Below are 84885 nucleotides of genomic sequence, written 5' to 3'. Positions count from 1 at the left end.
CTGCGTTCGCCGAACATAACTTTCTTCTGTTTCCATATCGATGCGTTTTTTCTGTATCGATATTTCAGGACGAGACAGGGTGTAAAAACAAAAAGAGACTGCCAGTTAAGACAGCCTCTTCCTTATTATCTGTTCAACTTATATTATTCTACTACGCTCAACTTCACTGTATTCGTCTTGCGCTGTCTCGAAACCGGCATGCTCAGGGTATTGATAAATACATCTCCTTTTTGCAATTCGCCCTTTTCTACCAGGAATGTCTTGATATCCTCGATCAAATCGTCAGTTGAAACGCCCTGGTCGCGGTCGTAATAATACACTTTGGTACCCCAATACAATGCGAGCTGGTTCATCAATACTTTATTGGAAGTAAAAATGATAAGGCTGGCTTTTGGACGGTGGTGTGAAAGACGGAAAGATGTATAACCTGACCGTGTAATCCCGATAATAGCGCTTGCCTGGGTATCACGGGCAAGGCGGCACGCGCTCATTACTACATTGTCATTCAGCTTGTACGTGCCAGGACTTTCGTTCACAAATGCGTGGTGCCTGAAATAAATGCTGTTTGTAGATGCTTCCACGCGCTCAATGGTGCGTGTCATGCTTTCAACGGCGAGGATCGGATATTTACCGGAAGCTGTTTCAGCACTTAGCATTACAGCATCAGCTCCATCCAGTACCGAGTTTGCTACGTCGTTCAGCTCGGCACGTGTCGCACGAGGACTGTCGATCATACTTTCCAGCATTTGTGTTGCAACGATAACAGGCTTTCCTGCTTTGTTACATTTATCAACGATCATTTTCTGGATCATCGGTACCTCTTCGGCAGGAAGTTCAACCCCCAGGTCACCGCGGGCCACCATGATGCCGTCAGTAGCTTCGATAATCTCGTCGATATTAACGATCGCTTCCGGTTTTTCGATCTTCGCGATCAACCGCGCTGTTTTGCCTTTATTGGCAATGTATTCTTTCACTTTCAGGATCTCAGCAGCCGTACGTACGAACGACAATGCTACCCATTCCACGTCATGTTCAAGACCGAAGTCAAGATCTTCGTAATCCTTGGTAGTTACCGAAGGCATTGAAACCCTTGTATTAGGAAGGTTAACCCCTTTTTTAGATTTCAGATAACCACCGTAAATAACTTCCGTAACTACGTCAGAACCGTCAATGCCTGTTACGAGCACTTCCAGCTTGCCGTCGTCCATCAGAATACGGTCGCCGATTTTTACATCATTATACATTCCGTCGTAAGGAGTACTCACCTTTTCAGCGGTTCCTAATACTTCGGTATTGGAAAGGATCAACTTATTTCCAGGCTCAATCAGAACTCCGTCTTTTTCGGCCACAAGCCCGATACGGATTTTTGGTCCTTGCAAATCCTGCAATACCGCAAGGTTCAATCCATATTCTTCATTGATCTCCCGGATTGTGTTAAGTCTTGCAAGGTGGTCGGCGTGGGTACCGTGAGAGAAATTCAGACGAAATACGTTTACTCCGGCTTTTGCTAATGCGTATAAAGTTTCTTTAGATTCTGAGGCCGGACCTACTGTCGCAACAATTCTGGTTTTTTTGGAAGACATACGGGATTTGCAGTAAGAAATGATTTTTATAAACAGTCCACGTCAATAACGACCTGAATGCTTTTCAAAGTTTTGTCGGTCAAAATGTCAATAACTTTTTCCTGTATAAATGACTTTGCCGCCTTAAAATTAATCTTTTCTCGCTCAAGTTTAATGAGAATGTCGAACAAAAACAGATTTCTTACTCTTTCTACGAGCGGCGGCTGAGGTCCTAAAACGCGGCTTAAACCCAGATTTTCAACCAGCTTCGCAGCCAGTACATGGGCTGCCTTGTTGGCAGTAGCCTCATCGATGTGCTTTACCGTGACTTTAATAAGCCGCGTAAATGGCGGATAGCTGTACTTTTCACGCTCAATGATCTCGGACTCGTACATTCCGATATAGTCATTTTCAATAATTCTTTCAAGCAGCTTTTGTGCCGGATTGGCGGTCTGGATCAGCACTTTGCCCGGCTTATCTGCCCTCCTGCCCGCGCGCCCGCTTACCTGCGTCAACATTTGAAAGGCGCGTTCGGAAGCGCGGAACTCGGGAAAATGGATAATGCGATCGGCATCAAAAATACCGACTACACTTACATTGTCGAAGTCAAGTCCCTTGCTGACCATCTGCGTTCCGACCAGTATGTCGATCCCGCCCTCTTCAAACTCCTGAATGATCTGCTGGTATGCATTCTTCGCCCGCGTAGTATCCAGGTCCATGCGCTGCACCCTGGCTTCGGGGAACATCAGATTAATCTCCTCCTCGATTTTCTCGGTACCATAACCCATTGTTTTCACCTTCGTCGAGCCGCAGTTCGGACAAGTGCGCGGTACTTCTTCTTTATGTCCGCAATAATGGCAGCGCAGCTCCCTGGCTTTCATATGATAAGTCAGGCTTACGTCACAATTCGCGCATTCGGAGATCCAGTTGCATTCTTCGCATTGCATATAAGGCGAGTACCCTCTCCGGTTTTGGAAAAGAATGGTTTGTTCCTTGTGGTTCAGGTTATGCTGCAGCTGATCGATCAGGACGGATGAAAATTCATTTTTCATCTTTTTCATCTTCTTTTCCTTCTTGATATCGATCAGCTCGAAGGTAGGCAAAGCGGCATTTCCAAAGCGTTGCTTCATTTCCACTAAACCGTACCTACCGCTTTTGGCATGATAATAACTTTCCAGTGAGGGAGTTGCGGATCCCAGCAACGTTTTGCCTTTGTGCATGTAAGACATAATCACGGCTACATCCCGTGCATTGTAGCGGGGCGCAGGATCGTGCTGCTTGTACGAGGATTCGTGCTCTTCATCGACAATAATCAATCCAAGATTATCAAAAGGCAGAAAAATCGCCGAGCGTACACCGACGACAAACTGGAACTTTCCATCGAGTATCCCTTTCCAGACTTCCACCCGTTCATTATCGGAAAATTTGGAGTGGTAAATGCCCATTACATCGCCAAAAACCTTCCGCAGCCTTACTACGATCTGTGTGGTCAATGCAATTTCGGGTAAAAGAAAAAGTACCTGCGAGCCGCCTTCCAGTACCTGCCTGATCTGGTCAATGTACACTTCCGTTTTCCCGCTGCCCGTAATGCCGTGGAGCAGGACTACTTCCTTTGTTTTAAAATGCTCCTGAATCTCAGCTGCTGCGAGTTTCTGGGTTTCTGTTAAAGAAATATTGACTGTATTGCCAGCCGGAATATCGTCAAAGCGGGAAATGAAGATTTCAAACTGCTCAAAAATGCCCCGCTTGATCAATGTATTCAAAGACGAAGCAGATACACTTTCATCACCGCCAAAAACAGATTTATCCAACCCTTTTTGATTAAGATCTGGATTATTATAAACGGGAATGTGGCTGAGGTATTTAAGTAAAATATCCTGCTGCTTCGGGCTTTTTTCAAGTGAAGCTGCAAGTGCCGAAAGCGACTCGTTGGTGAGATAGGCATTTGTGAGCCTGATCTTCTTCACCACTTTCGGCTTGTACCGTTCTTTTACTTCCTCGTAAAGGATAACGGCGCGTTTGCCAACAAGCGACTTGATAATCGCCGTGATATTGGACTTCTGCAAAAGCCGTTCTACCTCTTCATACGACAGTGTCTGGTGCTTTTTTATTTCCTCAACAACCAACAGCTCCTGTTCAGTGAGCAGATCTTCGTAGTCAAATTCAGGGTTAATCTGAATGCGCGACTGACTTGTAATTTTCAATCCGGCCGGCAAAGCCACATTCAGTACCTCTCCAATGTTACACAGGTAATATTCGGCTACCCATTTGAAAAGTTCAAGCTGGTGACTGGTGATAATGGGCTGCTCATCCAGTAATTCGAGAATGTATTTGGCCTGGTATTTGGCTGGGGGCGTGCTGTGTATGTGAGCGATTACTGCGGTAATGACCCTTTTTTTTCCAAACTGGACTATCACCCGCGCTCCCACCTTAACCAATCCCGCCATTTCCCTCGGCACCCGATACGTAAAAAGAGCAGGTACCGGAACCGGCAAAATTAAATCAGTAAAAAGGGTGGTTTCTTCCTCAAAAAAGGAGGTCATATTGTGCAACGAAAAAAATAAAAGGCTAAAAGATTCGCTTCCTTCTGGGATGCTGACGAGTGTCAAATATCGCCAGTAGCAGAATATGCGTGTCAGTAGCTTTGTAAATCAGAAGATTGTGTTTGGTAATTACAGCTTCTCGGATTTGCCTCTTTTTAGAAACTAATCGAAAAATCTCGGGATGCTCTGCGACTATCTTGATAATCTTTTCTGTTCTTTTAACAAATGTTCTGATCACCTGTTCGTCCCAGCTTTCTTCAAGATATGCTATTACATTTTGGAAGTTGTCAAGCGCTCGTGGGGACCAAATGATTTTTAAAGCCATTTTGCAAATGTCTCACGTGCTTTCTCGTGGGGTATTCCCTCTCCTCTTTCAATTTGCCTCAGCGACTCGTCTACATCCTGAATGACTTGCTCCGGAAGGTCGGACCATTCATTTTCATGATCAAATTGTCGGAATATGGATTTGACAGCGTCAATTACGTTTTCATCTTCTGTATCCAGAAGCCTTTTCGCCAACTCGATTTTATCAGTTTGTAAGTCCATAACTCAAATTTACAATTTTGTAAGCAGGAAAGAAATGCCCTCAGTCAATCAGCTTCGTATCAATCTCCGGCGCCGTTTCCCAATTGATCATTGCATTGAAAAGCCTGACGGTATTGTAGCTGAAAATGTCAGTTTCTGAAATTTCGCGCTCGCGGATAATCCCCTGATCGAGCAAATACGCCCGTTTCGTGCCGGGCAGCAGGCAGGTGGTTGGCGTAAACCAATCTTTCCCGTCGCTGAATGCCACATTGTAATAATACGCATCAGTTACCCAGCCATTTTTGATGATCAGGATTTCGTCAGATTCTTTCCGTTGCGCAAAAAGCGTGTTCAGCTCCTCACGTTTGTCGTACTTATAGCTGTAATCAACCGTGTCGCTGTAAACGCGCCTGATGCTTTTGACCGTTCGCAGCGTTTGCGGCTCCCATTTGATATTGTCGATTTCTTTCGAGTAAGCCAGCCTGCATTTGTGCATTTCGTCACTTACAGTTTCCGGTATTTCAAGCATTTCTGCAAGATTCCAGTGATCGGTATATCCCCAAAGTTTTTTCCGGGTTTTATTAAGCCGGGCTTCGTGATAGGCCAGATTCTTGAGTTTTCGGTTCTCAACACAGATCGTTTCAATACACAACATGCGGCACAGATTTAAATGGAAGGTACACTTTGTCTACCAATTCCTGGTACTCACTTTTTGCATTGCTTAATGCAGTTATCCCGCCACCGCTTTTAAATACGAGCTTCCCTTTCTGCTCCTCAATAAAGCGGATCATTACCGCACTTTCAAAGTTCTGGCCGTCGAAATAGCCCATTACGCCTGTATAATAGCCTCTGTCATAGCCTTCTGCTTCTTCGATGATCTGTAAAGTACTGGGTTTGGGAGCTCCTGTTACAGAACCAGCTGGCAGCAATTTGAATAATAAGTCTCCGTAATTTCCATTGAAATCTTCGGGTAAAATGCCCGCTATTTCTGAGCTTACCTGCAGCAATGCACTGTCGTAAGCCTGTACCTTATCAATGTACCGGTAACGTTCCACCCAAACCTTATCGGCAACCATACTCAGGTCATTCCTGATCAGGTCCACAATCGTTGCGTGTTCAGCTGCTTCTTTATGATCGGATAAAATTACCTGCGCTGCATTCTCCACCGACGCGTCGATGGTACCTTTCATAGGAAACGACGAAATCCTGTTGCCGGAAACTTTCACGAAAATCTCAGGCGAAAAGCAGACAAACTGGTCTTTCAGCCAGAAACGGTAAGGCGCCTGGCTATTTTCAAAAATTTCCAGCAAGCTGAGATTGGTCTCTACCGGCGTTTGAACCGAAAGATTCAGTAAAAACGAGTTACCTGCGCGGATGTTCTTTATAACGTGCTCAAACCTGGCTTCGTAAGCTTCAAAAGCTACAGGAAACTTTTGGAAGTAAAACTCCGGCGACGCCCCCAGGCTTTGCGACGCCACGTGATTCGAGAATCCATTCAGGTCAAACCGTACTTCTGCCGCATTGATATCCTCCTGCTTCCAAGCAAGTGGTTTTCTCATTTTGTAATCCACAAGAAATACAAAAGGAGTTCCGGCTCTGCCCCACGCATTAAGCTGATCAATAAAAGTCTGGATGCTGTCTGCCAATTTGAAAGGGATATATGCAGATTTAACTGCAAGCGAATTTACAAAGTTCAGAAACCAATCTACCATTTAGCTGGTTAAATTGACGAACCACTTACCTGGTCAATTCGCCCGGTTTTACCAAAAAACATGCTTGAAGTAATGCACATTTACGACGTAATTGTCATCGGAGGCGGTCCCTGCGGACTCGCAATGGGAGTCGAGCTCGCGAAAAGCGGAATGGATTACCTGATCCTGGAAAAAGGCAACCTGACGGAATCAATCAGAAGGTACCCGCGGAGAATGCGCTTCTTTTCCACAGCTGAAAACATTGAGATTGGCGGGATACCGTTCGCGATTTCCGAGGTAAAGGCTAACCGGAACGAAGCATTGCAATATTACCGGAAGGTAGCGGGTTACTATAAGCTTAATTTCAAGTTGTTTATCGATGTAGATCGTTCTGAAAAGCAAGCTGATGGTACTTTTCTGACTTACTCCAACGATGGGCAGGTATTTCAGTCGAAGAATGTGGTACTGGCGACGGGCTACTTTGATGTGCCGCGCATGCTGAATGTACCAGGCGAAGATCTGCCGCACGTATCCCATTATTACGACGAACCTTTCAAATATTCATACACCAATGTAGTGCTGGTAGGTGGCTCCAATTCTTCTGTTGAAGCCGCGCTTGAACTTTATCGCCACGACGCACACGTCACAATTGTCCATAAAGAGGCCGATTTCAGGACAAAAGTGAAGTATTGGCTTGTGCCGGATGTAAAAAACCGTGTGAAAGAAGGGAAGATACATACGCGCTTCAACAGCATAACAGAAGCGATTGAGCCTGGCCGAATGCTGATCCGAAATCTGGAAACGGGTGAAACCGAGTGGCTGCCTGCGGATTTCGCTTTCTTGCTGGTAGGTTACCTGCCCGATGAACACTTACTGACGCGCTGTGGCGTGGTGCTCAATCCCGTCACGAAAGTACCCACCTTTGATTCGGATACATTTGAAACCAATGTTCCCGGCTTATACCTGTGCGGGACGGTTATGGCGGGGGTATTTACCGAAAAGGTATTTATCGAGAACGGACGTGAACATGCGGCGGCAATCGCTGATCATTTGGCTGGCCGGGAAGTACGGAAAGTGAAAGAACTGATTGACCGGATCTGAGCTTTTTTATGCCACGAATGCACGAACCGTCGTTGCCCCGGTGGTCACGAATTTCACTCCTCAACCAAAACCAGCTTGCGTTTTGTCTTTTTGAAAGAAAGCTTGTCGATTTTTCCGATCAGCCCGTTGGCTCCTACTGCATAACCCACGTTTCCTGCAAAGCTGACTGCGTGAAAACCTTCTTTGCCCAAAAACCGCCAGCTTTTGCCGCGGTCGATGGAATAGCTGCTCCCTGACGGGCCAGTTGCCACCAATGCATAATCGTCAGACCGCAATTCGGTCTCTCCTGTCCAGATCGCGTCTGTTTTCTGGTAAATGGCCACACATTCCTTCAACCCGGCTGGATTGGTCATTTTTGATAACTCCCAGGTAACCCCGCCGTCTTTCGTGAGCAATACATTTCGGGTGGAGTCGGTGGTACGTTTGTAATCGCCGCCTACTGCAATCCCATTTTTCTTTGACCAAAACCTTAAACCGAAAATGCCACTGGTTGGTCCGGCCGGCAATGGCGTGGAAGAAACCTGCCAGGTACGCCCGAAATCCTCAGACCTGAAAAAGCGCGCCATTTTAGATCCCCCTGTTCCGATATAAGCATTGCTTTTTCCAAATGCGAGCAAAGAGGTACCGCTTGCCGCAAAGCACGCTTCGCCAGGTTCTGCCGCAGGCCGACTTTCCAGTGGCTGCTCCACCCAGCTTTTACCACCATCCTCGGTAGTCAGAATAAACAGTTTTCCATTGATCGGATCTCCGAGACAAATGCCTCTGTTTTTATCCCAAAAGTCGATTCCATCCAGAAAAACCCCATTTTGTGTAGTTTGGTACACAAGGCTCCAGCTCTCTCCGCCATCGTCGGTCCGGTACATTCTGGCTTTGTCCTTCTCGGATTCGCCGGCGCTCATCGCGATCAATGTATTCTTGTTAATGGCATGCACATCGCGAAAATCAAGCGAGTCGGCGCCGGGTACTTTGAAAGTTATCCAGGTCTTTCCGCCATTCACGGTTTTCAGAATTGTGCCTTTTGTACCGCCAATCCAGCAAATAGAAGGCGAAACCGCGTGGACAGCGCGCATGTGAGTAGTAGCTTTGATATCAATGATATTCCATTGCGCAGATGCGGGCTGGACAAGGAACAGCGGATTGAGCATCAAAAGTGCTCTCAGGATCAGCAAGGGGGCTTTCAAGATAGGAATGGGAGAAATTGGCACAGTATTTTTACTACACTCAGTTCTAAGCTTTTATTATCACAAAATAGGAAATTCGTATGAACAAGAATCAAAAATTTCTCGTAGGCGCTCTTGGTGCATTGATTTCAGGCATTGCAATTGGCCTTCTGGTTGCTCCGAAAAATGGTAAAGATGCCCGCAAGTTGCTCAAAAACAAAGCTTATGGCTTGGGCGACAACGCGAAAGACAAATACGAAAAAAGCCTTGAAGAATTATCCGTTTTGGCCGACAAACTGAAAGAAGGTTTTCTGAAAAATGTAAGCTCAGTAAAAGATAAAGCAGGTTCTGTTGCCGATAACGTCAATGACAAAGTCCGCAATGTGGTTAACAACAATGCATAATACTCCTATATTGAGATATTCAAAGGCAGCTTCGTAGGAAGCTGCCTTTTTTGTGTCTGCTACTTCGGGATCTTCTGCAAGAGTTCGGCAATAGCCTGGTTCACATCTTCCGTGAAGTTCTTGCTTTTGGAAGGTATAATGCCCGATACACCGCCTTGCCACACCATTCTGTTATTGTTTGCATCTACGAGGTCAATCATGAGCGTTCCTTCGCGGTATTTCCCGACAACTACCTCCTCACTCTTCCAAGAATAGCGGCGCTGCCCCATATACCTCGGTAAACCTTCTGTCCGGAAATCCGTTTGCCTGGTCTGCACCTTCTCTTTCACATCCAATGCGATGTTGATTTTCAAATTAGCATCCCGTGCTTCGTCCAGGCCTTTTGCCTGCAAGTTCTGCGCAACAGCAGCTTTGATGATCCCGACATTCTTCTCAAAATTTTCAGGCATCGTATCACCTGTGGCCTCTATCTCGTAAAAACCGAATGTGGCATAGTCCGATAGCCGGAAATTGTCTTCCTGCTCCGGTTTAAGGATTTTATAGGAACTGCTGCATCCCGCCAGCAGCAGAATTGGCAGTCCCCAAAATGCAAAAATGATCTTTTTCATTGTTGCTCCATTGTTAAGTTATCCAATCACACTCCCCAGCTCCTTGGCCGCCGCCATGCTGATCCCTTTGTAAAACATAAACTCACTCATCACGCTATTCTGCTCGTCTTCAGATTTCGCGTGAAGCGCCTGATTCAAACAAACCTTCATTTTCTCCTCGATAAAGGCCTTTTTCAGCCGGAGAATATTTATAAAAGCAGTTTTATCCAAAACGTCAGCCTCGAATGGAACATATATCTCGTATTTTTCTGACCATAGCTCGCTCAGCTCATATTTGCTGGTGAGCCAGCCGATCGTCAGGTTCCTGATCTCGGATTCGTGATGGTTCAGGAAGTAGTCGGTGGGCGGGACATAATTGCGGTTCAGATTTTCTCTAAAAAGCGTCAGCAGGTGTTGAAACACCGCATCTTTGAAGTCAATACCTTCAATTTCGCCCAAAACATACTGGCAAACTGTAATGGTAGGTTCCAGCTCTTTTGTGCCAAACAAAACCAGCAACCGCGTAAATGCCTCTTCCTGGTAGTACAGCTTGCTTTTTTGAGGCGGCTCGTAGGTTTGTGCCGGCTCGGGCTCGAATATATCCTCCTCGGTAAAGGTAAACCCGTCTGAAAAGCTGCCCAGGTCAGAAGGACCTTCCGGCGCTGCTTTCTGCTGTGAAAAACCTCTATCCGGCTTTTTCTGCGTCTGCTGCTTTCTAACCAGCTTATTACCTTCCGAAATAAGCATTTGTTCATCCACATTCATCATTTCTGATGTGCGGTGAAAAAATACCTGTCTTTTAATCGCGTCAGGTATCTTGACGATGCTACTCACCACCTCGCCGATTACAGCCGCAAGGCGGAAGGGATCATTGCCCGCATCTTGCAATAAAACCTCCGTTTTGAAGGTGATAAAGTCTTTCGAGGCTTTTTTGAGATAAGTTTTAAATGCTTCCGCACCTACTTTCCTGACGTAGCTGTCGGGATCGTCTCCATCGGGAAAGAGGACGATATTTACATTCAAACCTTCCTCCAAAACAAGGTCCAAACCTCTCAATGCCGCCTTGATACCCGCAATATCGCCATCGTAAAGAATGGTAACATTAGGCGTAAACCTGCCGATCAGCCTGATTTGCTCAATGGTGAGCGAAGTACCGGAAGATGCAACAACATTCTCGATCCCGGCCTGATGCAGTGAAATTACGTCGGTATAACCTTCTACGAGATAACAATGGTCGAGCTGGCGGATTGCATTCTTGGCCTGAAAGATCCCGTAGAGTACATCGCTTTTGTGATAAACAGCGGTTTCGGGAGAGTTAAGGTATTTGGGCTGATTTGCCTTTTGCCCGCTTTCCGATTTCAGGATACGTGCGCCAAATGCGATTACCTTGCCACCTACGTGGTGGATCGGGAAAATGACGCGCCCCCTGAACCTGTCGTAACCGCCGCCGCTGCTGCCTTCTCGCGGAATCAGCAAGCCCGCTTTTTCCAGTATTTCTGTTGAATATCCTTTTGCAAGTGCCTCTTTGGAAAATGCATCCCAGGTATCCAGACTATATCCCAGCTCAAATTTCTGCCGGATTTCATTGCTGAAACCACGTTCGCGAAAATAGCTGAGCCCTACTGCCTGCCCTTCATCCGAATGCTGGAGCTGGTGCTGGTAGAAATTCTTGGCGAAATTGAGGATAATGTAAAGGCTCTCGCGCTCATTCTGACGGAGGGTCTCTTCGTCCGTCATTTCCTCCTCCTCAATCTCAATATTGTATTTATTGGCCAGGTAACGCAATGCTTCTCCGTAGCCAACATTGTCAACATCCATCACGAACTTAATGGAGTCCCCCGCGGCGCCGCAGCCGAAGCATTTATAAATCTGCCTGACCGGGTTTACATTAAATGAGGGCGTTTTTTCATTATGGAAAGGACAGCAAGCCGAGTAGTTTGCGCCTTTCTTTTTCAGGGATACAAAATCCCCTACTACCTCGACAATGTCGGCGGCCAGCTTGATCCGCTCTACGGTTTCGGGATTGATCCTCATTTTTGTAATCGATTAAGTGTAAGTAACCTGTTCTGCTCACAGGGAGTGAAATATACTTACATAACACATTTGTAAGAAAAATTAGTTACACGAATGTAATCAGGTGGCAACCTATGGGCAATATTTGAATATTATTTGCGTAAATTTGAAGTCTAAAACGGGGTTTGACAAAATTCTTTTCCAGAATTGTCCATTATTTTCTTATTAGAATTTAGAAAATCACATCTTAAAGTTTTTTTCTAATTACTTTAGTTTGTTATTTTGCGGTATTAGAACCAGAATTCGAACCATCAAATAATTTGATATAGATATTAAAAATATAGTGTGTGTATAGTGTGAAACAGGGCATGGAAACTTTCTATGCCTTTGTTTTTTTGGAGCTTTCCAAAATTTTACATTCCAATGCACTGCTATAAAGCGACATCAGCTGTTCGATCACCGGAGTTTCCTCACTCTCAATTCGTTTACCGGGAAGCAAATCTTCTGCCTTCCTGATCTCAGTTTCCAGATCCATCTCATTTAAATCATTGTAAACCTGGCAGTAAGGTGATCTTTCCACCACGGCGGAAGCAAGTACTGCTACATTCAGTTGAAGTGCTTCGTGAATGGACAATGAAACGCCGTCAGTGGTAGTATTCCTGATAAATGCGTCTGCTATCTGCAACACATTCCTGAAATCGTGCGGAATGGAGATGAAGAGAACATTCGTCGGAAGCTCGCCGCATAAATCTGATATGTAGCGAATGTAAGCAGCGGAAGGATCGGAAATGACCAGTCCAAACGCGGGCTGTTGTGAGATGTAAGTCACCAGATCCCAAATCCCGTAAGTTTCCTTTTGGTTTTTGTCAAAAGTCAGGTTCCATGCATTGGTACAAACAATCTTCCTGTGCTGCTTCCTGAACTCCGCCAGCTTTGAGCTCGTACACTTGTCAAGCGGCTTTATATAATCAGATGGCAAAAACGTCGAGAACAGCCTGGCAGATCTGTTGCATTCCAACGCTTTTTGCAAGCTCTCTTCATTCTGAACAATGGGAATCAAGCAAAGCCGCGCCGACCAGCTTACCAGTACATTCCCCCAGAACGCATACCGGCCCCAGTTTCCATGGTAAGTAATGATTAGTTTCCTGAATGTAAGTCTGCAAAATAGCGCCAGCAGAACCTGCCAGGCGGGATTTGAGATATGAAGGTGTATTACCTCGTAGCGACATAACTTGAAAAAACATCGAACCGGCCCGTGTTGCAAGTCAGCGAAGTCAAAGTTGTTAAAACCTTCTTTTTCGAGGTTTTCCACCAGTCGCTTCACATGCATGGTTACCCCGCCGATTGGTGGCGGCACTTTTCCGATGATCAGCAATCTACGCATTCGATAGAGGTGACTTGCGCAGACTTTCGGAATAGAAATAAAGACAAAGCAACAACACCGGCGCAATGCAGTTGATCGTCAGGCTCTTCGCAGGAATGATCACAAAGACGCTCCCGACTGTATGATTAAAAACCAGGTAAACGACTAATGCAAGTGGCAGCGCCTTGTACATTCTCCCCGCACCGGACGCGCTTACAAGCATAGTACCGCATTGAACAAAAACAGAATACATCAGTATCGCACCGATGAGCCCATTCTCGGCCAGTAACGTATACCAAAGTGAATGCGCCTCCCTGTACCCTGGTCCGAGCACCTCAAAGCTCCCGGTACCATGCCCGAAAACCGGACTTTCCACAAAAAGACTGTGTGCAACAGCATGTATCTCCCCTCTTCCGCTGGTTTCGAGAAGTCTGCCGAAGATTGAATGCGTGGCAAAGTCACCAAACCGAAGCTTCCAGAAATAGGCAAGTCCTGCATTGCCAGTCACAGGCACTGTCCAGGGCACAGTCAAAATCAACCCTCCAAAAACACTTATGAACAGCCAAAACAGCCACCTTCCGAAACTGAATGTAATTGTGATGATCAGATAAGGGATGATGAGCAGCACTGCGCCGCGGGAAAATGAAAATAAAACGACACCCAGGAAAACCGAAGTAAAAAGGATAACTAAGCCGGCCCGCGAGCGTTGTCGCCTGGCATACAGCAATGCAAATGGCCAGAGTAACACGAAATATGCCATTGTTACATTGGTATCTGTGATATTCCGTGTAGCCAGTAAGTTGTCAGATCCTTTATAACTGGCGCCGGCCGCCACAAGCCCGAAGGTTCCGGCCCCGAGAATGATATAAAGCAGACACAGGTAACATTCCAATCGAGCCCGAAAATCAGACGATTGCATTGCGGCGGACAGATATACAAGATAACAGGGCAATGTAACCAGTGTAAGTACCGCGGCGCCAAAAACCACGTTGCCGAGATTAGGCGATATGCAAAGGAAAAAGACATTCGCGCCAGTCCAGCTAACCAAAAAAAGTTGCTCCCTTCTATTCAGTTTACATGGGCATCGCACAAAGAAGTTGATAAAATAGGTACCAAGGATCAAAAAAGGCAGCAGCCGCCACAGCGAGTTTGCGCCGGCAGGGAATGCATATTTTTGAAATAAATGCAAAAACTGGGTAAATACCGGGATCGATAACACATGAAAAAGCTTGTGTGGCGAGAACGTAAACAAGGCGACGACGCAGTAGATGTAAAACGAAAAAACAACTAGCGCCTGAAAACCGCTCTCGCCAAAATGGAGCAAAGCCGGACAAAGCCAGGATACAATCAGGGCTATACTCAGCGATAACAGGCATTTCCAGCCTGCTTCTGCAATTAAGCCAGCCATTCGTCGACGTAACGCATCATGCGTGAAACACTACCACCTGCCTGTATGGGCGCGTGAGCGCTGAGCGCGGCTTGGGTAAATGCACTTTGAGAACGCTTCCGGAGTACCTGATCGAGGTGATCAAACAATTCCTGCTTGCTTAAAACCAGTTTGCCAACTTTGAACGCATTAAGCGGCAGCTGGTGGGAGTAATCATATAATCGCCTCACGGACTGGCTGTAAGGAAGCTCCTCATTTCCATCATACCCGATGTTCACAACAGGCTTTCCGCAGGCAGCGGCATCCAGGCGCATGGTCGAAGCAACCTGCACGCACACGGTACAGCTGTAAATTGTATCGGTAAGCAAATCCAGGAAGTTCAGCTCAGGAAGAGAGGTGCACGCCGAAGACCGGCAGACTCTTACCGTACGCTCCGACAGATATTCTTTGTAGTAAGCCAGTTGATCAGCAGGATGCAGCCGGATGAGCAATATTGTATTAAGCCTCCTTTTACAATATTCCAGCAGATCTTCCACAATGTGACGCTGGTTTGGAAAATGCCTGGGTGCGCTTGTTGCAAAAAGAATGATATCGGCAGAGCCGGAAATAGAAAGCTTTCTTTTGAAGTTTAAAAGTGATATCTCATTCGGCTTCCTTTTCACGTAAACATCAAACCTGGGAACCCCGGTAACACAAATCCGCGGTATTGGCTGAAATCCGGAATAGAAGTTCTCGAATTCGCATTTCATTATTTCATTCCAGACGAGCACATAGTCGTGATTTGCATTGATCATTCCCTTTGAAGTAAGGTTATCCCAGCTAATGATGATAGCCAATGCAGGTACTTTCTGGCGGGCAAGCCTGTTTACGATTGCATTCTCCCTGCTGTCAAGCGGCGACGAAGAAATGACGCCGGCCAAGCCAGGATTGGGTAAACCGGGTTGCGCGATCCTCGAAGAGAGCAGTATGATCGCTTTTCGGACAAAGTTCAGGAGCCAGCGGGCAAGCACTCCTGACCCTATAAGCCAGCCTAAACCATGCACAACCCGGCGAATAAAGATGCTTTGTTCCAGCAACTTAACTCTATGTGTATTGGCTTTGAACAAGTTAAAAAATAAGAACTTTTCAAAAAGCCTCAGCAGGCACAAAACCGGAAGTTCTTTCCCGAAAGAAACGCTGACAAGCGTAAGCTGGATTTCGAAGTACCTGTTGATCTTTACAATGTCGGCTTCCTGAATGAAATCGGAAAGGATCTGGACGCTGTACTTGTCAGCAAGCTTTTGTATAAATCCCGTGTGGATCAGGTTAATGGCCGCAAAATGATTAGTGACAAGCACTAACAGTTTTCTTTTTGAAGGTTCTTCCATAGATGAATGTGGTTCTGCGCCATTTCCCAGTCCGAAAAAGTATCAATGTTAATGTCGGGCTCATCCTCTGTCAGCAAGCTGGCGATCTTCCCGCCTACCAGCATTCCTTCCTGGATCAGGGCAGTTTTAGAAATGTATATTTTCCCATCGCGATAGTAGTTGTCGGGCAGATCCTGCCGACGCGAAATGAGCTGCGCGCTATCATTGACAACTTTGTATAGCCCCTGCTCCCCGGCCTGAAAAGCCCAGCTGGGATGAAAACGATCGGGAATTTTACGAACGGTGATCAGGCTATCCGCGCCCGAAGCAATCATGTATTTCGCCGCTCTGTCAATCAGATCTGCACTTCTGAAGGGCGACGTAGGTTGCAGGAGCATCACAAAATCGAATGCACACCCGAATCCAGAGTAGAAGTCGAGCGAGTGCTTTACTACTTCAAGCGAGCTTGCAACATCCGTAGCCAGGCTTTTGGGTCTTACAAATGGAACTGTTATCCCTGAAAACTGCTGTGCATATTGGAGGATCCTGTAACAATCACTAGACACAATTACTGTGTTCAACAACTTCGCTTTCAAGGCCGCCTGAATCGTGTAGTAGATCAGAGGCTTGCCGCCAAGCAATTTCAAATTCTTGTTATAAATACCCTTAGAGCCGCCGCGAGCGGGAATTACGCCTAATATTCTGCTGGTGGTTTTCATCAGTAAGTGATTTTCTTTTCAAATGTGAGGGGGATTTCGGCAAGCAGGTCGGCGATTTGCTGACCTGCATTTCCTTTTCCGTAAATGAAATCGGGCGCAAATCTGACGCGCGCCAGCTGTTTTTCAGCAGCTTCCATAATGGAGTCACTGGCATGTTTTGCATCTACTACATTCTGCCCGCGCTCCCGCCCGTCCTGCCTGTTACCGATATTCACTGCCGGTATGCCCAGCGTAGCTCCCTCCCTGATCCCGCAGCTGGAATTTCCGATCAAACAAGCCGCTTTATTGAGCAGTTTCAGGAAATGCTCCGGACGCATGTTGTTGAAGAAGTGAAATGGAAGCAATGTATTCTGGCCGTAAAAACTGCTTATCCGATGAAATGTCCCGCCCGTGCCCGGATCGGCATTCGGGAAAAACCATAACACAGGTAGCTGCAGTGAGATTAATGCGGTTAATGTATTGTTGAGCTGCTCCTCCGACTTATGTGGCTCCGTACTCACAGGATGCTGCAAAACCATCAGGTAAGGCTGCTGCAAATCAGGCTTGCTTCCGATCCCACCATATAGTGTATACGGGTTAAAATCGATGTCAGGATTTTTTAGTACATCAATGACAATGTCCAGCGAAGGACAGCCGGTAAAGAATATCCGACCGGGCTCCTCGCCCATTTTGATCAACCTTTTACGCGCTTCTGCCGTTGCTACAAAATGGATATCCGCCAGCTTGGTAATTGCGTGACGTACCTTCTCATCAATGTTCCCCGTCACCTCTCCGCCTTGCACATGCGCCAGCGGAATGTTCATATAAGCAGCAGCAATCGCTGTGGCCATTGTTTCAAACCTGTCGGCAATGGTAACGACCACGTCAGGCCGGATCTTCTCGAATACGCTGGCGAGTTCTGTGATGCCGGAAGCTGTGGTCACCGCCGCCGACGTACGCTTGTCGCCGGTATTTGCATTCGCGATCCTGGCCACAATCGGGAAACCGTCATCAACAATATGACTTACCACCTGTCCGTATCTTTCGAGCAAAGCGCTGGAAGCAACTATGAGCTGCAATTCGAGAGCGGCGTGTTTTTGTATGGCAGCTAATAGGGTTTTTGAGCGGCTATAACTTGCCCTCGCTGTAATCACGACACAAACTTTCCTCATGTCAAATGTGATTAGCAGTCAAAAAATCCCATTGAGTTATGTTTTCCCGCAGCTTGCTCCCAAGTATTTCTGCAAACCTTTTGGCCTCAATACCGTGGCCAGCCGGTTTCTTGGATTCAAGGTCTTCTATGGAAATAACATGCCCTTTTTCAAGTGATTTATTGATTGCCAAAGATTTGCCAAACTGGACTTTTAACTTTTGAAAATGTGCATTATCGGCTTTATCAACGGGGTTCTGAAAAGCACTTTCGATTGCACGTACTCCCCGTGCAAGCTGAAAAACCTGATCTACCGTCAAAGAAGAAGACGTATCCGGCCCCGGCATTCTTTTGTCGAAGGTCACATGAAATTCCAGTAGGTCGGCGCCCGAGGCAGCTGCGGCGAGGCAGGCAAAAACGTCTCCGGAATGATCTGAAAAGCCGACTGGCAATTGATATCGGTTTTTGAATTCATGAATTACATTGATCCCCCATTGATCGGGCTGGGTGGGGTAAGAAGTGGTGCATTGTAAAATGGAGAGCGGACAATTGTACCGGCGCAGGAAGGCGATCGTTTCATCCAGTTCATCCGGCGAGCTCATTCCTGACGACAGGATCATCTCCTTACCAAGCCGTGCGATCCGGTCAAGCATCAGGAAGTTTTCAACCTCACCCGACGCAATCTTAAATCGCGATACCCCCATATTTTCCAACATCGTGACAGCCGCCACAGAGAAGGTGCTCGGTATAAAATCAAGCTGGTAGTACTCACAATGCCGCTTCAAACCAATCCATTGCTCTTTTGTAAACTCCATTCGCCTCCAATAAGCCATTCTCGTCAGGTCTGGAAATGAGAATGGGTTCCGAAAAGGCTCGTAGATACTACTTTCCGCATCGGCAATGTGCACCTGAAACTTGATTGCATTAACTCCCGACTGCGCCACTGCATCAATGTACGCGTGGGCCATGGCGACACTACCCTCGTGCGCCTGCCCGATCTCACAGATCATGTAAATCCCTTTCATACGTTTTTAGTTGTTGATATACCTTATTAAAAAATGCTTCTTCTTTGTTTTGAATGTGAATAGTATTGATATCCGGGCTTGTATTTTGCTCCATTGTAAATGAGCTTCAAGGCCGGCAGCTGGCCTGTATTCAGCAGCTCATTGATTTCATCGAGGTTTGCCAGAAGCGTAAAATCGTGGCGTACCACAAACAACGACATATCTGCAACCCTGCCAATTATCCTGGCGTCGGTTACCAGACCCACAGGCGGCGTGTCTATTATAATGTGGTCGTACCTGCTTTTGAAAATTTCAATAAGTTGGTCAAAGCGTTCTGTGGAAAGCAGTTCGGCAGGATCGGGAGGCGACGGGCCGGAAGTCATTATATCAAAAGCATTGCGTGCCCTACCTTGCTGGATGAGACTCTCAGGAGCCGGATCTTCGTGCATATAATCTGTAAACCCGGCGGGATCGAGGTTCAGATAAGCTGCCACTGAAGGTCGCCGCAAGTCCAGTTCAAGTAATAAAACCTTCTTATCCGCATTTGCAAGAGACTCCGCTAAATGCATAGCAACAAACGACTTACCTTCTCCCGAGGCAGCAGAAGTGATCAGGATCGTTTGACATTGGTGTACTGGAGAGCCAAAAAGCAGGTTGGTACGTAATGTTCGAAACTGTTCTGCTACGATACTGCGGCTGTTAGTGTCAAGCAGCTTATGGTGTCTTTCGTAGCCAATTTCTCCCACGACCGGTGCAATGCAGCGTGTAGTGATGTCATTCTTGTTTGCAATTCTTACTGTCAGGACTTTTTTGATATGCAGTACAAATAGCGGAATGAATAATCCCAGGCAACCCGCGATAAGCAGCACAAGCTGTTTATCAGGTGTTACAGACTGCGAAGCTGCTTTTGGCGCGTCCAATATCCTCGCATTGGCAATTGTTGAAGACCGGGTAATAGAAGTTTCAATGCGCTTTTTTAGTAAAAACAAGTAGAGCTCCTGCTTGATTTGTTGTTGACGAGAGTAGTCGATGTACATCCGCTCCGTAAAAGGAAATTTGGCAATCTGACTTTTAAACTCCCTTTTATGTCGATCGTACGAGTCCAGCGTGATCTGAACTTCGCGCTTCTGTACATCCAATGCAGCACGCATATCAGCCTTCAAGCTACTTAGCTGGCTGTCGAGCGTGTGCATGGTAGGATGGGCCGCGCTCATGGTCACGGCATTCCGCTTCCTGGATAGTACCAGCTCGTTGTATTGCCCAACTAATGCGCTGAAATTACTTTCCTGCTGGATCAGAGAGGTTGGAATTGCACGGTCGGGATTATCCGAGATATATCGGGTAAGTTCTTCGAGGATTTTTAATTTGATAACGTGACCTTCAAGCTCATCAGAAATGCGCGACGACTTTTCACGAAGTGCCTGATTATCTGCATTCAAATCAACTACTCCGTTACGTTGTTTGAATTTGGCTATGCCGGTTTCAATGCTCACCAACTCTGAGGAAACCTGAGCGAGATTGCTTGTAATGAAGGATAACGTACTATCTGCGGTTCGGTTCTTGTCATCAATACTGTTTCGTAAATATTGCCTGATCAGCTCATGAAGAACAGCTTCTCCCTTTTGCGGCAGGATATCTTTTAGCGACAAACCGACGACACTTGCCATCTTGTTGGTTACAGATACCTTCAATGCCGAAGTATACCTTGCTACAACTTCGTCTTTCGCCGAGATTTCAATCGAATATTGATCGTCTGGAGTGTAAATGTGTTTTGTCCGCGAAATTATCGCGGGTACCTGATCAATTAATATAGTATCTCCGAATGCACAGGTCCTGCTTCGCTTTGCATCGGAGATCTGGTATTTTCCTTCTTCGAGAAAAGTCAGTGTATAAATTGTCTTGTTCCGCAGGGTAATGGGAGCGAGAAACACGATTTTGAAAGGCGATTTCTCATACAATTCGGAGGTCTTTACCCTGCCCGAAGCAAAGCAGCGCACCTGCAGTTGGAGCGCGTCCACTACATGCTCCATCAGGTTCCTGCTCCTTAGAATTTCAACCTCATTGTCTACATTGCTTGTAACAGCAGCCAGGCCAAGGTTTTCGAATAAAGCGGCGTCCTCGAAGTTGGTGCCGCGCGAATCGTCTCTCACCAGCAGGGAAGCCTGAATGTCATACCGTGGAGTCGAATACCTCAGGAAAACAATGGCAATTACTACGCATGTAGCCAAAGAAGCTACAAACCAATACCAGAAGCGCAGCGCTTCTTTCAGGAAGTGGAGGCTTACAATGCCTTTTCCGTCATTTGCTAAACTCGTAACCTGCTCTAATTGCTTGCCTGTCATTACATACCTTTTGACTTAGTATGGTTTAGACGTCGGTTAGCAGAATACGTAACGCATTAACCGGAATTTTTTTTGAAATGCGTATAAACAAAAATCCCTAGCAACTCAAAAAGATGCCAGGGATCTATAAAATGGCATTTTCAGGCGAAATGCACTTTCACTTTCTTTAATGCAGAAGCTACTACCTGGTGCATATCATAATAACGATATTCGGCTAATCGCCCACCAAATATTACGTTCTCTTCTTCTCCGGCAAGTGCCTTGTACTGGTTAAAAACGGCAGTATTCTTGTCATCGTTAACCGGATAGTAAGGTTCCGCACCTTTTACCCATTCTTGTGGATACTCGTGCGTGATCACCGTTTTAGGCTGCGTGCCAAATTCAAAGTGCTTATGCTCGATAATCCGCGTAAATGGCGTCTCTCCATCCGTATAGTTTACAACCGCATTACCCTGGTAATTCTCCTTGTCCAGCAACTGGTTTTCAAAGCGAAGGCTGCGATATTCGAGCTGCCCGAATTTGAAATCAAAGTATTCGTCGATTGGACCTGTGTACACCACCGTTTCCGCCAATGCTGTTAGTGCCTCCCTGTCTTTGAAGAAATCGACGCCCAACCTTACTTCCACATCTTTGAGCAGACCTTCCGTCAGCTTGTTGTAACCACCGATGGGAATGCCCTGGTATTTGTCGTTAAAATAATTGTTGTCAAATGTAAAGCGAACAGGCAAACGCTTGATAATGAACGCAGGTAGTTCCGTTGCTTTCCGTCCCCATTGTTTTTCTGTGTAGGCTTTGATCAGCTTCTCATAAATATCAGTTCCGACAAGTGAAATAGCTTGTTCTTCCAGATTTTGCGGGTCTTTGATACCGGCTTGCTCTACCTGCTCCCTGATCTTTTCCTTTGCTTCCTCCGGCGTGCGCACTTTCCATAGCTGATAGAAGGTGTTCATGTTAAATGGAAGATTGTAAAGTTCTCCATTAAAGTTGGCTACCGGCGAGTTGGTGTAGCGGTTAAACTCCACGAAAGAATTTACATAATCCCACACATCCTTATCATTGGTGTGAAAAATGTGTGCACCGTATTTATGTACATTGATACCTTCCACATTTTCGCAATACACATTGCCGCCTGTGTGTTCTCTCCGATCTATCACCAGGCACTTTTTCCCTCTTTTTGTAGCTTCATGCGCAAAAACAGATCCCCACAACCCTGCTCCAACTATTAAATAATCGTATTGTTTCATTAAACTAGTTTGTAATATAATGTGAGTACTAATTGAAAGATTTCCATCCTAAAACAGAAAAGGCCTCCGATATGGAGACCTTATTCTGCTTATATCTTTTTTCCACTAAACTATTATGGAAGAAGTTTAAGTTCTACGCGACGGTTTCTTTGTAGTCCGTTGCGGGTTGCGCTGTCTGCGATAGGTTTGAATGAACCGAAGTAATCAACAATCACTTTGCTTGGGTCAGTCAATCCGGCTTCGTTGATCAGGTAGTTTTTAACTGCATCAACTCGGCGGCGAGAAAGTGCGATGTTGTAACGATCCGATGCACGACGGTCTGTGTGACCAGCCAGTTGCAAGCGGCAACCGTTTTTGTTCATCAGCGCAGCTACGTTTTTCAACATTTCCTGAGCCTCAGGCTTGATCACGTTTTTGTCTGTATCAAACATTACGTTTGCGAAGATCTCGCTGCAAGCTGCACCCGTTGCCAATGCATTTTTAACATATGCATCGAAGTCAAGTACGCGTCCACCACCGTCTACGATACTTCCTGCTGGTGAATTAGGCTCTTTATCGAAGAAGTCAGAAACACCGTCACCATCTGTATCAAGAAGCAATCTTGGGTCGATATCTTTTGGACGGTTTGCTTTTGCAACTGAGTCCATTTCTTCAAGCGTAAGGATCTTTGGTGGCTTGATCAACACCTTAGGATCTGTGTAACGCAAGTGGTAGTATCCGCCTTCGTCAGGTTTGTAATCCCATTTGCCATCAACTTTCTGAACTTTCAATGGGTTTTTACCCAGTTTGTAAGTCAACTGAATCGCTCCATAACCGTAGCTATCCAATTCAGAGTTTCCTTTACGTGAAGTCTTTTGGTCTTTAATAAGATTCAGATTCTCAGTTCTGTCATAGTCACCACCGTAAGTAGCGTCCAGATAGTCAGAGTTAGTATGGTTCAAACGGAAGTCAAGACCAATATCGATTCTCTTTGTAACTTCGTAGTTTACGTTCAAACCTGTTGGGATGATCCAGTCATTTTTGCTGCCGGTCTCGCGCAATTTTACACCGCCAGTAAGATCATATGCAGTTGCATCGTAGAATATCTGCCCAACCCCTACATACGCATCCACTTTCCAGCGCTTCATTTTATTAGGTCCCATCAAAAGACCTTTCAGGTTGACGGTTCCAGCAATGGAAACATCAAAGTAATTTCCTTCGAAATAACGATTGTAATTACGGCGCTTCATACCTCTCAGATTACCAAGAGATACATCCAAGCGAGACCCGAACAAGTATGAAAGCTGTTTGTTTAAAGTGAGGCCTCCTTGAATTGTTCCGGATTCCTTGTGACTGTCAGCAGATGTTTTTGTAACAGGCCAGAAATCATACTCTCTCAAATCGCCGAAAAACATAGACGGGCCAAAGTGTGCAGAAACTGACCAGGTATTCAGTTTGTAAGGGCCATCGTAGGTTGCTTTGGGATTGTAATCCGGAGAATTCGGTTGCTCTAGCGGTTGCGCCAATGAAGGCAGCGCCATCATTGCCCCCAAGGCAAACGAACAAATCAACTGGGATACTTTTTTCATACTATTCAAGTTAGCGTTATTAAGATTAACTAGGATTGATCTTTAGTCAATATGAGTAAATTAGGTATTCAATTCATGGCCAATTGTACGTCAACCAAATGCCTAGTGCGCACAAAAATAGGTTAACAATATCACTTAATCAACCGAAGTTTCAGAGAAACGGAAAAACTTTCAGGATTACCAATTCAAATTTTACCCGAAAGAAACGTCCTTTTCCGAACTTTCAAAGACGTTGATTTATTTTTTTTAATATTTCAGTCTTCCACGAAAGAAATACTCCTTCCCTTATTTTTTCCCTCGCACTACGCACCAGCCACAAGTAAAATGTAAGGTTATGGACACTCGCAATCTGTGCGCCCAGCATTTCTCCTGACTTCACAAGATGCCTCAGATATGCCTTACTGTAAAAAGTACTAACGTATCCTCCTAATCCTGCATCAATCGCCGAGAAATCATCCTTCCACTTTTCATTGCGGATATTGATTATGCCTTCCGTAGTAAAAATCATGCCATTCCGCGCGTTCCGCGTTGGCATTACACAATCAAACATATCTACACCCAGTGCAATGCATTCAAGGATATTCGCGGGCGTGCCTACTCCCATCAGATACCGGGGTTTGTCTTTGGGTAATATGTCGCAAACCACTTCCGTCAGCTCGTACATGATCTCGGCCGGTTCGCCTACTGATAAGCCGCCGATTGCATTTCCCTCGCGGTTACAAGAGGCAATAAATTCTGCTGACTGAACCCGAAGATCTTTGTACACACTGCCTTGCACAATCGGGAAAAGTGTCTGCTGGTGACCATATAGAGGATCGGTAGTATCAAATCGCTGGCAGCAACGCACCAGCCAGCGGTGTGTCATTTCCATGGATTGACGGGCATAAGTAAAGTCACAGGGGTAAGGAGTGCATTCATCAAACGCCATGATAATGTCCGCTCCGATGGTCCGTTGAATATCCATCACATTTTCCGGGGTAAATGTGTGTACGCCACCGTCAATGTGTGACTTAAATACCACACCCTCTTCATTGATCTTTCTTCCCGTTCCGGCAAGTGAGTAAACCTGGTACCCGCCGCTATCTGTCAGTATGGGTTTATCCCAGCAATTAAATGCATGCAAGCCTCCTGCGCGGCTCAGTATGTCAAGTCCCGGGCGCAGGTATAAATGATAGGTATTTCCCAGAATGATCTGTGCCTGAATATCGTCATGCAGCTCGCGCTGGTGCACCGCCTTCACCGTCCCCGCAGTACCTACCGGCATAAAGATCGGCGTCTCAATCACACCGTGATCAGTCTCGATATATCCGGCCCTTGCCTTGGAAGCGGGGTCTTCAACTTCTAGTGTAAACTTCATTAAACCTTTTAGATTTCTGAGCTGCAAAAATAGATTGAAGGTCTCGAAGAATACTGACAATGACTGTATATTTGTGAGAATATGATTAAAATTTACCTCTCTCTTCTGTTGTGGCCGAATCATTACTTTATGCGCTAGCAGCGTTTGTTACCGTACAATTATTCTATTATCTCTTCTTTTTTACAAGACTTGCGTTTTATGGAAAAGGTGCGAACTACGGTAACGCAATGCCTGGTGTGACGGTACTGGTTTGCGCCTGGAACGAGCGGGGCAATCTGACGGAATTGCTTCCCCTGCTCGATGCACAGGAATATCCCGAATTTGAAGTGATCCTGCTCGATGACCGTTCTGATGACGGGAGCGAGGAATTCATCCGCAGCAACATCTTTCAGTGGAAACACATCAGGTATATCCGGATCAACGATCAGTTTGATCACGTAACACCAAAAAAATACGCATTAACGGTAGGAATGAAGCAGGCAAAATATCCGATTGCGTTGATGACCGATGCCGATTGCCGCCCCTCCTCGCCCCACTGGATCACCGCGATGACTTCCCGTGTAACGCCGGACAAAGACATTGTGCTGGGCTTCTCACCCTACTTCCGGGACAAGGGAATGCTCAACTGGTTTATCCGCTGTGAAACCTTTTATACTGCAGTTCAGTACCTTTCTTTTACGCTGGCCGGAATGACTTACATGGGCGTGGGCCGCAACATATTATATAAGCGTTCGGTATTCTTCGCCAACAAGGGTTTTTACACACATAAGAATGTATACGGCGGAGATGATGATATTTTCCTGAACGAAGTGTCTACCAGTGAAAACACGACGATCTCTATTGAGGAAGATTCGTTTGTTTACTCCCGGCCGAAAACCACGTGGAAGGACTGGTACCGCCAGAAAACGCGCCATATTGCAGTAAGCAGGTACTATAAGCCGCGCAACAAGATATTGCTCGCATTGCTGTCAGGCAGTCATATTGCAGTTTGGCTGCTCGGGCTTGTCGCACTCCTTTTTGGATTGATCACGAGAGACTATCTTTCCTTACAATACCTAGGCATCATCGTTGCGGTGCGCTGGGTGATTCAATGGTTTTTACTCATTATTATAAATCTGAAGCTGGACAAAACGGTAGAGTGGTTCAGCTTTTTGCTCATGGATTTTGCATTGTTTGTTTACTATACCGTTTTCGGTTTTGTTACTTTAACTAAAAGAAGGCCACGCCGGACATGGAACTAATTAACAGGTATTTTCCCGAACTTACTGAGGATCAAAAAAGTAAGTTTAGTCAAATGGAAGAATTATATCAATACTGGAATGCGCGCGTGAATGTGATTTCGCGGCAGGATATTGATACATTATATGAAAGGCACGTGCTGCATTCGCTTGGGATTGCGAAAGTGCAGGGATTCAAAGCAGGAACCAGCGTTTTGGATGTAGGTACCGGGGGCGGTTTTCCCGGCATCCCCCTGGCGATCCTTTATCCCGATGCCCAATTTCACCTTGTGGATAGTATTGGCAAAAAAATCAGGGTAGTGCAGGAGATTGCGGCTGCATTGAAGCTGGATAATGTGCGTGCAGAGCAAACACGGGCTGAAAAGCTGGACGAATCCTATGAATTCGTGGTAAGCCGCGCAGTAACCCGCATCACGCCATTTGTAGGCTGGGTCAGAAAAAACATCAACCGTAATTCATTTCACGAGCTCAGGAACGGGATTTTATATTTAAAAGGAGGCGACCTGGCAGAAGAATTAGGTGAGCTAAACCAGAAAAACCGCGTTTATGCGCTTTCTGACTATTTTAGCGAAGAATTTTTTGAGACCAAGAAGGTCGTGTATGTACCTTTATGAAAATTTAATTTAACCTAATATTATGAACGAACGTTTTAGCGCCAGTGGATTGATGAATCCGTTTTTCCCCGATGAAGTAACTTTCGGAGAGAAAGGCGTAACCTTCAAAGTCAGCAAGCTTTTCAGAAGTACCGACAACTTTGTGTTCTATTCCGACATTTCGGGTGTTGAAGTGGATAGCGGGATGTTTTTTTCGACGATCCGCGTGATCCCGAGAATGCGTCCGGAAATAATTATCAATAATTTTACGAAGGGAGACGCAAAGAAAGTCAAGGAGTTAATTCTCGCGAAGGTGCAATCATAAGTTTTTTTTAGAGTTTACTCTTGCGCTGTATAACTTGAATTCTTAGATTTGCACCACAATTCGAGTAAACAACCGGATATAAACTCCTGAATAGCTCAGCCGGTTAGAGCATCTGACTGTTAATCAGAGGGTCGTTGGTTCGAGCCCAACTTCGGGAGCCTGAAAATGAAGCACTTAGCATTAATTTGCTAGGTGCTTTTTTCTTTAGTTGCAATAAAAGTTGCAATAGTTGTGGATCGTCGGAAAAAGTTGGGGACGATCAAAAAGTTAGTTGGTTTGTGCCAAATCAATATTGATGCATGCAAAAACTAAATTCAGCCTTCGTCTGTTTTGTGGTGCCAAAAGGAATTTTTAGTTGGTTAGCCAAGATCGTTGAGCGATAAGGACTCGAAAACATAATAACTATAACACTCTTATTTCGTTGGCTTCGTAGGTAAAATTCTTTAATTTTGGGCATGGCTTATTCAGGAGCCTGACGCCCACCGCCGCAAAGCTGCATCAGCACTGTCTTCTACCTTTGTGATAAACTTTTTCTCATGTCGGGAGAATGGTTGGTGGGTGACATTTTCTTGTGAGATTAAAAGTGTTCACAAATGAAACAGCAGCAACATACGCTCGCTTTCGTAAAGCGTCAGGCGAAAAATCTAAAAAAGAAAAGCGGCATAAGCCACATGAAAGCTCTGGATACAATTTCCAAAGAGCTGGGATATTCCAACTGGAAACATTGCTTACAAAGCATTGGTCAGAAATCCATCCCAAAGACGGAAACCATGAGTGAAGTGCCTCAACTGAGTTTCACTGACTGGCTGAAAAAGCACAAGAACCGAGATTCCCCTTTGGGTGATTTGGCTTCGGATATGCTGACAGATAGTACTTGGCCGCTGTATGAAGCTTTGGACGAATACCTAGGCTATATGAGTTTTAGGAGCGCACCTCGCGTAGTAGTGGAAACTCTTAAAAGGTCATGGAAGTCGTACAAGGCTTATCTGTATAGACTGAATTCGCCCAAACCAAACCATCCTCGTGTTGTCAAGCAAAAGCCTAAAAATCACGATCCCCGAAAGATCACCTATGTCTCCAATGTCACACCGCTTAACCATTCAAAGAGAACGGTAGAAAAGTTTGCTGTGGGTGATAAGGCATGGATTTCCTGGGAGGGACGAAAGGCTATTCCCGTGACGATTGTCGAAGTGGATGGTATATATTATTCCTTTAAAATAGAACGGCCCCTCAACAAGGCTGGTAAAGAACATTACTTAAGGCTTGACGAGGTTCGAAGCACTCCGGAACTGGCGTGTATAAATCACGTTACAATGTAATCGAGCAGAGAACGGCTTTTAAAAGGCCTGCGGACCGCAGGCTTTTACAAGCCGTTCTCAATTAACAAGATTGGATTACCACTCATCTCCAAAGTGGCCTCCATCTGTCAGGCCTGTAATGCTCGTGAGTGCTGTAACCTGCGGGCCAGCCATTGGTCCTGCCAGCAATTTCTACCAGAGATTGCTGTTATACTGGTCTTCATGATTGGAACGAAGTCTGCCACCATATTCGTCAATGGATCGTGAGCATCCAGGATGTTAGAAGTATCTAATTCTTTATGTTCCGACTCTCGAGACCCAGATTTTCTATTTGATCTCGAAAAGTAACAAATGACTTGGTAGTTAACTATTAAAGATAACAGGAGGCTTAAAGCTATTATTTGCTTTATGAGATGCCATGGGATGCAAGTTCAAAGCTTGTTATCCAGAAGTTGACTCATAGGCGTCACGTACAGCATCGTAATTCATTTTATTGGGTCGTATTCACGTTGACATCTTGTTCACTATAATCGAGTTTGTTTAGGTTTCACTAGACCAGATATCGTACAAGCTTGCACCGCACCACTTCGATAAAGAAACAGCTTCTAAAATTTTGACGGACTAAGCCGTTTGCCGTATTGACCGGTTTATTTTTGTTTACGTCTGCTCTTCCGATGCTGAATTTCATCTTCTCATGCAAAGCGATCTTACCTATTGGGGGGAATTTGCCAAGTCAAAATTATATATGCGAAGCTGCTTACAGTCGCCAGTGCGCTTAATTAAAAGCCTGCGGAAAAATCTTTTAAACAATTAAAAGAAAAGGTTTGTGTTTACAAAGAAAAATTTAATACATTTGTCAACATAACATACATTCTATGGAAAGTACATTCTCACGAAATTTACAACGGATTAGATTACTTCGTAAGTACTCAATGGAGGATCTGGCTAATCATGTGGGATGTTCAAAGCAAACAATTAGCAACTACGAAAACGGAAATCGATTTCCAGATAGTAAAACTTTAAGACTCATTGCACGTGTACTTAAATTTGAGGTAGAGGCTCTTTTAAAGCCATTTAATGTTCAGTTTAGCTTGCTAGATGTAAACTATCGATATGGTAATGATTTAGATAGTTCCGAGAAATTGGATATAGAGGAATCTGCCGCTAGATATCTGAGCAATTACCTGGAGATAGAGCAAATCGCAAAATCAGTAGTCAAATTTGAAAACCCGCTTTCCGATCTTGTGGTAAATAATCCGGCCGATGCAGAGACTGCCGCTAAGTATCTACGTAAGCGCTGGAAATTGTCGGATGGACCGATTTACAGTGTAACGAAGCTTTTAGAAGACAAAGGTGTCAGAGTCATAAAAATTAACTACAACGGACCTTATAAGCATGAGGGGCTTTCTGGTTGGGCTGAAAACAACAGCATACCTGTAATCGTTGTTAATGATCAACAAAAGGAACTAACTCGGCTCAGATATACCCTTTTGCATGAGTTGGGGCACCTATTATTGATAATTCAGGATGGTTTAACTAACCAAGAAATCGAGAAGATTTGTGAGGTTTTCGCAGGCTCTGTACTTATTCCAACTGAGATCTTAAAAAGTGAATTTGGGAAAAACCGAACTTCGATTTTAATGCATGATCTTAAAAGGATCAAAGAATTTTACGGTATCTCCATTTTGGCAATCATGGTGAGAGCTAGATTCTCCAACTTGATAAGTTTTGACACTTTTACGAATTGGAAGCTGAGCAAGTTTTCTAGTGATGACAGAGGCCAATATATGGGTCGTGAAGAGCCTGAACGGTTTATCCAGCTAATTCTGCAATGTATTGTCGAAAACAAGATTGGTATAGAAAAGGCGGCTCAGTTAGCTGGGAGGAGTCAGAGGGATTTTGAAGATATTTTTGACAGTCTTTTCCAAAATTGACGTTTAATGGAGTCCGTTGTTTCTGACTATGTTTGTCTGGCAAAGTGGTATGATTCGGGGATTCTATCGAGAATTTCATCGCAGGATACACGGTTGTTTATAATGGACTATTCAGTTGATAATTTTGGACGTCATAGTCGAATTAATAATGTAATGCTTGATACCTTGAAAGATTCCGGACTCTTACAAATAGTTGAACTTACAGAAAAGCAGAATACGAAAGCATATAAGATCTTCATAAATAACCCTAGCATGCTATTAGAGTCTGTTGCTGCACTTATTTTTACCAAGGACGTCAAAGGCAGGTTTATCACTGAGGATGTCCAAATTATGGGTTTTGCATTTGACGTATTCGGCATTTCGGCCTACTCATTGAGAACATTGACATTGGAATGGCAACAGCGATATTTATCGAAGTTGCAAAAATAACTGGTACTTTAAGGTGAATAAGAGGCTATATAGATACGTTTAGGCGTGTACTTTCAAAAAAGGACAAGCAACAAGACTGGTAATATGGAGGTCGATAGATCTTTAAATGCGAATACAAAATAAAAGCGAATACTCTCGTATTCGCTTCTGGGAAGATCACTTGTTTGGCGACGTCGTGATGAAAACCCTAGTTTTGTGCGTCGAATTTACGGATAATTTCCCACTCCAAAAAGTCAAGTGTGAGTTATATTTATATATCGGCTAACTGGTTGATATATAAATTATTGAGTTTATTTTTTGTTTAAACAAATCCGTAAATTAAACATGGGAAATCCAAGAAAAGATCGTCCTGCCAACAGGAAGAACCAACCATCAAAAATCCAGCTTAGTGCAACTTTCACCAGTGGTAGTCAAGATGTCTCACAGTCCACAAACCGTCTGTCTATCAGGTTAGAGCAGGTCGATCCTCAGGTCTTCGCATTTGCAAGTGTAGGTAGCATTGTTACTTTACACAGACTGGGTGAGATCTATGAAGCACATCTTGGAAAGCTACGGCTTGGAAACATCCCGGTCCGCTTTATGCCTATTATATCTGCAAGGCGTATTACCAGTGCGGATATAGAACAGCTTAGTCAAACGCCTAATCCACAGGTAACAATTAGGGTTTCATTAGGGCATAGCAATTAATGATCCTCCCAATAACTTCTAATTTGGGCTTCGCAGGATTATTTGATAATTGTGCTATCTGCCCCGCCTTCGATGCTTGCGGAGGTGCAAGAACCGCGCCATGCGGATGTGCCTGGAAGGCTACGAGTGGCTTACGACATAAATGCTCACATTGTCCTCTCGTTTGTCGGGATAGAAGAGAACCAGGACCTTATGAGAATGAGTATCGTTTTGAAGATTACTTGGCCGAAGGTCGATTTTTTGAGCAATTGACTGTACGACAGACAAGAGAAGACATGTTTCCTCTTTTTGTACCATTATTCACCCATTTCAATAAGAAATACCAGAAACTTCCAATACGATGGGCAGCGGCGAACGTTGATACCTTACTCAAAACTCGTAGACGACTCGGTGCTACACTTAAAACGTCTTTCTATTCCCACGCTGTCGCGAGGCAATTCCTGTCGGTAGACGATGAATGTAACCTTTGGGCGATTTTCAATGGCAAGGATAGCCATTTAGAAAGCATGTGGGGAATGGGGCATACTGAGCGATTAGATATGTTTGCACATTTAAAGGAAATTGGATTCTCGCTGGGAACCAGTGCTACATATTCTATATCTAATCTGACGCACAGAAAAACTCCGATGCCGCAGGCACACAATGTTATTATGCAAACTCGTCATCACCAAGTTTCGCATGAATTACAGGCTGCTGGTTTGAATTCCATTCCCAATATCTACTGGAGAGACGAAGAGCGAAACGACATTAACCGATGGGCAAGATGGTTAATTGAGAATCCGGATGTTTATACGGTTTCCAGAGATTTCACATCCACGAGGCGCCTTCCGACTGCATTAGCAAAAATGAATGAACTTATGCAGCTCCTAGAACTTACTGGAAGATCCTTTCACATCATTATTGTTGGAACAGGCATAGTTTCCGCTCCAAAGCTCATGCAAATGCTAAATCGCAAAGGGCATACAGGTACCGTCGTCACATCAGCTCCAATCTTTGATGCGGGAAAAAGCGCGGTCCGCTATGAACTTGACAAAGCAAAAACCGGGATTACAAAGATAAAAGATGGAGATACTCCACGTTCCAAACTTATTTTAAATAATATAAAGGTCTTTGAACAGATGCTTAGCAGGATTGTAACTGATGAAACTAACGACAGTAAATTTTTGAAAAATGTCTTTTGATATATTCATACGGAGTGCAACGCATTATCAGATTGGATGACAACAAAATTTGGTTGAGGCAGCAATGTACATGTGGGCTTTTTCATCACAAGGTCTAACGAACTCCCGAATTCGCGATGGCCTGAGCCCTGGACTTTAAAACGCGTTCTGTAATGTATCCATTGAAACACTGGATAATCTCATTTGTAGTGTTCTGTTTAAGCAATTCCGTGACCTGCGTTAAATGCGACTTTTTCAACGTCAACTTTTCAGTAGCTAATGCGTAGATAAACTCAACTAGTGCTTCACCTTGTTCATCTGTCTGGTATCTAATGAGTGTCTCTAGAGTGGCTAGCATATCTAATGAGGTTTGATAGTCTATTGAATACGCCAATTCACTCGACTTTGCAGCTCTCAATATTGATGCCTGAATTATACCATCGTTAAAACGGTTGAAATTTTCAGGATCGATGAGATTTCGCACAAAAGTAGTCTGCCTTAAATTCCGATCCGTCTTTGGTGAATTTCTTAAAGTTTCGAGGATGTTAGACATTGTGAAATAAATTTCAGACTGCGTAACATCTAAATCATAATTCTCGAAATCGAAAAAAGCAAAATTTTTGCGGATTTCCAGTTCTTTAAATTCTTTATTAATTATTCGTGGGTAAAATAGTTTCTCCGAAAGGCCCTTAATGTGATCGCCACCCGACTCCTCAATCAGCTTTTTTCTCTTTCTAATAAAATCTAGAGCGACCGTCTTCTCAGGAAATTCGTCTAAAATAAAATCAACAAACGACTTCAAAAAATCTAGTTCTGTGACCCAAGGAGTTGATGTAGATTGATTACAACAAAATATTCGGTCGACTTCCACAAAGCTGTTTGTTTCGCTTCCGTAACTTCCCTGCTTTAAATTCTTCATTAAAAAATCAAGAGAAGCCGCATCTCTCATTCTTGTGATTCCCAAAAAATATATAATACGAATTGAGTCGAATTTTCTCAAGGCTCTGCTGATATATAGTAAATTTTTCCCGTTTGAAATACAGGATCCAACTACCACAGCAGAACCCTCGTCTGCGGAAATATTGCCAATTTCGTCCTGCGAAATAATTAGCGGCATTCTATCTGATAAGTATCGATCACCAATCTTTTCTAATATATATTCAGCAAGCATTTTCGAAGCACCGTCATTTAGTACTATTAAGTATCGAGTATTGGTAGGAATATATTGATTGATGTAGTCATCCAGTTTCTTATTAAATTTACTGTATCGGCTATGGCTTTTCAAGCCATTCAAAAGCTCTGCAAAATCAATATACACTTCGTATTTATGATTCGACCCAGCTCCTTCTTTAAAATTCACCTTTAAAACCGTTTCTTTTCTTGACCTTGACATAAACTGCTGTACAAACCTCGATAGATTTTTTTCAGGATCTGTCACTTTGAAAACAATCCTATTAACCTTAGGATTTTCTAAGAGAAAAACATCACCGGCTACTTCCACCGCATATGAGCCCTTCTGACATAATTTACAGTTCTCCTCAAGGAAAGTTTCATAGTAGGGAATTCCGTTTGGGTTTGATTGTGATTGTGTCAAATTGCAAAGCACTTGATCTTGAATGTTTAGGTAATTTTTTTGTTCACCGAGAAAAAACATTATTACGATATTGTCCCTAGTTATAAGTCTCTGCTTGGTAAGGATATAGGTGATAATATTTGCTGATGTCGATGCTGATATTAGAAGTAACGCTTGTTTACCGTAGCTCAATTCATTCGTATATAGACCATCATAAGAACTGAAGCTCTCAATGGAAATAGGAATTTTATTTTCGAGAAATCTATTTTTTAATTCAACTAGTGCAAAAGCTACACTATTGATTGAAGAGGTGTCACAATATATTTGATGGTGATTACTTTCATCAAAATGTTTTAATAGTGCAAATGCAATAAAGTAAATTTCAGCGCTATTAAGAAGGACATTGCCTGTCCTAAGAAATTTGTCACAGTGCTTCCCGGATGGAAATACGTAGTGATGTGCCCCATGAGATGTCACTAAACCGCCTCGGTTAATGAAAATACTTTGAAGGCCTTCGTTTATAAACTTATTCTCAAACGAAGAGGTTATTTTCTTCCCATTAATACAACTGAGGTTTCCACTCTTATCAAATATAAGTAGAAATATGTTATCACTCAAAAATGTCTCCTGACGCTTTGGTATCCCTTTAAAGACAATATCTTGTCTCTCAAGAAATATATTTTTGACGTCACTCTCTAAATAGCTTCCAGCGATGACAAAAATTCTGTCAGTTTGATAGTTTCTTTGATAAAACCTGGAAATTTCATCTCTAAGATTATCTTCTTGGAGATCTGGACGATCACAGAAGATAACAGTAGCAGAAACAAGTTCATCGATACCTTTAACCTTCTCGCTGTAGTTGAATCTATATAGGAAAAAATTATTCATCAGAAGTTAAATCGATGTTGAAAGGGTAGTGACAATGGGAATGTGACGGTTATTAGAGAGCCAGAGGCGGGCTTTGTCTCCGTGAATGTCTGACTACTATGAGTTTTCCAATCAAATAATTCTAAGCTTCCGAAATCAGAGTTACCTACTTGGCGATATCTATGCGTGATCAAATTTCGATACACATCAGCTTTCCCGGTCTTGATTCTCAGAAACCCTCTCGTATCAAGCATATTAAGAATTCGGTCAAGGCCAATTCCTTTTTCATCCTTGTCTAAACCCTTAGCTGATGTCGTGTGTTTAACAAGACATTTCTTGAGTATGTCGATATCACTAAGACCTGAATGAGTATTTAGCGATTTAAACTTTTCGACAAATCCAATGCCGGAATCGAAGACAGATATCTCAAGAAAGCCAATCTCACCAGCGCCATTCTCTTGATGCATTTCATCGTTAAAATAATTACTCAGGCCTGGGTGATTACTGAACTCTTCGACAATGGAGGCTCTTCTTTTTTTAAATAGCTTAAAATAGGCACCTCGAACATTCGGATCAAGATCGACGTTATTTTCGTTTGTTCTACCCCATTCAAACGTGTTTTTCATTAACTCGAAAATTATTCCATTCAACTCTTTTGCAATGAGATCGAATACTTTTCTATATTCAGCGGAATAACACACAACATCGATTAATCCCTGCCTTAGGTTGCTAAATAATACAGCCTCATTTTTTACAAATTCATTATTCACTTCGAAGCATTGCAATAATCCCCTCGATTTTTCAAGGTGGTCAAACTCGGTTAGCAATAATTTTCGACCCTTCTTCATAGGAAGTGCTTTGAGCATTCTATCGAATGCGATGATATTTTGAGATCTGAGCTTAGACCTTAAATTGACTGAGCCATCTTTACTAAATACTCCGTTGCGGTTCCATACCATCGAGACCATTGGGAATATTAGCTCATTGTCATATAGCTTTTCTATTTCTTCAGCTTCTTCATTTGGAATATCTAGAAGTAGTTTTCCTGATTGACTATAACGAATCCATGTTATGACCAACTGATATAGCGTAGGGATTAATCCAAAATAAGCGTTCGTCAAGCTCTGGGGTAACATTAGATCTAATGGTGAATTAGATTCAATATGTCTGTGAAGTGTTTCGTAGTAGCCGTCTATGTGCTCAAAGGTTGTACCACGTTTTATTTTTAAAACCATTAAGATTCTGTTTTGCAATGTTACTAATGAAATTTGATCAATACCATGCAATGAAATCACGTTAGTTAACACAACTGAGTTCAAGGCAAGCGCAATGACATGAAGGTAATATTAATAACTATACTTTTCGGTTTCGATTTTTAAAACACGTCCATTCGCAATATCGTCTCTTTGCACCTGGTTGCTCAGTATCATACCTGTGGCTTTGCCCAAAATTAAAATCTGACCCTACTACCAGGGCTGCATCATGCCAGTAAGTCGTTTTCTCTATATAGTTTACTGCTTCTCCGATGATTTATTTGTATTTATTCCGGAAAGGGTGACGAGATTAAGTAAGTCGGTGTGACAAGGCCGGAACCGGCTGGTCTCTTTAAAGTTGGATCTACATAACATTTGAAAGTTGCTTACTACAATCAGTCTGATGTTGAGTAAACCATGACGCATGTTATCATCCGAAGGTCTATTGTTGTTAGGCCACCTTCGAATGATATCAAATCTTTTTGAGATGAAAACGAGTAATAGTAATTGATGGCGAGGTCTTTTCTGTCAGAAATCGGCCAGCAATCTTATCATTTAGAATCAGATGGCTTCAGGTAAAATGTGCAAGTAGGTCTTAATATCGGTTCTCTAGGCTGTTAAAAACATGAGCGCTACGCTTTGCTGTAATCACGCAATCGGAAACTTCTTGTTTGCTGTTCGCGATTTGCAATCAACGAACAGGTTTTTATATTTGCGTTATGAAAGCTCATAACGGAATGCGTCCCTTGGACATAGTGATATTGCTAAAAATCGTCTGTCTAGAAGGTAAGCCTTGGCAATATCGAGATTTGTCATCACAGCTCTACATAAGTGTATCCGAAGTTTCGGAATCTTTAAGCAGAAGCCATATTGCGGGGTTAATAGATGAAAACAAAAAAAAAGTCCGGGTTAATAACCTCATGGAATTTATAGAATTCGGGCTGCCCTACGTCTTTCCCGTATTGCCGGGACAAATCGTTACCGGTGTTCCGACAGCCTACTCAAGCCCCTTTTACAAAGCACATTTTCTTGGGTCGGTTGATTACGTTTGGAAGGACGAGCAGGGAACTATGCGGGGTCTATCCATCGAACCGCTTCACAAAGGAGTAACAAAAGCAGTCTTAGAGGATGAGGTACTTTACAAATTACTCTCCGGTATCGATATTTTGCGGGTTGGACGAGCAAGAGAAAAGAAAATGGCACTGGAAGAGATGAAATCCATAATTCTTAGAAAATGAGCCAAAAGGCGAATATACAACGCATCAAGGCCGTATATGACGCGCTGGAAGAGCTGCAAGATTCTGCAATTTTTATCGGTGGGGCAACGGTAGCTTTGTATGTACAGCGTGTTGCAGAAGAAGTAAGGCCTACTGACGACGTAGATGTATTAATTGAAGTAACTGGTTACAAAGCTTATGCGGATTTGGAGGAAAAGTTACGGTCTAAGGGATTTACTAATGACATGGAATCCGGTGTAATCTGCAGATATAAAGTACAAGGAATTATTGTCGACGTAATGCCTACCGATAAGCAGGTTCTCGGATTCAGTAATATCTGGTATCCGGAAGGCTTCAAAACGGCGGTAAAATATGATATGGGCGAAGGTTACTATATTAATATATTTAGACCGGAGTATTTCGTCGCAAGTAAGTTGGAGGCATTTAAGAATCGAGGCGGCAACGATGGAAGGACAAGTACCGACTTTGAAGATTTGGTTTACATTTTGAACCACCGCACGTCGTTGTGGGAGGAGATGCGTTTGGCGAAGGAAGATGTCAAGCTTTACTTGCAACAAGAATTCCAGAAAATACTCGAAAACGATTATTCCGAAGAATGGATCAGCGCCCATTTGGAATATGCAGAACAGAGGAGGGTAAACTATATTCTGGGTAATTTGACAGAATTTTGTTTTGGGTCAGTCTGACAAACCGATCACTTTTTTTCAAGCGATTTTAAGAGCTTGCGAGCATTTTCGGCCTCCTCCTGTTTTTTGTTGAAATTGGCCTCCGCATCCTTCAATACCAACTCAAAATCTTCTCGTCGTTTAGTTTCCGCTAGCGCTGAGTCGGGATTATTGTGGTAGGTGCTATCCGCCCAAGCGACAAGCGCCGGATTGATCTGGCGAATCATTCTGTACTTAACATCATTTCCGGCAAGACGCCTACTTTCCCGATAGCTGCTAAAAGCCACTGCAATACTAATGGCCGTCGTGATCAAAAGTGCAATGGCTGACATAATAAAGCCCTTCGAGCGAAGATCAAAATGGTGGTGATTTCTCACCTCCGTTGTTTTCGGAATATTTGCAATAGCTCGCTTGACTTCCGAAAAGTAAGATTCTAAGTATTGGCTAGATGGATTCTGCTTTAAATCCCTCTTTATTTCGATCAGGGTTTCTGAAAGTGCCTTGTTTTGAGAATCAGCGGCAGTTTGGATCAGGTTCTCAATAGATGCGTTTTTCCTGATCACAAGCGAAAGCACTTCTTCAATCGATTCGAGCTGTTCTTCTATCTTTTTCATAAGCTATGTCCTAAATATTGTTTGCGTTTTTTCTTTTTTGACGGGTTGGTTATTGTTTGCTCTGGCAGTTGTGTGGGTTTAAACAGGTCCTCAAGCATCCGATCATTCTGGCTTCCCTGCGGGAATGTGGTAGGCTGAAATCTCTCTTCTGATAAGGCAGGTTGATAAACCGGCTGCTTTTGAAACTGCTGCAACAGCGATTTTTTCTGATTCTGCCTGATTACTGCATCCAGTTTGCTAAAACTTAGGGCCCGGTCGATCTTTGACCCTTTGAATTGTAGACCGCTCTTTGTGAAACTGATTCCCTGGATCTCATTCGTCCCAACCTTGTACTTAAAGACTATTTCGATTTCCTGACTTTCTAGTCTTGCCCTAAGCTCGTTCCAACTTTTAACCTCAGCGCTTGCTGCCTTGATCGCATCATGGAGCTCGTACTTAATCTTATCAGCCCCTTTGAGCTGCTGCCGATTGACCTGGCCTTTCCCATTTCCCAAATGATACCCATATTTAAGCGTGATCTCTTTACAGACTTTATGGTTCCTCTCTTTTTGAAACCGGTCTGAAATGGTCTTGCCTTCGTCATTTACGCGGTTATAGATGATGTGCAAATGCGGATGATTTTTATCCCGGTGCTCGACCAGGATAAACTGGGTACCGGTGATCTTCATATTTTCCATATAGTCTAATGCACGTTGCTTCATAATCTTAGGCGAAAGCCGGGCTGCGTCTTCCTTGCTCCAACTCAGCGAGATATGCCCGACTGCCTTTGTCAAGTCAGGGTTTAATTTCCTTTGCATATTAAAATCATCGATCATGGAGCGCACTTGATCTGTTCTCACGCCTTCGGCTAGCAACAGGCTCGCTTCCTGCTTTTCCATCGCATAGCGGATCACACCGCCGAAGCTGCTGCCAATCGTCACCTTACCGATCATCGCCGCCAAGCTTTTTCAGGATTGCATCGATTTGCAAAAGCAGCTCTTTGCAGGATTGCCTGATGAATGTCAATCCTTCCTTATGGGCAAGGTGCGTCAGCTGATTTAGGTTGTTGGCCATGCCCATCATCGTTCTTAAATGTTTGAGGTCATCGGGTTTTAACCTGGCCAGCACCTTTGCTTTTTTAGCAGCTTGCCTGAACCAGGCGCTTGGTCTGATGCCTGCATCCCTTGCCTTTTCTTCAATCAAAAAGCGCTCGGTTTCGGTCAGCCTGACCATGAGCTGCCTCTGCCGTTTTACTTTTTTAGGTGGCCTGCCACCTTTCGGGTTATGAAGTTTTCGGTCTTTAATTTCTGCCTTTTCCATCTCACATTCCATTTTCTGTTTTAAACCTTTTGCGACCATCGGGAGAAAAAGGCAAGTTTCAGTCACGCGGGAGCGGGACGGGTTTTTGCGAAGCGAAAACACAAACTTGCTCTCTGAAGACTCTTACAAAATGCAGTCCGCCAGACTTTTTAATAGCCTGCTGCTTTTTCAGCTCTTTTTGGCTTGATTTCTGACTGACTAAATAGTCATTGACATCCTTATACTGCCTGTAGATGATCGAGGCGTCAACTGTTTTAAGCCCTGCCGACTCGTATTTTTCCTGCGTCTTTCTTCCAGCATTATCATGGTCCAGATAGAGGAAAATACTGCGATAACTCCCTAAAATATCAAGGCTTCTGTCTGCAAGGCCCACCGAGTTGAGCACCAGAAAATCACTGCGGATCGGATGGATGTTTTTTTGCATGGTGAGCAAGGAAAGAAAATCCATGAACCCTTCAACGACGCAAATGGACTTTGCCCCGTTCTCGATGTGGGTAATATCCTTGGGAGAAGTTGATCCTTTGAAGTAAGCATTTCTAAGCTCATAACCGCCTAACCTGTTTTCAAATCCTGCCGCGAAGTACTGTTTGTCTTCCAGCTGATAATACACTTCCTTACAATAGGGCTTTGCCACGTCGATCGGAATAGCCCGGCTTTCCAGATAGCTGGTTATTGCCGGGTTGTTTCCCAGGGGCTTAACCTCGTTGATAGTGATATCGGCAACAGTAACTGGTTTTTCGGTAACGCTCTGTAATATAGGTTTAGCCGACAATGCGGGATTAGGCATTTGCTGTTCAAAGAGAAAAAGATTATTCAATTTTTCTACCAGGCTAGTGGCATCCTGATTCGGATACACCTTCTCAGCCAGGTCAAACAACTTTCCGCCTTGCATTAGCCCGTAGTCATACCACCTGTTAATGGCTGTATTCACCTTAAATGATGGTGAATGCTCAGGCTCACGGATTGGGGATACATACCAATGACTTTCACCTCTTTTATAGCTAGGCTGGATACCGATTTTACTCAGAAAATCAGTAATCGGCTGCTGATTTAATTGCTTGATATTCATAGTTTTATTTCTTGATTAGCAGACACCTGTTTTAAGCAGGCTGGTAGAAGCCGTTTTTATGATGAGATGATGAGAAATGGGTATAAATAATTGATAATGATGTTAGTTACAGGCTCATCATGGCCTCATCAAGCATATTCACATTGATGAGTTTTCTCATCGTGCTCATCAAACCTCATCATAAAATAAAGATACTTTGATGAGCTTGTTATCTGCTGGTATTTAATGTGTTAAGTCGCGTTTTATAGCCCCTCATCAAACTTGTGGCTAATCCAGTCCATAGAAACACTGTAATACCTGCCGGTTGAATGCACGGCTGTAAGATCATTGCAGCTGTTGTACAAATAGGTTTGGTAATTTAGACTGTTGGCTACCGGCTTCAAGCCCCAATCATTTTGCAGCACATTGGATACCTGCTGACGAGTCAGCCTTGGCATATTCCGTTTCAACAGTTCAAGCATATCCTTATTGGTGAAGTTGAGCTTACTGATACCTGTATTCTCAAAGATCTCCCGAAGGATAAAGAGCATTTCCGTTTCCAGCCGGTTGCGGTTGTTTCGGATGACGCGCATCAATGCTTCTGTTCGAATTTGCCTTTCCGAAAACCACATCCTGGTCTGTGCTATTGGAACTGACAGATTTCGCGAGATAAGATAATGCAGGAAAGCTGGAAGCTCGCTAGCCATTAAATCCAGCAGATGGATGTTTTCCGAAGGCAGCACCGGCACCTTGCGCACCCAATACCGGGTTTCGGCCGGATCAATGACAATGAAGTTCTCTTCATTGTTGGAGCATAAGACAAACTTGCCAAAGAACTCGGTTTCTTTCCGGTCCTTGCCTTTGGCTTCAACCTTGGAATTCCGGGCGGTGCTCAGGTTCTTGATCTTCTCTGAATCCTCCCGTCGATCGAGCAGCACTTCATCGACGGCAATGATCAAAGTATTCATCCAGTCGGAATTGAACTGCGAGCGGAAATCACTGTTGCCGTTAAAGGTCATGTTCTTTCCGAAGATCATTTTCAGAAAATTGAGGAAAGTCGTCTTGCCGGTTTTGCGTTCTTTCGAAACCAGGCACAGTACTGGAAGCTTCTGTGTCGGTCTTTGGTAAAGAAGGCTTAGATAATCCAGGCCAAGCTCAAACTGCTCTCCGAAAATGTGGCGTATAAATCCGAGCGTAACAGATGAGTCCCCTGGCTCAGGCCTAGCTTCCAGGCGGTGGTAGAGATTGTAAAAGTTTCCCACTATCTCTTTGTAATCTAGGTGATCGGGAACGCAGCAGAAACCATCAAACCTTCTGATTTTCTTGATCTGGCTAGGTTCCAGGTCTTGCCGGAGCATTTCGGCCGACCACGGGATCCACATCTCCATAAATTCCTTGCTGACCGTCGGCTGCATACACTTTTTGTAGTAGCCGGTCTGCACCCGTATATAGCTGCCTGGCAGGTTCAACGGATAATTGTTGGCTGACATCATTTAGGAATAGCTTAGCGAAGTCTTCCTTTGCGCGTGCCGACCAAAGAAGGGAGTTGCTCCCGGATTTCATTCATTGTTTTCTTCTTCCCGGACTTGATCCATTCTTCTAGTTCGGATTTGTAAAAGTAAAGCCGTTTGCCTTTCTTGCGCACTGGGATTTCACGGTGGCAGACTTTGCCATAAAGCGTCTGCACGGAAAGCTTAAGAAACTCAGCCGCTTGGGAAATCGTCATGAGCTCGATGGCTTGCGGAACGGCTTGTCGGGACTCTAAAAGAAGGTCTTGGATGCTGTCCAGCTTCTGGTGAAGCTCAGAAACTGCGCGGGGCAGCTGGTCAAATGAGTATTGCTCCATAACAATTGCTTTTTTGGTTGATACCGCAATGTTATGTGCTTGGTTTGGTGGGTTACAAGGAGGAAGCCGTGTTTCCATACCCTTACCTACCGATATTTATTGATTTTTTTTTCTGCTAAAGACCGCAATGCGGCGTGCTGATATGATTCGCCACCGCGCCCAACAAGCCAACGAGCAGAGCCCTCCTTTTGAGAAGCACAAAAAGGGAAAAGAAAAGAGCTGGTGCAGCAGGCTGAAAAAAGCCCCGGTAGGAGCAGCAGAAAAAGAGAGGTTTCGGATTTAGAATGCATTAATTCTCCCGCACTAATTTTTCCAAATAGCGGAAGAGAATCAAATGAAGCAATATATTGTCAATGCTAGTTGCCACAGTTACGTTGACACCATTTCGAAACAACGGGTGTCGTGCTTCTTTGAACTATGGTAACTTTGATCCGACTTAGGAACAGATTACCAATTTTCTGTAAGCCCGGTCATATACAAATCGTAACCGCCTTTACCACCAGGTCTGTCCGACGAGAATAGTGTTAGGCGATAGGAGAAATTGTTTAATGCAGGAATGATTGGACGATACTCATTATGTGCCGTATTGATCCGGTCTCCGGCATTCACAGGAGCAGACCATTTCCCATTCTCATATCTAGCGTAGTAAATGTCTTGCCCGCCCTTGCCGCCTGGCCTGTCGGATACAAATACCATCATGTTATCTTGAAAGTAAGGACATTTATCGTCGCTGGCACTTGATAGTTCTTCCACCTTCCTCAGTGTATATTTTTTTGGGTTTATCAGGCTTTCTAGTGTAACATTTTCATTTTCCGTTCTGGGGATTGATAGTTCATAAATGTCAAAACTCCCATCGCGGTTCGAGCTAAAATAGATTTTATCACCTAGCCTTGAAAAACTTGGATAACCATCATCTTTTGAGGAGTTGAGAAGATCAAATTTAAAAAGACCTTCACTATTATTCTTGATTAGGTATTTGATCTCCATATTTCCTTCTGAATCGTCGGCATAAAAGAGCATAAAATCCTTCACATCGCCGTATGTGTTCAAATCATACCTGAAAGACAACGTTTTTGGTCCGTAAACATTAAAATCACCATTCGCTCGCCATGCAAGTGCATCTGTGGCAGAGAATTCTCCCAGATAATCGTAATTGACTGCTTTGTTTGATTTCTCCAGTCCCAGGTGCTTATCATAAGTGAATTGCGCCGGGAAATAAACTAGGTTCAAAAATTCTTTCTTGTCTCTTTTGGAAGAAAAAACGATGTGTGTTTGACCCGACTTGTTAGAGGGCAAGTTGGAATTATAATCATCAAATTCAGAGTTGAATTCGTCAAGGGGGACGACTTCGCTAAGAAATTTGCCGTTTCTGTCCCCGTCGATTACATTTTCAGGCCAGCAGGCGGTGCACAAAAAGATTGTAACGAGTAAAGATGATTTTTTCATACCGTTTATAAGTAAACTTGAGTAGCCTAAGATAAAAATCTATGACAAGCCGCAATTAGTTTTAGTTGGAAAAGATATTGGATGAAAACTGAGAACGCAAGTAAATACCGATATAGGCTGCGTTGCAACCATTTAGGCCGAATTGTGGTCTGTGCTTTATAAACCGATCGGCATTATGAATAAGTCTATCCTAGTAATTATGGGAATTCTGACAGCAATTATTGGCTTAACAGGCTGCTCGAAAGTTCAACCGGAGGAAAAAGCTGCTGTTATTGTAAATGTGGATTATACGATGTGTGGTGGATGTGGCGGCTGGTTTGTTCAAGTCGATTCAGCCAGGTATCGCGCTGATGTTGTTGCACCCTACAACAAAGAAAACACACCTGTTTGGATTCGCTATAAGAAAGACGAAAGTGAAGGGCTTAAAATCCATAATAGGTGGATTATCATTTCGTCAATACGTGACCGAAAATAGAGCATTATGAAATATCTATCAAAATTTTTCTGGCCAATTTTCTTAATATCCGTTTTGTTTTTGATAACAAACTGCAAAAGCGATGAGCCTGTTCAAGAAGCGGATATGGTATGTGGAGTTGCAGATCCCATAAACAACTTAAAATGGCTGAATGATGAATTTAATTCATTTCTTGGTGGACCGGGAGTAAATGGAATTGTTTTATACGAATACAATGGGAACCAGGTAATTGAGGTTCAGAATAGCCTTTTTAGTTCTACGAACATTCACCAACATTTGTGTAGTGGAGTAAAACTCGATTTACAGTCTCCACAGGCAATTAGTGATTATCGCGCCAAGCGAATAGAGGTCAAAGTCCTATATGGAACCAAGATGTGGCCATAACATAAGTTAATGTACGTTTACGAGAGTCCAGTAAAACGTCGGGTATTTGGCAGACTCATCACCGTTTACGGGGCAAATCAGTTGAGGCGTGAACCGTAAACATACAATGAGGCCAGGACATCGAACCACTACCGTTCGATAATGTCTTTGCCGCTCACCTTGGTAATGTGACAATGATCAGCCTTGAACACATAATCTTCCCTAATAACTTCTTCATTGCCACGTTTGCCGATAAAGAGGAAACTGTCCTGCTGATTTTCGAGATTAGGTTGGTAGTGATCATCTAGCACAATGTAATAGCCGGAGCTCAGGTCCGAATTGTATTTGATAGTGTCTGCGGTAGACATCCGGATCGTGTACGATTCAGTTAGTTGGTCACCAGGAACATACAATGTCGAAGATCTAAATTCTTCAGTACAGTTCACTGCAACGTCGTCGCCCTCATCGACACATGAGGTTAGCGAAACAGATAAAAATAAAGTAAAAAGTAGTGCTGGGGTTTGGCTGCACATGGTACCAAATGTTTAAGTGGGCTTCAATTTGAAAAATCTGCTTTCGAGACCAAGATATCATTATGGAATCTTCGCCCTAATGGCAGTCAAATCGATATAATAGCCATAGTTACTGCGCATGTATGGTGAGGTCAGGGCACCATAACATTCCTTACGCCTATAGGACACCATGACCCTCAAACCCTGTTTCCTGAATTCAACCGGTACGGACAGTGAATCTGCGCAAGGAACTAATAAGTTCTCCCCAATACTGTATGACGCTCCGTGAAAATCCTTGGGTTCAGTACTTAATATATACTGATCAGGGCCTTGGTTACCACCGGGAGGTTGGTTGCCGATACGATAAACCACAACGGCTTCAATGTTTTTCATTTCTTTCCTAACTGTTTCACTCTCGCAATCGCATGGACCCGCCTGTTTATCAGGATCTTTGCATTGAATATTGAGAAAACATACAATCACAAGCATTAACATGAATCGGGCTATTTTGAGACACATATAAGAATTGTTGTATGATTTTGATCTGAGAAGATTACCCTTTGAAAGATTCAGAAATCATTTAAATAGTTGTAACCTTAAAAGTATTACTTAAAATCATATTCATTTTTGTAATTGCGATACCTATCACACGAAACGTCGGATATTTTGGATGCATAATAATGTTGACGCGCGTATCGGTTGACGTGTGAACCATTATATAGGATTCCAACGAATCTCCTTCCAAAAGAGTCTGTAAAGTAACAGACTTGATGGCCTGCTAACATTTGATAATTCTCTAAAATAACAGAAGTATGATCCGCCATTTAGTGTCTCTCGCATTCGTGTTGGCTTTACTAAGCTGTAAGGAAGACAAGATTAGCCCTTCGGCGCTAGAATGTTATTCTGAGTTGAAAGGTTTAAGGCGGGGGCAACACATAGTTGACGCGCCTGTAATCGTTCAAATGAGTGGTGGACTACTTGTTGGTACCCAATTGATACCACAGAATAGTGATGTGCGGTGGGGAGGATGTAATCTCCCTGATCAGTTTGTACAAGATAGCTTGGCCATCTATGTAACTGGATATTTTTTAACTTCGGGTGATCTAGAGGTGATGAATTTAACCCCATTACCTTTTGAAGTGACTTCTGCAAAGCTCAGGTAGTAGGACTTAGTTGATTCCTACTTAATTTTAACCGATTCAATAATCTGTACGAACGTATTTTCATTACTGCTTCTGCCGAAAAGCGTCAATCTAATTACCCCCAAATTATAATAGATCCCGATCAAGCCTTCGCCAGGTTTTCTTGGCTTCACCATCTTTGTTGGGTAACCATCCTGATTACTTTCTGTAATGATATGCGTTTTTGACGTTTCAGCAGTAAATGTATACGAATACATACCATAATCGTAGGCCAGAGTGTCCTTGCCATCGGTAATGCCTCCCACCTTAGAATCGTAGCCCTGGGCGCTGAATTCTTTCCATTTTGAAGGTGCTTCAAGTGTGAATGCGTCGAAATCAAATGTTTTCCATTCGCTTCTTGGTTCTTCCTTGTTGCAGGCCAGCAACAGGCAACAAATTGTCAGACATACAACGATTTTCATAATATCTGGTTTAATGTTTTTTGTTAGGAAACGGTTTTTGATCAAATAGTTGCAGCACCTAAATTACTTGCTAACCGTCTGTAGCCTGTAGCAGATAGCCTCCCTTTCCTGCCACCGGTGCTGGCCGTGATCTGACCGGTTAGAAAGATCCAAAATGTGTATCATTTCGTTATCTCAGGAATCAATGCATCACCTTTAACCACCTGACCGAGTTTTTGCGGCACCTGCCCTTAGTCAGTTGAATTAGTATTTTCATCGCGCTTTGCTATGCTGCCTGCGGCATTTTCTTATTTATAAAGATCTCCAGGGGTAATCCTAAGTGCTTATGAAGGTTGTGAATTTGCTGCAAGGTAAAGTATCGCTTCCGGTTAAGTATTTCAGATACTCTTGATTTGGGACCTATGAATTGCTCCAAATCTTTATTTTTCCAGCCATTTTCTTCCATCAAATATTTGATTGCGTCAATCGGATCCGGATAAGGTATAGGATTGTGCGTTTGTTCATAAGCATGCACTAAAGTGCTTATGACATCAAGTTCGTCGTCCAATTCAGAATGAGGGGCCGGATCTAGAATAAGTAATTCATCGATGCGCCTAAGGGCATTTTTATAGTCTAATGCCGTTTTTATGGGGGTTACGGTTACTGTACTCATTGCTTAGATTTGAATTTGGTTGGAACGATTATATGCTTTACACGATATGGGCGTCAATCTTATCATATCCGGCATGTGTACCAATTCACCTGATATAGACTATTTACCGGTGTGCCAGGATCACAGTATGACTTTTCGCGATACTTTAAATTGAACTGTCGATTCCCTTCTTGTTTCTGCCAATAGCAGCCAAAGCGGGCTCTTCGGATCCTTTTCTGATCACAGCTAAAATTGGCGACTTGCAAATTTTAGTATCCGAAGAAATGATACCATTTAGGTAACCAGTTGTGAACGGCTTGGCCTGAGCATTTGAAACGTATTGAAAATTCTCTATAATCCAGCTTTCAAGTTCCGCCTTACTGCAGGAAACAATCAAATTCGCTTCAATGAGCTGTTTGAATGTATCTGCAAGCTGATTGCCATTGCTGTTGAAAAGCAGTTTCTGCTTAGGAGAAATATTATTGTTCAGCAGCGTGAATAACGGTTGTTGGTCTTTTTCTTCAAAATACTCCTTTAAGATCTTGAAAAATTGTTCGGCGATACCTTCGACAAATACAGGATAGCGGCGGATTCGTATTGCCGTTGGTTCACCCTCAGTTATCTTTTTCTCCTCGGGATCTTGATCTCCCGTTTTTTCAAGCGTACTGATTTCTGTGATAAATTCGGCCAGGCTTTCTTCTCTTGCCCGGATTGAATCGCAGAGGTCTTCAACGAACTCTGGGGTAACGATTGCATCTGTCTTATCAGGTTGCAGAAGATCATTATAGAAGATTTCTGCAAATTCGATAACAAGCAGAAAGTTGTCCTGCAAGTTTTCTCCATTCGCAGGGTAATGACGGAAGTAATTTTCCCAAAACCTGTTGAATAGGGATAAAAGCTTCTTTGCCTGATCGAAATATGCTTTTCGTTTTCCAGGGTCTGCGCCAATGATGTCGATGACAGCCAAGTCCTTTAAGATCTGCAGATGCTTTGCAAACTGCAATGAGAAATGTGGGGTCTGATGGGTAATATCATATCCTGATTTGAAGACTGGGCCGAGTTCGGCAGGTTCGCGCTTGTCCCTGATTTCAGATAGTCGAAGATCAAATTTTTGTAAGAATGTAAAATATTCCTTGAAGTGTTCCATGCTTTGAAATTTCATTACTAGCTATTTAGACGATGTTCAAGGGCAGAAACTATAACAGCGCGCTGAGATATTTCTTAGTTTTTTCATCGTCAAAACTGCCTAAATAGCTTTCCGTCGTTGAAATTGAAGTGTGGCCGAGCGATTGGCTAATGAATGCGAGTGGTGCTTCTGATTGGAGAAGGATCGTTGCGAACGAATGTCTGGCGCTGTATGTATTAACGTCTCCTGTGATTTCATTAGCGGCCGCAATGTCCTTCATGTATTGATTTGTGATTTTCACCACCTGATTGATCACAGTCTTTTGTCTTTCTGGTGTCATATCGTGCTCCAAAAATGGGAAGACATAATCCTTAGGGTTTTTGCTCTTTACCGCCCAGCGTTCAATAATATCAAAAGTTTCTTTGAATAAGGTGACTTTGATCGTGTTTTGGTTACCCCTGGTTGAGCGAGCAGTCTTTTGGCGGATAAAGGTTAATCGGTCGCCCTCAATATCCTGCCAGCGAATACGACAAATGTCATTCATGTTCATCCCATTACATAAATAGGAAAAAACCCATAGATCACGGCTTCGCTGTTCAAATCCTGGATTGCATTTATGCGTTATGATTTTTAGTACGTCATCTTTGCTGAGTGCTTTTTTGGTATTGCTGCCAGCCGGTATCATATACCTTCTCTTGCCAAAAGGGTATAACTCCCTATTCATAATGCCCGCGTCAATGGCGTCATTACAAACAGATCTGATGTGCCGGCAATATATGCCAACGGTTGTCAGGGTAGCGGGGGACGAGCTTCCTTTCGGTCCCCTACGTTTTCGACCATGCTTGAGCATCCATTTCTCATAACTTGTCAAAAACGCTGGAGTCAGATATTCAAAGCGGAGTACAATCTCCTTTTTCTTCGCCTCTTTGATGGGTAGGGGCGGTAGGTTCAGCAATTCCTGACGTTGCTTTTCGGTGAGAGATTCGAGAAAACGTAGTAATGAGGTGGACGTTGAAGTGTAGCTCAATGCATTTCCAATACGGCCTTCCTTGTTCATATCGTTTGCTTTCAAAGTGAGAGCCTGGATGACATTGTTTTTATCCTTTGTCTCCTTGCTAGGCTTCGATTCCTGACCAAACATACTTATCTCATATGCGAATCGCTCAAAGCTGAAGTCGTCATCAAGCTTGCCCACAATTGTCCGGGCTCTGCCCAGGAAACTTTCAACTTCCTTGCCAGTATACTCTTCCTCGTAAGTACTTCCGAAAAGCTTGTTCCATAACTTCCTTCTGTAGTCGTTTTTCACTTGTCCGGGCATACCGGATTTGTGCTTTTTGAGAAAGTCCCAGTCCTGCTCTGAGATTTTCAAACCTGTGGTGAAAAGTCGTTGTTTTCCCTCATGAGATACCAACCATTTTATCACACCTTCATCACCTTTTGAAGCTCTTTTGTCGAGGAATAAATTTACCGTTGTAGCGCTCATGATTCTTGGTCATTTCGTTCTAGTTGCAATAAACTTGCAATAGTAAATTAAAAAAAATCGAAAGACATCACCAAATAAATGGAGAAATTAATTTTTTAACGTGTTGATAATTAATTGATTATATAAATATCGAAAAATGGGCGAAAACAAAAAAAGGCATATTTTATGTGACTGTTAATCAGAGGGTCGTTGGTTCGAGCCCAACTTCGGGAGCCTGAAAGTTAAAAAGCCTCATTCTTGCGAATGGGGCTTTTTCATTGTGAGTCACTTGGCTCGCCAGCAGCACTACAAAGTACTTACCTGGACAATCGCCTGGTTGTTGTCGCTGTTCACTTCTCCCCCTGCCCCGCCCACAATCACGGCTGTGATGTTTTGAGTGATATTGGCGGACTGGCCTGCATTTCTGGTGATTTTAAAACCAACCACCGCCTTGCCGCCCTGCGCTATCTTGATGCCTGCCTTCGATGTAATAATTACAAAATTGGCATTTTCTGTAAAATCCCAGCTCGAATTTTGATTCGCTACCCCTCCAAGTACATTCGAAGTGCCTGAGGTCAGTGGATAAGTGATCTTGAATGCAGAAATTTTACTGATGCGAAATGAAATCAATCCGGATGTTTCCACATTGTTGATCTCATACATATTCAATACAAAGTCTCTCGATGCTGCCTCAGCGAATAATAAAGCATTGATATCGATCGTAGGTGTAAGGTCGGCTGCCGAGCTTCTTTTGATCCTGTTGCCCGCGGCATCATAGCCAAATGCGACTCCTTGTGAAAATGATGAACCAGAGAACACAAGACAGAGCGCCACTATAAATAGGTATTTCATCGTAGAAATGGGGAAGGTTTGCTGACAATAGATGCATTTGCATCGCCGTGGTAATGGTATTGAACATTACCAAACAAACCCAAAGGAGTTTTCCTGCGGCGGCAGGCTTCTTTCAAACGGATTGATTCAAGCGTATTGACAAGGGCGAGTGATAGGCCTCTCCACCCGATCTTCATGAAAGGCTTTCCGTAAACCTTTCTTTTATCACAATACTGACAAATCGCGCAATCCATTGGAGCACAATACATTGTACAACCGGCAAATAATTGCACCGTACATCTTCGTTTATATTTAAAGTTAATTGATACGTTTGCCGATGTCCTGCCGGCTTAGGATCGCCCCGAGTTTTGAGATTCCGCGTCCAACATTCCCACTCAACAAAAAGCATAGGGAATCCACTCTGAAGTTCTGAAAAGAACAAGGGTTTTCTGTGTCTTACCGACTACGTTATCAGGTGTTTAAAAGAATACACATACCGCTATTCCGCTTGCCAAAATTGCATTTAAATCCTCCTATATGAAGACAGTTTACCTCCTTTGCAACGTCCGGTCAGCCAATCGCCCTGCGAAAATCCATTGGCCAAAATGTCTTTCCCGAAAGATCCTCTGGCTTTTCACAGCCCTGTACAGCTTCAACTCTCTTGCACAAAATGTAACCTACCAGACCTTACACACCGGAGCTACTTTCAACGGCAGAACCATTAATCAAAATCTTCCCGTTGGAAGTATTTCCGAAAGTGCCGGCGTTGCATCCGGAGGTGCCACTTACTCGATATTACTAGCAATACCTCCCGGAACAAATGGTATTGCTCCGACTATATCCTTAAACTACTATTCCTTAGGAGGAAATGGCGTTTTAGGTCAGGGATGGAGCATTGGCGGCTTGTCAGAAATTACCCGCAGCACGCGCAATAGCTATTTCGATAGTGAGGCAAATCCTATTGTAATGACAAACAGTGACAGGTTTGTTTTGGACGGTTCCCGGCTGATCGGCAAAGTGGGTAACTATGGAGACCCGAATACGACGTATGGTACCGAGTGTGAAAACTTTGCTACTATCATCTCCAAAAACACACAGGGAGACGGCCCGCAATGGTTTGAAATTGTTACAAAAGATGGAACCAGGATGGAATACGGTAATTCTCCGGATTCCAGGCATACGGGCCAAAATGCAACTGTTTTGACGTGGGCTTTATCACGTATTATATATCCCGATGGAAACTATATTTCCTTCAAATACAAAGCATTGACCTTCGCTTTGCTTATCGAAGAGATCAACTACACGGGTAATGCGGCTCAATCATTAGACCCTTATAATCAGGTCAAATTCGACTACAGGATCCGGACTATTGATGAAAATGCGGGTTTTGAAAATGATACGCGCATAGAAAGCAAATACTTGCTGGATAAAGTCACCACAAAAACCAGTGGCGTCGTTGTCAAAACCTACCAATTTAATTACGGTCATGATAACATCAATTCTTACCTGAAAGAGGTGGTTGAATCGGGCGCAGACGGCAGTTCACTCAATGCCACCATTTTCAAATATGGAGATCCGCCAGCCGAATTTAGTACGGTTACGACAAGCGGGTATGACAATCCATCCGCAACCACCATTACAGGTGATTTTAACGCCGACGGGTTAACTGATTTCCTGGAAGCCAGCCTGATCCAGAACCCTCCTGCATATAGGATCAAGGTCTATACCAAGTATTTGCCATACACAGCAAGTCCGAATGATTTTTATGTAGGAAATATCACAGACGCGCCTGTTACTTATTCGGTCGTTAAAAAACAGAGTATACCTAATTCATTTGATTTTCTTGCTTACGACTTCACGGGTGATGGTGCAGATGATGTTCTGATGACCAATATTGCCGGAGCAGGACAGGATCGTACATTATCAAGTCTTCGCATTTACCGGACTCTTCAGAACTATGATTGGCAAAACAATGCACAGTTTGCCATCCAATTTGACCCGCTCACGATAGCTCCCTATACAGGCTATTCAAAGATTCACCCAAGTGGCCACTTCATTTTTCCAGGAGATTATGATGGGGATGGTGTGCAGGATATTCTTACCATGCTGGGAAGTAATGCCGTGAATTACAATTGTCACTTATACAATGGCAAAGTGCAACCCGATTTTGGGTCAATCGTAATCTCGGGGACGCATCTTTTTGAGACAACGGATTGGGCTACTGCCGACAAGGTACACGTCATCGATTTCAATGGTGACGGAAAAAGCGATATTATGTTTATCAAGGGCATTCATTGCGAGATTTTCACTTTTGACGGGTGGACTGCGCGACGTATCCACTATTCTGTTAATTATTTAAGCAAAGATCACCTCAGCTATTTTGGTGATTTTAATGGCGACAGAAAGACTGACATTCTTGCCAAACTAACCACTTCGGGCGCATGGAAGGCATTGATCTCCAATGGGGTCGGCTTTTATGAATCCCTATTTACTTTCAATACCACACCTGATACAGACCTTTACCTGGGAGACCAACTCGGTATTGCCGATTTAAATGGGGATGGTAAATCAGACATTTATCATGGCTGGCAACTGCCGGACCTGGAAACTGCGAATTTGGACATCTACTACGGAAGAGGCTTTTCGGGCGCAGGGGCAAGCTTCCATCGCATCACCAGCACTTATGCCGTAAGATTAGGGGCACCACCACCGATGATCGGTGATTTTAATGGGGATCGCAGAGCGGACATCATCAACTTCAAGAGCGTTTCAAACCCCATGGATGTTTTCAACTTCAAAAAAGAAGGACGCGAAAATATCCTTGAAAAGGTAAAGAATGGATACAATCATGTAACGGAATGGAGCTACAAAAAGCTGACGGATGAAAATGGCTTCCATATCCGGGGAAATCTTACAGCGTATCCGTTAAACGCAATTCAGCCACCACTTTACGCCATTTCCGATTTCAAAATACAAGATGGAATTGGCGGCTTCAATACCACTCAATATACTTACGAAGGCACAAAACTTCACCGGGCCGGAAAAGGGTTTATCGGGTTTGGTAAGATAACAGCGAACAACCTGACAACGGGTATCAAAACCGTTGTTGAAAATGAATTTAATACAACCTATTACACGGCTGTCCCCTACCGGACTTCTACCTATCTGGCATCTACCAATGCATTGCTTGATCAAACTACCAATACCAATGTATTTGTTTCTCCGGCAGCCAAACGGTTCTGGGTTCAGACCACCAATATTCTTGAAAACAAAGCATTTAAGGGCCGCACAACTACTACGGTAAATGTTTACGACAATTACGGTAACATCAAGCAAAGTACGGTCAACAATGGAGTTGAAACCACTGTTACCAACACCATTTTTGGCGCTTATCCTGCGGGAGTTCTCAACAAGCCAACCTCTGTATCCGTTTCAAACACCCGGACAGGTCAGCCTGCGTATACGGTTTCAACAGGATTCGGATATAACGGCATTGGTCAACTTACTACCAAAACGGATTTTGTGGGACTTCCGAAAAGCGTAGTAACCACTTTCGAGTATTATCCCTTAGGTAACCTGAAAAAAACGACCATAAATCCATCCGGTCTTCCAGCAAGGTCAACCTCTTCTGTTTACGACACCAAAGGCCGCTATCCGGAAACCAAGACGAATGAGCTAAGCCAAACTTCATCTGCGACTTACGATTTTAAATGGGGAAAACCACTGACTATAACGGGAGTAGATGGTTTGATAACAACATTGGAATACGATGCTTTTGGCCGGGAGAAGAAAATCATATTGCCGGAAGGTTATTCAATCACCCAAAATTATGGCTGGAATATTTCAGGTAACGCGGTCTGGTACCTGAACACCTCCCATCCGGGAAAGCCGGATGTAAAAACATTTTACGACCTGTTAAGAAGGGAAATCAAGAGCGAAACGGAAGGTTTTCAGGGACAAACCATTACTCAGGTTAAGACGTACGATAGTCGAGGCAATGTCGCCACAACGACCGATCCGTATAAATCCGGTGAGCCGGTACTGACCACCACAACACAGTATGACACCTACAACCGGCCATTTAATATCAGCAACAACGGTCCTTTTGGCACTACTACCATTGGCTACGTTTATGCAGCAGGAAAGCTGACCACAACCACCACTACGCCCTCGGGAGTTTCTTCGAAAGTAACAGATGCCAGCGGCCAGGTTATCAGCGCTACGGACAATGGAGGCACATTGACCTACACTTATTACAGCCACGGCGGTCTCAAGGAAGTAAACAATGGCGCAGTGATTACAAGCAGCCAATACGATGTGCAGGCCCGGCAAACTTCACTGACCGACCTCAATGCCGGTACAACCACTTACGATTACAATGCATTGGGGCAGCTGGCGAGCCAAACCAATGCAAACAACAAAACGCATACGATGCAATATGACCTGCTGGGCAGGAACACCAGCCGCATTGGCCCTGAGGGTTCAACGGTTTACGAATACTACCTCACAGGCAGCGGAGCGTCCACTAACCAGCTAAAAAAGGTAACCGGGTTTGCCGGCAATCTGGATGAGTATACTTACGATGCATTTGGAAGGTTGCAGACGGTAAAACAATCCGTCGACGCCACTATTTACACGACTACTTACGGCTACAATCTTTACGGGGACATGACATCAGTGTTGTATCCGTCAGGCTTTGGAACCAATCACGCCTACGATGGCAACGGTTATGCGACCACCATCAAAAACAGCACGAATGCGGTAACGCTCTATACCAATAACGGGATGAATGGTCTGGGGCAAAACACGGCGTATGCATCGGGTAATGGGAAATCCTCCGTGATATCTTACAATTATGGGGTACCTAAACTGTTCACAACAGCTGGTGTACAAAACCTGGAACTGACCTGGAATTACGCCAAAGGCAACCTGGATAAGCGAAAAGATTATATCAAGAATAAAGAAGAGAGCTTTACCTATGATAACCTGAACCGGCTCCTGACGGCTACCGTTTTGGGTAAACCTGCACAGGTAACATCCTACACAGCCTCAGGAAACATTACTGCAAAGAGTGATGCCGGGCAGACATTCAATTATCACGCCACAAAATTAAACGCTGTCATTGGTATTGTTTCGCCGACGACAGCGATTCCGGTACTGACTCAGGACATTACGTACACTGCATACAACCAGCCTGAGAAAATCACGGAGAACGGATCAGGCCAGCCTTATGAGCTGACCTACACCTACGGCGCCGACTACCAGCGGCTCAAAGGGGTCATGAAAAAGAACAATGCGCTGATCAACACGCATTACTACTTTGAGAGCTACGAAAAGGACATTACCCCAGGTATCGCCGACAAACATCTGCATTACATCAGCTCCCAAGCCGGACTAATTGCAATTGTAATCCGTGAGAACAATGCGGACCAGTATTACTACACGTACACAGATCACCTCGGATCACTACTGACATTAACGGCTTTCAATGGGACTGTCATTCTCGACCAGAACTTCGACGCATGGGGCCGCCTTCGCCATCCAGCCAATTGGGATTATGTCAATGTACCAGCCCCAACAAGCTACCTGTACCGCGGCTTCACAGGTCACGAGCATTTGACGAATTTCAATTTAATCAACATGAACGGGCGGATGTATGACCCGGTGGTGGGGAGGGTGTTGAGTGTTGATAATTATGTGCAGGATGCGCATTCGACGCAGGGTTATAATCGGTATTCATATGCAAATAACAACCCGCTAAAATATACGGACCCGAGTGGGGAAATCTTTAAAATGGCCTTCTTCTCGATGGCTTTTACCGCAGATTTTGCTAGTAATTTGTTAAATGGAGTTAGTCACCCTGGAAAAGTAGCATATCGGAATGCTTCAAATGCTACCAATGCTATGAGCAATTCCTTACAATTTCAAGTTTACAATAACGGATCTAGCTCTATGTCGGTTGGTATAGATCCTCTTGGTCTGGGGATTTCGGCTAGCGTTTATCAAACTCAGGGTAATGTAACAACAGGCTTAAATGTAGGTGTCAACATTTCAGGGGCCTTTTCAGTTAATGGGAGTACGTCTGTTTCCGCTGGTAACTGGAATATAAGTGCCGGTGGAGGCGGAGGCAATAATCACTCGGCCTACGGGGGAAGCATAAGTTACAAAGGATACGGCGCAGGTTATTACCAGACGCGGTACGGTGGCGCCACGGGACCGGACGGGATTTCCAATAGTCAGGTTGTAGGAGGTGCCAGCTTATCCCTCGGTAAAGTCTCAATTAGAATTGAAAATGATTTCTTCGCATTCAATCACCAGGATCGCTGGCGCTCCAATGCGTTGGAAATAGGAATTGGAAATTTTGTTATTGGGACAAGGCTTTACAATAATGATCCAAATTCAGAGGGACTAGGAACAGAAAACAGTACTGATCGCCTCGGCCACTACAATAAAGATGGGCGAGGTGCTTGGATAAATGGCCAGACATACAGTGCACCCTTGTGGGTGGGGCATCGATTTGGACATACAATAGAGCGAATTGGGTACAGTCACCCGCTATTTCAAGATAGAACTCAAAACTTCATACATCTACGATTTCCCCCTGGGTATCAAAACTTTTACAACAAATATGACTCATTCAAATATGGAATGATGTTCCAAAGTGGCTTTTACAATCCGTATTCATTATGGGGAAGATGAAGATTTTAAACATTAGCGTTCTAATTGCGATTCTAATCGTCGGCTGCTGGCGTGACGCTCCAAAAAGGTTGAAGGTACGAGAAACAAATTTCTGTTTTTCACCAAATAGAGGCAACTCAAAAATTGTTCAATCTAACGGCATTTATTCATTTTACCATAAATCTCCTAATAAACTGGAATCTTCTGAAAGAATACGCACAAGCGATTATAGCGAAAATTTCATTTTTTATCCCTCTGGAGAATTATACACATTTCTTAGTACTGACTCATCCTATGGTCTATGGGGTAGTTACTCCATAGAAAAAAATATAGTCAAAACTCAATATTTTTCACCCCCAATTACTGTGTCATGGGACAGAGAAGAAGTATGGTTTGAATTAATGGAAGATCACAGAATGAGAGTAATCGGTCGAACATGGGATAAAGCACTATCCGAATCTGACCTGGAAAAATATCAGCAAAACAATATAAATAAGGATGTTGTACTTAGCCAATTCATAAAATATGATACTTTACCAGACCCAAATAGAAGTTGGCTGAAAAAACGTAAATGGTTTTGGTGTGATGGAAAAGAATACGAAGCATGGAAAAAGAATTTAAAAATAAGCAAATGATCAAGAACAATAAAAATGAATTTCAAGTGAAGTCTGTTACACCTACTACAATGATGCGATATATGAGACTTATTTTTTTATATACAGGATGAAAATATATTAATTAAATTTACAAAACCTTGGCAATACGTGTACAAAAAGACACAGGACAAGCACAACTTCATTCATTCTAACAATTTACTTTTATTTAATCAATCCAGCTATGAAAAAAATTCTATCAATCGCCTTCCTTTTACTATGTACCTTCTCTCTCTATAGTCAAACTCCATCAGACTCGGCAATAGTTATTCAAAACCAGCAACTCTACACAATAACGAAACCCGAAAACCTGAACATCAAAGGTCAGATTGATGCCGCAAGAAATTACAAGAGGTATAAAGGCGCGGCAACAGGCACCTTGATAACAAGTCTGGTTTCTCCCTTTATTGGCCTTGTACCTGCTATTTTATGTTCGGCCACCAATCCAAAAATCGAGAATTTAGGATATCCAAATGAGGAATTGTTCAAGCAACCAGAATACTACAAGGCATATACCAAGAAGGCGAAGAAAATAAAACAGCGAAAAGTTTGGTCCAATTGGGGAATTGGTTTGGGAGTTAATTTGATTGTCATTTTAGTTTTGGCTAATTAGGTAAATAGCCTTTAATTTCTTTATGGTATTTACAAAGTATGCAAACTTTTTGAAAATCTAAAAACAAAAATAAATGATTGTAATCTCATCAACATTTAGGGGAATTACATTTTTGGCTATCGTATTAATGCTTCTTTCGATCGCATTCACCCGAATGAATTAGAAGGAAAAACATAAGTATGACAGCGTCCAAGGTCAAATCGTGTACCTGGATCAAGAAATGGGCGAACTCACATATAGGGAATGATTAACACTTTAAAACACAACCCAAATGAAAAACACACTAACCTTATTTTTTCTCCTATTCATTTGCACCGCACAAACCTGTTCTTCCCAGGACCAGCCAAAACCTGGCAGCAATGAATATGAATCCTGCTGCGGAACCCAGCCCGTTGAGTTTTCCTATGAAAAGAAGCGCATTTATGTACCTAATGTTTTTACGCCTAATAAGGATGGTGTGAATGATTATTTCGCGCCTTTTGTAAATGATATCGTTACCGATATTTGGGGATTTACCATATACAGTGCAGTTGGCGACACTATACTGTATCAAAAACCTTATTGTAATTCCAAAATGGCGATCGCTGACTATGGCTGGAATGGACTACGACCGGATGGATCGAGGTATAAGGGATTATTCAAGTATAAAATGCGTGTAGATGACAGCGAAGCGAGAAAACACATTGTGGAAGGTCAGGCATGCGCTATCATTTGTGGAAGTGAGTCAGAGATATTCAAAACAAAAGCCGGATGTTACTATCCCATCCAGGCGGGTAAAGAGGGTACGGTAGATAAATCAATTGTCTCTGCAGAAAAGAATTGCTTCTGACTTAGCCGGTCTTTGTTCTTAAAAGCACGCACTTGCAAGCAGCTGTTTATTGTTTGTCGGATGCTAATCCGGCGATGGAATACTGACGGTAACTCCGCCATTTATCCCGGCTCTGATGATGTTCTTCGCTGGTGATTTGGAAGGTCGAAGGATCGGCGACAGGTAATTTATGATTTCGCCAGAATACACTTCTTTCATCTTTTGCATAGTAATGCGACAATACCTTAAATGTAGCCGGATCAGCACCTTTCAGAATTACGGGCAATCCTTCATCAATCAGAAAAACAGTCTTGGCATCCATTGAATAGTTATACGCCAAAGGCTTGAACGTTTCAGCGTCAGCTACATCTATTCTGATTGATCCTGTAAAAACACCTCTTTTATCCGCGTGGTAAGCACGCAAGTTTGTGCTGCCCAGATAAGTGAGGTGGGCTGGATCATCAGAAACGATCCTGTCGCCATCATAAACGTGTTTGCTATCCTTGAACAATCCGCCATTTACATTTACAAAGTGTTCGGGATCGTCGGACAGTATGGAATGAAATGCGAAAACGTGCCGCGAATCCTTTCCCCAACCGTAGCCAAAAACCTGGAACGACTTCCCATCTGCGCCTTTGATCAGCTTACCTTCGAAATAAACCTGCTTGCCGTCTGTCGCATACAGATGTGCAAAAGGTTGTTCTGGAAAGCGCTTTTCGAGTGTTTCAAACTGCGTCGCGGCTGCATTCTCCAATGCGGTAACAGTCGCATTTCCGAAGCCTCCGTAATAATAAACCTTGTCGTTTTGAATGTAATAGCCCGCTTTCGATAAGATGCCCGGCTTGAATGAAGTACTGCTCCCCTGACAGGAAAGCAGATTAAATAGCAATGTGATGAGGCCCATATACCCGGCGATTATTTTCATGGCTTCCATGCGGGCAAAAAAAGACCCGAATGCCAGGTTCACACACACGCAGGGCATCCGGGTAGTTCAACGAGTTACAATTGAACCGTTACAAAACTATACATCCAGATTACAAGACGAAGAACAAATAAGCAAACGGTCGATATTGGTAAATCATCGGAAGAAGTTTGGCAGATTGCATGCATTATCAATCCTCAATTCATTCAAAAAGGTATTTTTGACTACGCAAACACGCGACCCGAAAAGTGTTTATCACAGCCATGACAAAAACAGGAGAAGAGCAGGATCTGAAAAAGTGCCTCATGCTGATTGAGTCGCAGCTCAGCTGGGGCGACAGCGGACATTGGAGCAACTACGACTTTGAAAAGCTGAGTGATACCTTACACGAAAAAACCGGCGTAAGACTCAGTATCACCACGTTGAAACGGATTTGGGGAAAGCTTAAATACGACAGCGCGCCAACTCTCACAACACTCAATGCACTGGCCAAGTTTGCCGGATTTACAGACTGGCGGCATTTCAGGCAACAGGAGAGAATGGCGGAAAACTCTGACCTACATACTGCCCGGTTGCCGGCAAGCACTGAACCGGCAACGAAAAAAGGCAAACTGAAATACCTTTGGCTTCTCTCGCTGGTTCCTTTGCTTCTTGCCGGGTATGTGCTGCTTTCAAGCAAAGCTTCTGATGCCACGCTCGATCCCAAGCTGTTCTCCTTCCGCCCCGACAAGATCGTTACAGAAGGAGTTCCCAATTCGGTAGTGTTCCATTATGACGCGAAGGCTGCCAAAACCGATTCGGTGTTTATCGCACAAACCTGGGATGTGAGCCGCAAAAAACCCGTTTCCAAGAACAAGCACGAACATTCTTCCATTTATTACTATCCCGGCTATTTTAATACCAAGCTGATCGCAGACAACCAGATCGTCAAAACGCAGGATCTTTGGATTACTTCCGGCGGCTGGCTTTGTCTGGCGGAGGAAGAGCCGGTACCCGTTTATTTTAAGAAGGAGGAATGCGTCAGCAACGGTATTGTGGAGGTAAATGAGCGTGTTTTGAACAAATACAATCTATCCCTGCACCCGAAAGCGCCAAGAATACGGATTTTTAACCAGCGCGATATGGGCGATCTGATGAGTGACAATTTTGTATTTGAAACAAGCGTCCGGAGTAATTTCAATCAGGGAACGAATACTTGTCAGCCGATGCAGGTCCTGATTCAATGTAAAAACGATATCATCATCATTCCGCTTGCGGCTAAACCTTGCATAGGCGATCTGACGCTGGCTTTTTGCGGCACTTATGTAATGAGCAAAGATGCCGATCTGTCCAATTTCGGTGCAGACCTGACGGAATGGACAAAATTGAGAATCGAAACAATCTCGAAACGGGCAGATATTTACGTTAACGACAAAAAAGCCTATACGCTTCATTTCCCAAATGAAGCAACCGGCATTGTGGGTGTTCAATACCGCTTCAATGGAACCGGCGCAGTAAAAGATACCTGGTTTGGTAATAAAAGAAATGTGATTCGGATGAATGAATGATCTATGCGTAAGTAAGTGATTTTTAAGTGACCTGACGCACGTTAAAAAAGTAGTTTCTACCTATCGATCATCAATTTATGTATTGAATAGGTCTGTGATTTAATTAAGTCGAAAGTGCCGCCACGTAAGCCGGCGTCAATTCCTTCACTTATTTATTTTCTGGCATGAAATCACTTTTTTTCTTTTTCATTCTGCTTTTTACAATCATTACTGCAAAGGCGCAAGCACCAGAGCAATTTAGCTTTCAAGGGGTTGCCCGTGGGGTTGACGGGAAGCCGATTAGTGATGTTATCGTTCGTCTTCGGGTAACTATTCACTCCGAAAGTCTGATGGGGCCATCTGTTTATCAGGAGATCCATCGCCCGCCTACCAACACGAACGGAGTATTTACTATCGCAATTGGGAAAGGAAACGTAGTTAGCGGGAACTTCACTGAGATACCGTGGAAGGCACTGGAGCATTTTATCCAGCTCGAAATCGACCCAACCGGAGGCAATGATTTTATCAATCTTGGGTCAACGCAATTGCTGAGTGTGCCTTATGCCTTGCAAGCACGAGAAGCAACTCAGTGGAACCAGGGTATTCCGGTTGTTCAAAGTTTAACATTTGGATCAGAAATAGATGCGACAAGCACAAGCTTGGATCCGACCGACCCCAAAGCGCTAAAATATTTATTACCGGCCATCGAAGACGGAAAAAAGTTGATCTGGTACCCGGTTAAAGGTTCATTTCGAGCAGGAAGCGCTGGTAACGAGAAGTGGAATGACGCATTTACTGGTGTAAATTCGTTTGCAACGGGTGCGAGCACCGAGGCGAGCGGTGAATCCAGCGCGGCGTTCGGAACTTTTACGAAGGCCTCTGGCACACGCGCAGTGAGTATGGGATATAATTCGGAAGCAACAGGCACTGCATCATTCAGTGTTGGCAATTTCACCAGAGCAAGAGGAACTGCTTCTGTTACGTTTGGCAACAATGTCTTTTCAAGAGCGATGGGCTCTTTTTCAATAGGTTCGTTTAATGAAGTTAGTACAGATGTTGCGGATCAACTAACTGAGCAACAGACTGACAGGATATTTCAGATAGGAAATGGATCTCAGAATAATAGCGACGAATCGCAGAACGTCAGAAAAAACGCGCTCACCTTACTGAGAAATGGAAATCTGGGTTTGGGAAAAAATGCACTGAAACCGAAGTACATTCTGGAAGTTGACGGAAGGGCACGTATCCTTCACAATGGAGTAACTGCCGGCATTCACTTCGATAATTCCAGCCACGTAGAGCGAGGTTTTGTTGGAATGAAAACAGACGATGAGGTAGGCTTCTTCCTCGACAACTGGCAATTATGGGTAAATAAAGATGGAAATGCGTTCCTGAATGGCAATGTCAGCCTGACTTCTGATGCAAGATTAAAGCACAATCTTTCCCCACTATCTGGCAGCCTTTTGAAAATCCGCGATCTGCAGGGCTATCATTATAACTGGATTGATAAAACAAAAGAACAATCACTGCAAACCGGGCTCATTGCGCAACAGGTCGAGAAGCTGTTTCCGGAACTAGTCAAAACGGATGCTAACGGCTTCAAGTCTGTCAATTATATCGGCCTCGTTCCGCATTTGATAGAATCAGTAAAAGAACTCAATGAAAAAAACGAGCTTTTGACCTCACAGAACCAAATTTTTAAAGAACAGGCTGCGCTGATCATGAGCAAACTGGATGCAATGGAAGCGCGACTTAACGCATCAGAGCAGGCGAAGTCTGAATTAAAAACAAAGTGATTGTACCCAGAATCAAATCACCTGCTGCAAAATCTTCACTTCATCGCCAGGCAGCGTTGTTGATATACGCTTTTGATCCTTAAAATTAAAGACGTGACCGTCCTCTCTTACAACATCGAGGTTTGCAAAATCCAGTTCCTGGATGAGCCAGCCTTCCTGTTGCGGAAGCATTGTTGAGATAATTCCCTCTTCGGGCAAATCTCTGTCCGGTGTGGAGTAGCAGGCTGCGTATCCGTAATTGATATCCACTGCCGGCGACCAGGCCGCATTGCCGATTGTTTGGGAAACGACAGTATATGCCTGATTTTCCAAGGCGCGGGCACGGGCTCCAACATGCACGCGGGTGGCACCGCGGATAGTCTCGGTACAGCTTGGCGCAAGGATCAGCACGGCACCGGCCTCGCACAGCAACTGCGCTCCTATCGGGAATTCGACATCGTAGCAGATCTGAATGCCAAACTTACCCCAGGACGCTTCGAAGACAGTCAATACTTTGGGTGCAGTTTCAATGCCCCATTCCTCATCTTCAAAACGCGTCATGAAAAACTTATCCTGGTATCCGGCTAATCCAGCCGGAGAAAATACATATGCGCGGTTGAGGTTTTTACCTTGCTCAACAACCGGGATCGTCGGGGCCACAATAGTTACCTTATATGCTTTCGCCAGCTCTTCAAACACCGCACAAAACTCGGATTTCAATGCGTCAAGTGAAAAGATCTGCTCACGGATATTGCTTCTGACAGCTTCTGAAAAAATGCTGACAAGCTCCATAGATCCATATTCAGGGAAAAGCAGAAGCTGAGCGCCCTGCCCGGCAGCCTGACTCACCCAATGCGCAATGTGCTTTTTCCATGCAGAAAAGTCGGCGTGTTCGCTGATCGGATATTGTGCTGCTGCAACGGTAACTTTCATCTATTCGCTTTTCAGATCTTTCAACCAAAATGTCATAGTCTTGGCTGTTTCTTCGCTATCTCCAATATCCAGCCACCGCATTGTACTTTGTAATTGCGGCGTTTTTATATAACCTCTTTTCTGCCAGAAAGCATCATTAGGCCGGTAATTGTCTGGCCTGGCCGGATGATCCGCTGCTCTTTCCACTGCACAAAAACACGCAAGTTTGTATTCGCCGAAACTGCGCGCGTGCGCTTCACGTTCATCGAAAAAGCGGTGCCCCAGCCCCAGCCCGCGGTATTTTTGAAGGAGAATGCTTTCACCAAAATAAAATACACGGCCTGGATCGTACCCTGCTTTCTCGAAAGGTGCCCTTACTTCCTCTGTTTCATCGGAGAGTGGAATGCAGGTAGTAGCGCCGACCATTTCGGCACCATCATAAACTGCAAAAAGGAAGGCTCTGGCAGATTGACTGTAGATTTTAAGATACTCCTTTTCGTAATTCAGATCGCCTTCGTAGAGATAGGGAAAATCATGAAAAACGGCAATCCGCAACTTCCCCAGATCTTCGAAAACACTTTCGATCTCAGCACCTTTTTTTGAAATGAATGAGAGATCCTGCATTATTTCTTTGAGACCAGCTCAATCCAGAGCGGCAGGTTATAGTAGGTAGTTACGCGCGTGATTTTTCCTGCTTTTACTTCGAGGAAAGCACCGGCAGGCAGCACGTAAGTTTGTCCGTAAGCTTCCGGCAAACCTTCCTCCGCCTTCTTGTAAACCCCATTTACCACAAATTCAACTGCGACGCGTGTTCCGGTTTTTTCTGTAAAAAAGAACATATCCGTAAGCTTTTCTTCATAAGCTTCATCCATTTTACCCAAAAACTCGGTGAACTTATCTATACCCACGCGCACATCGCCCTGGTTTGCTTCGTGCCTGACCTCCGGGTCAAGCAGCGCCAGCATTCCTTTCCAATCCTGATTATTAAAGCAAGCGTAATACGCTTCTACAACTTCCAATGCGTTCATTTCAATTGATTAAACCTGTAAATCCTATTTCAAATTGTTGGCTGGAATGTAAACCCACTTATCGAGTGTATGAAAACCCAGCACGTATTTCTGTCCATGACAGTCAAACGCAGCTCCTTCATAAACCTCCGCGAGGATCAGATCAGGCTTGAATGCCGGGTTCTCCAATACTTTTGAAGGATTACGGACCGCCACATGCTCAAAAATACGGCCTTCTTTTCTTAAAGAATATTGAAATGCATAATCATAGCTGGCTTCCTTTAAATCAAAACCGATTTTTTGCGGATTCCGGGATTCAATAAAGCTGGTAAGATTCTGTATTTCAGCCAAATGGTCGCCCCATATTATTTTTTCAGGCGGAGAAAAAATGATACTCTCCTGCATCAGGTTCGCATTGCCCGGTCCCACGTGGATATGCAGGTTCAATGCATTATTGATCGGTGGAAACACATTTTCAAAAAACCACCTGGTAGAAAGCAGCGGGTGTGTTACGCTCAGAAGCGCAAATGGTAATGCAAAAAGCCATAGTATCGTGAGCAATATCTTGCCTGGCACTGCCCGCATTACCGAGCCGTAAACCAGACCCATCACCGGAGCCGCAAGTACAAAAAACGGAATATGCAGGCGCGAACCGTAAGTCTGGTATCCAATAAACAGACAGAAGATAAGGTAACTGCAAAACGCAGCCAGTGCATACCACTTTGCATGAGGAACAAGCCGCGCAAAGAAAAGCAACGGGATACTCAGCAGGATCAGCCACATTCCGAAGAAGTTATGCGCAAAATCTTCATTGAAATTGAGCTTGTTCATCTTGAAAGGCATCCCCGAGCCCGGCCGGTTCAATGGAACATCCATTGCAGCGTGCAAGTCCGTCAACCGGTTTTCCAGAAATTGATTGTACCTGTTGCCTGGTGAAACAAAGCCCAGGTGCAGTGCAGTGTGCTTGGACAGCGAGGATATAAAATCAGCCGGCCTGCGTATATCATTCCTGTTTCCATTACTCATCGTTCCGACTGGCGAGCCGAAAATCTGGTGTGTTCGGTACCAGAAAGGCGCATTTAACAGCAATACCAGCACGACGGTACCCGCCAGCAACAATGCCAGTGACTTCCATAAATCCGCTCTTCCCAATGTAAAAACAAGCAGATAAAATCCAAAAGGAAGTGCGTAGAACACGAATGTACCCTTTGTCATAATCCCGATCGCGACCGCAAGTGCCAGGAACAAAAAGGCAATGGGCTTACGGTTTTGGGTAAAATCGAAGGAGTAAAAAGCCGTTGCGATCACAAAGAATGCGACCATCAGGTCATTTTGCGTTGTCATGGATTCAAGCACTACTATCGGTAAAGTAGCTGCGAAAACCAATGCAATGCGAAGCTGAACAGCCGAGGCGGAGAAGAGCTCCACAATCAGCGACACGCAAATGAGAATACCCGCCAGGCTCAGCCATTGTGCCAGCTGAAAATACCGGTCACTGCCAGAAAGCAGGTACGTATGCAAGTGTACGTACTCCGAAAAAGGGCTGAATGAAATCGCGCGCTCGATGTGGGAAGCATAATGTTCCACATTCCCGTTCTGTACCCAATAGCCCAGCCGGCTCAAATGGTAGCTCAGCGAATCGAGGTTATTGGGAGTAGCTACAATGGCCACGATGAGCGTACATAGTGCCAGTGAACCAAGTATTATTATCGTAAATACACCGAGCTTGCGAAAGAACGCTTTACCCGATTGTATCCAGAACCTGCTGATCGAACGGAGATTAAGCTTGTGTTTACCTTGCAGCCGCGCAGAAATAAATATCAGGGCTACATTGAACAAAAGCCAGGTGATAATCACGACATAGGAATTAATCAGATTGAATGCGCTGAGTAATTCGGTGCCAGCCCCAATGAAGAAAAAGAGGAAAATTGCCGAAGCAAGTACCGATCGCCGGAATGCCTGAGGCCCGTCTTTGAAAAAAGCCAGATAACAATTGGCTGTACAAAGCCACATTGCTAATGGAACCAGAAGAATCATGTGAAGGGTAAAACCTGTTTGGCTAATAGGTTTCAAAAATAGCCATTATCACGGAAAGAACATCAGCTAAGTCACCGATGTTATATTCTATTTACTGAGAGGTCAAAAAAGTGATCAGGGCTGCGATCGAGTATAGCTGGACCAGACTTCCGCTACCGCTTACCTCCCACATTACGCGCTCACCTGCGATGTGCATTACTTTAATCTTTCGGCGACTGTCTGCTGTATTTGACACTGAAAATCCGGCACGTTGAAGCGCTTTTTTCGTCCATAATACCTCCTTTTCACTGCCTTCCAAATACACCTGCTCCCCGGGTGCTTCCCGCTGTATATTAAATGTACCCGTATTGGTATCAAAGAAGAAGTTTTCCTGGTTGAAAACCGATTCGAAGGATCCGTTCAAAATCAAATCCTCGGGAACGCCTGCCAGCAATCCGCCGCCTTTTTTCATTAACCATAGCTGATCGGCAGTTTGTAATGCGAGATCGAGCTCGTGGGTACTGAGCAAAATCGCCTTGTTGGTTTCAGCGGCAAGCCGGTGCAGCAGCTTCATCAGTCCGATACGATTGGGCAGGTCCAGGTGTGCAGTAGGTTCGTCGAGCAAAATGACGCCGGTATCCTGCGTCAGTGCCCGCGCCAGCATTACTTTCTGCCGCTCTCCGTCACTGAGCTGGCTGATCTGGCGGTTTAGTAGCGATTCTGTGGCTGTGTATGCGATCGCGAGGTCGATTTGCCGCCGGTCAGCGTCACTGAGCTGACCAAGCCAACCCGTGTAGGGTGTGCGGCCGAGGGTAATTACCTCCCGGGCTGTAAGGTTACCCGTTTCAAGTCTTTCAGTCAGAACGAGGCTCAGTTGCGTGGCGAGTTCCTGTGGCTTCAACCGGTCTAGTTCGTGCTGACCGAGCAGGATTTTACCAGCTAATGCAGGCTGCAAACCCGCAAGCGTGCGCATCAGAGTGGATTTGCCGGAACCATTTGCGCCGAGCAGGCAAACCAGTTTTCCCGCCTCCAAAGAAAGATTCAGATCACCCGCGATGACCAGGTCAGCGCTTTTCGACCGGTACCCGATAGAAAGCGCCTCTGTTTGCAGTATTGCCTGATGATCTTTCATGAGAATGACGAACGAAGGTTGTTACTGCGGAGGATCACCCAGATCACAACCGGCGCACCCAGCAGTGAGGTAACGATATTGATCGGAATCACAGTCTGTGTGCCGGGAAGCTGCGCTACGATATCACAGAACAACATCAGCACGGTACCGGAAAGGCAGCAGGCGGGGATTAATATACGGTGGTTGGAAGTGCGCAGCAAAGCACGCGTCAGGTGCGGAATGGCAATTCCGATAAAGCCGATCGGCCCGCAGAAGGCAGTGATACTTCCGGTAAGCAGACTGGTACTGGCCATGATCATCAGCCTACTCCGCACAATGCTCAGCCCCATGCTTCTTGCATAATTCTCACCCAGCAACAATGCATTCAGTGATTTGGAAGAAATAAATGCCCCCAGCAAGCCCAGTAGCACAACGATCGTCAGTACAAAAAGCCGGTACTGCGTTACCCCGCCCAGTGAGCCGAAAGTCCACATAATGTATTCCTGTAACTCCTCGGGCTGGCTTACATATTGCCAGATACTGATAACAGAAAGTGTAATCGTGCCGATCATCACACCTACGATCAGCAGCACAACATTGTCTTTCACGCGACCGGCGATCAGCAGGATAAGCGACATAACCAATGCAGATCCGAGCGAGGCCATCACAATCACAAGCCAGCTACCCGAGATACCCAGCTGATTTACTGCATACATTCCTCCTGCGCTTCCTCCCGCCAGCATTACGGAAGCCACGCCCAGGCCCGCGCCGGCGGTAATGCCCAGTTCGGAGGGACCAGCGAGCGGATTGCGGAAAAGTGTTTGCATCAGCAAGCCGCTCACCGAAAGCCCGCAGCCTGCCAACACAGCGGTCGCCGCTTTGGGAATACGGATTTTTTCAACAATGAAAAGCCACGCCTGATTTTCAGATTCCCGCGAAAATAGGATATGCATTACTTCCCCGAATGGAATAGCCACAGACCCGGACAATACATCCAATGCAAAAAAAACAACTGCCAGCAATGCCAGGCAGGTCAGGATCAATCCTTGTCTTTTTGCGGGTCCTGCCATTTTTATGGTAACTGTTTGTAATAAACCAGCTGGTGTCCCGGAAGGAGCTCCGGGTGGAAGATATGGATCAGGTCTGCCAGCACCGTATGCGGGTTAAAAGCGCCTGACTCGAAGAAATCATGCGCACCCGACGCATTCACGCGGGCATTGTAGCTGTACATTTTTCTGGACTTGGCAGCAGCAAAATCGGCATAACGCGAATCCTGCGCGAGGATACTTCTCCGCGTATCGTTTTTATCAAATCCTACATTAACCCAGTACTGGGCCTTCAAAGCAATGGGATACACCGACTCGAAACTGAGCGACAAGCTGCCGCCGCCCTTGGTATCTGCCCAATGGTAGCTTGCCCCGGCGTCTTCAAAAAATTGCGACATATAATTATCGCCTCTTGGTAAAAACCACACATCCTTTGTATTCAAACCGGAAATGACGGTTGGTTTGGGATCTGTGGTGCGGGCAAGGCGCACCAGGCGGTTGTAGTCTCTTTCTATTTTGCCAAAAATTGCATTGGCTTCCTTTTCCTTGTTTAGTAATGCAGCCGCCAGCTTTATCCATTCGCAGCGCGCCAGCGGAGTGGTTTCAACCCATTCTGAATTGGTCAGCACGGGGATATCGGCTTCTCTCAATGCATTAAAGCGATCCGCCTTCGTACCTGGTGAACCTACTGTCATTACGAGGTCCGGATGCATTTCAATCAGCTTTTCCTGATTAAGTCCATTGTCCTTTCCTACTTCCACAATCTTACCTGCCTTGATCCGCCTCTGAACCGAAGATGAATAAACGTATTGCAGGCCAGACAGCCCGGCCAGTATATCAATCGAATTGAGCGCTTCCAGCAAGCCGGTGTGCATAGAGGATGTCCCTACCATCGATTTGACTGGTATTTGAATGACTTGTGCTTCCGGGTAACCCTCGGGACGGGACCTGCCTTTTTCAAGCAAAATAAACTCTTCGCCGGCCGTGGTAGAATCAGCACTGTTGATTGTGACGATTTTGTACTGGTCGAAATATTGAACGTCGAAACCTTTGGCGTGCCGGATCTCGCTTTGTTCTTTATAGCTGCTTTTCGTTCCAGCTCCCTTCTTTTCCCGCGACTTCTGACCGGAATCACAAGCTTGCAGTAGCAAGAACACCAGCAATACAACCCAAGTTTTGTTCATCATATTTATGTCAATGTTGCGCCGCCGGCCAGAGTAAGGAGGAATCGCCGTAGCTTAAAAACCGGTAACCTTTGTCGAATGCTTCCTGATAGATCTGTTTCCAGGCACTGCCTACCAATGCAGCCACAAGCAGGATCAATGTGGAACCCGGCTGATGAAAATTAGTAACCAGCCCTTTGCAAAGCCTGAACCGGTAACCCGGAAAAATAAATATCTCGGTTTCACCCGTAATGTAGCTGTAATTATTCAGATCCATGAATGCAGCAATCGCAGCAAGCGACTCCGATGCGGTAGGCAGATCGCTTTCTTCAAAGGGATAAGGGTACAATTTTTCAATCCGGAACTCGGTTGTTTCATTCCTGAAAAGCTTCACACCGAACCAGTACAAACTTTCCAGCGAGCGCATGGAAGTTGTACCCACAGGCACCACCGGACCGGCGGCATTCCGCAGCGCTTCGATCAGTTCTCTCGAAAAAACGATTTGCTCCGAATGCATTCTGTGCGCCGTAACAGAAGTTACTTTGATAGGCAAAAAAGTACCTGCGCCCACATGCAGTGTCAGAAATGACCTGCTTATCCCCTGTCTGGCGAGTTCTTCAAAGACGTTTTCTGTAAAATGCAGTCCCGCAGTTGGCGCGGCTACCGCACCATCGTGATTTGCGTAAACAGTCTGGTAGGTTTGCTTGTCTCCCTCTTCGGTATCCCTGTTCAGATAAGGCGGCAACGGAATTTCACCCAGAGCCTGCACGATTTCCAGAAAGGTGAATCCGCCGCTCCATTTTAAATGCACATGGTTTTGCTCATAATCGGCATAGGATACTTCCAGCGTGACCGGCTCAGCATTTACCTCAACAGTCGTTTTCAAGGTATTCGCAGACTTCCACCGCTTTTTATTCCCAATCATACATTCCCAAATGCATTCATTCCTGACCAGCATTGCATCGTTGATCACGCGGGTTGGCATTTCCGGATGCAGCAGCAGAATCTCTATTACGGCGCCTGTTTCTTTCTGAAAGTACGCCCGTGCGGGAATTACGCGTGTATCGTTGAAAACCAGCAGTGTATCTGCCGGAAGTTGGGCAGGTAAGTCGGAAAAGACACGATGGTTGATCGTTCCGTTCTGATAGATCAGCAGTTTGGACTGGTCCCGGACTTCAAGCGGGTAATGCGCGATTCGCTCATCCGGCAGATCATAGTAATAATCCTGCAACCGGATCGATTCGGCTTTTGTAAGCCAGTCTGCCTGCACTCCTGTTTCCCCGCGTTCTTGTTCCATTAGGCTTCCTTTTACAGCTTTTCCTCAGGTACCGGCGGCCAGAGCAGGCGCAAAGGCAACAAAAACACAGCCACGATCAACACGATACCTGCATAATATACCCAGGAGAAATCAAATACGTCCAGTTTGTATTGTGTACTGTTGATCGTCGCCAAAGCCAGCAAACTGAATCCCATAATCGTATTGATAACCGAAACGAGGCAGTAAATCCAGTTTACAAGGTGCTCGCTCAGCTCCGGGCGGAACTGCGCCCATTCTTTTTTCTTTGGAATTGGCAGGTAAGTCGGATCTACTTTTGGGATGTGGCGGGCAAATGCCGAGATCACGACATTGTTCAGTATAAACAAACCCATTATAATGTAAAAAATATGCTCTTTGTCCACATATTTCTCGGCCAGGCCGGTTTGGGCAAAATCCACAGCTACCATTTCAGGGAACAGGGAGTAAGTCCATAGCAATGCACCTACCACAAATATGATGGACAGCCAACGCCAGACCTTGATCGCAAATGTTGTAATTTTCATGAATTCTTCAACCTTAAGGAGGTTTTCGCCAAATTAAATCAGGGTGCAAAATTAGGTCGGGGAGTTTCTAAAACCTAATTGGCAGTTATTATTGCGTTCAAATGTTGTTGCCGGAACGCAGGCTTCCGCTAATCCACTTTCAAAATCACATTTATGAAAATATACACAAAAACAGGCGATAAGGGCATGACTTCCCTGATCGGAGGTACGCGACTGAGCAAAGCCCACGTCAGAATTGACGCCTATGGAACAGTCGATGAACTGAACAGCTACATTGGTTTACTGCGCGACCAGCCGGTAAATGAAGACCGAAAAGAAACGTTGAAAGAGATCCAGGACAGGCTTTTTACGATCGGCTCGCACCTGGCTTCCGAGTCGGACCGGAGCAAACGTATTTTGCCGGACCTCCTGGAAGAGGACATTCTTTTCCTGGAAACAGAAATGGACCGGATCGACGCGAAAGTACCTCCATTGCGGGCATTTGTGCTTCCCGGCGGGCACCAGTCCGTTTCGTTCGGGCATGTGGCGCGCACGGTGTGCCGGCGGGCCGAGCGGGCGGTGATCCATTTGCAGCAGGGCGAAGAAGTGGAAGACATTGTGGTGCGGTATCTCAACCGCCTTTCCGACTATCTTTTTATGCTCTGCCGGGCTATGACTTACGAGCTGGGAATCGACGAAGTCACCTGGAATCCAAGAGTTTCTCCGAAAAAATAATTGTTGTACTAAATATCAGTTATTTATAGATTAAATATTTAAATTGCATTCCCTGACGAACATTCGTTTTAGCGTTTCGAAATTTAAATTTAGGCATCATGACAGCCGACACATTACAGATCGAGGTTCAGCAAACCACCGAATCTCGCTTACAAGAGGTTGACTTCAACAACCTGGTTTTCGGCCGGAATATTTCCGACCACATGTTCATCGCCGACTACCGTGACGGTCAATGGCAGGACCTCCGGATCGTCCCTTACGGCGACCTCTCGCTAAGCCCTGCAACAGCCGCCCTGCATTACGGACAGGCTATTTTTGAGGGAATGAAAGCTTATAAAAGCGAAGAAGGCGAAGTGCTCTTGTTTCGCGCGATAGATAACTGGAAGCGGCTCAACAAATCGGCAGAGCGCCTTTGCATGCCTTCGATCCCGGAAGAAGTTTTCATGAACGGACTGCTGGAACTGCTTCGCCTGGATTCAGGCTGGGTACCTTCTCAGCCAGGATGCTCGCTGTACATTCGTCCGTACATGTTTGCAACTGATCCTTATATCGGAGTTAAACCTTCTGATTCTTATACATTTATCATTTTCACAAGTCCGGTAGGTACTTATTATGCCAAACCGCCGCGCGTGAAAGTGGAAACACAATATATCCGCGCAGCCGAAGGCGGCGTGGGCGGTACGAAGTGTGCAGGCAACTACGCCGGTTCGCTTTATCCTGCAAAACTGGCCCAGGAGCAAGGTTACGACCAGCTTATCTGGACAGACGCACGCGAGCATGCCTACATTGAAGAGTCGGGTACGATGAACATCATGTTCCTGATCGACGGCACGCTGGTTACGCCTTACGTTTCTGAAACAACGCTCGACGGGATCACACGTAAAAGTATCGTGGCGATCGCTCAGCATTGGGGCATCCCGGTGGAAGAGCGCCGTGTAAGTGTAAAGGAAATTATTGACGCAGCCAAAAACGGCACATTGGAAGCAGCTTTCGGTGCAGGTACTGCGGTAGTAATCTCTCCATTCGCTGCTATTGCATACGAAGGCGTGGATTACACTTTACCAGAGATCAAAGAAGATTCATTTGTAACTAAAGTCAAAAACTACCTCACCGACCTGCGTACCGGAAAACAGGAAGACGTTTTCGGCTGGATGCTGAAAGTGTAGTTAATGAGCCGCCGTGAAACAGTTAATGAGTTAATGAGTTAATGAGTTAATGAGTTAATGAGTTAATGAGTTAATGAGTTAATGAGTTAATGAGTTAAAAGTAAAGAGCTCAAAGTTCCGGTATACTCGGCTTTGAGCTCTTTTATTTTGCCAAAAACAAAAAATTAGACTCTAAACTCACAAACTTTAAACTCATGAACTCATAAACTCCACCAAAGAACTCTCTAAACAAACGTGCGCGTGCCAGAGTAGTTTTCCCTGAATTCCTTCGGCGTGCAGCCGTTTTTTGATTTGAAGATGCGGTTGAAATAGGACAGGTTATTGAACCCGCATTTGTAGGCGATTTCCGAAATCGTGTTGCTGGTATTGATCAGATACCGGGAAGCGTGGCCCAGTCTGATCTCATTGAGGCTCTCGATAAAAGTTTTTCCGGTCCTTTTTTTGATAAACCTGCTGAAAGATACCTCCGACATTCCCGCGAGCTTGGATATTCCGGGCAGATTGATTTCCTTATCATAGTTATCCTGCATAAAGGCAAATACCTTTTCAATGCGGCGGCTGTTGAAATTGACGTTCTCGCCCGTAAATGTACTGTTTGATAAGGTGCGCATGTTACGTGATACCGAGAGGTCGTGCAGAATGGACATTAATTCCAGAATAGAATCAAACCCGCTTTTCTGGCCGAGCGCCTGGAAACGTGGAAGAATGCGCTCAATGGTCTCGCGCGAAAAAGAAATCCCTTTTGCCGATTTTTCCAGAAGCGAGCGCACAAAGAAAAGCTGATTGCGTTTCAGAAATTTGTCGTCGAAAAGGTCGCGGTGAAACTGAACGGTAATTTCCTTTACTTCGGGCATTCCCTCCTGCCATTTATAGGTGTGGGTCAGCCAGCCGTGCGGGAGGTTATTACCGACAAGAACGAGCTCAGCATCGTCGATGGTTTCTGTGTGGTCACCTACGATCCGTTTCACACCACGCCCCGAAAGGATCAGATTGAGTTCAAATTCGTCGTGGGTATGTAGTGGAAAATCGAAAATGGTCTTACTGCGGGTAAAAACAGTAAAGCAATCATACTGGGTCAGAGGTGTAATTTCGCGGTAGATTTCATTCATACAGTGTCAGGTTGGAATGTTTAAATATATCAATTTAATGTTGAAAATGTATTATAATCAATCCGCAATTTTCTAACTACTTATTAACCGGATGCAAATAGGATTTACCGACTTCCTGGTGATCGGGACCTACCTTTTTTTCGTTGTTACTGTCGGCTTCTTGTCGAAAAAACAGGCAGATAAAACAAGTGAGGATTATCTGTTGGGCGGGCGGACAATTCCTTTCTGGATGCTCTCCATTTCCAATGCATCAGGCATGTTTGATATTTCAGGTACTGCCTGGATGGTGTCCGTTATGTTTGTTTACGGTGTCAAAAGCATCTGGCTTCCGTGGCTGTGGCCCGTATTCAACCAGGTTTTCATGATGGTATATATGTCGGGATGGATACGAAAATCGGGCGCATCTACCGGTGCAGAATGGATGCTCACGCGCTTTGGTACCTCCCGCGATTCCCGACAGTCGCACAGCATTATCATTGTGTTCGCGATTCTGAGCTGTCTGAGTTTTATGACTTACGCATTCATAGGACTGGGCAAGTTCCTGGAAATCTTCATTCCGTGGAGCACAGTTTCGCGGTTCATTCCCTTCAATGTTCCGGTCCAATTTGTACCACATCTGTACGGAATAGTATTCACCACATTTACGGTATTCTATTCACTCCTCGGCGGGATGAAAAGCATCGTTTGGGCAGACCTCGTGCATTACGTGATCATCGTCATTATTTCGGTATGTGTCGCGACCATTGCGATGCAAGCGCTGGGGAATGCAGGCGGGTTGCGGGTACCGGAAGGCTGGGACAGTATGTGGTTTGGTAAAAACCTCGAACTCAACTGGAGCAGCTACCTGGCCGACGCTGACCGGAAGATCAGGGAAGACAACTTTTCACCTTTCGGCTACTTTTTTGCATTGATGGCGGCCAAAGGCATTCTGGCCAGCCTCGCCGGCCCGATGCCGAGCTACGATATGCAAAAGGTCCTTTCATCCAAAACACCCCGGGAAGCTGCATTGATGAGCATGTTTGTCAATTTGGTACTACTCCCGCCCCGCTACCTGCTGATTACCGGAGTAACCGTACTCGGGCTCATTTTTCATGCGCAGGGGAGCGGCTACGGCAGGGATTTCGAACGTTTGCTGCCCGAAGTACTCAGCGCCCATGTTCCTGCCGGCCTGCTCGGACTTGTGCTGGTGGGCTTGCTGGGGGCATTTATGGGAACATTCGCGGGTACTTTCAATGCTGCACAGGCGTACCTGGTCAATGATGTTTACCTCAAATCCATTAACCCCCATGCAAGCAACAGGCAGGTAAGATGGATGAATTATGTTTCAGGACTGTCGGTAGTGGCTGTGGCAATCGCGCTGGGTTTTGTAACCAAAAATCTAAACAGCATTCTGCTCTGGATCGTGTCCGCGTTGTACGGCGGCTATATTGCTTCCAACGTGCTCAAATTCCATTGGTGGCGTTTCAATAGCTACGGATTTTTCTGGGGTATGATTGCAGGAATTACCTGTGCGATGTGCTGTCCGTATCTTTTCCCGGCACTCCTCCCGCTCTACTATTTTCCGCTCATCCTCGCGATATCCACCTGCGTAGCGATCGCCGCGTCACTGCTCACGCCGCCTACTGAAATGGCGGTTTTGAAAAGCTTCTGTCAGCAAGTTAATCCCTGGGGATTTTGGGGGCCGGTCAGAAAAGCAATCCGGAAAGACGATCCTGCATTCATACCTAATCCGCATTTTTCCCGGGATGCATTTAATATTGTGACCGGCATTATCGCCCAAACCGCACTGACTGCTTTGCCCGTGTACACGGTGCTTCTGATGCCCCTACCAGCCGGCATTTCTGCTGCCATTCTTGTAGCCGCTGCATTGATCCTCCGGCAGACCTGGTACAAAACACTCCCACCCCGCTGAGCTTAGCACTGTTCACAAATTTGTCACTGCGTATATACATATCCGAATAATCGGGACAGATAAGAATAGCTACCGGAGTTTCCATTTCTTAACCAAAAGAGGAGCCCGGCGAAAAAGCACATCAAACAAGGTATTATTTTATTTATTCTTTATATAAACAAATTAACATCCACCACACTGGTACTAAATGTGTCATTTTTTGATAAAAATCTACTATACAGTTGTAGTTCCTTCCATGGTATATTTGGGTTAATTTTTATGAATTTTCCATATTTCAGCTAGTCCAAATTTTTCTTACCAGAAGTCAGATTCTATGAAAAAAACTCTACTAATTAAAGTATTGGTACTGCTTTCTGTGCTCGCCCTGCCGGGTTATGCCCAGGAAATGACGGTAGCCGGGAAAGTTACAGATGCAAGTGGCGGCGACATTGCCGGGGTGAACGTAGTCGTAAAAGGCACAACCCGCGGCACGACCACCAACGACAAAGGCGACTACTCCATTACAGTGGAAAAAGGCAAAACGCTGACGTTTAGTTACATTGGCTACATAACCACGGAAGTTGTAGCGAATGCGACTGTATTGAACATCTCACTAAAGCCCGAAGCAACTGCCCTGAACGAGGTCGTTGTAACTGCGTTGGGTATCAGTCGTGACAAAAGAGCGCTGGCCTATTCCATTACCGAAGTAAGTGGCAGCAATATGACCGCGGCCCGTGAAGCTAACCTTGGTAATGCGCTCGCCGGACGTGTTGCAGGTGTGAACGTAAGCAAAATCGCCTCAGGACCAGCCGGTTCTTCCCGGGTGATTATTAGGGGTAACAAGTCACTGCAAGGCAACAATCAACCGCTCTATGTGATTGATGGTATTCCGATGGACAATAACAACTTTGGCCAGGCCGGCCTCTGGGGTGGTTCCGACGAAGGTGATGGGTTATCCAGCATTAACCCCGACGATATTGAATCGATTACCGTTCTGAAGGGTGCTAACGCAGCTGCACTCTATGGCTCACGCGCGGCAAACGGCGTTATCAACGTCACCACGAAGCGCGGCGGCAAAAGAAAAGGAATTGGTGTGGAATTCGGGTCAAATTATGTCTTCGAGAAGCTGAATGATCTTTCCGATCTCCAGCATTCTTATGGAAGCGGCTCTTATGTTAATGGCGTTGCAACCAAATCTGCCAACCAGAACCAAGCTTATGAGTGGGGAGACGACTCCTGGGGCCCTAAGTTCGACAACAGCCAGGTGGTAGGTTTTGACGGCAAAATGCATCCCTATTCTTATGCAGGCGATAACTTTTCCAGATATCTGAAAACGGGCCACGCCTTTACGAACAGCCTCGCGTTTTCAGGTGGTAACGAAAACCAGAACTTTCGTGCCTCGGTCACTAACCTGAAAAGCACTTCTATCCTTCCCAATTCTGGTTTTGACAGGATTAACTTGTCTCTGTCTACGCAATCCAAGTTTGGAAAAAGACTGACACTGGACGCTAAAATGCTGTATTCAGAAGAAAAAGCGAAAAATCGTCCGAATGTATCCGACTCCCCGGGGAATGCAATCCAGAGTATATGGAGAATTCCAGGCGATTACAATGTGCTTTCCTATTATGGTGATCCTAACAAGCCGGGAGCGATTGCGCCAGGCACCGACGCGGCAAGTTTAAGCCTTTGGGGCGGCACCAAGCCTAAACAAGTGGGCGAAGAGTTTCAGCAGGCAAATAACAACTGGGGTCAGAATCCATATTGGGTAGCATACCAGTTCATCAAGTCCGATCAAAAGAACAGAATAATCACATCTGGTCAACTGAAATACCAGATCACAGACTGGCTGTTTATTCAGGGCCGAGTAGGTTTGGATAAATACTCAAGAAAAGCAGAAAGCCTCACACCGGAAGGTACCGGTTACCAGCGCGGCGGGGCGAGGAGCCTGGGCAACTGGAATGTTTCTGAGCTGAACGCAGAATACACCATCGGCGCAACAAAAGACTTTGGCAAATTTGGCTTTACTGCTTTTGCCGGCGGTAACAGAATGAGAAGAAAATACGAGTATGTGAACATTTACGGTAACGGATTCAATGTTCAATTCTTCCCTGCCTTGAACAACGTCAAAGACAAATCCTTCAATTATGAGCCAAAAGAAAGCGGTATCAATTCGCTTCTCGGTTCGGCTGAATTTTCTTACGACGGATTCCTGTTTCTTACCGCAACGGCGAGAAATGACTGGTTCTCAGTCCTCAACCCAGCAACAAACAGCATTTTGTATCCATCCATCGGCGGAAGCTTTGTATTCTCGGATGCGTTTAAGGGACTTCCGGGCTGGTTATCCTATGGTAAAGTCAGAGCATCGTGGGCACAGGTCGGTAATGTGACAATTGATGCTTACCAAAACAATCTGACGTATTCGTTGAACGGGAATCCACATTTGACACGTCCTATGGCCTCGTTTTCACAAGCGATGGGAAATGGCGGAAACATCCCCAATCCTGCATTGAAACCACTTACTGTTACTGAAACAGAAGTTGGAATTGATTTCAGGGTATTTAATAACAAACTGGGCGTCGACTTCACTTATTATGACCAGCAAACTACCGACGACATCCTCAATGCAACGATCTCGCGTGCATCGGGCTTTGGAAGCACATCGGTAAACCTGGGTAAACTGCAAAACCGTGGTATCGAACTGCTACTAACCGCCACGCCGCTCAAATCGAATGCGCTCGTGTGGGACGTTACCGTGAACCTGGCCAAAAACAACAGCAAGGTAAAATCACTCATTCCGGGCACAACCGAACTGGTAATGGATGAGCCAAGGACCAGAAACGCTTTCATCAAAAACATTGTAGGGCAGCCATTCGGGATGATCACGGGACGTGTACAAAAACTGTCACCTAATGGGCAGCCGGTATTTGACAAGGATGGTCGTCCGATTAGCGCGCCGGGTTATCAGGTGATCGGAAATGGCATTGCGAAAATGACGGGCGGTGTAACCAATGCTTTCAACTACAAAGGGTTCGACTTATCGTTCCTGGTTGATTTTAAAGTAGGCGGAGATATTCTTTCCGGAACGAACATGAGACTGGATCAATGGGGTTTAAGCAAAGCTTCATTGCAGGGCCGTGATGGTGAAGCACCGCTTACCGTAACCGGCGTAACTCAGGAAGGAACTGAATACAAGCCGTTTACCAAAACACTGACTCCGCAGGAAGCATACAATTATTGGGGCTCTGTTGGAGGTGAAGGAGACAATGCTGTAACGAGCATGTACCTCTATGATGCTTCATTTATCAAACTTCGACAGCTGACTGTCGGATATTCATTCCCTAAAAAGTGGCTTGGAAAAACGCCGCTGCAGAATCTGACACTCTCATTTGTCGGTCGTAACCTTGCTATTCTGTTCAAGAATACCCCAAACATAGATCCTGAATCCAACTATGCAAACGGGAACTCACAAGGGTTTGATTACTTCGGCTTTCCTTCTACGCGCAGCTACGGTTTCAATTTGAGAGCAACATTCTAATTCCATTGAAGATGAAAAATTTAAAAAAATATATCAAGTACGGGCTCGCTGTGGTATTGGTAACAGGTTGTGATACAAAGCAGCTGCATGATCTAAATATCAATCCGCAAGCGTTGAACGAGGTTGATCTGAATTTCATTTTTACCTCTGCCGAACTGGGCATCGCATCTAACGGAAGCACCGGTGACAACAGATACATCGACTGGCGGACGAACATTGGAATGTGCGCCTATGCTATTCAGCAACTGGCCAATTCCGGGGGCGGCATTGCTCCGGGGGATAAGTATACCGTCAATTCTGAAACGAATGCGGCACCGTTCGAATTCACTTATAATGACCAGTTGAAAAATATCGCGGAGATTTTGAAACAATCAGGTCCGGGTGGTTTTGCGGAAGGAAAGTACCTGAACATGCGCCAGGCTTCGCGCATTATCCGGGCTTTTAGCTTCGCCAGGATCACTGATTTTTACGGCAACATTCCATACCAGGAGGCGAATCAGGGAATTGAAGGAATATTTTTCCCGAAATACGACAGCCAGGATGCCATTTATTCAGACTTGCTGAAAGAGCTGGATGAGGCAACAGCAGCGCTCAATGCGTCCAATGGTGATGAAGGTTTCGCCAACGCCGACTTCATTTATAATGGGGACATTGCGAAATGGAAAAAGTGGGGATACTCTCTCATGCTGCGACTTGCTATGCGCATTTCTAACGTGGATGCGGCCAAAGCGGCAACCTATGTTACCAAGGCGGCAGCTGGCGGCGTTTTTACCAGCAATGCCGACAATGTGTGGGTCGCTATGGCTGACGGACCCGGAGAATGGGTAAACCAGAATGGTATTTCAAGAGCATTCGATCCGGGAGACGGTGGCCAACCTCCTTACCTCAGTGCCACACTTGTTAATTGGTTGAAAGGGGCTAATCAGGCTGTTGCAACGGATGATGATCCGCGCCTGATGATCATTAGCGGCGGTATCGGTGACGTTGCAGTCATTACAGATCCTGTTAAACAAAAAGGAATGCCCAATGGATATGATCAGGCCATGCTCGACAAGCTGGAAGGACGGACCGTGGACGTGCCGAAAACATACTCCCGCATCAATCCTAAAATGTTACAGGATTCAGATCCTTACATGATCATGAACTATGGAGAAGTAGAGCTTTTGCTGGCGGAGGCTATTGAGCGGAAGATTGGTTCCGGAATTTCGGGCACGGCCAAGTCGCACTATGATGCGGGCGTAAAAGCATCCATGCAGATGTACACGCCATTTGACGCGTCGCTCACTGTTTCGGATGCAGCAGCACAAACCTACCTGAGTACGTATCCTTATGGCGTTACCAAGCCTGCATTGGAAATGATCGGAGAGCAGCTTTGGGTTAATAAATTTTTCAACTGGTGGGAAGCATGGTCGGACTGGCGGCGGACAGGATACCCTAAACTTACCCCAACCAACTACCCCGGAAATGTAACAGGCGGCACCATTCCCGTACGGTTGCGCTACCCCACCAACGAAGTAGCAGGCAATCCAAATTACCAGACCGGCGCAACCTTGCCGGACGATTTTACTACCAAAGTGTGGTGGGACAAATAGTATAAATTAGTAGATATAATTCAAAAGGTGTCCTGAATATTTTAGGGCATCTTTTTGTTTTTTATCCTAATTTTGAAACTCACCTTAATCAGGTTAATCCCTTTTTATGATACAATCATTCACAGCAGATGCTGATAAGGACGCTGTATTCGCAAAAGTCCAGCAGTTTATCGACGAGCAGGGCTTCACAGTTGTCAGCAAGGATCACTCCCGTCCATGGGGAGGTTTTTTTGTACTGGAAGAAAGCCAGGCTCCGCAGTTTATCTCCACATTCTTTCCTCACCTTTCATTGGAAGATTTTGCAGGCTACGATAAGTTGAGCCCGAAGATCCTCGTGGTTGCACCAAATAAAAGACTGTCGTGGCAGTACCATCACCGCCGCGCCGAGATCTGGAAAGTAATTGGTGGAAATGCAGGGATCGTGATCAGCGATACCGATGAAGAAACCGAAATGCGCCAATTGCCGATCGGCACTGTAATAGATCTTAAAAAAGGAGAACGCCACCGGCTGGTAGGTGTTGACGAATGGGGGATTGTTGCTGAGATCTGGCAGCACACAGATCCATCCAATCCTTCCGACGAAGACGATATTGTTCGGGTACAGGATGATTTTGGAAGATAATTAAAACAAGTTTCACCACTATTTGCACAACTATTAATCCCCTGAAATATGAAATTCGGAAAAGTTGATAATCCCGCATTGATCGATTTTACATTGCCGCCCGATGCACCTGAAAATGAAAAGATATTTAGCAGTACAAAGGGCAAAGGCAAACCGGATATTCGTATTGGCTGTGCAAAATGGAATAAAACGGACCTGAAAAGCTTTTATCCAAAAGGGGTGAAAGACGAGCTGGGTTACTATGCTACGCAGTTCAACAGCATTGAGCTTAATGCCACTTTTTACAACAACTTTCCCATTGAAACGATCGAGGGATGGTATAACAAGACTTCCGAAGGTTTCAAGTTTTTCCCGAAACTTCATCAGGGAATCAGTCACTGGAAAAGATTGAAGGAAGCCAAGGAAGCGACCGACGTATATCTGGACGGGATCTCACATTTACAGGAAAAGCTCGGAATGCTCTTTTTGCAGCTGCCCGACAATTTTGGTCCCAAAAACTGGGAGCAGCTGAAAGCCTATCTTGAACAATGGCCTTCCGGCTTCCCGCTCGCATTGGAACTCCGGCACCCGGGCTGGTATGACGGGGTGTTTGATACCACCGACTTTTATGAGGTTTTGGAAAAAAATAACATCACGCACATTGT

72 protein-coding genes and 1 tRNA gene (1 of these 73 running past the window's edge) are annotated in these 84885 nt (G+C 44.8%); 27 read left to right on the top strand and 46 right to left on the bottom strand.

Features of this window, described 5'->3' with window-relative positions; all coding sequences use genetic code 11:
* Nucleotides 1–143: 143 nt before the first annotated feature.
* Genes pyk through AC1XTG_RS15705 form a run of 6 tightly spaced genes read right to left on the bottom strand, consistent with a single transcriptional unit; the run spans nucleotide 144 to nucleotide 6342 of the window.
* Nucleotides 144–1583, bottom strand: coding sequence for a pyruvate kinase (gene pyk, locus AC1XTG_RS15730; RefSeq protein WP_056291883.1), 1440 nt, complete (start codon nucleotides 1581–1583; stop codon nucleotides 144–146).
* A 26-nt stretch (nucleotides 1584–1609) separates the two neighbouring features.
* The gene (gene priA / locus AC1XTG_RS15725; RefSeq protein WP_484842597.1) at nucleotides 1610–4105 is read right to left on the bottom strand and encodes a replication restart helicase PriA; all 2496 of its coding nucleotides are present in this window, start codon (nucleotides 4103–4105) and stop codon (nucleotides 1610–1612) included.
* A gap of 25 nt (nucleotides 4106–4130) precedes the next feature.
* Nucleotides 4131–4430: a type II toxin-antitoxin system RelE/ParE family toxin gene (locus AC1XTG_RS15720; RefSeq protein ID WP_056291886.1), complete on the bottom strand. Its 300-nt coding sequence runs from the start codon at nucleotides 4428–4430 to the stop codon at nucleotides 4131–4133.
* On the bottom strand, nucleotides 4421–4651 hold the full coding sequence (locus AC1XTG_RS15715; protein WP_056291890.1) for a hypothetical protein: 231 nt from the start codon (nucleotides 4649–4651) through the stop codon (nucleotides 4421–4423). Before AC1XTG_RS15715 ends, AC1XTG_RS15720 begins: the two co-directional genes overlap by 10 nt.
* 40 nt (nucleotides 4652–4691) lie before the next feature.
* Entirely contained in the window at nucleotides 4692–5285 is a 594-nt protein-coding gene (locus AC1XTG_RS15710; RefSeq protein ID WP_056291893.1) for an aminotransferase class IV, read from the bottom strand.
* A complete protein-coding gene (locus AC1XTG_RS15705) occupies nucleotides 5272–6342 on the bottom strand; it encodes an aminodeoxychorismate synthase component I (protein WP_082489400.1) in 1071 nt (356 codons plus the stop codon). The genes AC1XTG_RS15710 and AC1XTG_RS15705 overlap by 14 nt, the downstream gene beginning before the upstream one ends.
* A 72-nt stretch (nucleotides 6343–6414) precedes the next feature.
* Between AC1XTG_RS15705 and AC1XTG_RS15700 the strand changes: the two genes are divergently transcribed.
* Nucleotides 6415–7422 carry a YpdA family putative bacillithiol disulfide reductase gene (locus AC1XTG_RS15700; RefSeq protein WP_484842599.1) on the top strand — a complete coding sequence of 336 codons (1008 nt, stop codon included), beginning with the start codon at nucleotides 6415–6417 and terminating at the stop codon, nucleotides 7420–7422.
* A gap of 53 nt (nucleotides 7423–7475) precedes the next feature.
* Here the strand turns inward: AC1XTG_RS15700 and AC1XTG_RS15695 are convergent, their stop codons facing one another.
* Nucleotides 7476–8603: a WD40/YVTN/BNR-like repeat-containing protein gene (locus tag AC1XTG_RS15695; RefSeq protein WP_484842596.1), complete on the bottom strand. Its 1128-nt coding sequence runs from the start codon at nucleotides 8601–8603 to the stop codon at nucleotides 7476–7478.
* An 80-nt stretch (nucleotides 8604–8683) separates the two neighbouring features.
* Here AC1XTG_RS15695 and AC1XTG_RS15690 point away from each other — a divergent pair, with 80 nt between their 5' ends.
* A complete protein-coding gene (locus AC1XTG_RS15690; protein WP_056291895.1) occupies nucleotides 8684–8986 on the top strand; it encodes a YtxH domain-containing protein in 303 nt (100 codons plus the stop codon).
* Nucleotides 8987–9045: 59 nt separating this feature from the next.
* Here AC1XTG_RS15690 and AC1XTG_RS15685 read toward each other — a convergent pair whose 3' ends face one another.
* From AC1XTG_RS15685 to tgt, 12 genes are all read right to left on the bottom strand, one after another.
* A complete protein-coding gene (locus tag AC1XTG_RS15685; RefSeq protein ID WP_484842595.1) occupies nucleotides 9046–9594 on the bottom strand; it encodes a DUF4136 domain-containing protein in 549 nt (182 codons plus the stop codon).
* Nucleotides 9595–9612: 18 nt separating this feature from the next.
* A complete protein-coding gene (dnaG, locus tag AC1XTG_RS15680; RefSeq protein ID WP_056291904.1) occupies nucleotides 9613–11607 on the bottom strand; it encodes a DNA primase in 1995 nt (664 codons plus the stop codon).
* A 358-nt stretch (nucleotides 11608–11965) separates the two neighbouring features.
* A complete protein-coding gene (locus AC1XTG_RS15675; protein WP_484842594.1) occupies nucleotides 11966–12970 on the bottom strand; it encodes a glycosyltransferase family 4 protein in 1005 nt (334 codons plus the stop codon).
* Complete coding sequence (locus tag AC1XTG_RS15670) at nucleotides 12963–14357, bottom strand: O-antigen ligase family protein (RefSeq protein WP_484842593.1); 1395 nt, start codon at nucleotides 14355–14357, stop codon at nucleotides 12963–12965. Before AC1XTG_RS15670 ends, AC1XTG_RS15675 begins: the two co-directional genes overlap by 8 nt.
* Complete coding sequence (locus AC1XTG_RS15665; protein WP_484842592.1) at nucleotides 14345–15703, bottom strand: CDP-glycerol glycerophosphotransferase family protein; 1359 nt, start codon at nucleotides 15701–15703, stop codon at nucleotides 14345–14347. Before AC1XTG_RS15665 ends, AC1XTG_RS15670 begins: the two co-directional genes overlap by 13 nt.
* Complete coding sequence (locus AC1XTG_RS15660) at nucleotides 15673–16401, bottom strand: acylneuraminate cytidylyltransferase family protein (protein WP_484842591.1); 729 nt, start codon at nucleotides 16399–16401, stop codon at nucleotides 15673–15675. The genes AC1XTG_RS15665 and AC1XTG_RS15660 overlap by 31 nt, the downstream gene beginning before the upstream one ends.
* Entirely contained in the window at nucleotides 16401–17552 is a 1152-nt protein-coding gene (gene neuC / locus AC1XTG_RS15655) for a UDP-N-acetylglucosamine 2-epimerase (protein WP_484842590.1), read from the bottom strand. The genes AC1XTG_RS15660 and neuC overlap by 1 nt, the downstream gene beginning before the upstream one ends.
* A gap of 1 nt (nucleotide 17553) precedes the next feature.
* Nucleotides 17554–18555, bottom strand: coding sequence for an N-acetylneuraminate synthase family protein (locus tag AC1XTG_RS15650; protein ID WP_056291928.1), 1002 nt, complete (start codon nucleotides 18553–18555; stop codon nucleotides 17554–17556).
* A 26-nt stretch (nucleotides 18556–18581) separates the two neighbouring features.
* On the bottom strand, nucleotides 18582–20876 hold the full coding sequence (locus AC1XTG_RS15645; RefSeq protein ID WP_484842589.1) for a GumC family protein: 2295 nt from the start codon (nucleotides 20874–20876) through the stop codon (nucleotides 18582–18584).
* 140 nt (nucleotides 20877–21016) lie between these two features.
* On the bottom strand, nucleotides 21017–22120 hold the full coding sequence (gene glf, locus AC1XTG_RS15640; protein ID WP_056291936.1) for a UDP-galactopyranose mutase: 1104 nt from the start codon (nucleotides 22118–22120) through the stop codon (nucleotides 21017–21019).
* A 113-nt stretch (nucleotides 22121–22233) separates the two neighbouring features.
* Entirely contained in the window at nucleotides 22234–23688 is a 1455-nt protein-coding gene (locus tag AC1XTG_RS15635) for an OmpA family protein (protein ID WP_484842588.1), read from the bottom strand.
* 223 nt (nucleotides 23689–23911) lie between these two features.
* Entirely contained in the window at nucleotides 23912–25045 is a 1134-nt protein-coding gene (tgt, locus tag AC1XTG_RS15630; protein WP_484842587.1) for a tRNA guanosine(34) transglycosylase Tgt, read from the bottom strand.
* Between the two features lie 110 nt (nucleotides 25046–25155).
* On the opposite strand from tgt, the gene AC1XTG_RS15625 reads away from it, so the two are divergent.
* From AC1XTG_RS15625 to AC1XTG_RS15590, 8 genes are all read left to right on the top strand, one after another.
* Complete coding sequence (locus tag AC1XTG_RS15625; protein WP_484842586.1) at nucleotides 25156–26286, top strand: glycosyltransferase; 1131 nt, start codon at nucleotides 25156–25158, stop codon at nucleotides 26284–26286.
* On the top strand, nucleotides 26277–26897 hold the full coding sequence (gene rsmG, locus AC1XTG_RS15620) for a 16S rRNA (guanine(527)-N(7))-methyltransferase RsmG (RefSeq protein ID WP_056291949.1): 621 nt from the start codon (nucleotides 26277–26279) through the stop codon (nucleotides 26895–26897). Before AC1XTG_RS15625 ends, rsmG begins: the two co-directional genes overlap by 10 nt.
* Nucleotides 26898–26919: 22 nt before the next feature.
* Nucleotides 26920–27201 (top strand): hypothetical protein, encoded by a 282-nt coding sequence (locus AC1XTG_RS15615; RefSeq protein ID WP_056291951.1) that lies wholly within the window; start codon nucleotides 26920–26922, stop codon nucleotides 27199–27201.
* An 84-nt stretch (nucleotides 27202–27285) separates the two neighbouring features.
* Nucleotides 27286–27359 (top strand) — tRNA-Asn (locus AC1XTG_RS15610).
* Nucleotides 27360–27794: 435 nt separating this feature from the next.
* On the top strand, nucleotides 27795–28520 hold the full coding sequence (locus AC1XTG_RS15605; protein WP_484842585.1) for a YozE family protein: 726 nt from the start codon (nucleotides 27795–27797) through the stop codon (nucleotides 28518–28520).
* An 854-nt stretch (nucleotides 28521–29374) separates the two neighbouring features.
* A complete protein-coding gene (locus AC1XTG_RS15600) occupies nucleotides 29375–30433 on the top strand; it encodes a helix-turn-helix domain-containing protein (protein ID WP_484842584.1) in 1059 nt (352 codons plus the stop codon).
* A gap of 6 nt (nucleotides 30434–30439) precedes the next feature.
* Nucleotides 30440–30862, top strand: a complete 423-nt coding sequence (locus tag AC1XTG_RS15595) for a hypothetical protein (RefSeq protein ID WP_484842583.1) — start codon at nucleotides 30440–30442, stop codon at nucleotides 30860–30862.
* Between the two features lie 962 nt (nucleotides 30863–31824).
* Nucleotides 31825–32730: a hypothetical protein gene (locus AC1XTG_RS15590; RefSeq protein ID WP_484842582.1), complete on the top strand. Its 906-nt coding sequence runs from the start codon at nucleotides 31825–31827 to the stop codon at nucleotides 32728–32730.
* Between the two features lie 94 nt (nucleotides 32731–32824).
* On the opposite strand, the gene AC1XTG_RS15585 is transcribed toward AC1XTG_RS15590, so the two are convergent.
* Both AC1XTG_RS15585 and AC1XTG_RS15580 read right to left on the bottom strand, forming a co-directional pair.
* Nucleotides 32825–35170, bottom strand: coding sequence for a hypothetical protein (locus tag AC1XTG_RS15585; RefSeq protein ID WP_484842581.1), 2346 nt, complete (start codon nucleotides 35168–35170; stop codon nucleotides 32825–32827).
* Complete coding sequence (locus tag AC1XTG_RS15580; protein ID WP_484842580.1) at nucleotides 35170–36384, bottom strand: hypothetical protein; 1215 nt, start codon at nucleotides 36382–36384, stop codon at nucleotides 35170–35172. The genes AC1XTG_RS15585 and AC1XTG_RS15580 overlap by 1 nt, the downstream gene beginning before the upstream one ends.
* A 737-nt stretch (nucleotides 36385–37121) precedes the next feature.
* Between AC1XTG_RS15580 and AC1XTG_RS15575 the strand changes: the two genes are divergently transcribed.
* Both AC1XTG_RS15575 and AC1XTG_RS15570 read left to right on the top strand, forming a co-directional pair.
* Entirely contained in the window at nucleotides 37122–37640 is a 519-nt protein-coding gene (locus AC1XTG_RS15575; protein ID WP_484842579.1) for a hypothetical protein, read from the top strand.
* Nucleotides 37637–38326 carry a nucleotidyl transferase AbiEii/AbiGii toxin family protein gene (locus AC1XTG_RS15570; protein WP_484842578.1) on the top strand — a complete coding sequence of 230 codons (690 nt, stop codon included), beginning with the start codon at nucleotides 37637–37639 and terminating at the stop codon, nucleotides 38324–38326. Before AC1XTG_RS15575 ends, AC1XTG_RS15570 begins: the two co-directional genes overlap by 4 nt.
* An 8-nt stretch (nucleotides 38327–38334) precedes the next feature.
* On the opposite strand, the gene AC1XTG_RS15565 is transcribed toward AC1XTG_RS15570, so the two are convergent.
* From AC1XTG_RS15565 to AC1XTG_RS15535, 7 genes are all read right to left on the bottom strand, one after another.
* Nucleotides 38335–38919 (bottom strand): hypothetical protein, encoded by a 585-nt coding sequence (locus tag AC1XTG_RS15565; RefSeq protein ID WP_484842577.1) that lies wholly within the window; start codon nucleotides 38917–38919, stop codon nucleotides 38335–38337.
* A complete protein-coding gene (locus AC1XTG_RS15560; protein WP_484842576.1) occupies nucleotides 38916–39851 on the bottom strand; it encodes a relaxase/mobilization nuclease domain-containing protein in 936 nt (311 codons plus the stop codon). Before AC1XTG_RS15560 ends, AC1XTG_RS15565 begins: the two co-directional genes overlap by 4 nt.
* Nucleotides 39841–40218, bottom strand: a complete 378-nt coding sequence (locus AC1XTG_RS15555) for a plasmid mobilization protein (protein ID WP_484842575.1) — start codon at nucleotides 40216–40218, stop codon at nucleotides 39841–39843. Before AC1XTG_RS15555 ends, AC1XTG_RS15560 begins: the two co-directional genes overlap by 11 nt.
* Before the next feature lie 58 nt (nucleotides 40219–40276).
* A complete protein-coding gene (locus tag AC1XTG_RS15550) occupies nucleotides 40277–41287 on the bottom strand; it encodes a toprim domain-containing protein (protein WP_484842574.1) in 1011 nt (336 codons plus the stop codon).
* Nucleotides 41288–41529: 242 nt separating this feature from the next.
* Nucleotides 41530–42759: a primase-helicase family protein gene (locus tag AC1XTG_RS15545; RefSeq protein WP_484842573.1), complete on the bottom strand. Its 1230-nt coding sequence runs from the start codon at nucleotides 42757–42759 to the stop codon at nucleotides 41530–41532.
* Nucleotides 42760–42770: 11 nt separating this feature from the next.
* Nucleotides 42771–43112, bottom strand: coding sequence for a helix-turn-helix domain-containing protein (locus AC1XTG_RS15540; RefSeq protein WP_484842572.1), 342 nt, complete (start codon nucleotides 43110–43112; stop codon nucleotides 42771–42773).
* Nucleotides 43113–43559: 447 nt separating this feature from the next.
* Nucleotides 43560–44558, bottom strand: coding sequence for a TolB family protein (locus tag AC1XTG_RS15535; protein WP_484842571.1), 999 nt, complete (start codon nucleotides 44556–44558; stop codon nucleotides 43560–43562).
* A 175-nt stretch (nucleotides 44559–44733) separates the two neighbouring features.
* Here AC1XTG_RS15535 and AC1XTG_RS15530 point away from each other — a divergent pair, with 175 nt between their 5' ends.
* Nucleotides 44734–45033 (top strand): hypothetical protein, encoded by a 300-nt coding sequence (locus AC1XTG_RS15530; protein ID WP_484842570.1) that lies wholly within the window; start codon nucleotides 44734–44736, stop codon nucleotides 45031–45033.
* 6 nt (nucleotides 45034–45039) lie between these two features.
* Nucleotides 45040–45417, top strand: coding sequence for a hypothetical protein (locus AC1XTG_RS15525; RefSeq protein ID WP_484842569.1), 378 nt, complete (start codon nucleotides 45040–45042; stop codon nucleotides 45415–45417).
* A 128-nt stretch (nucleotides 45418–45545) separates the two neighbouring features.
* On the opposite strand, the gene AC1XTG_RS15520 is transcribed toward AC1XTG_RS15525, so the two are convergent.
* From AC1XTG_RS15520 to AC1XTG_RS15490, 7 genes are all read right to left on the bottom strand, one after another.
* On the bottom strand, nucleotides 45546–45764 hold the full coding sequence (locus tag AC1XTG_RS15520) for a hypothetical protein (protein WP_484842568.1): 219 nt from the start codon (nucleotides 45762–45764) through the stop codon (nucleotides 45546–45548).
* 1324 nt (nucleotides 45765–47088) lie between these two features.
* Nucleotides 47089–47511: a hypothetical protein gene (locus tag AC1XTG_RS15515; RefSeq protein ID WP_484842567.1), complete on the bottom strand. Its 423-nt coding sequence runs from the start codon at nucleotides 47509–47511 to the stop codon at nucleotides 47089–47091.
* 265 nt (nucleotides 47512–47776) lie between these two features.
* On the bottom strand, nucleotides 47777–48163 hold the full coding sequence (locus AC1XTG_RS15510; RefSeq protein WP_484842566.1) for a helix-turn-helix domain-containing protein: 387 nt from the start codon (nucleotides 48161–48163) through the stop codon (nucleotides 47777–47779).
* A gap of 145 nt (nucleotides 48164–48308) precedes the next feature.
* Entirely contained in the window at nucleotides 48309–49304 is a 996-nt protein-coding gene (locus AC1XTG_RS15505; RefSeq protein WP_484842565.1) for a hypothetical protein, read from the bottom strand.
* 34 nt (nucleotides 49305–49338) lie between these two features.
* Nucleotides 49339–50751 carry a tyrosine-type recombinase/integrase gene (locus AC1XTG_RS15500; protein ID WP_484842564.1) on the bottom strand — a complete coding sequence of 471 codons (1413 nt, stop codon included), beginning with the start codon at nucleotides 50749–50751 and terminating at the stop codon, nucleotides 49339–49341.
* Nucleotides 50752–51036: 285 nt separating this feature from the next.
* The gene (locus tag AC1XTG_RS15495) at nucleotides 51037–51582 is read right to left on the bottom strand and encodes a hypothetical protein (protein ID WP_056291954.1); all 546 of its coding nucleotides are present in this window, start codon (nucleotides 51580–51582) and stop codon (nucleotides 51037–51039) included.
* Nucleotides 51579–51815, bottom strand: a complete 237-nt coding sequence (locus AC1XTG_RS15490; RefSeq protein WP_484842563.1) for a hypothetical protein — start codon at nucleotides 51813–51815, stop codon at nucleotides 51579–51581. Before AC1XTG_RS15490 ends, AC1XTG_RS15495 begins: the two co-directional genes overlap by 4 nt.
* 283 nt (nucleotides 51816–52098) lie before the next feature.
* Here AC1XTG_RS15490 and AC1XTG_RS15485 point away from each other — a divergent pair, with 283 nt between their 5' ends.
* The 4 genes from AC1XTG_RS15485 to AC1XTG_RS15470 all read left to right on the top strand — a co-directional run bounded on the left by AC1XTG_RS15485 (nucleotide 52099) and on the right by AC1XTG_RS15470 (nucleotide 60334).
* Nucleotides 52099–58260 (top strand): polymorphic toxin type 23 domain-containing protein, encoded by a 6162-nt coding sequence (locus tag AC1XTG_RS15485; protein ID WP_484842562.1) that lies wholly within the window; start codon nucleotides 52099–52101, stop codon nucleotides 58258–58260.
* The gene (locus AC1XTG_RS15480; RefSeq protein ID WP_484842561.1) at nucleotides 58257–58874 is read left to right on the top strand and encodes a hypothetical protein; all 618 of its coding nucleotides are present in this window, start codon (nucleotides 58257–58259) and stop codon (nucleotides 58872–58874) included. Before AC1XTG_RS15485 ends, AC1XTG_RS15480 begins: the two co-directional genes overlap by 4 nt.
* 202 nt (nucleotides 58875–59076) lie before the next feature.
* The gene (locus AC1XTG_RS15475) at nucleotides 59077–59505 is read left to right on the top strand and encodes a hypothetical protein (RefSeq protein ID WP_484842560.1); all 429 of its coding nucleotides are present in this window, start codon (nucleotides 59077–59079) and stop codon (nucleotides 59503–59505) included.
* 271 nt (nucleotides 59506–59776) lie between these two features.
* The gene (locus AC1XTG_RS15470) at nucleotides 59777–60334 is read left to right on the top strand and encodes a hypothetical protein (RefSeq protein ID WP_484842559.1); all 558 of its coding nucleotides are present in this window, start codon (nucleotides 59777–59779) and stop codon (nucleotides 60332–60334) included.
* Between the two features lie 46 nt (nucleotides 60335–60380).
* Here the strand turns inward: AC1XTG_RS15470 and AC1XTG_RS15465 are convergent, their stop codons facing one another.
* Nucleotides 60381–61238, bottom strand: a complete 858-nt coding sequence (locus AC1XTG_RS15465) for a DKNYY domain-containing protein (protein ID WP_484842558.1) — start codon at nucleotides 61236–61238, stop codon at nucleotides 60381–60383.
* 260 nt (nucleotides 61239–61498) lie between these two features.
* Here AC1XTG_RS15465 and AC1XTG_RS15460 point away from each other — a divergent pair, with 260 nt between their 5' ends.
* Both AC1XTG_RS15460 and AC1XTG_RS15455 read left to right on the top strand, forming a co-directional pair.
* Nucleotides 61499–62782, top strand: coding sequence for a hypothetical protein (locus AC1XTG_RS15460; RefSeq protein ID WP_484842557.1), 1284 nt, complete (start codon nucleotides 61499–61501; stop codon nucleotides 62780–62782).
* A gap of 164 nt (nucleotides 62783–62946) precedes the next feature.
* A complete protein-coding gene (locus AC1XTG_RS15455) occupies nucleotides 62947–64557 on the top strand; it encodes a tail fiber domain-containing protein (protein WP_484842556.1) in 1611 nt (536 codons plus the stop codon).
* 12 nt (nucleotides 64558–64569) lie between these two features.
* Here the strand turns inward: AC1XTG_RS15455 and AC1XTG_RS15450 are convergent, their stop codons facing one another.
* The 9 genes from AC1XTG_RS15450 to AC1XTG_RS15410 all read right to left on the bottom strand — a co-directional run bounded on the left by AC1XTG_RS15450 (nucleotide 64570) and on the right by AC1XTG_RS15410 (nucleotide 73612).
* Complete coding sequence (locus tag AC1XTG_RS15450; RefSeq protein ID WP_056291978.1) at nucleotides 64570–65469, bottom strand: carbon-nitrogen hydrolase family protein; 900 nt, start codon at nucleotides 65467–65469, stop codon at nucleotides 64570–64572.
* Nucleotides 65470–66072, bottom strand: coding sequence for a GNAT family N-acetyltransferase (locus tag AC1XTG_RS15445; RefSeq protein WP_056291981.1), 603 nt, complete (start codon nucleotides 66070–66072; stop codon nucleotides 65470–65472).
* Nucleotides 66072–66476, bottom strand: coding sequence for a nuclear transport factor 2 family protein (locus AC1XTG_RS15440; RefSeq protein ID WP_056291984.1), 405 nt, complete (start codon nucleotides 66474–66476; stop codon nucleotides 66072–66074). The genes AC1XTG_RS15445 and AC1XTG_RS15440 overlap by 1 nt, the downstream gene beginning before the upstream one ends.
* Nucleotides 66477–66500: 24 nt before the next feature.
* Entirely contained in the window at nucleotides 66501–68492 is a 1992-nt protein-coding gene (locus AC1XTG_RS15435) for an ArnT family glycosyltransferase (protein WP_484842555.1), read from the bottom strand.
* A gap of 91 nt (nucleotides 68493–68583) precedes the next feature.
* Entirely contained in the window at nucleotides 68584–69603 is a 1020-nt protein-coding gene (locus AC1XTG_RS15430; RefSeq protein WP_484842554.1) for an ABC transporter ATP-binding protein, read from the bottom strand.
* Nucleotides 69600–70652, bottom strand: coding sequence for an iron chelate uptake ABC transporter family permease subunit (locus tag AC1XTG_RS15425; RefSeq protein WP_484842553.1), 1053 nt, complete (start codon nucleotides 70650–70652; stop codon nucleotides 69600–69602). The genes AC1XTG_RS15430 and AC1XTG_RS15425 overlap by 4 nt, the downstream gene beginning before the upstream one ends.
* A 2-nt stretch (nucleotides 70653–70654) precedes the next feature.
* A complete protein-coding gene (locus AC1XTG_RS15420; protein ID WP_484842552.1) occupies nucleotides 70655–71815 on the bottom strand; it encodes an ABC transporter substrate-binding protein in 1161 nt (386 codons plus the stop codon).
* Between the two features lie 7 nt (nucleotides 71816–71822).
* The gene (locus AC1XTG_RS15415) at nucleotides 71823–73088 is read right to left on the bottom strand and encodes an S-adenosylmethionine:tRNA ribosyltransferase-isomerase (protein WP_484842551.1); all 1266 of its coding nucleotides are present in this window, start codon (nucleotides 73086–73088) and stop codon (nucleotides 71823–71825) included.
* An 11-nt stretch (nucleotides 73089–73099) separates the two neighbouring features.
* Nucleotides 73100–73612, bottom strand: a complete 513-nt coding sequence (locus AC1XTG_RS15410; RefSeq protein ID WP_056292004.1) for a hypothetical protein — start codon at nucleotides 73610–73612, stop codon at nucleotides 73100–73102.
* Between the two features lie 153 nt (nucleotides 73613–73765).
* Between AC1XTG_RS15410 and AC1XTG_RS15405 the strand changes: the two genes are divergently transcribed.
* Nucleotides 73766–74326 (top strand): cob(I)yrinic acid a,c-diamide adenosyltransferase, encoded by a 561-nt coding sequence (locus AC1XTG_RS15405; RefSeq protein WP_484842550.1) that lies wholly within the window; start codon nucleotides 73766–73768, stop codon nucleotides 74324–74326.
* 98 nt (nucleotides 74327–74424) lie between these two features.
* Nucleotides 74425–75492, top strand: a complete 1068-nt coding sequence (locus AC1XTG_RS15400) for a branched-chain amino acid aminotransferase (protein WP_056292014.1) — start codon at nucleotides 74425–74427, stop codon at nucleotides 75490–75492.
* Nucleotides 75493–75716: 224 nt separating this feature from the next.
* Here AC1XTG_RS15400 and AC1XTG_RS15395 read toward each other — a convergent pair whose 3' ends face one another.
* On the bottom strand, nucleotides 75717–76601 hold the full coding sequence (locus AC1XTG_RS15395; RefSeq protein WP_056292017.1) for an AraC family transcriptional regulator: 885 nt from the start codon (nucleotides 76599–76601) through the stop codon (nucleotides 75717–75719).
* 91 nt (nucleotides 76602–76692) lie between these two features.
* Between AC1XTG_RS15395 and AC1XTG_RS15390 the strand changes: the two genes are divergently transcribed.
* The 5 genes from AC1XTG_RS15390 to AC1XTG_RS15370 form a co-directional block, all read left to right on the top strand.
* Nucleotides 76693–78513 carry a sodium:solute symporter family protein gene (locus AC1XTG_RS15390; protein ID WP_484842549.1) on the top strand — a complete coding sequence of 607 codons (1821 nt, stop codon included), beginning with the start codon at nucleotides 76693–76695 and terminating at the stop codon, nucleotides 78511–78513.
* 313 nt (nucleotides 78514–78826) lie between these two features.
* A complete protein-coding gene (locus AC1XTG_RS15385; protein WP_484842548.1) occupies nucleotides 78827–82027 on the top strand; it encodes a SusC/RagA family TonB-linked outer membrane protein in 3201 nt (1066 codons plus the stop codon).
* Nucleotides 82028–82038: 11 nt separating this feature from the next.
* Nucleotides 82039–83619: a SusD/RagB family nutrient-binding outer membrane lipoprotein gene (locus AC1XTG_RS15380; protein WP_484842547.1), complete on the top strand. Its 1581-nt coding sequence runs from the start codon at nucleotides 82039–82041 to the stop codon at nucleotides 83617–83619.
* Nucleotides 83620–83725: 106 nt separating this feature from the next.
* Complete coding sequence (locus AC1XTG_RS15375) at nucleotides 83726–84241, top strand: cupin domain-containing protein (RefSeq protein WP_056292031.1); 516 nt, start codon at nucleotides 83726–83728, stop codon at nucleotides 84239–84241.
* A gap of 48 nt (nucleotides 84242–84289) precedes the next feature.
* Nucleotides 84290–84885 carry the 5' portion of a DUF72 domain-containing protein gene (locus AC1XTG_RS15370; RefSeq protein ID WP_056292034.1) on the top strand. 301 nt of this gene lie beyond the right edge of the window, so 596 of the gene's 897 nt are visible here — the first part of the coding sequence; its start codon is at nucleotides 84290–84292; its stop codon lies off the right edge, out of view.

The organism is Dyadobacter sp. HNCC25DJ183 (assembly GCF_056895175.1).
This window is presented reverse-complemented; position numbering and strand designations above follow the sequence as displayed.

What these genes read in the sequence shown, in the direction of transcription:
- AC1XTG_RS15665 (WP_484842592.1), bottom strand. Translation starts at nt 15,703, where the DNA reads ATGGAAGAACCTTCAAAAAGAAAACTGTTAGTGCTTGTCACTAATCAT.
- AC1XTG_RS15670 (WP_484842593.1), bottom strand. Translation starts at nt 14,357, where the DNA reads ATGGCTGGCTTAATTGCAGAAGCAGGCTGGAAATGCCTGTTATCGCTG.
- AC1XTG_RS15410 (WP_056292004.1), bottom strand. Translation starts at nt 73,612, where the DNA reads ATGAAAATTACAACATTTGCGATCAAGGTCTGGCGTTGGCTGTCCATC.
- AC1XTG_RS15525 (WP_484842569.1), top strand. Translation starts at nt 45,040, where the DNA reads ATGAAATATCTATCAAAATTTTTCTGGCCAATTTTCTTAATATCCGTT.
- AC1XTG_RS15560 (WP_484842576.1), bottom strand. Translation starts at nt 39,851, where the DNA reads ATGATCGGTAAGGTGACGATTGGCAGCAGCTTCGGCGGTGTGATCCGC.
- AC1XTG_RS15490 (WP_484842563.1), bottom strand. Translation starts at nt 51,815, where the DNA reads ATGGATTGCGCGATTTGTCAGTATTGTGATAAAAGAAAGGTTTACGGA.
- AC1XTG_RS15415 (WP_484842551.1), bottom strand. Translation starts at nt 73,088, where the DNA reads ATGGAACAAGAACGCGGGGAAACAGGAGTGCAGGCAGACTGGCTTACA.
- dnaG (WP_056291904.1), bottom strand. Translation starts at nt 11,607, where the DNA reads ATGAGGATCAATCCCGAAACCGTAGAGCGGATCAAGCTGGCCGCCGAC.
- AC1XTG_RS15425 (WP_484842553.1), bottom strand. Translation starts at nt 70,652, where the DNA reads ATGGCAGGACCCGCAAAAAGACAAGGATTGATCCTGACCTGCCTGGCA.
- AC1XTG_RS15450 (WP_056291978.1), bottom strand. Translation starts at nt 65,469, where the DNA reads ATGAAAGTTACCGTTGCAGCAGCACAATATCCGATCAGCGAACACGCC.
- AC1XTG_RS15555 (WP_484842575.1), bottom strand. Translation starts at nt 40,218, where the DNA reads ATGGAAAAGGCAGAAATTAAAGACCGAAAACTTCATAACCCGAAAGGT.
- AC1XTG_RS15705 (WP_082489400.1), bottom strand. Translation starts at nt 6,342, where the DNA reads ATGGTAGATTGGTTTCTGAACTTTGTAAATTCGCTTGCAGTTAAATCT.
- AC1XTG_RS15720 (WP_056291886.1), bottom strand. Translation starts at nt 4,430, where the DNA reads ATGGCTTTAAAAATCATTTGGTCCCCACGAGCGCTTGACAACTTCCAA.
- AC1XTG_RS15395 (WP_056292017.1), bottom strand. Translation starts at nt 76,601, where the DNA reads ATGAATGAAATCTACCGCGAAATTACACCTCTGACCCAGTATGATTGC.
- AC1XTG_RS15645 (WP_484842589.1), bottom strand. Translation starts at nt 20,876, where the DNA reads ATGACAGGCAAGCAATTAGAGCAGGTTACGAGTTTAGCAAATGACGGA.
- AC1XTG_RS15565 (WP_484842577.1), bottom strand. Translation starts at nt 38,919, where the DNA reads ATGAAAAAGATAGAAGAACAGCTCGAATCGATTGAAGAAGTGCTTTCG.
- AC1XTG_RS15675 (WP_484842594.1), bottom strand. Translation starts at nt 12,970, where the DNA reads ATGCGTAGATTGCTGATCATCGGAAAAGTGCCGCCACCAATCGGCGGG.
- AC1XTG_RS15480 (WP_484842561.1), top strand. Translation starts at nt 58,257, where the DNA reads ATGAAGATTTTAAACATTAGCGTTCTAATTGCGATTCTAATCGTCGGC.
- AC1XTG_RS15500 (WP_484842564.1), bottom strand. Translation starts at nt 50,751, where the DNA reads ATGAGCGCTACAACGGTAAATTTATTCCTCGACAAAAGAGCTTCAAAA.
- AC1XTG_RS15465 (WP_484842558.1), bottom strand. Translation starts at nt 61,238, where the DNA reads ATGAAAATAATCGCCGGGTATATGGGCCTCATCACATTGCTATTTAAT.
- AC1XTG_RS15455 (WP_484842556.1), top strand. Translation starts at nt 62,947, where the DNA reads ATGAAATCACTTTTTTTCTTTTTCATTCTGCTTTTTACAATCATTACT.
- AC1XTG_RS15400 (WP_056292014.1), top strand. Translation starts at nt 74,425, where the DNA reads ATGACAGCCGACACATTACAGATCGAGGTTCAGCAAACCACCGAATCT.
- AC1XTG_RS15445 (WP_056291981.1), bottom strand. Translation starts at nt 66,072, where the DNA reads ATGCAGGATCTCTCATTCATTTCAAAAAAAGGTGCTGAGATCGAAAGT.
- AC1XTG_RS15590 (WP_484842582.1), top strand. Translation starts at nt 31,825, where the DNA reads ATGTTTCCTCTTTTTGTACCATTATTCACCCATTTCAATAAGAAATAC.
- AC1XTG_RS15605 (WP_484842585.1), top strand. Translation starts at nt 27,795, where the DNA reads ATGAAACAGCAGCAACATACGCTCGCTTTCGTAAAGCGTCAGGCGAAA.
- tgt (WP_484842587.1), bottom strand. Translation starts at nt 25,045, where the DNA reads ATGAAGTTTACACTAGAAGTTGAAGACCCCGCTTCCAAGGCAAGGGCC.
- AC1XTG_RS15460 (WP_484842557.1), top strand. Translation starts at nt 61,499, where the DNA reads ATGACAAAAACAGGAGAAGAGCAGGATCTGAAAAAGTGCCTCATGCTG.
- AC1XTG_RS15540 (WP_484842572.1), bottom strand. Translation starts at nt 43,112, where the DNA reads ATGGAGCAATACTCATTTGACCAGCTGCCCCGCGCAGTTTCTGAGCTT.
- AC1XTG_RS15435 (WP_484842555.1), bottom strand. Translation starts at nt 68,492, where the DNA reads ATGATTCTTCTGGTTCCATTAGCAATGTGGCTTTGTACAGCCAATTGT.
- AC1XTG_RS15700 (WP_484842599.1), top strand. Translation starts at nt 6,415, where the DNA reads ATGCACATTTACGACGTAATTGTCATCGGAGGCGGTCCCTGCGGACTC.
- AC1XTG_RS15530 (WP_484842570.1), top strand. Translation starts at nt 44,734, where the DNA reads ATGAATAAGTCTATCCTAGTAATTATGGGAATTCTGACAGCAATTATT.
- rsmG (WP_056291949.1), top strand. Translation starts at nt 26,277, where the DNA reads ATGGAACTAATTAACAGGTATTTTCCCGAACTTACTGAGGATCAAAAA.
- glf (WP_056291936.1), bottom strand. Translation starts at nt 22,120, where the DNA reads ATGAAACAATACGATTATTTAATAGTTGGAGCAGGGTTGTGGGGATCT.
- AC1XTG_RS15385 (WP_484842548.1), top strand. Translation starts at nt 78,827, where the DNA reads ATGAAAAAAACTCTACTAATTAAAGTATTGGTACTGCTTTCTGTGCTC.
- AC1XTG_RS15600 (WP_484842584.1), top strand. Translation starts at nt 29,375, where the DNA reads ATGGAAAGTACATTCTCACGAAATTTACAACGGATTAGATTACTTCGT.
- AC1XTG_RS15470 (WP_484842559.1), top strand. Translation starts at nt 59,777, where the DNA reads ATGAAAAACACACTAACCTTATTTTTTCTCCTATTCATTTGCACCGCA.
- AC1XTG_RS15715 (WP_056291890.1), bottom strand. Translation starts at nt 4,651, where the DNA reads ATGGACTTACAAACTGATAAAATCGAGTTGGCGAAAAGGCTTCTGGAT.
- AC1XTG_RS15580 (WP_484842580.1), bottom strand. Translation starts at nt 36,384, where the DNA reads ATGGTTTTAAAAATAAAACGTGGTACAACCTTTGAGCACATAGACGGC.
- AC1XTG_RS15710 (WP_056291893.1), bottom strand. Translation starts at nt 5,285, where the DNA reads ATGTTGTGTATTGAAACGATCTGTGTTGAGAACCGAAAACTCAAGAAT.
- neuC (WP_484842590.1), bottom strand. Translation starts at nt 17,552, where the DNA reads ATGAGGAAAGTTTGTGTCGTGATTACAGCGAGGGCAAGTTATAGCCGC.
- AC1XTG_RS15380 (WP_484842547.1), top strand. Translation starts at nt 82,039, where the DNA reads ATGAAAAATTTAAAAAAATATATCAAGTACGGGCTCGCTGTGGTATTG.
- AC1XTG_RS15515 (WP_484842567.1), bottom strand. Translation starts at nt 47,511, where the DNA reads ATGAAAATCGTTGTATGTCTGACAATTTGTTGCCTGTTGCTGGCCTGC.
- AC1XTG_RS15570 (WP_484842578.1), top strand. Translation starts at nt 37,637, where the DNA reads ATGAGCCAAAAGGCGAATATACAACGCATCAAGGCCGTATATGACGCG.
- AC1XTG_RS15390 (WP_484842549.1), top strand. Translation starts at nt 76,693, where the DNA reads ATGCAAATAGGATTTACCGACTTCCTGGTGATCGGGACCTACCTTTTT.
- AC1XTG_RS15520 (WP_484842568.1), bottom strand. Translation starts at nt 45,764, where the DNA reads ATGTCTACCGCAGACACTATCAAATACAATTCGGACCTGAGCTCCGGC.
- AC1XTG_RS15505 (WP_484842565.1), bottom strand. Translation starts at nt 49,304, where the DNA reads ATGAAATTTCAAAGCATGGAACACTTCAAGGAATATTTTACATTCTTA.
- AC1XTG_RS15575 (WP_484842579.1), top strand. Translation starts at nt 37,122, where the DNA reads ATGAAAGCTCATAACGGAATGCGTCCCTTGGACATAGTGATATTGCTA.
- AC1XTG_RS15595 (WP_484842583.1), top strand. Translation starts at nt 30,440, where the DNA reads ATGGAGTCCGTTGTTTCTGACTATGTTTGTCTGGCAAAGTGGTATGAT.
- AC1XTG_RS15585 (WP_484842581.1), bottom strand. Translation starts at nt 35,170, where the DNA reads ATGAATAATTTTTTCCTATATAGATTCAACTACAGCGAGAAGGTTAAA.
- AC1XTG_RS15430 (WP_484842554.1), bottom strand. Translation starts at nt 69,603, where the DNA reads ATGAAAGATCATCAGGCAATACTGCAAACAGAGGCGCTTTCTATCGGG.
- AC1XTG_RS15420 (WP_484842552.1), bottom strand. Translation starts at nt 71,815, where the DNA reads ATGATGAACAAAACTTGGGTTGTATTGCTGGTGTTCTTGCTACTGCAA.
- AC1XTG_RS15495 (WP_056291954.1), bottom strand. Translation starts at nt 51,582, where the DNA reads ATGAAATACCTATTTATAGTGGCGCTCTGTCTTGTGTTCTCTGGTTCA.
- AC1XTG_RS15405 (WP_484842550.1), top strand. Translation starts at nt 73,766, where the DNA reads ATGAAAATATACACAAAAACAGGCGATAAGGGCATGACTTCCCTGATC.
- AC1XTG_RS15440 (WP_056291984.1), bottom strand. Translation starts at nt 66,476, where the DNA reads ATGAACGCATTGGAAGTTGTAGAAGCGTATTACGCTTGCTTTAATAAT.
- AC1XTG_RS15535 (WP_484842571.1), bottom strand. Translation starts at nt 44,558, where the DNA reads ATGAAAAAATCATCTTTACTCGTTACAATCTTTTTGTGCACCGCCTGC.
- AC1XTG_RS15690 (WP_056291895.1), top strand. Translation starts at nt 8,684, where the DNA reads ATGAACAAGAATCAAAAATTTCTCGTAGGCGCTCTTGGTGCATTGATT.
- AC1XTG_RS15660 (WP_484842591.1), bottom strand. Translation starts at nt 16,401, where the DNA reads ATGAAAACCACCAGCAGAATATTAGGCGTAATTCCCGCTCGCGGCGGC.
- pyk (WP_056291883.1), bottom strand. Translation starts at nt 1,583, where the DNA reads ATGTCTTCCAAAAAAACCAGAATTGTTGCGACAGTAGGTCCGGCCTCA.
- AC1XTG_RS15375 (WP_056292031.1), top strand. Translation starts at nt 83,726, where the DNA reads ATGATACAATCATTCACAGCAGATGCTGATAAGGACGCTGTATTCGCA.
- AC1XTG_RS15650 (WP_056291928.1), bottom strand. Translation starts at nt 18,555, where the DNA reads ATGAAAGGGATTTACATGATCTGTGAGATCGGGCAGGCGCACGAGGGT.
- AC1XTG_RS15615 (WP_056291951.1), top strand. Translation starts at nt 26,920, where the DNA reads ATGAACGAACGTTTTAGCGCCAGTGGATTGATGAATCCGTTTTTCCCC.
- AC1XTG_RS15475 (WP_484842560.1), top strand. Translation starts at nt 59,077, where the DNA reads ATGAAAAAAATTCTATCAATCGCCTTCCTTTTACTATGTACCTTCTCT.
- priA (WP_484842597.1), bottom strand. Translation starts at nt 4,105, where the DNA reads ATGACCTCCTTTTTTGAGGAAGAAACCACCCTTTTTACTGATTTAATT.
- AC1XTG_RS15685 (WP_484842595.1), bottom strand. Translation starts at nt 9,594, where the DNA reads ATGAAAAAGATCATTTTTGCATTTTGGGGACTGCCAATTCTGCTGCTG.
- AC1XTG_RS15510 (WP_484842566.1), bottom strand. Translation starts at nt 48,163, where the DNA reads ATGAGTACAGTAACCGTAACCCCCATAAAAACGGCATTAGACTATAAA.
- AC1XTG_RS15550 (WP_484842574.1), bottom strand. Translation starts at nt 41,287, where the DNA reads ATGAATATCAAGCAATTAAATCAGCAGCCGATTACTGATTTTCTGAGT.
- AC1XTG_RS15485 (WP_484842562.1), top strand. Translation starts at nt 52,099, where the DNA reads ATGAAGACAGTTTACCTCCTTTGCAACGTCCGGTCAGCCAATCGCCCT.
- AC1XTG_RS15635 (WP_484842588.1), bottom strand. Translation starts at nt 23,688, where the DNA reads ATGAAAAAAGTATCCCAGTTGATTTGTTCGTTTGCCTTGGGGGCAATG.
- AC1XTG_RS15545 (WP_484842573.1), bottom strand. Translation starts at nt 42,759, where the DNA reads ATGATGTCAGCCAACAATTATCCGTTGAACCTGCCAGGCAGCTATATA.